This is a genomic window from Imperialibacter sp., assembly GCF_040222385.1.
Taxonomy (GTDB): domain Bacteria; phylum Bacteroidota; class Bacteroidia; order Cytophagales; family Cyclobacteriaceae; genus Imperialibacter.
Map to the genome: position 1 here is coordinate 173015 of NZ_JAVKDF010000021.1, position 115343 is coordinate 288357.

Here is a 115343-nt window from a genome sequence, read left to right on the forward strand (position 1 = left end):
AATCCCACCAAGCAATTCACTTCCTATTTCCTCAGTTTTGACTCAGGTGCCCGGCTCGAGATCATGGCGAGGCCGGAGGTGGAGCAACACCCCGGAGATGCCTACCGAAAAGGTTTGATACACTGGGCCATGAGTGTGGGGTCGAAGGAAAAGGTGGATCAACTCACTGAACAACTGAGAACCGACGGCTTCGAAATCATTGGCGAGCCCCGCACCACTGGCGATGGGTATTACGAAAGTGTGGTAGCCGACCCTGATGGCAATTTGGTAGAAATTACGACGTAAGATGGGCGTGAAGATGCTGCCCTAGTCATTACCAGGTGTGAAGTTACCTGGCCACAACTGGTTTTTCGTCGCCGTGACGGTTGAAAGTCATAGGCCGTAAAATCTTTCTGTTATTTCACATCCTGAATGCATCGCTAAAAGCAACCACTGGTCTTTAGACAAAAAACAGATCGAATGACCAAAACGCTCACAGTTATTACCCTCCTTTTTACCCTCCAACTATCGGCCCAGTCAAAAAAAGATTACCTGAAAGAAAATCGGTTTGACCTAATGACCAACGAGGTCAATTTCCCACAAAGCGACTTCAACATCATTGGCTTTGGTGCTTACCACGGAAGTGCAAAGACAGAAATAGCTGAATTAAGCCTTCTTGAATCACTGACGAGCACCGGAGCTATTAGCTACTACCTGCCTGAAACCGACTTCGCCATTGCGCACTATTTCAACAGCTACCTCACCTCCGGAGACACCGTTTTGCTCAAGGATTTGGTTAGTCATTACGGCGTGCGGGTGCCACAGGACAAAACGGTGGAAACTTACAACAAGTGGAAAGCACTTAAGCAACTCAACGACCAGTTGCCTGCCAAAGACAAGCTAACAGTAGTTGGCGTCGATTTGCTAGTGACCTACAAATACACCTGCAAGCTACTCCTCCACCTCATTGACCGGAAGGCTGTAGAAAGTCCGGCAGTGGATCAGATAGCAGACATGGTTGCGGCTGACACCACCGACTATTCTCCCTACTATGACAGCTACTCGAAAGGAGTTATGAGGGGGTTTGTTTCAGCTTACGAAGCAGACCAGGCTGGTTTTGCCAACAGCATCAGTGATCAATTCATATTTGACCACCTGATCAGCAACCTGAAGGTGACTTTTGAGGTCTTTTCATCGAAGCGGGAGGAAACGATCTACAACAACTATGTCGGACTAAGCACTTTGTATGATTTCGAAAACAAGCCGCAATTCCTCCGTTTTGGATTCTTTCACCTGGAGAAAGAAAGGGAAGACGGCAGTGCTTCCTTTTTCACCATGCTCATCGAAAACGGCATTTACCCAAGGGAAGAAGTCATTTCAGTAATCGGCTACCTTACCAAAAGCCGTGTGCTTTGGGATGTGGTGTATGACGATAACAACAAGTATAAAAGCCACACCACAGAAGGCGGCTTTGGTATTGGCGACTACAAAAAGGAATACTTTTTGGGCATCGATAACCTCAAAAAAACGAAAGTCTCGGACATTACCTTTTTCAGGCTCAACGACACCAACACTCCCTATGCCAACGGAGAGCCCGATTTGATAGAAGTGGTGATGAAGGACGAACCTTCCAATGGAGAAGCGGTAAAAGGAAAATCTACTACCGACTTTGTTGACTATGCTGTGCTGATCTCGCATTCAAAAGCCAGTAGGCCCATTGAGGAAATGAGGTGAATTGCAGCTCCCAATAGCTGATGAAGATCAGTTCTTTAGCTGACATCAGCACAACTCGTTTAGCCTGCTGAAGTGTACCTTGGATCAACCAACAGGCCCATGAAGGGCTTGAATTGAAGTTGTTTCCAAAACACACTCCTATGAGAACGATAATACTCATGGTCATTGTCGCAACGGCGATGGTGGCCTGCAACCAACCTGACAATTCCTCCACCTCTTCGTCAAAACCTTCCAGCGCAGTAGACCAGCGAGTCGACAGCCTGATGGCGCTAATGACCCTGGAAGAGAAAATAGGGCAAATGAACCAGTACAATGGCTTTTGGGACGTAACAGGCCCTGTGCCCGCAGATGGTGACGCCGCCATGAAATACGACAACCTCAGAAAAGGCCTCGTCGGATCTATGCTGAACGTGCGGGGCGTGGCTGAAGTGAGGAAAGTGCAGAAGATTGCGGTGGAAGAAACCCGGCTGGGCATTCCACTCATCATCGGCTTCGACATGATTCACGGCTACAAAACCATGAGCCCCATACCACTGGCTGAGGCTGCGAGCTGGGACTTAGCGGCCATCGAAAAAGCGGCCCATATTGGTGCCGTAGAGGCAGCGGCGGCTGGTATTAACTGGACTTTCGCACCGATGGTGGACGTCGGCAGAGATGCCCGTTGGGGTAGGGTGATGGAGGGCGCTGGTGAAGACCCCTACCTGGGGAGCAAAATAGCGGTGGCACGTGTCAATGGTTTCCAGGGCAATGACCTGGCCGATCCGCTCACGATAGCGGCGTGCGTTAAGCACTTTGCCGGCTACGGTTTTTCAGAAAGCGGCCGTGACTACAACACCGTTGATATTGGCACTTCCACACTTTACAACATGGTGCTGCCACCATTCAAAGCGGCTTCTGATGCGGGCGCACGCACCTTCATGAATGCGTTCAACGTGCTTAACGGCATTCCTGCCACAGGCAACAGCCTGCTCCAGCGTGACATCCTGAAAGGCAAATGGGGCTTCGACGGGTTCATCGTGTCGGACTGGGGCTCGATTGGCGAAATGATTGTTCACGGCTACGCCGCCAATGGCACTGAAGCAGCCAGGCTGGCTGTCACGGCCGGATCCGACATGGACATGGAGTCGTACCTGTATGTTAAAGAATTGAAAGGGTTGGTTGATGCCGGCAAAGTAGATGCGGCACGGATCAACGATGCGGCACGGAGGATATTGAAAGTGAAATTTGAATTGGGACTGTTCGACAATCCTTACCTGTATTGCGATGAGCAAAGAGAAAAAGACCTGACGGGCCACCCCGACCATGTGGCCGGCGTGCTCGACATGGCTAAAAAGTCCATCGTGATGCTCAAAAATGAAAGCAACCTGCTGCCCCTGAAAAAGACTGGTCAAAAAATCGCCGTGATTGGGGCACTGGCAACCGATAAAGACAGCCCTATTGGTAGCTGGAGAGGTGGTGCCGATGCCAACACCGCTGTGTCGGTGCTGGAAGGCCTGCAGCAATATGCCGGCAACCAGTACAACTACAGCAAAGGCGCAGACCTGGTGACCGAGCCAGCCACCTTTCTACTAGAGGTCAAAATCAACGAGACAGACAAAAGTGGATTTCCGGCCGCAGTGCAGGCAGCCAAAACTGCCGACGTGGTGATTATCGTACTAGGCGAAAATGGCTTTCAAACAGGTGAAGGCCGCAGCCGGACAGACATTACCCTGCCTGGCGTACAAACCGAGCTACTGGAAGCGGTTGTAAAAGCAAATAAGAACGTAGTGCTCGTTTCCATGAGCGGCCGCCCTCTCGACCTCAGCAGAGAATCGAAGTTAGTGCCCTCACTTGTACAGGCATGGCACCTGGGCAGCCAAAGCGGCAATGCCATCGCTCAGGTGCTTTATGGCGACTACAACCCCAGCGGAAAATTGCCCATGTCATTCCCCCGCAGCGTAGGACAGATGCCTATTTATTACAACCACAAAAGCACTGGCCGTCCCAACGACGCCGGTAATGGCATCGTATTCTGGTCGCATTATTCCGATGAAGCCAATGATCCGCTTTACCCATTCGGCCATGGTTTGAGCTACACCACCTTTGACTATGCCGATCTCACTGTGACTATGGAGGGAAAAGAGAAAGTAACGGCCAGTGTGAAAGTAACCAACAGTGGCGCTTTGGATGGCGAAGAAGTGGTGCAACTCTATCTCCACGACGTGGCTGCCAGTGTAACACGTCCGGTAAAAGAGTTGAAAGGTTTCGAGAAAATAATGCTCAAGGCTGGCGAAAGCCGTAGTATAAGTTTTACTCTTATGGCAGAAGAATTAGGCTTCTACGACAATGACGGGAACCTGATAGTGGAGCCTGGCGACTTCGAGGTAATGGTAGGCGGAAGCTCGGTAGGTGGGCTGTCTGCAAAGTTCACTGTGAAGTAGCCAACTCCCTCTCTCTATTACCCAGCCGGGATGCCTTCTTGTTCAGTAACAGGCATTCCGGCTTCTTTTTTGGTACTCAACATTTCTTTTAGCTGGTAGGTGCCAAACTATTTAAGGTAGCTGGAAGGACTAGCCAATAAATTATGCCTATCTTTCAGGGTATCATTTATTAAAAAGGCAGTCGGCTAATAGTTGCCACCGCTCAACCCCATCTATCAACTCAAATGCCTGTTCAACTACTTATTACCCTCGGTGTTATCGTTGTAGGCCTCTGGCTACTTCTGTACATTTTCCCGATCAGCTTGTGGATCACTGCACAGTTTTCGGGTGTCAGAGTTAATCTGATGACGCTTGTTTTCATGAGATTCCGGAAGGTGCCGCCGGGGCTTATCGTCAAGTCGATGATATTGGCTGCCAAGGCAGGCATTCCTGATATTTCGGTCGAAATGCTGGAAACACACTACCTGGCCAAAGGCAATCTGGTGGCTGTTATAAAAGCGCTTATCATGGCCGACAAAGCCAACCTCAAACTCGACTTTAAGCAAGCTACTGCCATCGACCTGGCCGGCAGAGACGTGCTGGATGCGGTAAAGGTATCTGTAACGCCCTATATGGTGCTAGTACCGGCCATCACTGCCGTTTCAATGGATGGTATCCAGCTGATTGCCGTGGCCCGTGTGACAGTTCGAAGCAACTTGCAGCAACTTGTGGGTGGCGCTGGCGAAGAAACCATTAAGGCAAGAGTAGCACAGGGAATTATCTCAAGAATTGGTATGGCCACCAGCTATAAGTTCATTCTTGAAAACCCCGAAAGCATATCCAGACAAGTACTGGAAAACGGTCTTGACGCTGGCACAGCCTTCCAAATCCTTTCCATCGACATTGCGGATATTGATATTGGACAAAACATTGGTTCCATGCTGCAAATCGACCAGGCTTCTGCCGACCTGAGCATTGCCAAAGCGAAAGCGGAAGAGCGCAGGGCCATGGCTGTTGCCAACGAGCAGGAAATGATAGCCCGCATACAGGAAGCCCGTGCAAAGGTGATTTTGGCAGAGGCTCAAATTCCGGCAGCCCTTTCAGGAGCGTTTAGAACAGGGAACCTGATCGCTGGAATAGACTTTAAGAAAGACGTCCCTGCAAAGAAGACCACGGCAGCTAAGAAATAGAACGTCAGTAATCGCTGTGGTCTTGAGAGACAGTGATGGGCCAAAAAAAGAGGTGCAACCCGCACCTCTTTCTAAAATCAATTATCTATTTAAAAAGCCTAATACTTCAAGCTCTTCAGATAAGCAATGCTTTGAGGCACCTGCAACATTGGATTGGGGCTCTCGTCTTCAATGAACATGTGCTTGATCCCGATCTTATTAGCTTCTTTGAGTATCCCTACAATATCTACCTCCCCCTGTCCAAGGATGGCGTCATTTTCAGGGCCTGTGCCGCCAGTCAGGTCTTTTGGTGTGCCTTTTTTCAGGTCCTTCACGTGGAGCAGCTTCCAGCGGTCGCCGTATTTCTTCAGCAGCTTCACTGGATCGCCCCCGCCAAAATGCGTCCACATAATGTCCATTTCGAAAGACACATACTCCGGATTGGTATTCTCAATGAGGTAGTTCATCAATGTGCCCTTCCCGTAAGGCTGAAATTCATAGCCATGCACGTGATAGCAGAAAGTAAGCCCATTCTCTTTCAACACCTTACCGGCCTTATTAAAATCCTCGACGGCCTTTTGGGCATTCTCAAGATTGAACTCCCCTCTTTTGTGAGGTATCCAGGCACACATCACAAACTCAGCCCCCAGTGCTTTGGCGTTGTCGGCTACTGCCTGTGGGTCTTTCACCAGCTGATCGTACCCAGTGCCAGTGCCCGGAATGCTAATACCCCTCGCTTCGCACAACTTTCGATACTGCTCGCCTGTCATGCCCTGGGGCGCACCGCCTTCCAGCTCAGTAAACCCAAGCGAAGCAATGGTGTCCAGCGTAGCCTCCACGCCTTTAGGGAAGCTCTTGCGAAACGTGTAAGCCTGCACGCCGAGCGGGGCTGTGTATAAAGGGTCGCCTTTCTTTTGCGCCTGGGCTTGCTGCGGCATTTGCCAGGCAACAAACAGAATAATGAATGCTATAAGGTGTTTTTTCATTTCAAGTGTGCTTTTAGTGTGTTGTAAGTTTTTTTCTAATTGAGATGTGGTGCCACCACCTGCCAGTGCGTACCAGCAATTGAGAATTTATGCGACCTACTCAATCCTTTGGCTCATCCAGCGTAAACAAGTATGGTGTGGGCACCACTACCAGCTTTGCTACAAATTCAGTTTGTTCAGTTCATCTACTGCATGATTGGCAGCTCTGGCCGTCAACATCATAAAGGTAAGCGTAGGGTTTTGCGTACCAGTGGAGGTCATGCAGGCGCCGTCTGTTACAAACACATTCTTGCATTCATGCAGCTGATTCCACTCATTCAGCAGCGAAGTTTTTGGGTCTCTTCCCATGCGCACGCCGCCCACTTCGTGAATATCCGACCCTGGAAGGGAATGGCTGTCATTCACCCTCACGTTGATAAATCCAGCTTTCTCAAACATCTCCTGCTGCTGCTCCAGATAGTCCAGAACCATCTTTTCGTCGTTTTCCTGCCATTCACAAGACACAATGAGCTGTGGAATGCCATATTTATCTTTCATGTCGGTGCTCAGGCGCACATGATTGCTTTCTACAGGCACGGTCTCGCCCATCATCCAGCTGCTGATGTTCCAGTTACCATATTCCCTATCAAGCAGGTTGTCACGTAGCTCATCGCCAATCATGCTGGTGTCGGAGCGCTGGCCTCTGCCACCACCAATGCCGATGGCATAACCACGAAGGAAGTCGGTTTCTTGTTTGAGCACGTTCCTGAACCTCGGGATGTAGGAGTGATCGGGATTCCGTCCGTCGGTACGCTTGTCCTGAAAACCTTCATACTCAGCATTGCCCTTGCCCCGGTAATTGTGCCAGGCAATGTGTGTGCCCATCAGCCCGTTGTCGTTGCCCAGCCCCGTCGGAAACCTCGACGATGTTGAGTTCAGCAGAATAGCATTGCTGTTTAATGTGGAAGCATTCACAAAGATGATACGGGCGTAAAATTCTATAATGTCCTTCGATTCAGCGTCGATCACACGCACACCTGTGGCCTTGGCTTTCGCCTCGTCATAAATAACCGAGTGCACCACGGCATTGGGCCTCATGGTCATGTTGCCTGTTTTCATGGCCCAGGGAATAGTGGAAGCATTGCTGCTGAAGTAGCCACCGTAAATGCAGCCCCTGTTACACATGGTTTGGTTTTGGCACTTGCCTCGACCCTGGTCTATGTGAATTTGCTGAGGATCGGTGAGATGAGCACATCGCCCCTGGATCATCACCCTGTCACTGTAGTTTTTCTTAATGCTTTCCTGAAAGTACTGCTCTATGCAGCTTTGCTCGAAAGCCGGCATTACCTCGCTATCGGGCAGCACGGCCAGGCCATCCCTATTGCCCGAAACACCTGCAAACTTCTCCACGTAGGTATACCATTCCTCCACGTCTTTGTACCTGATGGGCCAGTCCACCGCAAAGCCGTCCCTGGCCGGGCCTTCATAATCGTAATCACTCCAGCGCTGGGTTTGGCGGGCCCATAGCAGCGACTTACCACCGACATGATACCCCCTGAACCAACGGAAAGGCTTTTCCTGGATAAAAGGCTGTTCATCCTCCTTCAGCGCAAATGGCAGCGATGACTCTCTGAGGAAACGTGAATTGCCATAGCCGATTCGCTTCTCGATGGGTACACTATCACGAAATTCGAAGTCCCAGGGAGCTTTGGAAGCTGTGGGATAGTCTTTTATGTGTTTTACGTCACGGCCTCTTTCGAGCACCAGTGTCTTTAGTCCTTTTTCACATAGCTCTTTAGCAGCCCAGCCTCCACTGGCTCCTGAGCCAATCACAATGGCATCGTAGGTACGTTTATCTTTAGAATCTTGTAACATAGCAGTTTGTTAAATCACAAATCTCAAGCATCAAAATTCAATTAAGCACCAAAGGTCAAATTCGAAACGGATTGGTATTGGTGCTTTGCTTTTTGAGATTTATTTGTGTTTTGGTTTTTTGTCTTTTTGGAATTTTAGGATCAAACGCTGGCGCATCCATAGAAATGACCAGGCGCTACCTGATAGTCCCTGTAGTTGGTCATTACTACCTGAGTGGTGGTAAAGCCCCGAACTGTTTGGTCTTTCATAAAGTCGAAAAACGCTTTCTCTTCTTCCACTTCCGAATGAGCCCTTGCCATCAGCAGTTCAACCCGTTGCTGCTGTGTGCAGTCAGCGAACGATTCCCCATAGGTCTCTTCAGCTGACTTTTCGAGCGCTGCCATCTGAAGCCGTAGCTTGTCCTGCTCCTCTTTCTCATAGCATTTTTCGAGAAGCTTCATAAGGAATTTGTCGGTACCAGTCGAGAGCGCCCCTATGGGCTCGGTTGGGCCACCTGGTACTGAAGGAGGGGCACCGGCTGGGATGATGGTATCGGCAATTGAGCTAAAAAGCTCCTCTTCTTTGCGGGTGTAGAACCTCGGGTGGAGGGCGTCCTCCACAATGTGCCACTTCCATTCCACAAGAGAAAGGCCTGCAATGGCACCGCCAGCAGCAAGCAGACCCTTGAGGGTGCTTCGTCTGTTCATAAGTAGGTATCTTAAAGGGAAATATAAATAAACCATACAATTTCAAAAACCGCACAGAAGTGCTACTCAGGCGAGCAAGTTGTCTGCTCCCGGAAAAGACCTAACTCTTCCGGGAACAGCAACAGCATTTTTGAAAAACCATAAATCAACTAAGCTAATCTACCCAGATATCATCTCTTTGAAGAATTTTTGTCCGTCAAATATTCGAAAGGTTGATAGCGAACGACAGAAGGTATGTGTGTTGCGACGGCGCTCTTTATCTGCACTCCCCATGGTCATACGTGCGAAAGTACCGGTAGCCATTCAGGTAGGTCTTCGTTTCTTTGTATTCCAGCTCAAAGTCCGACACCTTTCCGTTGTCGTATTGAAGACGGAGCAGTGGCACGCCAGCACCGTTTGTCGCTACCGTCCAGTTTCCGGCATTGTTGCTATTGCCCGCACTGCTGGCATAGGCCCCACCAGTGTCGATAGACATGCTGCTGCTTTTGTAAAACGTAAAACGGTTGCCACATAGTAGAATCTCCTCGTGATCGCTGTAGCCACCGTAGGAGTCATACCCGGAGCTCGAGTAGGAGTTGAGATAGGTGAGTTTGGCTCCCTGGAGCGTTTGCCGCCACTCTTCAGTGACCGGAGGCTCTTTGGGCTGAGAAAACTGCAGACTTCCGGCAACTTCCTTTGCCAGTTGTCTGTAAAGAGAAGAATAGTTGGGCACGTCAGTAGCAGCTACCACCGTCACGCCCGTCCCAAACGGATTGACCACTGCCGCAATATAGGCTTTGGCCTGTGTTCCCTGGATATTGCCGGAAAACTCTGCTCCTATTCCTTCCGAACCCACTTTTTCAAAGTCTCCTGCTTTCTGTAGACTGATGCCTTCATCTACCAGGCCGGCTTCCGCTTGTGTCTTAAGGTTTTGAATTTGCGACTCCTGATGGGTCATCAGTATGATGAGGCCTGGCTGCGTATCCGAACCCATGAGAAAAACCTCCCCTGACTCTGCGCCTTTCCACCCGTCGGGAATAGTAAACCTGATGCCAAGCGTTGGATAGTCGACCACACCGGTTTGCTGGGCAAAAAGCCCGGAAGTACAAAATATAAAGCTGAACAGAACCGAGAGCAACTTTTGGCGTTCCATACTTCTAAAATAGCTCCCGAGATGCTAAAGTAAAAGTATTCTCACAACGAATCGTGAATGAATCAGTTAGCGCCTACTCCAATGCAGCGGGGAAAGTTGCTTTTCTTTCGACAACCTTTACTATTGCAAAAACTGCGAGATTACTCAACAGGCTCACCATCATGACCTGAAACAGATCTGTTTGATAGTGTTTGTGAATCAGAAAAATCATCGTGGCATAAAAGACAATGAGACCTACCAAAGACTCACCCAACTGAATTTTCTGGTTGCACAGCCAGCAAGGAATGCCAAAAGCCAGTGTCGGAACAACAATAAACCAGAAGAAAACGGCTGAGAAGAGGCTCCAGCCAAGCAAACTTGCAAATGGAACCAGAAAAGCAAAAAGCGCTATAGGCACCAGAATCATCCTCGCTGCCTTTGATCTGAACACGTTCCTCATCGATTTAGCAATTAGGTAGTTAGCTATATCAAGGTACGGCAAATGGCGGCTTTTTCAAAAACTCCGGAGAAAAGGGTCGGCGAGTAAAAGGCTATACTGGTTCACTACCTGGCAAACTTCTCTCTATTAAACTCTTCCGATCTATTTTTGGCAATAGAAAGGCTTGTCCATTTACCGGCTGCCTGCATCCTGGCCAGGTACACGATTTGCCCTATGTGATAAGGATAATGCGCCAGCTGCCTGTTAATAGCTTCCATCGCCGTATGTGCCTCGGCCCGGATGTATACAGTACGATTGAGGTCTTCCTCCTTCAATGCATCCAGCGCTGCGAAAAGGCAGGCCCAGCCCTCTTCCCACCTGGCCAGCATGTCAGCCTTCGTTGCTTTATCCTCTTCGAATTCCGCATCACGCTGCCGCCACTCCTTTTCCCCGTCTTCAGTTAAGAAGTTCGTCCAGCGGGAAAGCATGTTGCCCGACATATGCTTCACCGTAGTAGCAATGCTATTGCTTTCTTCATTGTACCGCCAGTGCAGTGCTTCGTCCGGCACTTGAGCCATGGCCTTGTCGCCCAGGCTTTTGTAGCGAAGGAATTCCTTTCTTACGGAAACTAAGTAGCTCATAATGAGTAAAGTTTAAGTGGCATTGGCCAGGCTAAGCCTTCCAAAAATAATGATAAAACCCCTCTTCCTTCTTAAACCCCGTGGCATCATACAGCCGCTGTGCCGACAGGTTGCTTTCCTGCGTTTCCAGTGTAAGTCCCTTGGCCCCCGTCTCTTTGGCGAAGGTTTGAGCAGCTTTCAATAGCCCTTCGCCTATGCCCATGCGTCGGAATTTGCTGTCTACATACAAATCGTTGAGCAGCCAAAGACGCTCCATCGTGACTGAGCTAAACAACGGATAAAGCTGTGTAAACCCTGCACCTATACCTTCCACATAGGCTATGAAAATAACGCTTTCTCCATTCAGTAATCGTTCTTCCAGGAATTGCCCCGCTGCTTCAAGGGCAGCCTCCTGTCCATACCACTGGCGGTAGCCATCAAAAAGTGGAGTGAGATGCTGAAGGTCGTTCAGTTTCGCTTTTCTTATTTCCATATCGGTGTGTTCTCTTTGTCTCAAAGTAGCAAATTAATCAACCTGAGATTCTTTTCCAGCCGAAGTGACGATTTGGTCTGCTGCCTTAAGTAGCCGCTGGCTTTGAAAGCGCTTTGTATGCCTTCACTTTGTAGCCTTTGTTCACCATAAAAATGCCAACAACTGTTATCACGAACGCCAAAGCAATGAGGGCATTCAGCTTTTCATCCAATATCCACCAGCCAAGCAGCACGGCGACCAAGGGATTGACATAAGCATAGATGGAAGCCAGGCCAACGGGAAGATGTTGTAACACATAGAGGTAACAGACAAAAGCGCCAAGCGACCCAAATACTGTCACATACAAAAGGGCTGACATTCCCTGCCAGTCGACGGTTGAAAACCGGGTGTAGTCGTCGAACACGAAGCTGAGCAGCCAAATGCCAATGCCGCCGAAAAACAATTGGAAACCAGCGTTCATCAGGGGGCTTTCTGGTTTGCCATACCGCCTGATAGTCACACTGCCATACGACCAGCCAATGATGGCCACAAAGGTTAGCAAGATGCCCATTCTATAGTCAGGGTTCACCAGGTCGGCCACATGCTCTCTAAAAACAAGCATCAGTCCTGCTACGCCAAATGCGAGGCCGGCATAAATCAGCGCATTGGGCTTTTCTTCCGCCTTGCTGGCCAGGTTGATCAGCACCACGCACACCGGCATCATGGCGCAAATAAGTGCCGCCAGGCCGCTGGGAATAAACATTTCGGCCCAGCCCACCAGGCCGTTGCCAATGGTGATCATCATCAATCCGATAAATGCGTGCTTCTTTAGGTAAGCAGCATTGATAGTGCCGCCCTTGCCCGACAACCAAACAAACAGCAGTAATCCGCCACCAGCAATGGTTTGCCTGATGGCTGAGAAAGCAAACGCTGGAAATTGTGACACACCCACCCGCATGGCCAGGTAGGTAGTACCCCATACGATGCAGATAAAGGCAAGGGCCAGGTATGCTTTGGTCTGTGTTTTCATTAGTGCGGCTACAGCCTGAAAAAATAAGAGAGCGATTTACGAATAATCGGCAAATAAAAGAGAGAATGCAGATAGGTAATTTCAAGAGCCAGTCGATAATCCGCTACTGCCTCCCTGACAACAAAAAGGCATGAAGTGCAGCTAAGTACCCCGGGATTACATCCCGTTCCTCAAGCTGGTGCAAAAAGCCTTTGCGGTGCAGTGTAGTACCACGGGATTTTATCCCGGGCAAAAGGCTGCTAAGAAAAAGTGATTTCCATCCAGTGTAGTACCCCGGGTTACATCCCTGCCCTCAGGTTACAAACCTGGTGAACGGCGCTACATAGCACAAGCCACTGGGGCGCAGCCTCAATGCACAGGCGCTCCCTTGCCATCCCTTAACACCGGCAGCCACACCTTGTCCCGCTCACTCTTGAAGGGCTCCTGCGAACCATTGCGATCCTGGTGCCCAGAGGTGGGCAGGATCATCACCTGCCTGGGTGTGGTGAGCTGATTGACGCCAGCCAAAATTCCCTCGGGTGGACAAGTTTCGTCAAGCAGACCGATGCCCACCAGCACCGGGCATTTGATATTCGTCACGAAGTTGGCCACATCATAGTAGCGGCTGGCTTCGTGCACTTTTGCCGCATCCTTGCCTTCGGTGCTGCCATACCACTGAGGCCATCCCCCTTTTCTTCCAACCTCCGGGCCCAGCATATCGAAGCCTGCAGGCACCAATGCAATGGCTGCGGTAACAGCAGGGTGGAACCCGGCTGTCATAAGGGTTTGCTGCCCGCCCTGGCTGTCGCCCATCACCACCAGCGTTTCGCCGTTCCAGTCGGGGCGCTCGGTGAGGTATTGAGCCGCCCGGTAGCATGACAAGTACATGCGGAGGAAGTAGCTCGTTTCACGGCTTTCATTGCCAATGGCAGGGTAATTTTTTAGTGGCCCATCCGACTGCTCTTTGTAAAATTCTTTGGGCTCGTCGATGGGCAGGTCATGGGCTTCTATATTCAATGTAAGCCATCCTTCCCTCGCCCGGTTCACTGCCCAACCTTTGTCGAGCGGATACACACCCGCCCACTGCACAATAAGCAGAGCCGGAAACTTCTCTCCCGACGACGGTTTGGCCAGCTGTCCCTGGATCTGGCTGCCGTTGATGTTGTACATCGAAATCTTCCAATAGTCGACATTCTCGATGCCACTCTCTCCTTTTTCAAGCACAGGGTTTGCAGGCACCTTTTTAAGTTCTTTCACCTTTTTCTTCCAGAAACTATCGAAGTCCTTTGGCTTTTCGGCAGACAGGGCAATTTGATCCGGGTTGGCTACAGCACCTCCTACGCTCCTGTTTCCCCAGCCGCCTTTGCCCCAGCTTACTTCCAACAGCATAGTGCCGGGGGCATCGAAGGTATAGCTTACCTGAGGAGTACCTTTGTCAAAGGAGACATCATCATGCTGGATATCGGTCAGACCTCCCTTTTTCAGCACATACCGAACAGAGTCACAATCCTCGGAGCAGGCAAGGTTCCAGGTAACGGTTTCACCAACCTTGTAAACACCGTCAGCCTTATCGGGTGTAACGACAACTTTTTGCGCCAGAGCGGCGCTGGCATACAAAAAGACAAAGCAAGTGAGGCCAATACGAAGCTTCTTGAAAAATGACATAGGACGTGTTTTTCTGTGAAGAAACGGTAAAAACAGAAAGTTTGCAACCTGACTTCTTTGAGACAAACCTTGCAGTTGCGGCTCACCAATGCTGGGCAAAATCGAAGAGCGCAAGAATCGGATTGCCGCATGCACCCGGCCCCGGTAGTTTTGAATCGTAAAAACGAACTAACTTTTTTATCCGATTTCGTATGCCCGTGATGAATTTAGCTGACAATGCCGAAAACCTACAGGCTACCCTGCTTTCGCAGGGATTTGTACACCTCGAAAGTGTGTTGACCCCCGAGCAGTGTGAGGCAATAATGGGATGGTACGCCGATCCAGCCTTGTTCCGAACCACCATCAACATGGCCCGCTACAGGTTTGGAGAAGGCGAGTACAAGTACTTTAGCTATCCGTTGCCTGACCAGCTGCAGTCCCTTCGACAGCAGCTCTACAAAATACTGGTGCCTGCGGCCAACCTGTGGAGCAAGGCGTTGCGGCTCAACCTGACCTTCCCTGACTCGCATGCCGACTTCCTTGCGCTTTGTCACGACAAAGGGCAGCGCCGCCCCACTCCCCTGCTGCTCACTTACGGCGATGGTGGGTACAACACGCTCCACCAGGATTTGTATGGCGATGTGTACTTCCCCTTTCAGCCAGTCTTTTTTCTCAAGCAGCCCGGCTGGGACTATAAGGGAGGTGAATTTATTTTGGTGGAACAAAGGCCCAGGGCGCAATCGAAGGCCGTGTCGCTTATGCCAAAGCAAGGTGACCTAGTCATATTTGCTACCAGCCAGCGACCGGTGATGGGCAGCAAAGGCTACTACAGGGTGCAGATGCGGCACGGGGTGAGCACGGTGCACTCCGGCCACCGCATGACGCTGGGCATTCCCTTGCACGACGCCAAATGATCAGGCATACCGACCTGGGAAGCACCCGCTTTGCCCGGAGCCGACGGCTCAACATCCTCATCCGGGAAGGCAACCTAACCCTGGGTGGCAACGCCCGACTGAAAATCTACGGACGCCTCAACTGCTCCTCCGGTAAGCGCATGAAACCGGAAAACAGGGTGTTCTTTGCGGATGAAACGGAAGCCATCCTTCACGGCTTCCGCCCCTGCGGGCATTGTATGTGGGAGGAGTATCGGAATTGGAAACGACAAAGGATAGCCACCCATTTGCGATAACCACTAGACCTGTTGATAGCCTTTCATACGGCGCTGGGAGTAGCTAAAGCGTTCACATTTACAGATCATTTGTATCTTTATAATTACTTATGAACCCCATTATCACAAAGGGAATAGACAAATTAGCCCTTCTTAGCAAACAGCACAGGGTAGAAAATCTCTATGTCTTCGGTTCGGTCACCACCAATCGCTTCACTTCCAGCAGCGACATTGACTTCCTGGTGGAGTTCCAGCCTATGGATTTCGGAGACTACACCGACAATTACTTCCAGTTTTGCGTTGCTCTTGAGGCCCTATTCGGCAGAAAAGTTGATCTCACCACTACCCGCTCGCTTTCCAATCCCTATTTCATAGAATCGGTCGACAAAACAAAAAAACTAGTGTATAGTGCAAATCGAGATAAAAAAGCTGTTGCTTGATATAGAACGAAACAAGAGATAAAACACTGAAGCATCGTTTAGAACACCACTTATCAACAAGCTATCACCATTGGTAAGAGCCAAAGTCCCGCACCAGTTTTCACTGCTCGGACTAGGTTGGCCTTTTTCGCATGTAGCACAACGTTTTGCGGTTTGCGAAGGCGGGGATTTTCAGCAATAAACTTCATTAGAGGTTAGCATTGTCTCCAAGGGTTGCCGCCAACGGTTTGCATATGGCTTGTGGCGGGTTCGAAGCACTTTCTTGTCCACTGTAACCAAAACTTGCTAGGAAACGAAAACCTTACTGACAGCGGTTCACCTGCCATAAGCTATATGCGTTGTTGTAGTGCGTTATTTTTCATAATTTTGCCAAGATTTTCTACTATAAAAGAATGTCAAAAAATGACTTTGACTCATAACGTAATGAAAGTCTTTTAGGATCTTATCTCTAGGGACTTCAAGGGCATCATTTAGAAAACCTATTATTATGTTAATGGTGTCTTCAAGAACAAGGGTTTCTGTAGCAAAAACCTTGATGGTATCCCAATTTAATTCTCTCCATTCCCAATCTGAAACGAAGAAAGCGTTGTAAAATTCAATTAGAAATGTCTTAAATATAGACAATTCTTGATGAGGAAATATTTCGATTGTGGGCGGTTGAGTAATTAATATATCAAACGTTGGACTTGATCGAAATACAATCCGAGATTCTGTCCAGTTTAATTTTGATAATTCTTTCTCATTTTTGAATAAATCATTATTAAGTAAGTTAACATCGTCAGAAAATTCTATTTCCATTGAACAAGATTTGGCATACATAAGTACCAATGCAGCAAGTCTTCGTCTCCATGCCTGGACTGTTGATTTGGCATTTGCGAGCTTATTTATGTTTTCAATTTTCAATATTCTTGAGACTACAGAAGGTTCTTTTTCTAATATTTCCAATACTGGAGAAACAAATTTCTCTTCGCCTTTTTCGAGTTTTACTATTTTTTCTATTAAATATTTCTCGAGTTCCTTATAACGAAGTGGACTATAATGAAAGGTGTAAAAGGTGTTAATATCAAAAATTCTTTGATTTTCATTGTTTTCTTCCCGAATCAGAATTACTGGGTTATTTGAAATGGCCAATTTTAATCCAAGTTCATACATGACATTAGGATTTGCTTGCCTTCCTGATAAATCACAAATCACATAATCCGCGGAATAGAGGTCTTTTATTATTTGCTTAGTAATATCAAAGGTATCATCAGAACGTCTCACCTTAAATTCGGTTACCCCAACTTTTATTTTCTCAATTGGAGATTTAATATTCGTTTCAAAAAATGAATTTAAATCACCTTGATTCCTTGTTGGAGTCTCAATGAATGGCATAATGACAAATATTGTTTTCTTCATTTTCGTGATTTTAATGCCCTACAACGAATGTATAAACCCCAGTCGGCCACGGGACTAGCGTTTATATTCCATATAGCGACAGGTGGGGTCTTGAGCAAACATGATAGATTTTTGCTCAATATTAAACATAAAGTTTTGGCAGTAAATATCCTATCCATCCAAAGGCCTTGTTTGCTGATCCACTCTTTTAGCAGTCATGTGTATATTAATTTGTATAGCCCCAGTGCCTTCCCGGCCAGCAGATAAGCCTCCCGCCGCAAGGGTGTTTCCCACCCAACTACTACGACCACGTGACAAGCCTTTATGCGAGCAGGTAACAAGCGCTTATCCGGGTAGGTGTTAAGCGCTTATGACATAGGTAGTCAAGGCGTTGTTTCATTCGTGATAAGCGCTTAAGATAGGTTTGATAACGGCTTAACAGGAGGCTGTGGTGCGCACCATTGATAGTGAGTGGTAGGCAGCATAGGTAGTGAGTGCTGGGCACCATAGAGGTGGCTGGTGGGCACCAAACTGAAGACGGAAGAGTTTGGTGGGAAAGAGGCGAAAAATGGGGTAAATGCCTCTATATGTATGCATATACGAAAATCAGGCCAGTTTTGGGGAACAGGGGCGTGGTTTTCTAACCTGTCAGGCAGGCAACCCCGGCAAAGCACAGACTACAAAAGTTTTGCCTGTTAACAGTAAAGCTGATCGACTGGCAGCCGCTCTGGGAAATTATGCATCGACTGAGGTATCAAACTTTTGTAGTCTCGCCCTCGTGGCTAACTCAGCCTGCTGCTAGTGGCTGTTCTTTCCTGGCAATAAAGTGAGCGAAGCCGATAAATATCACTACGAGATACCAGAGGGCAAAAACGCTGACGGTGTTTAAGGTGCCTGCTCCCATAAAAACCAAATAGCCCATGGCGACACCAGCAGTGAAAAATGCAGCGAGTTTCAGTATCTCTACGCCATCTGCCACCCAGGAATAGAGCAAAAAACGCAGTAGCAGCGCAACTGTGAAGGCCGACACAACAAATGATAAGCCACAGGAAAGGAAATACAACAAGAAGGTTTCCGTCTTCGATGCATGACCGAAAGTCAACCCGGTAACGACTGATAGCACAGCGGCAAGCAGCAAGAGCGCCCCTCCTGCTACAAGCGTTTTGTTGGTAAGAGACTTTACCCTAATAAAAAGACTGAGAATGATCGCCAGAAAAGCGATGGGGAAAATAAATCGGTTGAAGTCCGATGCCTCGCCTGGGCTTTCATACATGATGTGAAGAGCACTTTGGAAAAGAAGGAAGATCAGTGACGCCGATATTCCAGCAACTAAAATCAATATTGAATGCAGTCTGTAGTTGGGATTCATATCCTTTCGCCATTATTCCAGTTATCAATCTACCAAAAAGGCAAGTATAAAACAAGAAACAGGCTACGCCAGCGACCTCCAGATATAAAACACAATGTAGGCCTCCCATCCCGGGAATCGCCGGAAAAAGTCTTCCAGCTCTTCTCTTGTTGGCTTTCTATCGAGACCTTTCAGCTGCTTGTACCCATTGAGCAGTCCGGCATCGCCATAGGTGATGGCGTCGGGCCTGCGCAGGCACTTCATGGCTACGTAATTGGCTGTCCACTCGCCTACACCTTTCAGGTTCATCAGGCTTTTCAGCATTTCCGGCGTGCTCTCCATCAAAGAAAGTTTTTCAACGGAGATCTCTCCTGCCAAAAAGGCTTCGGCCACAATGTGCAGGTACCTGGCCTTCTGGGTAGAATACTGCATGCCCTTCAGGTCTTCGAAAGAAAGTTGAAGTACCTGGGCCGGGGTGGGAAAAACATGGTAGGTGTCTCCCTCGTAAGTTTCGCTCTCGCCAACGGCTTCTACGAGGGACCGCTTCAGCTTGTAAGCAAATGTGAGGTTAATCTGCTGGCCAATAATGCTCCAGCAGAGCACCTCAAAGAGATCGGGGATAGAGATCAAACGAAGGCCCCAGTACTTTTCAACAAGCTGATGGAGGTGAGGATCCCGGCTGGCGATGGTCTTCAATGGGCCTACATTTCTTCCAAAATCAAACCATTCGGTGATGTAGTTGACAATCTCAGGCTCGCTGGCCGCTCCTCTTAGCAAATCAACCCGAAGAGCTCCAACCGTTTCACTAATTCTCAAAAGAGAATGCCCATGACTTCCAATTCTCAAAAGCTTGGTCACCGATCCGCCCTGCACCTTGTGCAGGCAGTCGTCGAAGCCCCTGTCGAGAAACCACAGGCATTCTTTAAAACTAAAATTATCGGGTGTTGGGATAGAAAGGCTAAGCGGCATGCATCTCCTTTTCCTCCATGGTTCGCACCTTTTCCCAGGCAATCAGGCTCATCTTGCGGTCATTTCCCCAATGGTAACCACCAATGCCGCCGTCTCTGCGGATCACCCTATGGCAGGGGATGAGCACGGCCACGGGGTTGCTGCCAATGGCCGACCCCACCGCCCTGGAAGCTTTGGGATGGCCGATATAGTCGGCAATTTGCTGGTAAGTACTTAGCTGCCCTTCGGGAATACGGAGCAATGCCTCCCATACTTTGACCTGAAAAGGAGTTCCTTTCAGATTTAGCTGAATGGGTCGCTGGCTTGCCTCTCCCACTCCGAAAATTTGCTCAAAAGCCGCTTGGTTAGCATCGGCATTTTCCGTCAACACGGCCTCGGGCCACTCTGCTTGCAGCAATGCCCGCCCCTCTTCAATGGAGGCGACAAACTCCAGCTTGCAGATGCCCAGGTCGGTAGAAGCAACGATCACTCCACCGAAAGGAGAGTCGTGAAAGCTGTAGCTGATGTTCAGGTTGCTCCCTTTGGTTTTGTAGGCGCCGGGCGTCATGGCTTCTATGGTCACGAAGAGGTCGTGCAGCCGACTGGAGCCCGAAAAACCAGCTTCGTAGGCCACCTCACTCAACGACACATCACCGGTTTTCATCAGCTCCTTCGACAGGTTGAGGCTGAGAAACTGCTGAAACTTTTTGGGGCTTATGCCAGCCCAGCTGGTAAACATACGTTGAAAATGAAAGGGACTCAAATGCACAGCGTCTGCTACTGCTTCGAGCTTAGGTTGCTCTTTGAAATGCTCACTGATGAACTCAATGGCTTTGGCAATTCTTTGGTAATCGTTCATGGCTTCAAAATTTACTCAAAAAAACAGCAAAGCATTGACCATGAAAACCCGAAACTTGCGCATTTACGTATTGCCATTAGACTGTAATTTGTTGATGGCAAGATCGATTTCAATTTTTGTACCCCTTCCGTATTCACTTGTCAACTTAATATTGCCACCTAACTTGGTCACCATTTGCTTCACGATATAAAGGCCCAATCCTGAACCCTCTACTCTATCGGTAGCTCTTTGGAACATTTGGAACAAATTTGGTAAATATTCCGCTTTGATGCCGACCCCGTTGTCTTCAAAGGTTATTCTTAAATAATCTCCGCCCTCTAAAATAGATATTCTGAGGTAACTTTCATCAACCAGCTTGTTTTGAAATTTGACTGCGTTATTCAAAATATTGTTAAATATTTCCCCGAGCCTGATCCTGTCAATGATCATTACGGGGTTGTCGAGCGTGATCTGTTTTTCCACCTTCAGCCCCCTGTAAAGAGGGTCTACTCTCATATCATTCAAACAATCATCGAGTACTTCCTCTACATTGATTTTCTCCAATTCCAGGGCAGTTCTGTCATTCCTGGTAAACATGATCATTTGGTGAATAAATTTATCGAGCCGCTTGCCTCTGTCTTCGATCACATGCAGGTATTCCTTTATTTTTTCAATATCTTCCTCCGACATGGCTATGGCGGCGATACCCAGTATACTGGCAACAGGGGCACGGACATCATGGGAGGTATGGTACGTAAAGAGATCCAGTTCCCTGTTTTTCTTGTAAAGTGCTTCCACGGCCTTCACTAACTCAATATTCTTTATTTCCAACTCCGTCCTACTGGTATTTAGCGCTTGATTCAATACATTCAGGTCATCATTGATTTTCTGTTTTTCGTAGGACAAAGCCTGATTTTTCAAATCAATTTCCTCGATGACCTCCGCCTTCCTAAACAGGTAATAGGTGGTAAACGCTGACGAAAAAGAAGCCAGTAGAATAAAGGCGAAGCCAAGGTCAAACAGGTTGTAGAGTGTCCCCAAAAGGAGAAGGCCGCTGACCAGGGCAGGAACGGTAATTGTTACCAGCCATCTTCTTAAGATAACCCTCCCCCCAAGGTTGTCAGAAAACACCAGATGAAACCTGCTATGCTTGCTGCTTATGTGCGATAGCAGAAAGCTTGTGTAAATAAGTGCAAAGCAAATGGCTGTATGAATGGCCATTGTAGAAAAGAAAGGAACACTATACAATGACTCATAGTCCAGTATAAACCCAAGTAGTGCCGTAAAGCAGATAAAAAGCCCTGCCAACAAGATCAGTTCAGTAGCTCTGACGATAGCTCTGCTACTTTTGAGTTCAGACATGCCGATGGCCAGCGAGATTGCCATAAACAAAAGAGAGGTGGCGCCGGACATTTGCAGCATTGTGTCGGATATCTCAGGAAATAGCATACTCCCAGCCATTACTTCAATTAGGTGCATACCCGAAATAACAAAGACAAAGGGCATGCTAACGATAGACGTAATGCCTCCAAAGTGAATGGCCGCCACGCAAAGAAGGAAACACAAAGCAGTGATTGGTTTCATCGTTTCCAAGCCTGGCACCACACCCTTCAGGAATTCAATATCCGCCACCCAGCCCAGCAGCACCAGGCAGGTAAGCAGCACTACCAGCATGTAGGCACGTTTCAGAATATCCAAACTATCAGGACTTTACATATAAAAAAATCGGGTATAACCACTACAAGGCCGAAAAAGCTAAACACTCAATAATTACAATAGGAAAAATTACAATTTTTCTCAGAAACTTTCATATCTGTGAGGAAAAATAGATACCTAAAAAAACTTCAGCCGAAAATGGTAGCAACTGAAAAGTCAACTCCAGGAGCAAGGTGATGCCCTGCCTACGGAAAGTTAATTCTGATGTCTGCTATGAGCTAACTGGTTTGGGCCTGCCGGTTCTGATTTTGAAAAAATGGCAAAGACCTTGCAGAACAATTCCGAGGCAAGTGTAATCTAAACGCAAAAGCAATTCGAGCGAAGATTTCAATCCAGGCGTTTTACGTCCACCGTCACTACCATCTTCTGACCACCGTTGCTGTAAACAATGCCTTTAAGCGGCACCACGTCCGCAAAGTCACGCCCATAGGCCACCCTGATGTGCTGATCCTTCACCAGCAGGTTATTGGTGGCATCAAACTCTACCCAGCCAAGGCCGGGGAGGTAAATGGCGTTCCAGGCGTGAGAAGCGTCAGCGCCCACCAGCTTGGGCTTGCCTGGCGGTGGAATGGTTTCTATGTAGCCACTCACATATTTGGCTGCCAACCCCAATGAACGAACACATGCCAGCGAAAAATGCGCAAAATCCTGACAAACGCCCTTTTTGTGTTTGAATACGTCTTCCAATGGGGTGCTGATGTCGGTAAAGCCCGGAGTAAACTTAAAGTCTTTATTGATTCGCCTGTTGAGGTCAAGCATGGCATCCATGACAGGCCTGCCAGGAGTGAACGACTGCAGCGCATATTCCTTCACCCCAGGAATAAAGCTAACATAGGTTGATTCGAGATAAAACTGGCGGATGTCGTTCATGGCATCGGTGGTTTGCAACCAGCTCACCACTTCCTCCCAGGGCTGGGTTTGTTTTGGATCAAGGTTCGCCCAGTTGGGCATGGTTATTTCCACTTCACTTTTCGACTCCACCAGCAGCTTCTGATGGGTTTTTTGCACCGAAAAATAGATGAACTCATTATCAAAAAAGTCTTTTCGTGTCGCCAGGTAATTCGGCTCCGGAAAAATATTGTATTTGAAGGATTTCACCTGCTGAAAAGGAAGCCTGGCCGGCGTTTGAACCACAATATTGTGGCACAGCGCTGTGGGTGTTTGGTAGTCGTACTTGGTAATATGGGTGACCCTGTATTTCATTTTTATAATTACAAGACTAATTCAGCATCAAATTAAATCTCAGGTAGACGATTGGCTTTTACAAAGCCATATTGGCTTTGCGTATGGCTGAAATAACTTTCGTATATCAAAGTGGAAGCTTGTTGCAAAAGTTGGACAATGTCGCCCAAAAACTGCTTTAGCTCTTTTCGGATATCAGTATCAGGCTTCAGTTCGGCCAGCTCATTGAGGTCAACCAGCCTGACTTTAGAAAGTGCTTCCAAAAGCTTCTTCCGGGCAGGGCTAAGGCCGGTGCCTATGCCCAAAGACGGCAGCTGCTTCAGGTGATCATCAATGCGCTCTATCATGTACACAATCGCCCGGGGATTTCTGTCATCCGCCAGCAAAAGATTCAGCACACCCAGCACCTCCAGATTGGATCGATAGCGGTACCGGTAGGTGACCAGGCTTTCGTTGCTCATCAGAATCAGCTCTATCAGCGACTTTTCCTGGTCGGAAGTGGATTTGCCCGACAAAGTAGCCTGTAGCATCAGGCAGGTGCCAATGGACGACTCAATGAAACGCCCGATGTTCAGCAGCCTCCAGGTCGACTCCCTGGTCATGTTGTCGATATTGAGGCCGTTGAAGGCCATCATGTGCACGATCAAATGATCGAGGCGGTGGTAAATACCTCGGAGGTTGGTGCCGTTCATTTTCATGATCTCCCATTCTTCGGAAATCAGGTCGAGGATACGCCAGGTATCCAGGCTGAGCCGGTCTCTGATGGCGTAACCGTTAGACAGGAAAGCCTTCAGCGAGTGGGCAAGCGACCCAAAGCGGTTTTGGTCGATGGCCAGTGAGTAGAGCTCCTTTTCAGGATCTTTGAGCACCCTTTTGTCATGAAAACCAGGCTGTGTGCTTGTGAGGGAAGTAAGCCCTTTCAACAGCGTAACGAGGGTTTGATCATGCTCAATATTGACCTCATCGTCTGTTTCGTTGAACTTGCGCAGCACAATCCGCATGAGCCTGATGGTGCTTACAGTTCGCTCCAGGTACCGCCCCAGCCAAAACAGGTTTTCCCCTGTCCGGCTTGGTAGGATATTCTCTGTTTGCTGAACGATAACCGGCGGTCTGTTCACCTGTACCTGCTCTTTGGCATGGCCCAGCACCCAGGTGTCTTTGCTGATGCCACCCGATTGGTTAGACACGATGAAGACACCTTTCTTGGGAGAGCTGCGTGAAAGCCCGCCGGGCATCACATAGTATGTTTCGTTTTCAGAATCAGCCACTACGTAGCTTCTGAATACGGCATTTCTGGCCTCCAGCTTTCCATCTATCAATGACGGGGTCGTCGAAAAATCAACCATTTCCTGCCCAACGAAGAGATAAGGCCTGACCTTGATTTCTTCTTTTAGCTCCTCTATTTCCTTTTTGCTTAACTCTCCTCCATATACCGATTTGTTTTTATCATTTCGGTAGATCGTTCGGATTATCAGCTTTTCGATATTTTCGAGTACGTATTTCTTCTCTTTCTCCTGCCCGCACCACCAGGTCGCCACCGATGGCAATATCAACTCCTGCTGCAATACGTGCCTGCTTAGCTTGGGCAAAAATGCCATCAAGCCGGGGTTTTCGAGAATGCGACACCCCAGTGGATTGATCACCATTACGTTTTTCTGCCGCACAGCCTCCATAAGCCCAACCACGCCCAGGTGGGAGTCGGCCCGGAATTCAAGCGGATCACAAAAAACATCGTCGACCCTTCTTACAATCACGTCCACCTTTTCAAGGCCTTTGAGTGTTTTCAACCAAATATAGCCGTCGCTCATGGTGAGGTCCTGGGCAAACACCAGGGTGAAACCCATGAAAGAAGAAAGGTAGGCGTGTTCAAAAAACGTTTCGTTGGAAGGCCCGGGAGAAAGCATGACAATCCTCGGGTTCTCCTTGTTCTTCCACGAAAGTGTTGACAGGGTGTTCTTCAGTGTTTGATAGTAGGAAGAGACTTTTCTCACCTGATTTTCCCTTATCATGTCGGGAAACACCCTGGTCATGGCGGCCCTGTTTTCCAGAGAATACCCGGCTCCAGAGGGTGCATCGGTTCTGTCGTGAAGCACCCACATTTTGCCATTGGGGCCACGGGCAAGGTCGGCAGAATACTGCACCAGCTGCTGCGGGCCCGGTATGCGGATTTTGTCGGCCTGGCGGAGAAAACCCTGGTGATTGTAGATCATCTCGAAAGGAATCAGGCCCTCTCTGATCAGTTTTCTTTCCCCATAGATATCGGAAAGAATTATATTGAGTAGTTCCGTTCTTTGAGACAGCCCTTTCTCTATGACCTCCCATTCATTTTGGCTAAAAACCATGGGAACCGGGTCGAGATTCCAGGGACGGTTCATCCCGTTGGGGTCGCCATACACATTGTAGGTTACCCCATTTTCCCTGAGCTGCTGCCCCACTTCCTTGTTCCGCTGCTCCATCCGCTCAATGCCCAGCTTTTCATAGGCACTGGCCAATTTTTCCCAGTGAGGCCACACCTTCCCATCGGGAGTGGTCATCTCATCAAAGAACGGCTCATTGGAATTCGTTCTGTCTGCCAGGTACGATTTAATCATCGCCAAATCTCACCAATTTTTTGTGATTCCATAATTGAATTGAGAAGATATTATAGCGGTGGTCAGCACAACCTTATTTGCGTGCTTTGTACCTCCTGAGGTCCATGGTGTTAGGATAATCCTGATTAACTTCCTCTATTTTAATGTCATAAGTGGGCAGGATATTGATTTTGGTCACAAACCTGCCGGCCGCCTGAGGCTGCATCACAGTGGGCTCCACCATGTTGATGGAATGGCCAAAGTCGAAGAAACGAGACACTCGCCTGGCTTCTGCTTCATAGCTGTTAACCGGGAAGGTGGCATAGTTTCTCCCGCCAGGGTGCGCCACGTGATACTGACAGGCCGCCACCGACTTTTTCGTCCATGTGTCGTAGATGTCTATCACCAAAGGTGTGTCCACCCCTAAAGTGGGATGCAATGCCGAAGGAGGCGCCCAGGCCCGGTAGCGAATGCCTGCCACGTATTCGCCCTGTGTGCCTGTGTTCTTCAGAGGGATAGCGAAGCCATTGCAAAGCAACTTGTAGCGGGAATCGGTCAATCCCGTGATTTTCACCTGCAGTCTTTCCAATGAGGAGTCGACAAAACGAGCGGTGCCGGAGTTGGACATTTCCTCTCCCAGCACGTGCCAGGGTTCAATTCCCATTTTCAGTTCTACATGAATATCGTCGACCTGCAACTCGCCCAGGAAAGGAAAGCGGAAGGCAAAAAACGGATCAAACCAGGCAACATCAAAAGCGTAGCCGGCATTCTTTAAGTCATTCACTACCTCCGTCATGTCTTTGTAACAGTAGTGAGGCAGCATAAACTTGTCGTGCAGCGAGGTGCCCCAGCGCACCAGCTTGTGGTTGTAGGGCTTCTTCCAAAACCAGCTCAGCAATGTTCTGATCAGAAGGAACTGCACCATGCTCATGCGGTAGTGGGGTGGCATGTCGAAGCCACGGAATTCCAGGATGCCCAGTCGGCCTGTAGACGAGTCGGGGGAGTAGAGCTTGTCGATGCAAAACTCCGCCCGGTGGGTATTGCCCGTAATATCAACCAGCAGATTGCGGAAGATGCGGTCGACCAACCAGTAGGGAACATCATTCTCTTTCATGTCGGGCACCTGCTGAAACGCCAGCTCGAGCTCATAGAGAATCTCATCCCGGCCTTCGTCCACCCTCGGCGCCTGGCTGGTGGGCCCAATGAACTGGGTAGAAAACAGGTAAGAAAGCGCCGGATGGTGCTGCCAGTAGGTGATGAAGCTTTTGAGTACATCAGGCCGGCGAAGCAAGGGGCTATCGGCGGGTGTTACGCCACCCAGGGTGACGTGGTTGCCTCCGCCCGTGCCGGTATGGCGCCCGTCGAGGTTGAACTTCTCCGTGACCAGCTTGGTTTCAGCTGCCTTTTGGTACAGGATGTCGTAATTGTCCTTGAGCTCCTTCCACGAAGAAGCCGGATGAATATTCACTTCGATTACTCCCGGATCGGGCGTAATCATCAGCTTTTGAATTCGATTGTCTGACGGCGGGTCGTAGCCTTCGATCAGCACAGGCAGCTGTAGCTTTTCGGCCGTCTGCTCTATGGCCGACACCAGCAGCATATAATGCTCAAAGTGCGTCACAGGAGGAAGAAACACAAACAGCTTTCCCTGCCGGATTTCAACACCAAGGGCCGTTTTAAAGATTACTTTGTCATTGTTAAAGCCCTTGCCCTCCTTTACAAATTCAGCCTTCACATCGCCTATGGCCGGTAGCGCATTTACTTCCTCGAAAAGGCTTCTTTCAGGCCTCACTTCAAGCTTGTCCTCATCAAAATGCTGAATCGATTTTAGCGGCAGCCGCAGCCCTGCGGGCGAATTGCCCGGGATTAGGAACAAATGCTTTCTTCTGAACTCCCAACGGCAGCTTTGCCAGTTTTCACTCTCAAAGTCCCACTGAAGGGGTATAGTAAAGGCCACGGGGTTGTCCATGCCCTGGCTGAGCAATTCGGCGAGTTTCTGTCTTTCCAGTGAAGACTTCAGGTCTTTTTTCAGGGGATCCACATTCACGGGCACCTGACTTTCCTCCCAGGCGAAATAGAAGGGATCTTCATAGCCGGGGTGAATATTCTCGGGGTCGAGGTGAAGCGACTCTGTTAATGTGTTAATGAATTTGCCGGCATCTTCATGGGTGAGCTTGTAATCTTTACTCAGGTCGGCCATGAGTTTGTCGTTGTGCCAGAGCGGGAGTCCGTCCTTGCGCCAGAAGCAAGCGAGCTTCCACCGTGGCAAAGGCTCACCCGGATACCACTTACCTTGCCCATATTGCATAAGCGCTCCTGTTCCAAACTGGTCTTTCAGCTTGTGAAAAAGCTCGTTCGACAGCTTGCGCTTGTGCTCCCCATCGGCATCGGTGTTCCACTCCGGGGCCTCGTTGTTGTCCATGGCCACGAAGGTGGGCTCCCCTCCCATGGTCAGCCGCACGTCGTTCGCCACAAACTCGGCATCCACCTGATCGCCAATGGCCAGTATCTGGTTCCATTGGTCATCGGAATATGGCTTGGTCACCCTGGGGCTTTCGTGGATGCGGGTGACTTTGTTTTCGAAGTGAAACTCCGTTTTCACTGCCTCGGCAGCTCCTGAAATGGGTGCAGCACTTTGCGGGTCTGGTGTGCAGGCAAGCGGGATATGTCCTTCGCCAGCAAACAAGCCCGAGGTTGGATCCAGCCCCACCCAACCGGCGCCGGGTATATACACTTCTGTCCAGGCATGCAAGTCGGTGAAATCCTCCTCAGGCCCCGAAGGCCCTTCCAACGACTTTTGATCGGCCTTCAGCTGCACCAGGTAACCCGACGCAAAGCGGGAAGCCAGCCCCAGGTGACGCAGAATCTGCACGAGCAGCCAGGCGGAATCCCTGCAGGAACCAGACTTCAGCGTAAGCGTTTCCTGGCAGCTTTGCACGCCGGGCTCCATCCTGATCCTGTAAGCGATATCCTGACTAAGCATTTGGTTGAGCATCACCAGCACGTCGACGGTAATCATGTCCCTGGTGATCCTCTGCTTCGCTTTCACTATCCAATCGTTGAGAACCGCATCGTTCTCTGTCACCTCCAGGTAGGGTTGAAGCTGCTTTTGAAGCGACGCTTCATATTGAAAAGGAAACTTCTCAGCATATTCTTCAACAAAGAAATCGAACGGATTGATGACGACCATCTCGGCAATCACCTCCACGTCTACAATAAAGTGATCCACCTTTTCAGGAAAAACGATTCTGGCCAGGTAGTTGCCGAAAGGATCTTGCTGCCAGTTGATAAAGTGGTTCTTGGGCTCAATGTTCAAGGAATACCCTTTGATCATTGTGCGGGAATGCGGGGCAGGCCTAAGCCTGATCACCTGTGCAGAAAGTTCAATCTCTCTTTCGTACTTATAACTAGTATAGTGGCGGATGGCTACTCTTACGGACATATTTTACACCTAAGTTTGGCTCAATTTAGTGGCTGAAACCATTAATAAAAGGCAAATCTCTCATTTAATGTTTTGCTGAGCACCTGCGTATTTACAGGCCTTGGCAGAAGAAGAAAAAGGGGATTGCAAATTTTTAAATTTATCACTAAAAATAGTCATATAATACGACAATAAATAGCTATAATATGATTTTATTGAAAACTTCATAAACATGGACGTGCTTAAGTGCGAGCAATCACAATTGATACTCATCACAATATTTTGCTATCGCTTACCATATTTTACCATCCTTAAAATTTCGTAACAAACTGGCACCAATTTCTCGTCTATTTGTGTTCAAGTTGTTTTAATCGGGGTAATGAAGAAAATTCTAATAATCGCAGTTATTGTAGTGGCCGGAGGGCTGGTATTCTTTCTCACACGTAACGGAAATGGGGAGGCAGTAACGCCTGTTGCCGCCACCTCGGCAAGCAAAGGATTGGTAGCTGAGGTAATTCTTGTGAAAGACACCACGCTGGAAGAAATGGTGAATGTGCTGGGCACCGTATATGCCAACGAGGAAGTAGAAGTGGCCAGCGAAGTAGCCGGCAGGTTGGTGAGGATCAACTTTTCGGAAGGCCAGCTGGTAAAAAAAGGGCAACTCCTTTTCAAACTTGACGACTCGGAGTTGCAGGGGCGGTTAAAAATTCTGGAAGCCCGTAAGAATTTTGTTAGCTCATCAGTAAAACGGATGGAAGCGCTTTTCGAAGCGGAAGCCGTGAGCCGTGAAGAGTATGAAAATGAGCTGAACTCACAGGAGGTGCTTGATGCTGAGATTGATTTGATTCAAATTCAGATAGGTAAAACAGGCATTTTGGCGCCTTTTGATGGAAAAACGGGGATCAGACGAATTAGCCCCGGGGCCTACGTGAACCCTAACACGACACTCGTTCACCTGGAGGACATGGGTAAAGTGAAAGTTGAGTTTCCGCTTCCCGAAAAATATGCGAGCAAAATCAAATCGGGTGACAAGGTTACATTCACGGTGGAAAATGACAGCCGCACCTATGAAGCCACTGTTAATGTGGTTGATCCAAAAATTGACCAGACTACGAGAAGCCTCTTTGTGAGAGCACTGTCTGATAACAAAGACTTTAAGTTGGTGCCCGGCTCCTCAGCTTCAGTGACTGTGCCCATAGGCGGCGAAGAAAACACCCTTTTGGTGCCTTCTCAGGCGCTTATCCCTGACCTTTCGGGGTATAGTGTGTACACAGTAAGAAACGGGAAATCGGTTCAAACCACGGTAACTGTTGGTTTGAGAACCAGCAATTCGGTGCAAATCACTTCCGGCCTCAGCAAAGGCGATACTGTGATGACCACCAACTTGCTGAGAGTGAAAGAAGGTTTAGTGATTGATCCTGTTGTTGCTAACGATTAAGTAAATGAGCAGTATTTCTGAAACCAGTATTCGTAAGCCTGTACTAGCTGTAGTGCTCTCCATCTTGCTTTTGCTCTTTGGGGTGGTGGGCTTTTCATTTCTGGGCACAAGGGAATTTCCCGCAGTCGATCCGCCGATTGTGACCGTTACCAGCACCTACGCTGGTGCCAGCCCCGATGTGATTGAATCTCAGATCACCGAACCGCTGGAACAAGCAATCAATGGTATCGCAGGTGTTCGTACCATTTCATCGGTTTCAAGAGAGCAAGCAAGTATTATCACCGTTGAGTTCAACCTCGACGTAGACATAGAAGCAGCTGCCAACGACGTCCGCAGCAAGGTGTCGAGGGCTGTAAGGAGCCTTCCCTCTGAAGCTGATCCGCCGATTATAGACAAGGCCGACGCCAACTCGCAGTCGGTGATGTTCCTTACCATCATCAGCAACAGCCGCAACATGCTGGAGTTGACCGACTTTGCGGAAAATGTACTAAAGGAAAGGATCCAGACAGTTCCGGGCGTGAGCGGCGCCTACGTGAGGGGTGCCAGAAAGTACTCTATGCGCCTTTGGATCGACCCGGTAAAAATGTCAGCCTACCGAATTGTGCCCCAGGACATTGAATTAGCGCTGAAGAGGGAAAACATTGACTTGCCCACCGGCCGGATTGAGGGAGATAAAACAGAGCTTACCATCCGCACCGACAGCCGATTGGTGACGCCGGAGGAGTTCAACAACATGATCATCAAATCGGAAGGTGGCCGACAGATCAGGTTCAAGGACTTAGGGTTTGCCGAGCTTGGGAGCGAAGATGATAGAACCAACTTCCGTGGCAACGGAGCCAAAGGTTTGCTGTTGAGTATTCAGCCGCAACCAAATGCCAACGAAATTGAGATCGCTGACGAAATCTACCGCAGGCTTGATGCCATGAAAGATGAGGTGCCAGCTGACATAGAAATTAGAGTAGCCAACGACTATACCAAACCCATCAGAAAGTCCATCGAAGAGGTCGAAGAAACCTTGCTGATCGCCTTCATACTGGTGACCATGGTAATTTTCGCCTTCCTTCGAGACTGGCGATCTACCTTCATCCCGGTAATCGCCATCCCCATCTCCATTATTTCGTCGTTCTTCATCATGTACATTGCCGGGTTCTCTATCAATGTACTTACGCTCGTGGCCATTGTGCTGGCCATTGGCCTTGTATGCGACGACGCCATTGTGGTATTGGAAAACATTTTTGCCAAGGTGGAGCAGGGCATCCCTCCTTTCCAGGCAGCCATTCAGGGCTCAAAAGAAATCTATTTCGCTATTATTTCTACCACCATAACGTTGGTATCGGTATTTATCCCCATCATTTTCATGCAGGGATTGACAGGCCGTTTGTTCCTGGAGTTTGGCGTGGTGCTGGCTGGTTCCATTCTTGTGTCGGCACTAGTGGCCCTCACGCTATCGCCAATGATGTGTGCCGTTTTGTTGAAAAAGCACACCAAGCCTTCCCGTTTCTATGCTGTTACTGAGAAATTTTATGAAGGTTTAGGGGCTGGTTATGCCAAAAGTCTGGCTGCATTTATGAAGTATCGCTGGCTGTCATTCGTCGTTGTGGCGCTGATGTTTGGAATGATCGCCTTCTTTGGCACACAACTAAAGTCAGAGTTGGCTCCGTTGGAAGACAGGGGCATCATTCGTGCCTCCGTAAAAGCACCTGAGGGGGTTTCGTTTGAGTACATGGACAAATACATGGAAGAGCTGGACGCCTGGGTGCTGGACAACGTGCCTGAGGTAAGAACTACTGTGGCGTTGACGGCCGTGATCCCTGGTGGTGGTGCGTTCAGTCCCGTAAATAGCGGCGCTGAAAACATCTTCCTCGTTGATGCCAGCGAAAGAGAGCGGTCGCAAGACGAAATATTTAAGCAAATATCGAAGGGTTTTGAGCAGTTTACTGCCGTGAGGGCGTTTCCCGCTCAGCCGCCTACCATCGGAGCAAGGTTCGGCGGGCTTCCGGTTCAATATGTAATTCAGGCACCCGACGTAGAAAGCCTGATTGAGACGCTACCGAAGTTTCTCAATGCTGCACAGGAGCATCCTGATCTGAAGTTTGTGGACAGCGACTTCAAAGTAAACAAGCCGGAGTTGAAGCTTCGAATTAACCGTGAGAAGGCCAACGAACTGCATGTGCCTGTGTTTGACATTGCCAGGGCTATTCAACTGGCTTATAGCGGACAGCGCTATGGGTATTTTATCATGGGAGGCAAGCAATACCAGGTGATTGGCCAGCTTTCAAGAGAGAACAGGAATGAGCCGGTCGATCTGAAGGCGATCAATGTACGAAACAGCCTGGGCGAGATGGTGTCGCTCGACAACCTGATTTACTATGAAGAGTCGGTGAGTTCTGCCGCCATTTACCGGTACAACCGGTATGTGTCTGCCACCGTATCGGCCGGCATTATCGACGGAAAAACACTCGGCGATGGCATCAAGGCCATGGATGAAGTGGCCGCTAAAATGTTGCCGCCCAACTTCAAAACAGAGCTTGCCGGGCAGTCGAAGGAATATGCCGACAGCTCATCCAGTTTGCTGTTCGCTTTCATGCTGGCACTGGTGCTCATTTACCTGGTGCTTTCTGCCCAGTTCGAAAGCTTTGTTGACCCATTGATCATCCTTTTCACAGTACCTATGTCCATGGCGGGGGCCTTACTCAGCCTTTACATCATGGATCTTACCCTGAACATCTTCAGCCAGATTGGCATCATTATGCTGGTGGGACTGGTGACCAAAAACGGCATCCTGATTGTGGAGTTCGCTAACCAGCGAAAAGCTGAGGGCGTCACCAGGCTCGATTCGGTGATAGAGGCGGCACACGCCCGTTTCAGGCCCATCTTAATGACAACTTTTGCAACGATCCTGGGCATTCTCCCCATCGCTCTTTCTATCGGATCAGCTGCTGGCAGCCGCCAAAGTCTGGGTGTAGCCGTTGTAGGGGGAATGATTATTTCCAGCTTCCTTACGTTATATATTATCCCAGCCATCTACTCCTACATTTCCAGCAAACGGACATTTGACCCCGAGGTAAAGGCTGCCGAAAGACTGGAGAGACATCGCAAAGTGGCCGCCAGCTCCTAAAGCTTGTGGTTGCCCTGCTCCGGGTGGTTCCTCTCGCAAAGAAGTGTCTGGCATGTAATTGAGCAAAAGTCAATATAGGATGAGTAATTCGGGCAGTTGATTGAATACCCATAGGTGCGGGCAATGGAACCGTGTTTTAGAGCGTATAAAGTTCGTGTCATTTAAAGAACCATACGCCATGAAAAAGCTCGTATTGCATGCTACACTAATCATTTCATTACTAGCCATCGCCAGCTGCGCCAAAGACGATGACCTTGTCAGCACCAGCACAGAAACAGCCGACACTACCAGTATTGCCTCTGAATCCAACGCTGTGGTGAATGACTGGATAGCTGAAAACATGGATTTGTATTACTACTGGAATACATCTCTGCCGTCGGACGTGTCGTTGACCGACTACCCGGAAGATTTCTTCTACGACCTTCTTTATTCGTCCGATTATTTCTCTTTCATCACCGACGATGCGGCGAGCCTGATCGACGAGTTTAGCGGCACCACCCTGGCTTTGGGCTTTTCACCGGCTTTCGGGAAGTTCAGCGACTCCGATCAGGTGTTCATGATCGTAGAATATGTATACAGCGGTTCTTCCGCTTTTGAACAAGGGCTCAAACGAGGCGATATAATTCTAAAAATCAATGGGGAATACCTGGATACAGACAACTACTATGACCTCTACAGCCAAACAGGCGGGTACTCTGTTACGCTGGGCAGCTATATCGACGGCAGCATTTATGAAACCAGTACCACTTATGATATCTCAGCCACCTACCTCGTGCTTGATCCCATTATCGACTATGAGGTAAAAGAAGTAAACGGAATAAAGATCGGATACGTGGTGTATGTGGAATTTATTACCGGTGACAACGACTTGTTTCTGAATAGCATGGATCAGGTAATGGCTGAGTTGAAAAGCCAGGGCATTACGGAACTTGTGGTAGACCTGCGGTACAACCCGGGTGGGGAGCTAACCGCAGCACAGCACCTGGCAAGCTTGCTGGCGCCGGCCAGTGCTGCATCTTCCGGAGAGGCTTTCGTGACCTTCAACTACAACGACGACCTCCAGAATTACTTTCTCAGAACGGAAGGCAGCAATTCGGACAACCTGAAAATGACGTTGGAAACCAACAGCAATAACCTCAACCTGAGCAGAATCTTTTTCCTCACCACCAATGGCTCTGCATCTGCCAGCGAGCTGGTCATCAACGGATTGGAGCCCTACATGGACGTGGTGGTTATCGGAGAGCCCACCTATGGCAAATACTACGGTTCCTACGTTATTTATGATACCGACACCCCTCCGGCTCACAACTGGGCCATTGTTCCGGTGGTAATGAAGTATGCCAATTCACTGGGCGTAACGGACTTTGTCAACGGTTTAACACCCGACGTTTATATTGAAGATGATCTTTTCTCTGCAAAAGAATTTGGAAACATTACTGACCCTATGCTGGCCAGTGCCATCGAGCAAATAACCGGTTTGTCAGTCGGCAATGCAAGAGCGGTTTCTCCACAAAAAAGCTACAACACTCTCCTTAACAAGACCAAAATGGCAAAAGGAAACGTCATGGGCGTGCTTAACCCAGCCGATATATTGAATTGATACTGATAGCAAGATTGTAAGTAGGTAGTAGAATCCTTTGGATGACAGGCCGGCCTGGTAAACTTATTTTACCCAGTTGCCGGCCTTTCTCTTTCTTACCGTTGTGCCCCATTGTTTGTGAAGCTGTCGGAGAATGTCCTATCTTCATATTTTGGAACCTACCTGCTTAAATGAGAAAATTATACTTTACCGCTTTTCTGGCCATATTAACGCTGGCCGGATGCAAGGAAACCTTTGTGAAAGTGAACGAGGGCACTTTCACCGTGGGTGAAAAACCCTACTATTTCATGGGTACCAACTTCTGGTATGGCCTCAACCTCGGTTCTAAAGGCCCTGGCGGCGACAGAGATCGCCTGGTCCGGGAATTGGACAGACTTCAGGCTTTGGGCATCACGAACCTGCGCATCATGGGAGGCAGTGAAGGCCCCGATGATGAGCCGTTCCGCATGCTTCCTTCCCTGCAACCATCCCCCGGGGTTTATAACGAAGAGGTGCTCGACGGGCTGGATTTCCTTCTGGATGAAATGGGCAAGCGCCATATGTATGCCGTGGTTTGCCTCAACAACTTCTGGAACTGGTCGGGAGGCTTTGGGCAATACGTAGTGTGGTCGGGAGAAGCTGACACTATCCCTTACCCGCCACCAGCTGCCAACGGAGACTGGAATGTGTACCAAAGCTTTGCAGCGAGCTTCTATACTAACGACAAAGCAGTCGAGCTATTCAACAACCACATCAGTTTCATAGTCAACAGAAAAAACACCTATTCTGGAAAAGCGTACAAGGATGACCCTGTCATCATGGCCTGGGAGCTGGCCAACGAGCCACGTGGCGTTAACAACATTGAAGCCTACCGGCAATGGATGGACAGCACGGCCAGCTATATAAAGTCGCTTGACATCAATCACCTGGTAACTACCGGCAGCGAGGGGAATACGTCCAACGTCTATGCCGGGACCAACCTGGCTCTGGATCACACCAGCCCGGCTATCGATTACACCACCATGCATATTTGGGTGCAGAACTGGGGCGTTTATGATCCACAAAAGGCCGACTCAACATTGGCTGTATCGATTGCCTATGCCAAAAACTACATGGCCGAGCACGCAGCCATGGCAAAGACGCTCGGCAAACCAATCGTATTGGAAGAATTTGGTATATCGAGGGATCTGAATAACCACGACCCGACGGCACCAGTTTCTGTACGAGACGTTTATTATAAAGCTGTTTTTGATGAAATTTACCGACTGGCTGACCAAGACAGCAGCGTAGTGGCTGGTGTCAATTTTTGGGCCTGGGGTGGTGAAGGTCGCCCCACTGCAAACGAAGGGCTATGGCATGTGGGCGATGACTTTATCGGCGATCCTCCTCATGAATTCCAGGGATGGTACTCTGTGTATGACCATGATGCATCAACCCAGACCATCATAAGCGACTACGCTAAAAAAATGAGTTCAATTATAAAGAAATAAACTCACCACTATGAAATACATTAAGCTACTATTGCTGGCAGTAATTGCCCTTTCCTGCTCTCAGGAACCCCCTGTGCTTGAATTGACGCCCCTGTTCTCCGACCACATGGTCTTGCAACAGGAAAAGGAAAACGCCATTTGGGGCTTAGCCAATCCAGCGTCGGAAGTGGAAGTATCCGGTAGCTGGGGAGCAAAAGCCACGGCCATGGCAGACAAGGATGGAAAATGGATGGCCAAGCTGGCTACTCCAAAAGCCGGTGGTCCGTTTCAGCTTACCATCTCCAGAGGAGATTCAGTGATTACGCTGAATGATGTTTTCTCAGGCGAGGTTTGGGTGGCATCCGGGCAGTCCAATATGGAAATGCCGTTAAAGGGTTGGACAAACAACCCTATCGACAACAGCGAGGCTGAAATTGCGGCGTCAGATTACCCAGAAATAAGAATGTTCACTGTGAAGAGAAACGTGTCATTTACACCTCTTGATACTGTGTCAGGCTCCTGGAAAATTGCCACGCCAAAGAATTCTGGTGACTTTTCAGCCACTGCCTGGTTCTTCGCCAAAAAGCTTCACCAGGAAACCAAGGTTCCCATTGGCATCATCCACACCAGCTGGGGCGGCACACCCGCCCAAGCGTGGACTACAGCGGCTTACCTCGACAAGGTGCCAACCTATGAAGGCACATCGAAAACTCTGGAGGGTTATGCCGCTTATTATGATTCTGTAAAAACTGCCTACGACAAGCTGGAAAAGACAAGTGTTGACCTTACGGCTGACAAACCATTTGCGAACGTGTCATTTGATGACAGTGGATTTGAAACGGCCGACTTCGATGACAGTGCATGGAAGAGTCTCCAGGTGCCGGGCCTCTGGGAGAGCCAGTGGATGGGTAACTTTGATGGCGTGGCCTGGTTGAGAAAATCATTTCAGTTGACCGCCGAGCAAGCCGCAGGCAAGTCTCTCGAACTGTACCTGGGAAGTATTGACGACATGGACATTACGTATGTCAATGGCACTAAGGTTGGGGCCATTGAAGAAACTGGCAAGTACCAGGAAGCAAGGATTTATGTGATACCAGAAGGCTTGTTGAAGGAAGGCACCAATGTGTTGGCCGTGAAGGTGTTCGACACAGCAGGCGGCGGCGGTATATATGGTTCTGACGACATTGGTGTAAGGCCAACAGGATCCGACAAGTTGCTGGTTAGTTTGAAAGGTGAATGGAAAGCCAAGCCCGTGGCTGAGAGCATTTTTAGTGGCAGTGTTATCCCGATTGCCAAAGACGTACTAACTCCGTCAGAAAAACCTAAAATGCAGCTGACGGCCTACTCTCCTACTACCCTCTACAATGCCATGATCAATCCGCTGGTCCCATATGGCATCAAAGGAGCTATTTGGTACCAGGGGGAATCGAACGTAGGTGCAGCGGAAGTATATCGTACCCTCTTCCCTACTATGATCAAAAACTGGCGGGATGCCTGGGGACTGGGCAACTTTCCTTACTATTTCGTGCAAATTGCTCCCTACAAATACGGCAGAAATGATGACATGGCAGCTCAGCTTAGAGATGCACAAACAAGTACACTTTCATTGGAAAATACCGGTATGGCGGTCATTATGGATGTGGGCAACCCTACAGACATCCACCCAGCCAACAAAAAGGATGTTGGAGAAAGGCTGGCTCTATGGGCATTGGCCAAAGACTATGGCGTGGACACTGAATATTCCGGTCCAATGTATGAGTCGATGACAATTGAAGGAAACAAAGTGAGTGTGAGTTTCACCCATGCCGACGGTCTTCAGTTTAAAGGAGAGCCTGGTTTTGTGGAGGTAGCAGGCGCTGATGGTAATTTCCTCGAAGCAAAGGCTGAGATAGCTGACGGAAAGCTGGTTGCTTGGGCCGCCAAAGTGACCAGCCCGGTAGCCGTGAAATATGGCTGGTGCGAGGCTTGCGAACCGAATTTATTCAATGGAGCAGGTCTGCCTGCCGTTCCCTTTAACTCTAAAACAAAGTAACGTGAAGTTGAAAAAAGAAATTTACCTACTACTGACGTTTGTACTGTTGAGCTTTGCAGGACAAGCCGAAGACGGCTACGATTTGTGGCTACGCTATCAACCCATTGAAGACAGGGAAGTAAGGGGAAGGTACAATAGGCAAATCACCGGCTATGTGGTGGAAGGGTACTCCCCTACTCTTGAAGCGGTCAAAACCGAGCTCAACAACGGGCTATCGGGACTTCTCGACAAGCCAATCGCTTTTGGCAGTCCTTTCGGAAAAACGGGCTGGGTAATTGCAGGTACTCCCGAAGGTTCCAGCATTGTGGCTGGGCTCAACCTGACCGAGGAGCTGAAAGACCTGGGTAAGGAAGGCTACCTGATCTCTAACAGGAAGGTTAGAGGGGTTAATGCGCTGGTGATCGCTGCCAACACAGAAGTCGGGGTACTCTACGGTACGTTTCACTTACTAAGGTTGATCCAGACTCATCAGCCGCTTGATAATGAGTTCACCATCACAGATTCTCCCAAAATACAACACCGCATTCTCAATCATTGGGACAATCTGGATCAGACTGTGGAACGTGGCTATGCCGGGTTTTCGCTCTGGAAATGGCATCTGTTGCCTGGTTACCTTGATCCCCGCTACATTGACTATGCCCGTGCTTGTGCTTCTATTGGCATCAATGGAACGGTGATCACCAATGTCAATGCAAAAGCAGTGGTGCTCACCCCCATGTATCTCGAAAAAGTAAAAGCGCTGGCGGATGTATTTCGTCCCTACGGACTGAAGGTGTATCTCACCGCTCGTTTCAGTGCCCCCATAGAGATTGGCGGACTTGAAACTGCCGATCCGCTAGACCCCAAAGTGCAGCAGTGGTGGAAAGACAAGGTAACCGAAATCATGACCTATGTCCCCGACTTTGGTGGTTTCACAGTGAAAGCCAATTCCGAAGGGCAGCCAGGACCTCAAAATTATGGACGCAGCCATGCCGACGGCGCCAATATGCTGGCGGATGCTGTGGCACCTCATGGAGGAATCGTGATGTGGCGAGCCTTTGTTTATAGCAATGAGCAGCCAGTGGATCGGGCCAAACAGGCCTACGACGAGTTCAAGCCACTGGATGGTACTTTCAGAAAGAACGTGATGGTGCAGGTGAAAAACGGTGCCATTGACTTTCAGCCAAGAGAGCCATTCCATCCCTTGTTTGGTGCCATGCCCAAAACCCCTATCATGGCCGAGTTTCAAATCACTCAGGAATACCTCGGGCAGGCAACAAACCTCTGCTACCTCGCCCCCCTTTTTAAAGAAACACTAGATGCTGACACCTACGCCAGGGGTGCCAATCCAACCCAGCCCCGTGCATTGAATAACCCTGACCTGAGAAACCCTAGTCCCACTGAGAGGCCCCCTGTTCCGCAAAGCCCACTCCCAATCAACCGATTGGCCACAGTAGCCAAAGTGGTAGATGGCTCGCTTGACGAGCAAGCAATCTCAGGCATTGCAGGTGTTACCAATATTGGCAACGACCGCAACTGGACGGGCCATCCTTTCGGGCAGGCCAACTGGTTTGCCTTTGGCCGCCTTGCGTGGAACCACGAGCTCAGCTCGGCCCACATCGCCAACGAATGGCTCAAAATGACATTCACGAACGACCCGACATTCGTTGAGCCCATGAGAGAAATGATGTTGACCTCAAGGGAAACTGTGGTCAATTACAGCACGCCACTTGGTTTGCATCACATCATGGGCGCAGGGCATCACTATGGGCCTGGTCCATGGGTAAGCAAGATGTCCCGTGCTGATTGGACGTCTGTTTATTATCACAAAGCCGACTCAGCAGGCATCGGCTTCGACCGTACGGCTACCGGCAGCAATGCGCTGGAGCAGTATGCGCCTTTAGCAGCCAGGCTTTGGGCGGATGCAAAGACATGCCCCGACATAGACCTCCTTTGGTTTCATCATTTACCCTGGGACTTCAAAATGAAGTCGGGTAAAACGTTGTGGGACGAAATTGCTCTTCACTATCAGCAAGGTGTTGACGAGGTACGTGTCATGCAGCAAAAGTGGAAAGAGCAGCAGGCTATTGTCGATAAAGAACGCTGGGAGCATGTAAATATGCTGCTGTCCATTCAGGAACAAGAAGCGGTGTGGTGGAGAAATTCCTGCCTGCTGTACTTTCAGGCATTCTCGAAAAGGCCTTTGCCTAAAGGAGTTGAAAAAAGTGACAAAACGCTGGAATACTATATGGATCTAAAATTTCCTTATGCGCCAGGGAGGGGATAGACGATAAGGTGATGCCGCTGTTGTCGCCCTGAGTCGATCATTGGGTCATTATCGGATGGTAGCTGTTGTCACCCTGAGCCTGTCGAAGGGCGACAACAGCGGTTATAGTAAACGAGCATTATGAATCGATACACTGTATATATTCTTAAATGTGCTGACGGTAGCTACTACACAGGTGTAACAAATGATATTGACAGAAGACTTTACGAACATCAAATTGGGTATGACACCAAATCCTACACATTCAAAAGACGACCCGTCGATCTCGTGTTTACTGAACACTTTGGCAACATAAACAAGGCAATAGCTTTTGAGAAACAAATAAAAGGTTGGAGCAGGGCTAAAAAAGAAGCGCTGATGAAACAGGATTGGAGAGCTTTAAAAGAGCGTTCCAAAAACAGGTCTGGTAAATGATGAGAAATGGAGCTTCGACAGGACTTCGACAGGCTCAGTCTGACATTTCGGTTATTCGAGGAAGTATTAATTTTGCTTTGGATTTTTTTCTTTTTTGGAGCTTGTTATTTGTTATTTTATCATCTTCACACCCTAATACATTTGAACGCTAAAATACTGTTATGGCCTACTTAATGGAACAAACGATGCGCTGGTACGGGCCCAAAGATCCGGTTAGCTTGTCGGATATCAGACAAGCCGGATGTACCGGCGTAGTGACAGCCTTGCATCATATACCGGTTGGGGATATCTGGACTGTAGAAGAAATTACCAAGCGCCGCAAAGAAGTAGAATCGGCAGGGCTTACCTGGACGGTGATTGAAAGTCTGCCTGTTTCAGAAGACATAAAAAAACAGACCGGAGATTTCAAACAACACATCGAGAACTACAAAGTAAGCCTTAAGAACGTTGCCAAATGCGGGCTGAAAGTTGTCACTTACAACTTCATGCCTATTCTGGACTGGATGCGCACCGACCTGGCCTACACGATGCCAGATGGCAGCAAGGCACTAAGGTTCGAGAAATCAGCCTTCATCGCTTTCGATCTTTGTATGCTGAAAAGACCAAACGCTGAAAAAGACTACACCACTGACGAGATAAGCAAAGCTAAAAAGCGCTTCAGCTCCATGACCGAGAGTGAAAAAGACATGCTTTTCAGCAATGCACTTCAGGGTTTACCAGGTAGTGAGGAAAGCTTTACGGTTCCGCAGATTCTGAATGCGCTCAAAACCTACGAGGGAATTGACAGGGCAAAACTCAAGCAGCACCTGTTCTATTTCCTGCAGCAGGTAGTTCCTGTGGCCGAAGCTGAAGGATTGAAAATGGCCATTCATCCCGATGATCCCCCATACCCAATTTTGAGCCTGCCAAGGATTGTGAGCACGGAACAAGATGCCAAAGACCTGATCGCCGCTGCTCCTTCCCCTGCTAACGGACTATGCTTCTGCACCGGCTCGTATGGTGTGCGCCCCGACAATGACCTGCCCGGCATGGTGCAACGACTTGGCGACCATATTCACTTCCTGCACCTGCGTAGTACCAGAAGAGATGAAGAAGGCAACTTCTTTGAAGCAGATCACCTCGATGGCGATGTGGACATGTATGCTGTTGTAAAGGAAATCGTTCAGGTGATGAGGAAACGGAAGGTATCCATTCCTATGCGGCCAGACCACGGTCACCAGATGCTGGATGATCTTCATAAAAGAACCAACCCTGGTTATACAGGCATTGGTAGGTTAAGAGGATTGGCGGAGCTGAGGGGGTTGGAATTGGGCATCGACAGAGCCATGTAAGTAAGAAAACAAAAAGTATCAACTAATAGCCCTCATGAGTAGAAAGGAGACGGATTACCGTCTCCTTTTCTAAATTAAAGCCTATTGCGCCAGGTAGCCACCGTCAATGGCGTAATACGATCCATTGATAAAGGAAGCATTTTCGCTGGCCAAAAAGAGAACCAACTGTGCTACCTCTTCAGGCTCACCCAGCCTTCCTATGGGATGTTTAGTTTTGAGAAATTCCAACACGTCAGGTGAAAGGTTGTCATCCAGAAGCGGTGTTTTAATAAACCCGGGGCCAACGGCATTAACCCTGATTCCCAGGGCCGCATACTCCAGCGCACCGTTTTTTGTAAGACCAACAACACCATGTTTGGCAGCTACATAAGCTGGACTGGTAGCAAAACCCACCTGGCCAAGAATAGACGCCATATTCACGATGGCTCCGCCGCCGCTTTTAAGCATGGCAGGTATTTGATACCGCATGCCATAAAAGACACCAGAAAGGTTCACGGCAATTACCTTGTTCCATCCATCAATATCATACTCACCAATGGGAGCAGCCGGCCCGCCTATGCCGGCATTGTTGACGGCAATATCGAGTTTGCCAAATGCTTTCACCGCCTCATCTACACTCTTCCTGGCATCGGCGGGATTGGATGCGTCAACATTTACAAATATTGCCTTTCCTCCTCTTTGCTTGATCTCGTCGGCTACTTGCTTACCGTGGGCCTCATTGATGTCGGCAACCACTATGCTTGCGCCATTTTCGGCGAACAGAAAGGCGGTGCTCTTCCCTATACCAGACCCTGCGCCGGTAATTAGCGCTACCTTATTTTTTAGTGACTTATCCATGACTTTGGGTGTTTAGTTCATTATTCCTTCTACCTAATAAACAGAAAAGACGGCCTATCGTTGGCGATATGGTGGTGAGCTTTATCAAGTCGGAACATGATTTTTGGCATCAACCAATCGGTTGAAAAAACCAGTTCGTTCAGCGACATAGTAGCAAATGAGATAAGAACAACATAGAAAGTTATGCTGCAAAAAAACATTGTTCAGTTGGTGGGAAAACGCAAAGTAGACATACCCATGCGTTCTGACCATGGTCATCAAATGCTCGATGATCTGCACAAGAAAACCAATCCTGGCTATACAGGCATAGGCAGGTTGAGAGGACCAGCTGAATTGAGAGGTTTGGAATTGGGAGTTTCCAGGAGTTTTTAAAATTTCGTTTCAGATCATTTAATGGAGGGCGGTAACAGTGCCTGCTTCCATTTCTACACCCTAAGTTCTTTCAAATCCAACTCAAAGCCTGGCAGCACATCTCCGCCAGCCATGCTTTTGTCAAACCCTTTCACCACCTGCGGCTCAACTCCTGACTGGTAAATAGTCACGGTTTCATTAGAGGGATCAACCAGCCAACCAAGGCGGCAGCCATTGTTTATCCACTCCTTCATCTTGACGTCGAGGTTCTTCGGATAGTCACTCTTTGACACCAGTTCTATAATGAAATCTGGCAGGAGGTGAGGGAGTTTTTCCAGTTCAGCTTTGGGAACTTACTTCAACCGCTCCTTGCTTGTCCAGGCGGCATCCGGGTTTCTCATTGCACCATTAGGCAAATAAAACCCCGTGTCAGAATCACTAACTATTCCTAAACGCCGCTCTTTGTTCCAAATACCAAGCTGCATGATGATTTCGGAGTTCCGATTTCCTGTGTTGAATCCTGTTGGTGACTTAATAACAATTTGACCATCGGGCTCACGCTCAAATTTGATATTCTCATTTTCCACACAAAAGGTGTAAAACTCCTCGTCTGTCATGGATTCAACCCATTATCCGCCTATGGTGTACTCGCTAAGCATAAAGCCACATTTGTTTGATTCAACTAAGTTAATCAAATTAAAGGTTCTATTAGCCGATGCAGTTATGAAAACCGCCTTACTTGTTCTCGTATTTTTTACGCTTATCGTAGCCGAAATACTGAAAGTCTACCTCATCATGCCATTTCCTGGCAGCCAGGAGATGAACAGTATTGACTTCGCTTATTTCATGTTTTTCAATATCGGGTATTTTCGGCTGGCAGGGCTTCTGATGATCGCCTACCCGGCCTGGCATTATCTCAGGCAGGGCACCAGAAAGGCCAAAATTACCATTGGCACGTTCATGCTGATTTACCTCGGGGTTTTCTATGCGGTGAATTTTAAAATGCTCGCCGACAAGATATTTTACCAACCCAATACGGTGTCATTTGCTCCCCCCAGTCAGACGCAGTACGATCTAAATGACCTCGTAATTGGCCTCGAAATACATGGGGAGGCGAGAGCTTATCCAATCGAAAACATCGGCTACCACCACCAGGTAAAGGATACAGTAGCCGGTCAGCCAGTGATTGTCACCTACTGCACGGTCTGCCGTACGGGCAGAATATTTGCGCCGGAGGTCAACGGACAGCCTGAAACCTTTCGACTGGTGGGAATGGATCATTTTAATGCCATGTTTGAAGACAGCCGAACCCGCTCCTGGTGGCGGCAGGCAAATGGAGAAGCTATTGCCGGGCCGTTGACTGGCACTGTCCTTCCTGAGCTGCCCTCCGAACAAATGACGCTGGGTGCGTGGCTAAGCAAATACCCCGAGTCGTTAGTGTTGCAGCCGGATACTGCATTTCTGGAAAAGTATGAAAATCTGGAGAACTATGACGAAGGCACATCTGACAGTAAGCTAACGGGGAGAGACACAACCTCATGGGCCGATAAATCCTGGGTGGTTGGCGTGATATTGGATAAGAAAGCAAAGGCTTATGATTGGAATGAACTGGTGAAGATCCGACTGTTCAACGACACTATAGCCTCCACTGGCTTGCTTATTGCGCTGGAGCCGGACAGCCTGTCATTTCATGCCTGGGAGCGTGACACACTAGTATTTTCGCTCAGCGACACTACGAGCTTTATTATAGATAAAAACACTAGCTCCGGATGGAACTGGAAAGGCGAATGTGTGACTGGCCCGCTTTCTGGCGCCCGACTAAAGTGGGTTCCGGCCTATCAGGAGTTCTGGCATTCGTGGAGAACTTTTCATGAAAAAACTACCCGCCTCTAATTGGTTACTTTGAGACTGGTCTTTAAAAGATAATATTCCATAGCCACCACAATTCCCGCAAAATTGCTTTTATTCATTTTCAAATTACATCCAACACCGCATCCTACTTTGCTATGACAAGAAAATACTTTCTTCTTTCTTTTAATCTGTTTTTCCTACTCCAATGCCCCCAGCTATTTTCTCAGGAATACAACACGATGGAAGGGCTTATCATTTTGCAAAACAATGATTCGATAGCTGGTTCAATAAAAATTAGAAATGACATTTACGAAGAGGTCTCCTTTAAAGCAAACACTAGTACCGATTTCAAAATTTTCGGCCCATCAGACATCAAATCTTTGGAGTATGAAGGTGGATATCATTATGATGCACTTGAAATCAAGGAGGGCGAAAAAGCCTTTCTCCTTCGCATTGTGAGCGGGCATTTAAGTCTCTATCAGTTCTATCAAAAGCTTTTTATAAAAACATCGGATGGAAGCGTTATTGAACTTCAACATGACGAGGATAAAGCAGTGGATCGTCATCTCATTGAAGATAAACGGTATGTTCGTTCCCTCGTTTTCCTCACATCAGGATGTCCTCAATTAAAAAGAAAAATTGAGCGAGTCAACTACCTCGCCACTGACATATCCAATCTGATTGAAGAGTATAATCAATGTGTAGACCCCTCATACGAGGCTCCCACTAGAAATGTAGCTAATTTAAGAACTGAAGCTGGTGTGCGAGCTGGTATTGGGATCAGTAAAATGCAGTACTTAACTCAAAGCTTCCTGTATAGCAATGCCACTTTTGGGCCGAATTCGAGCATACTTGGAGGCGTGTTTTTTCGCCTGACTTTCAGAGGAAAATTATCGGCCCAGCCAGAAATGATCCTTTCAAAAAAGGAATCACATTTCAGTGGCAAATTATCAAGCACAGCAGATGACCAACAAATCGACGTTTCTTTGACTTCTCTTGAGTTCCCACTCTCTATCTATTATACGTTCCCAACTCAAAACATTAGGCCGTTTATTTCATTTGGTGGCGTCGCTGCATTCGCCTTAAAAAAGGAAGCAACCAGACATGCTAATGGGTCTGACATTACTTTAAACATGGACAACGACTTTCTCGGCTACAAAATGAGTTTTGGCGCCTTAAAATCTTTTGGATCAAAGTATGTTGCAGGTGTGGAGTACTCAATTTCAAATACCTATGGCAATAGAAACTATCTGATTCAAAACTTTAGATGGTTCACTCAAGAAATAACCCTAAGAGTTTCTTTAGACCTGACCCGCTCGGCAGACTAATGCTTTCAAGTGAGCTTCAATAGAAATTTCACTTCGTGATCTGCGAAGATTGAGAACAATGCGAAGCATAAGATAATTTCTTTCCATCTCCGTAATGAAATCACCCTTGAATCGTCTTTAATTACGAATGACCCGGGAAGAATTTAAATCAGCTATTGTCCCACTACAGCAGCCCTTTTACAGGCTTGCCAGGTGGCTCATGAACAACGACGAAGATGCCGAGGACATTTCCCAGGAAATCATTCTGCGACTCTGGAAAATGCGTGATCGGCTCTTCGGTTACAACAACGTAAAAGCCTTTGGACTGAAGATGACCCGTAACTTATGCCTGGATCACCTGAAAAAAAAGAGCCGCAATTCAGTGGAGTTTCAGGCGTCTCACGACAACGGACATTCTACTGATGAAAATCGAATTGAGGCCTCCGATCACTTGAGTTTGGTGAAGCAACTTATCGGGCAGTTACCTGAGACCCAGCAGCTTGTGTTACAGCTAAGGGGTGTAGAAGAGTTGGAAATTGACGAAATTGCCGAGGTAGCCGACATGACACCAAACAATGTGCGTGTGGTGCTTTCCAGGGCAAGGAAAAAACTGAAAGAGCAGTATGAAAAATATCAATAAAACCGACCAAAAAGAATTGCTCGACAAATTCTACAACGGCGACACCTCGCTGGATGAAGAAAAGTTGCTGGAAACCAGCGATGATCAGTTAAGTCCCGAAAAGGATTTATTTAGGTTCTTTGAGTCCGAAAGAAAAGTGGCGCCTCCCTCCTTTCCTCTGGAAAAGCTGGAGGGAAGGCCCTCCTTTCTTTTTGTCGCCAAAGTTGCGGCCTCACTGGCTTTGCTTGTGTTGTTCGGCTACATACTTTTTAACTACTTTTCGGAAGATGCTGAACCTGTTCGGTGGGTAGAAGTCAAAACTGAAACTGATCAAAAAATTATCAACCTCAGCGACGGCAGCATTGTCACACTGAACAAAAACGGCAGTCTGAAATATCAGGAGCGTTTTGCAGACCGATTAGTCTACCTCGAAGGAGAAGCTTTTTTTGACGTGAAAAGGGCTGAAGCACGTCCCTTCAAGGTGCTTACCGGTAAGGCAACCACGGAAGTGCTGGGCACGTCTTTTTACCTCAGGTGGCTACCCGGCTCAGCCAAAGTCGAGCTGGAAGTGAGCGAAGGGAAAGTCGCCTTCTCATCTCATGACCGCAATTTGAATGAAAGGGTTTTTGTAGTGGCTGGGGAAAGAGCGGTATACGATGAGCAGTCAAATACCATTCGGCGATTTGAGTCGTTTGACCCCAACCTGATCGCCTGGAAAACGAAGCAACTCCAGTTCGAAGATGCACCTTTGAAAAAGCTTTTGGAGGATGCAGAAGGATACTTTGGTGTTGAGTTTGCCTTCGAAGAGGCAGTCATCTCCAATTGCCGGTTTAGCGGCACATTTGACGACCCAACCCTGGAACAACTGCTGGATGCTTTAAAATACGTACTCAATATTAGCTATGAAATGCAAAATGGTAAAGTGATTCTTAAAGGCAGTGGTTGCTAAAAGGCTAATCGACTGGGCTCTCATTTTTCTCGCTCTGATGCTATTTCAATTCAGAGCCATGGCGCAGTCTGTCCCAATAGATTCCGCTCTTGCGCACATCAGCAAGAGGTTTCATGTACATTTCCTCTACAGCAAAAACTTCCTGCCCACCCGCCAAATAAGCAATGTAGAAACAGCAGGTTCTCTCACAGAAGCACTGGATCAGCTGAGCATTGAAACGTCTCTGGAATACACAATAAGTGGCAGCACCGTACTGCTCAGGCCAAAATCAGAAAACAAGGCGAAAGCTATGACAACGGGCAAACCTAAGTCACAACCCGCTCCGAGTCCCTATGATTGGCCTTTTGGCTACAAAGACCTCAATTTCAGGAAGAAGAGTATGCCCTCCCACTCACTGTTTGACAAGCACACATATTCAGTACTTAGGTTAAGCCCCGATTCCTTTCCAATCGAAAAACAAGGTGAATCCAATGAAAGCATCCCCGACGAAAGAAGACCCGTGCAACTGACTCCGGTTTATGCGGACGAACCAATGCCCTACGCTTTTATGGGCCAACCCGAAGCTTCCAAAGACTCAACTAATACGCTGTTAACCAACAATGAGCCAACTCAGCTTTTGGAAAGTGAGGCCTTGTTCAAATACCGGCTTTTCAACGTATCGCTAGCACCGGGCCTCGGCACCAATGGCCTCAATCCTGGAAATTCTTACAACGGCATTTCCATCAACCTGACCGTCGACTATTCTGCCGGTAGTAATATTTTCGGATTGGCAGGATTCTCCAACTTCAGCAAGCGCAACACCTATGGCTTTCAAATGGCTGGCGTGCTAAATGTGGTGGGTGGCGACATGCAGCAGCAAAAACGCTATACCAGGGCAGAGCTCGAAGCGCTTAAGTCCCCGTTTCTTGGCATACAAGCTGCAGGACTTGCCAACCTGGTTACGGGGTCAGTCACTGGCTTCCAGGCATCGTCTCTCATCAACATGGCTGGCAGCGGCACTGTTGGCTGGCAGTTAAGTGGTGTGGCGAATATGACAGCTAACAATTTGCACGGGCTGCAAATAGCAGGCTTTTTCAATTACACAGGCCGCTTCGTCACCGGCGTGCAGTTGGCAGGAGTTAATTATGCCAGAGGCGATCTTTTTGGAGCGCAAATTGGCGTGGTGAACAGGAACAAAAGCATGAATGGCCCCAATTCAGTGGACTCCGAAACCCATGGGCTACAGTTGGGTGCTGTTAATTTTTCAAACAGAATGGGCGGCTACCAAATCGGGCTTTTTAACAAGGCCCAAAACTCCAGTGGCTTGCAGTTTGGTCTCGTCAATATGTCGAAAGAATCAAGTGGCCATCAATTTGCGTTAGTAAACGTTTTTAGACAAAATAGCGGATGGGCCCTTGGACTGGTCAATATTGGTCCTCGTCTGTCAGGAAGGATTTGGGCCAACGAAACCTTTCAAACAAACGTGGGAATCACGACCGGCTCTGATCAAATAGCTAACACGGTCTTCTATAGCCGCAACCTATTTATCCCAGGCAACCACTCGATCTGGCCGAAGCAAGCCTGGGGTTATGGCGTGAGCAAAGGTTCCTTGTTCGACCCACACGACTTTCAGCAATTGGCATTTAAAGACTACCGGATCAATGTGTCGTGGGTTAACTTCGATGGAGTAGACAAACAGCCTTTCAATCTGATGCTAAACCCTCACATGGTATACGGGCGTCGAATGGATTGGTCGATGTACTTTGTGATTGGTGCAGGCGTGAATGCCTGGTGGACGCCCAACTATAATAGCTACAAACTCTCCTACCTGGAAGTGGCCACCATCAGCGAGCCGAACTACGTGTGGAAATTCTGGCCGAGCTTGACGATGAGTTTGGAATTTTATTAAAGGTATCGCCTCCCGACAAATGCTGGAGGCAATACCTATATATTCTAAGCCGGTACCGGCACCATTCCCAACCCTTCCTCAGGTGCTTGCTTCTTCTCCACCACAATACTCGGAGGCAGCAATTTGTAGAGCACTGGCGTTACTATTCTTGACAGGATCGTTGAGCTGATCAATCCGCCTATCAATACAATGGCCAATGGCGAGTACAAGGGATTACCTTCCAATGCCAGCGGAGTCAAGCCACCAATGGCTGTGAGTGACGTCAGCACTATGGGCACAAACCTCACTTCTCCCGCCTCCCGAATCGCCTTATTGAGCTCCATGCCTTCTCGCCTCAGCTGATTTGTGAAATCCACCAACAGTATTGAGTTTTTTACCTCGATGCCTACCAGGGCTATCAACCCAACGGTAGCGGTAAAAGAGAAAGTGTATCCGGTGATCAGCAGCATCAAAATGGCTCCGATAATTCCCAAAGGAATTACTGACAGCACAATCAGTGAGCTTTTGAAGGTACCAAACTCCAGCACCAGAATGCCCATAAAGCCGAAGGCTGTGATAAGAATAATGGTACCGAGCCCTCCAAAGCTTTCCTCTTTGCTCTCCTGCTCACCGGCGGCTTTGTAAGAGTAGCCTTGAGGAAAATCAAACTGGTCCATATCGGCAACCACCTCCTGCGTTACGGCTTCCACCAGGTAGTTGCTTTCCACAAAGGCTGTCACCGTGGCAAACCGCTCTTTGTCATAGTGTTTTACCAGATTGGTGCTTGTTTCAAACTCCAGCGAAGCTAGCTGACTGAGTGGCACCGATGCTCCCTTATAGCTATTGACATACACCTTGTCGAACACCGACATATCAGTGATACTTCCTTTGGGCACGGTCACCAGCAAGTTATATTCCTTGCCATTGGCGTCCGTAAAGTCACCAATAGTAAGGCCAGCTACCGCCATCCTGATAGCCTTGTCCACTTCGGCCAGGGGCACTCCCAGCATGCCTGCCTTGTCTTTGTTAATACGGAAGCGCAGGTCAGTTTTCAGCGTGGCCAGAGGATTATTGACATAAATGGTACCCGGAGTGTCTTTGAGAATTTTCTCCACCTGTAGCGTCAGGCTCCTTAAGGTATCCAGGTTTTCTCCAAATACCCTGATGGCAATGGGCGCCTCTATTGGAGGGCCCTGCTCGAAGTCTTTCACTTCAATTTTAGCATTGGGGTAGTACAGAAAGCGTTCTCTCAATTCGTCGATGGTTTTGATTTTCTCTTCGGGCCTGATATCGCTTTCAAGCTGTACATAAAACTGTGCGAAATTGGAAGCTTCGGCCTTTGGCACCACATTGTAGTAGATCATAGGATTACCCTTGCCCACATTGGTGGTGTAGTAGGTAATGGTCGGCTCTTCAGCCAATGCCTTTTCTACATACTTTGCCACGTTGTCAGTTTCCTGCAAGCTGGTACCCACCGGTGTCTCAATGTTCACGAGGAACTGAGGTTTCTCTGACGCCGGGAACAAGCTAAAGCCAACCGACGGCACTAATGCCAACGCACCCAAAAAGATTAGAAATGCGATACCCAGGGTAGCCCATGGTCGGATTAGTGCTTTGTCCAACAACTTTGAGTAAGAGCCGCTGATCAATCTTTTTAAAGCACGGAAAAAGATGTTTCCCTCTGACGAAGTGTGTGTTTTTAAAACCCGGCTGGATAGGAAGGGCACAATGGTGAGCGATACGAAAAGGGATGCAATCACCGTAGTGACCACGGCCATGGGGAGATTACGGATAAAGTCTCCGGCAGCTTCCGGTAAAAACAGCAATGGCAAAAAGGCAAAAATCAATGTAGCTGTACAGCCAACCACAGCCAGACCGATCTGTTTGGTGGCTTCAATAGCAGCCTCTTTCTTACCATATCCTTCACGAAGATACCGTTCGATGTTTTCTACCACCACAATACTGTCGTCAACCAAAATGCCCAAAGCCACAATCAGTCCGACGATGCTCAGCTGATTGATGGTGTAGCCCAGCATATCGAGCATGAAAAGGCCAATGGCGAGAGAAAGAGGAATAGAAACCATCACCACTATGGCCGCTCTGTAACCAAGTGGCAGCAAAGTGATTGATACCAAAAGAATAGCAATGATGAAGTCCTTCACAAACCGACTGAGACGACGATCAACACTGCTTGCCTGGTCAAAGTTTTGCACCAGCTCCATGTTGGATGGAAGTTCCGCTTTGAACTGATCCACCACAGGTTGGTAGGCCTCCTGCACTTTGAAAATGTTCTGTCCCTCCTTCTGGGCTGCCGTTACAAGCACTGCCCTCTTGCCATTGAGCCTGGTCAGGTGGTTTTCTTCCTCATAGTCGAAGGCCACATCGGCAATATCTTTCAGGTACACCACCTTGTCGGCGGCAGAGTAAACAATCGTATTCTGTACCTCCTCCAGGCTCGTATAGCTACCGCTGGTTTTAATATTGAACCTTCTCGTGCCAGCATTGACACTTCCACCCGGCATGTTTACATTTTCACTTTGAATGGCTCCGAGGACAGCATTCAATGGAATATGAGCTGCTGCCATTTTTTCCAGGTTCAACGAGATTTTCACCGCTGTTTCGGGGAAACCCCAGTCTTCCACTTTCTTCAAAGCTTTTACCTCCTCCAGCCTCTCCTTTAATTCATCAGCCTGGGTTTCCAGCTGCCGGTAAGTAGCTGTTTCGGATACTAAAGCGATCTGCAGAATATTAACATCTGTAGGCGTAAACCTCCGAATTTCTATACTGAATATGTCTGCTGGCAATTCCTGCTGCACTGTGTTCATCTCCCTGATTACTTCCTGGTAGGCGTCGTCAGGATCAATTTCGTATTTGTAGTCGATGCGCATTACCACCAGGCCATCGTCTACATTACTGACGATTTTCTTCACGTCTTCCAGCTCGCTGATTTTCTTTTCGATGGGGTCAACCACCAGCTCCTCCATGTCCACCGGGCTTGTGCCGGGATAGACCACTACTACTGCGAAACTAGGCGACTCAAACTCAGGGTCTTCGCCCCTGGGCATGTTGAACAGGGAGTTCAGGCCCAACCCGATGACCATGGCAAACACGATAAGAGTGAACTGGTAATTTTTTACTGAAAATTCTGATATCTTCATCTTCGTTGTTCTTTTTTATTCAGTAAAAAATTATTGCACTACCATGATGGTTGACTCCTCATTGAGGTAGGCAGACCCGGCCGAAACGACCAGGGCGGTATGCTCCAGGCCGGAGCTTATGGCCACATCCTTTTCAGTAAAATAGGCGACGCTCACTGGTTGCTTTTTCACAGTATTTCCCTTTGCAGGCACATAAACAAAAGCCTGCCTGCCGTTGCCCTCAATAATAGATTCGATAGGTATCAGGTTTAACTGACGGGTTTTTGAAGGCGAAATAACAACACTACCTACAAGCCCATTGGCTAGTAGCTGATCTTTCCCAATCTCCAGTTGGAGCTCCGCCTGGTAGGTGCCATTCATAGGATCGGCCCCTTGTGCCAACCTGATGACAACAGCATCAATGACCTGCTCTCCGAGATGGTCGAAATGCACAACGGCTTTATCTCCGATATTTAGTCTGGCCCAATCCCTGTCGGCCACGCCTGCCTTTAGCACCCACGTTGATTGGTTTCGAGCGCTCAGCGAAAAGACTGGATTGCCGCCACTGATCATCTCGCCTTCGTTGGCCCATTTTTTTAGCACTACGCCATCAAAGCCAGCCCTGATTTGGGAGTTAGTAAGGTTGTAAGAGGCGATGCTGTAGCTCTCCTTTGCATTTTCATAAACCGTGGTGATGTTTTGGAATTGCTCCAGCGTTGCCGCTGAGTCCGCTAAAAGTCCTTTGAAACGCTCAAGGTCTCTGGTGGCTTTGTCCAGACCATTTTTAGCCTGCACCACCTGGGCCTGGATTTCAGTGAGGTTAAGTGAAGCCAGAAGCTGGTCCTTTTTTACCCGATCACCCACTTTTACATAGGTTCTCTGAATGATGCCTCCTGTTTTAAATGACAACGTGCTTTCCGTTTCGGAGGAAACCAAACCACTGGTGCGAACCGGCTTGGCCACCTTCTCTGACTTAACACTGTCGAGGCGAACCGCCACCACATTTTTGTCTATCTGCATCTCAGATGCTTTGTTCTGCGTGCAGGCAGACAGCACCCATGCAGACAGAATAATGATTGTTGGAGTAATGAAATTCTTCATGGTATTGATGATTGAGTCTCTTTCTTAAAAAATGGATTGACTATAAGCTGTTAATTACTTTATCGACTTCATTGACGCTCTTGAGCAGGTTGTATTTGGCGATGCTGTAGCTCAAGCGAGCGTTTGTGTAGTTCAGTTGCGATTGCTGGAACTCCAGCGGCAGAACCTGGTTCTGCTGAAACCTCGACTGTGTGATTTTAAAAGCGCTTTCCGAGGTCTTCAATGCGTATTCAGCACTGGAAAGGTTGTTAGCTGCCGAGCGGGCCTCCTCGTAGGCTTGAATCACCTGTAGTTCTATTTGCTTTTTTAGCTGCTCTTCCTGGGTTTCGAGCGTTGTTTTCTGCAACACTGCCGACTGGTATTTTGCCTTGCGGGCTCCCCCCTTAAAAAGATCCCACTGCATGCTGAAAATGAGCATGCTGAACTGCTGATCGCCGTTGAATTTGTAGTCAAATCCCTGATAGCCCAAATCACCGATTACGGCCAGGTTGGGCATGATCCGGTTGGCTTCGTTCAGCTTGATGAGGTAATTAGTCGCCTCCTGGGCCTGCTGTACCTGCTGCAGTTCGTTTCGCTGTTGCAAAGCGAGCTCTGTAAGATTGCCGGTATTCCCGGCTATTGTCTGAGGTAATGCAAAATCACCCGAAAATTGAGAGTCGACTTCAATCTCTGCATCAAGCTCTTTGTTGAGTAAAAAATTGAAGTAGGCCCTTGCCAAATGCTCATTTTTTCTGGCATCGTTTAGCTGGGTGTCCATTTTGCTTCTTTCCAGCTGGGCATTGTAAACCGCATCTTTGGTCACAAGCTGTGCATCAAAAAAGCTTTGCGTTACACGCACCTGTTCATCGAGTAGGTTCATTGAGCTTTCATAAATCCTGATTGCCTCCATCGACTGCAGGTAGCTGAAGTAGGCCTCTCTGACCATGCCCTTTAACTGTGTTTCATAGGCCTGTCTTTTGGCCTGCTGCACGGTGACCATTTGCTGCTGCGCCTTGTAACCATACCAGATGTCGGAATTGAAAAGCGGCTGAACCACCCGTAGCTTGGTTTCATGAAAGCGGTTGGGCAGGAACTGAATCTCCTCATTGTTCACCTGCGGAAACTGCTGCGAATCGGTCAACTGGTTCAGCGTTGCGTAGACTGGGTTCAGCAGGTCGCCAATAGGGAAGCTGATCTTCCTACCCCCCTGTGCCAGCGAATAGGTAGCACTTATGCCTGCAGAGGGCATGAAAAGTGCTTTCGACTGCGCCAGGCTCTGAAGACTCTGCTCATACGCCAGGTTCTCCTGTTTCAATGTCAGATTGGCGGCCAGGGCCTCAGCCACATACTGATCCAGGACTCCCCCTGAAGCAGTCGCTTCGATCTGACGTGCATAACTACCTATGCCCGAAAAAAGTAGAAAAACGGTTAATAGTGTCACTTTGGTGTACATACATTATTTAATTAACAGTGTTAACTTACAGTTCAAAAAAAGGTCAGGACAAGGCCTGACCGTCATCTTTTATATTTAAGTCGTCTATTTTTCGACTGACTTAAAATTTCTTATCATTAATTGAAAAGCTTCAAAAGCATCGGTGACGTACTGTTCACGGTCAACCTCCTGATAAAGTTTCATTCTATCGCAAATTTGTAACGACACAAGGCCATGGACAAAACTCCAGATCATCAAAGCCGCAGCCCTCATTGTTATACCTTGCAAATACCCTTGTTCCTGGCATTCAATTACGACCTGTTCCAGAAAGGCATGTGCATTGTGGCCAGCCTCCCAGGTTTCGTCTGTTTCGGTGGTACACAAAGGATCCTTCACAAGAAACATCAATTGGTAATAATCAGGATTTTCAATGGCAAACCGTATATACCGAAGGCCCATCTGATACATGCGTTCCATAGGGTCTTTCACTTCGAGCAGCGGCCTGAACTCGTAGGCAAGCATCCTGAAACCCTCAAGATGCAAAGCATAGAATAACTCATTCTTGTCCTTGAAATAAAGGTAAATGGTGGTCGGGCTGTACTCTATGGCATCGGCAATGTTTCTCATGCTCACTTTATCGAAACCATGCTCAGCAAACAGCTTATTGGCCGTTTTAAGGATCAACTCCTTCATTTCTTCCTTCTCTCGTTCTCTGCGCTCTGATATACCCATGATACTTTTAAAATAACACAACAAAGATACTTAACGGTGTTAAGTAAAACAAGTTTCGCACTAAGATTTGTTTCGCCTCCAATGACGTTAAGTTTATAAATCCTGAAGAAACTTTCTCTTCTTTTGTTAACTTTGAAGAAGATACCTTCTTTCTAGAGATGAATAACTCGCTGTCTAACATACAACTAGAGCTTCTCAAGACATTCTCGCACAACGTCTCAGAGAAAGATTTGCTTGAGGTAAAAAGGCTATTGACTAATTTCTTTGGCAAAAAAGCAATCACCGAAGCCAACAAGAAATGGGATGACAATAGTTGGTCAGACAACAAAGCTGAGGAGTTGTTGAAGACTCATAAGAGAACCCACTATCCTAACAGCAAATAAAGGGTTGTGCTTAAAATTGTACTTGACACAAACATTCTGCTCGTTGCTGTCTCTGACAGATCACCCTACCATTGGGTGTATGAGGCATTTTTAAAGGAAAAATTCCAACTCCTGGTTACAACGGAAATACTTTCCGAACACCAGGAAACTATAACCGAACACATGGGCTCGTCAGTAGCCGACAACGTTCTCCTTTCTATCGAAAACTCGGTTAACACAAGTTTCATCACCCGATATTTTAAGTGGAATCTAATAAATGCAGATCCTGACGATAACAAATTTTCGGACTGCGCAGTCGCCGGGAGTTCAGACTATCTGGTAACAGAAGACAAGCACTTTGAAGTATTGAAAAGCATTGGTTTTCCAATAGTAAACGTGATTGGTATTGGCGATTTTAAGCAACTCCTCACATCTGTTAACTGAGGGCATTCTATGGGCACCATAGATAAATTATGAAGCGAACCATTGTGATATACGGCCTGAGCATGGCAGCCTTGCTATTCCTGCTGAAAGTGCTGGAATACAGGTTCTTCGTGCGGGATTTGTCATTAGAGATTTACGTTGGCGCTGTAGCCTTGCTTTTTGTACTGATCGGAGTTTGGGCTGGAGGGAAAATAATAGGCAAACGACGAACCACCGTTATCGTACAGCGAAAGTTTCACCTTAACGAGGACGAACTCAGGAGACTGGAGATCAGCCAGCGTGAGTTGCAAGTATTACAGTTAATGGCTGAAGGCTTCTCGAACCAGGAAATTGCAGACGAACTATTTATTTCCCTCAGCACAGTAAAAACTCATACCGCCAATCTATTTTCCAAACTAGACTCAAGGCGCCGGACGCAGGCTGTTCAAAAAGCAAAGGAGCTCAGCCTCATCCAGTAGCAAACTGCCGGTACTTTAGTACTATTATCGGCTGAACTCATAAATTCATACCAAAGTATGAGTGGGAAAATGCCTTTGAGCGCTTGTTTTGAGACATCACAAATGACAGAACTATGAGAAAAGTAATTATTACCTACGGATTGATTGCAGGTGCCATTGTAGTGGTGCTTATGTACCTCACCATGCCTATTGGCAAGGAGAACGGAAACTACGACCTCGGTATGGTCCTCGGCTATGTGTCGATGATTGCGGCCTTGTCGATGATTTTCTTTGGCGTGAAGGCGTTTAGAGACAAATACCTGGACGGAAGTATCACCTTTGGAAAAGCCCTGTTAACAGGGCTGGCGATCACTCTCGTGGCAGGAATTGTGTATTGCATAGGCTGGGAAATATATTACAACACCGTTGCCCCCGACTTCATGACAGACTACACCAATTTCTACATCGAAAAAATGAAGGATGAAGGCGCCTCGCAGGCTGAAATTGATGAAATGACAGCTTCGATGGATGCTATGGCTGAAAACTACAAAAATCCAGTCGTTCGGTTTGGCATGACGTTATTGGAAATCTTCCCGGTAGGCCTGGTCATATCACTCGTATGCGCTGCGCTGTTTCGAAGTAAAAACTTCCTTCCTGTTACTGATTAACTTAAAAACCAATTAATAGAAACGATCATGCAAGAGCAAAAAATTGGACATATCGTACACTTTGACCTGACTGTGGAAGACCACGAAGGTGTTAGCGAATTCTACAAAGAAGTAGTGGGCTGGGAAAAACAGGGGCTGTCCATGGGTGACTACGACGACTATGTAATGAAAGACAAAGAAGGCAACTTCCTGAGCGGCGTTTGCAAAAAGGCCGGAGGAAATGCCAACCTACCCCCCTACTGGCTGATTTACGTAAAAGTAGAAAACCTGGATGCCAGCCTGGCAAAATGTGAGGAGCTGGGCGGCAAAGTCATAGGTGAAAAACGAAAATATGGAGAGAAAACCTCTTATTGCCTGATCCAGGATCCTGCGGGGGCTTATATGATGTTGATGAATTGATCAGTCAAGTCGTGCCACCAGCTACCGCTGTGGGCACGACTCCTTTCAGATTACAAAAGTTTAATAAAATGCAGAAGCATCAGACACTCTTAGAAGCCTCAATTAGCAGCTAGCGGCGGCATTTACTCCAAAACTTTTGTAGTCTTCATTTCAAATCAACCTCGTCTAACTGTCAGATTTTTTGAATATTCATTTGTCTAATTCAAGCAGAAACGGAGAAGCAGGAAGTCCGGCTTTATTAATGATATAGTATTCAGGGTTGTTGCTCCAGCCAAACCTAATTGCTTTCGGCAGGCTGACCTCAGTTGATGAAATGTGCAGACTGCTTCCCTTCACCTTACCTGTCGCTTTCACAAACTTTCCGTCCTCACCCGCTACTTCGAAGCTCGCCCCAAGGCCCACGACGTTCTTCCTGTGCTTAATAACCTCACCAAACCTGACCACCACCGTTTTTCCTTCAACCGAGAAGGATGTATGAGACGGGCCATTGGCCACCACAGGCTTGTCATAAGCTACGTCCAACGCCTTTAGAGCAAGTCTGTAGCCAAAATCCTGTTTGTTGGCCGGATGGATATTGTATGGATTTCCTATATCGAGCGAAACAGCCATCCCTGTGTTAGGCAACGCAAGCGTGTTTTGCTGTGCGGCCCTAAGGCTCGACCAGGAGCTATTCATTTTGTGAAACTCATGGGTCAACTCGAGGTTACTTAACTGTACAAACAAGAATGGAAGATCGCCAAGCCCCCAGTGTGTTCTCCAGTTGCGAATCAGTTCGGGGAACATCTGGGCATACAATTCTGGCCGACTGGCATTTGATTCGCCCTGATACCAAATGAATCCCTTTATCCCATACGGCGTAGCTGGTGCCACCATGCCGTTGAACAGACTTGATGGAGCATTGTGAAAGTTTTTAGCTGGCCCGAAGTCATCATCAAAATCATTCTTCAAAAGCCATTCCCTGGCAAGATTGACGGAAAACGAGCGATTGCTATTCTCGATAAAGAAGCTCTTTTCGTCGCCAAAAAACTTCGGCGCACCGAAAGGTTGGGCAAGACGAACCGTCAACACATTTTCGCCAGCGTTGACCAAATCCGCTGGTATATCGACCAAAACTGGTTGAGGGTACGAAAAAAGGTCAAGTTCCGCTCCATTGAGGAAAATACGGCTTTCCCTGCCTAAAAACCCCAAAGAAATTCTCAATGGATGTCCAACCAACTTTTCAGGAACCTGAAACCCTTTCCTCAACCAAACTACATTTCCGAATACAACATCAGTTTCCAACGGATTAATGGAACTCCAGGAGCTCGCATCATAACCCGCACTGGCATACGCTTCGACTTCACCAGCCCTGGGAAAGCTAATCGCCATCCTTCTGGCCAGATTGTTCGTCATCGACTCGGTTACTTTTCCCGTCCACTCGTCTTTATCAAAAGCGGTCGCCGCCGGAGGTATGTCAATGGAGTCCTTAAATATTACCATTGACTCCGGGCTCATCCACGACCTGATAGGCGTGCCGCCCCAAGAACTATGGATGATACCTATCGGAACATCCAACTCCCGATTCAGCTCTTTAGCAAAAAACCATGCAGTGGAAGAAAAGCGGGCAACTGATTCGACCGAAGGCATCTCCCATGCAGCCTCAAAGTCGGCTGCCGCAACGGGCATGGGCATTTTTGGCACATTAAAAAGGCGTATATTGGAGTAGTCAATATCTGCTATCTCTTTCTCGTAATCTTTTACTTCCGAACGTGGAATCCACGGCCAGCCAGCCATAGGATGCTCCATGTTCGACTGACCTGAAGCAAACCAAACATCGCCCATGAGGACATTACTAAACGTAAGCTTTTCGCTTGCTCCTTCCACTTCCAGTTGATAGGGCCCACCTGCTCTATGAGCAGGTAGCTTTATCTCCCATTTCCCATTTTCGTCGGCGAATGCAGACGATATAGAGCCATCCAGCTTCACAATGACCTTCTCGCCATTGGCGGAAGTGCCCCAAACGTTCATTTCAATTCCTCTTTGCAACACCATGTTGTCAGAGAACAGCTGAGCACAACTCAGCTGAGCCGTTGCCTGGCCTGCTATAACCATGCAAGCAGCAAGACAAACCGCTACTATGATCCTATGGCGATGGCGTTCAGTCATACCTTCATTTTGAAAGACCAATGGTAACTACCTGAACAGGGCCGAGTAAACCAGACTTTTTCAGCGGCACATCCTTCCACGGCGTCAGGTTTTTGTTGGCATTGGTGATATTCGTATTCGTAAACTGTTCCCCAGTGATGGCATCACCTGTTAATCTGTTGGACCAGGTATTTGCCACCCGTGCACTTAGCGTATTCGCCCCCTCTTTGATCATGTCAGTAACATCAAGCCGATAAGGCTTCGTCCACACAATTCCTACAGGCTGATCATTCAGTGTTACCTCCGCCATTTCGGCAAGGTCACCCAGGTCAAGGTACACTCGGTTCGCCTCACCACCTGAGCCTGCAAACTCGAACGTCTTTTCATACGTGCCGATTCCGGAGTAGTACCTAATGCCATCAACCTCTGATTGCGTCCAAGAAGTAAGATCGGGGAAAACAGCTGTAGCGGGTGCTCCCCACTCCTCGCTGAAGGAAACGTTCCATTCTCCTTCGATGGTTGTCGCCTTTGCCTGCCCACCCGCCGACCTTGAGTAGAAACCATGCGGCGTGTACACAATGTCGGTATTTTCGATGCTCCCTTTAGGTTTCGCAGGCTGATTAGTGAACACCACGAAGTAGCTCCCATATGGCGCAATCGACAGTGGTAACAGTGTTGTGTTGCCTTTCTCTTCGAAAATCGGAATAGGCATCATTTCTCCGGTTTTGGGATCCCATAGCTCAGGCGCTCTGTTCTTCTGGCGAAAAGTCAGGCTTTCCGACACCCAGCTATCTGTCCTATTGCGGATGAGGTAAAAATCTGCATCGCCTTTGGCGTAGTGGATGAAATCCAGCTTTCCACTGGCCTGATCGGGATAGCTGAAATCCGGCACTAACCCTAATCCTCTAAGGGCTTCCTCCGGCGATTGACTTGACCTTATCTTGCCACTCTCCGTTCCGGCCGTCCACAAATCGCCTGATCCACTCACAATTTGTTGAGTTGCCTCAGGCTGACGAGCCAATCCGTTTGCCCGGTTGGGCTTTCCTCCCACAATCACCGCCCCTGATGCAGCCAAATCTCTCATTTTGGCCAGCGCAACGGGGCTCATTTCCGTATTATTGCCAAGTGCCAGTACTTTGTATCTGCCAACGCCCGGCAGTACAACTTCACCATTTTCAACAATCAACTCACTTAGTTTATCAGTATTGATCACTTCGTAGTCGTAACCAGGGCCAGCCGTGAATCTTGTGTTCTTAGGTGGCACCAGGTTGGGCACGTCGTCGCCGTAGTAGTACAAGACATCGGCTACAAATTTGGCTTGCTGAAGTATGTAAGAGTTGCGGGCCAGGTAATCATTAAAAGCTTTGGCCATGGGCCACCAAACCCGTTTATCGTTATAGTGAGTGCCCGCCAGGTAAACAATGCCGGGATAACCAAACTCAGATGGATTGTGAGTAAACCCATGGATCACCAGTCGGTTCATGCCTTCACAAAACGCCCGATCCGCTATAATTTTCAAGTCCTTCGGGCTCTCCTGCCAGTCCCAATAGCTGGTAAAAGCTTCTTCCTCAACAATATTTCGCTGATAGATGTGAGAGGCAGCTGCAATTTCTTTGACCAGCCAGATATAATCTACCACGCTGTCTTCTTTGTAATACTCCCTGTTGTACCAGAACTCTCCACGGGGTACGTCCAATGCCCCCAGCGCCTTCAGTGTTTCCACCGGAATATGGTGCATATGGCCAGGGCCACCCGACTCTGATATGATCTCAAGTCCGTGGGCATTACAAATCTCTTTTGATTTGGCATAATGGTTTTGAATCATCAACTCCGAGAATGTCTTTCTAAAGTCGAATTGAAAGTCATCATTTACCTTCTCCTCGTATAGCTGCTCGTCGTAAATAGCAGGAATAAACTTATTGATCTCATACCCGTGCAGTTTCTTGAACATCTGAGGCAAAGTGGGCGTCCAGGCAAACTCCTTCGCTTCGTAGCTGGCCAGGTAGAGGTTTTTGAGCGCACTTTGCTTAAAATCTCCCACGAGAGGCTTCAGTTTGTTGATGAAATACATCATGTGCATACGGGTGGCGGCAGATTCGAAATGGTCGATGATGGGGCCGTCCGAATTGGGTGATGGCACAATCAACCGTTCGCCAGAATTGGAACAAATGTATCGGTAGATATCCCAGTCTCCTTCAGGAGCCTGCCACGTCAGCTCTTCTGTGGCAGCATCAAATTGAGGCGAGAGATCAAAGATTCGGGAGGTGTCTCCCAAGTTTTTTGCCTCTTTTGGCACTGCGACAACGGCAATTTCTTCGCTATAAATCGGTCTGCCATTAGGCTGATAGTCAATCTTTCTTGGTTGCCCGTTTCTGTCGGGCGTGATTTCCGGGAAGGGAAGCTTCATTTTCACTTCTTTTCCACCCTTCAATAATGTTTTGGATGCATAAAGTGTTTTCGAAGCATGTTTTGGTTCTACCCAGGTTCCTCCTGCATTCCAGCTACTGGCTACTCCTAGCCCCACTTCCAAATCAAGCTTCTTCGCTTCATCCAGGGCCATTTTTATCAAATGAAGCGATTCATCGCCCATAAACGGAGGTCCGGCAGGAATGATCCCTTTTTCATCACTTGCTCGTCGCAACCCAATTTCAAAAATGTCTACGCCGCCAAGACCAGCGTCTTTGATGGCTCTCAGTTCGGTTTTAAGCCTTACCGAGTCAACATAGCCATTTAGCCACCACCAGTACACTTTGGCCCTGGCTTTGACTGGCGGGTTCTTAAAACCTTCCCGTAGTTCCGTGAGTCCGTCATCAGTTATTGGAACCTCACAAGCAGAGAGCAGAAGCACTCCTGCAAACAGCGTCGCAGAGGCAATGTGGAATATATTTTTCATGGTAGTTTACTTTTTAGGCAGGTGGTTACTCTATCGGACTGACAGTGATCAATTGGACAGGGCCCAGCAAGCCCGACTTGATTAGTGGCACATCCACCCATGGAGTCTTGATCTTGTTTAGGCCATATATGTCGGTAATTTCAACATTTGTGAAGGTGTAGTCCTTGCCTTCGGTCTGCGCATCCCCAGTGATCCTGTTCGACCAGGTGTTGGCAATTTCTATCTCCAGCACATTGTCGGCTGGTTTCAAAAGATCAGTTACATCGAACCTGTAAGGCTTCACCCACGCAATGCCTAGTGATACTCCATTCAACCACACCTCCCCTACTTTTGACAAGTCGCCCAGATCAAGCAACACCCGTTGGTTTTTCATAGATGATGCGTTGATGTCGTACTGAAAGGTCTTCTTATATTTTGCATTGCCAGAATAGTATTTGACACCTTCGATGTCGGATTCAGTCCACGAGACTAATTCGGGATATATTATCCGCTCAGGACCTCCCCATTCCTGTGAGAAAAATACCTCCCAGGCCCCGCTGATCGGTTGATGCTTCGTGATATTTGTTACCGGGATAGACTGCCCTGCTTTGGTAGCCTCGAATAAGCCGTCCTCCATCAGCAATATGCCGTTGGCTGTGTAATCCAGTAAGGGAGGGAAAAGTCCACGGCTATTCAGCTGCTCAAATTTGGCGGTGCTTTTTCCTTGTTTGAAGGTGATGAACGCTGAACCGTAGGGCGCCAACGACAATGGCAGCCTGATGTAGCTCCCGTCTTGCTGATAAATAGTAACGGGCAACACCGAGCCAGATACCGGATCCCAAATCTCGGGCACTTTGCCCTGCTGTCTGAACCCTATCTCTCTCGACACCCATTGATCGGTGGTATTTCTTACAAAGTAGAAATCCAGCCCCGCTTTGTTATAGTGGATATAGTCAAGCGTATTGGCAGTCCTGTCCACATAATCTATGTCCGGCCCCAAACCAAGCGTCTCCAGCACGGTCACTGGCTGCTGGTCGAGCACTTTTTGGCTCCCGGCACCCCACAATTTATTAAGGATAGCATTCATCGCCTCGGTGCGGCCAGGAATGTCGGATACTTTCTTAGGCTTGGCTCCAGTCACCCTGGCTCCGGCACGAACCAGCTCGTCAATCTTTTGCAGTACCTGGGGATTGATCTCCCCTTCATCCTCCAGGGCCAGCACACTAAAAGCAGCACCTGTAGGCAAGACCACTTTTCCATTTTTGACCGATGCTTGCAGTAGTATTTCAGTGTTGGTTAACTCATAGTCATAGCCAGGAGCAACCATGAAACGGCTGTTTTTGTGCCCTGCATAGTTGGGAATGGCATCACCATAGTAATACAGCACGTCTGCAAAAAAGTCGGTCTGCTGCAACACAAATGAAATGCGGCCAAGGTAGTCGTTGAAAGGCCTTACTTTGGAAAACCAGACCCTTCTATCGTTGAAATGGGTGCCGGCATGATACACAATGCCCGGGTAACCGTAGCCCGCCGGATTATGACTAAAGCCGTGCACCACAACCCTGTTCATTCCTTCTGCAAAGGCCCTGTCGCCGGAGGGCTTCATATCGAACGGCCCTTCCTGCCAATGTTTGAAGGACGTAAAAGCCTCTTCTTCCACAATACCCCGCCCATAAATGTGCGATGCGGCCGACACTTCTTTCACCATTCTCAAAATATCAATTCCCTGCTCATTGAACCGATCGTGATGGATCCAATACTCCCCTCTCGGCAAGTCCAAAGCTCCCAGCGATTTAAGTGGCTCAACCGGCACGTTGTGCAAAGGCAGGCCTGGGCCGCCTGATTCAGAATTGATTTTCAGTCCGTACTTATTCGATATCTCCTTTGCCTTCTTGTAGAAATTATTGATCATCAGCTCTGACAAAGTACGCTGACGATCCTTTTTGAACTTACTCACCACCTCTTCGCTGAAATTTTCCTCATTGAAAAGTACCGGCAGGTATTTATTGACCTCATATCCATTGAGCTCCTTGAAAACCTGCGGCAGTGTGGTTGTCCAAACAAAGCCTGTCGCCTCGTAGCTCGCCAGGTAAAGGCTTTTCAGGGCTGTCTTGCTGAGGTCATCGCCCATCGCTTGCTGAATGCGGCCGATGATGTAGAGAAAATGTGCTTCGGTGGCCTGTGCATCAAAGTGGTCGATGATAGGGCCAACAGAATTCTTGCTGGGCAGCTTCAATTGCTCGCCGGAATTGGAACAGATGTAACGGTGCACCAGCCAGTCACCCGACAAATCCCAAGTCAGCTTGTCACTTTTGGCATCAAACTTTGACGTTAAATCAACGAACTTTGCCGGATTCCAAACGGGCTGTCCATTTTCCATCGGAATACCCACTATAGCCACCTCGGTGTAAAAAACAGGTCTGCCGTTCTTCTGAAATTCAATGGCTTTTGCCCTGCCTCTCGCATCTTTTGCAGGCACCTCAGGGAACGGGAGTTTTACAGTTCCACCCGACTTCCCTTTTACATCAAGGCTTGAAAAATATATCGACTTAGCCGAATTCTCTGGCGTCGTCCATGAACCTCCCGCATTCCAGCTGCTGGCCAAATTCAGACCAACGTCCATATTGTATTTACTGGCTTCCAGGAGAGCAACTTTGATTGACTTCAGCGACTCATCGCTTAGGAAAGCTGGCCCTGGAGCCACCATGTCGTCAGTTTGACGAACACCAATCTCAAAAATATCGAAGCCAGAAATACCTCCACGATCCATCGCAGCAATTTCTTCCTTGACCCGAACGGTGTCGACATTGCCATTTAGCCACCAGAAATACACTTTTGGCCTGGCCCCCGGAGGAGGCGACTTGAACCCTTCCTTTAGTTGGTCGTAAGAGGGTGCATTTTGGGCAATGGCCTGATCAAAAGAAAGGCAAATCAAAGCACCAAAAGCAATAAGTAGAGAAAAGAGTGTCTTCATGATATAGCGTATGTTAGATTCCTGAATCGGGTTAATATTTCAATCAATTGCTTCAATTTTCACCACTTGTTACAGCGGACTCACAGTAATCAATCGCACCGGCCCCAGCAAGCCTGATTCTACCAACGGGGTTTCTTCCCAGGAAAATCGCTGCCTGCCAAACCCTACTACTGTTGTTGTTAGCACGTTGGAATAAGTATAGTCTTTTCCTTCTGTCCTGGCATCGCCTATGATGCGATTGGCCCAAACGTTGGCAATTTCTACTTCCACCAGGTTGTTGCCTGCTTTAAGTTTGTCGGTAATATCGAACCGGTAGGGCTTTGCCCAGGTGATTCCCAGCGGTTCTCCGTTGAGCCACACTTCACCTACTTTTGAAAGGTCGCCAAGATCGAGAAACACCCGTTGGTCTTTCATGAGTGTTGCATTGACATCGTGATAGAATGGTTTTTTATACCTGGCCATCCCCGAATAATACTTGATATTCTCCTCGTCAGAGTCTGTCCAGGAGCTCAACTCCGGGAACAGCCTCCTTTCAGGCCCACCCCATTCCGGAGAAAAGAATACTTCCCAGGCTCCGGTTAAGGTTTTAACATGTACATTATTAACAAGGGATGAAGATTGGTCTTGCTTTTTTACTTCAAAGGCACCTGCTTCCATCACAAACACTCCATCGGGTGTGTAGTTGAGCATAGGTGGATACTGTTGAGTTCCCGTAATTTTTGAGAACTTCACCTCTTGCTTTCCTGGCTTGAAAACAACAAAAGTAGAGCCCATTGGTGGTAATGAAACTGGCAGTTGAATGTATTTGCCGTTCTGATAATAGATGGTGGCCGGCGAAATTGACCCATTTATTGGATCCCATACCTCCGGCACCCTGGCCTGCTGCCTGAAGCTGATCTCCCTCGACACCCATTCATCGGTGGTGTTTCTCACGAAGTAAAAATCCAGGCCATTCTTGTTGTAGTGAATGTAGTCGAGTGTGTTGAGCGCTATGTCCGAATAGTTGATATCGGGGCCAATGTTGTTGGCCTGCAACACTTCAGATGGCTGCTTTCCGGTTACTACTTTCCTCGGTGAAGCCTGATTCCAAACCTTATCGATCATAGCGGCCATGGCTGGCGTTCCGCCTGGCCTGTCCGATACTTTTTTCGGTTTGGCTCCGGTGATAGTAGCTCCAGCACTCACCAGTTCGTCTATTTTCAGCAACACTGCCGGGTTAATGTCTCCCTCATCCTCCAGCGCCAATAGGTTATACTGACCTCCCGTAGGCAATACAAGCTTTCCATCCTTCACTTTCAACTCCAAAAGAATCTCAGTATTGATAACGTCATAGTCGTAGCCCAGACCTGCCATGAAACGACCATTCTTCGGCCCTGCGTAGTTCGGTACCGCATCCCCGTAGTAGTATAGCACATCGGCTACAAAATCGGTCTGCTGGAACACTGCAGAAACCCTGGCCAGATAGTCTGTGAACGGCCGTATTTTCGGGTGCCATATTCTTTTATCGTTGAAATGAGTGCCTGCGTGATAAACGATGCCTGGATAGCCAATCCCGCTTGGGTTGTGGCTAAACCCGTGAATCACCACCCTGTTCATGCCCTCGCAGAAAGCCCGGTCGCCGGTTGGCTTCATATCGAACGGCCCCTCCTGCCAGTTCAAAGATGAGGTGAAGGCTTCCTCTTCCACGATGCCCCTGCCGTAGATATGGGAAGCGGAGGACACTTCCTTCACGACCCGCAGAAAGTCTACCCCCTGGTCATTGTAAGCATTATAGTTGATCCAAAATTCACCACGGGGAAGGTCGAGCGCACCGAGTGCTTTGAGAGGCTCAGCTGGAACATTGTGCATCGGCATACCAGGGCCCCCTGCTTCGGAATTGATTTTCAGCCCATGTGCGTTGGCCACCTCCCTCGCTTTTTTATAAAAATTGGTGATCATCAACTCCGATAATGTCCGTTGATAATCTTTCATAAATTTTTCAACGACTCCTTTCTCGAAAGATGACTGATTAAGGAGCACGGGCAGGAATGTATTTATTTCGTAGCCGGTGAGTGTCTTGAAAACATCTGGCAATGTGGTCGTCCATGTAAAGCCGGTGGCCTCATAGCTAGCCAGGTAGAGGCTTTTCAGGGCAGTGTTCCTCAAGTCGCCCATTTCCCCTGTCAGCACATTGATAATATGAAGAAAATGCGCTTCGGTGGCCTGTGCGTCGAAATGATCAATGATTGGGCCAGAGGAGTATTTGCTTGGTCGCTTCAACTGCTCACCTGAGTTGGAGCAGATGTAGCGGTGCACCTCCCAGTCGCCTGTGAGCGTCCAGTTCAGTTTTTCACTTTCCGGATCGAACTGGCTGGAAACATCAACGATCTTTGCCAGATCCCAGTCAGGTTTTCCATTTTTCAACGGTATAGCTACAACGGCTACTTCCTGATAGAACACCGGCTTCCCGTTGCGCTGGTACTGAATTACCCTTGTTTTGCCAGCTGCATCTATTTTTGAAATCTCAGGGAATGGGAGCTTCACGCTACCTCCCGACTTGCCCTTTATCTCAATTCTCGAATCATAAATCGACTTGGCGGAATTTTCGGGAGTTACCCATGTTCCACCAGCGTTCCAGCTGCTGGCCATGTTGAAGCCCACGTCCATGTTCCTTTTCTTGGCTTCATCCAACGCCACCTTGATAACCTTGAGGGACTCCTTGCTTAGAAATGCCGGACCGGCAGCCACCATAGTATCGACAGGAGGCACTCCTGTTTCAAAAAGATCGAACCCGGAAAGACCTGCCCTGTCCATAGCAGCAATTTCCTCTTTCACCCTAACACTGTCCACGTTTCCGTTGAGCCACCACCAGTAAACCTTGGGTCGGGCACCTTGTGGCGGAGTTTGAAACGCTGACTTGACCTGCTCATAAGCAGATGCACTTTGCCCAACGGCAAAATTGCATTGCAGGCAAACGAATAGTCCAAGGGCAATAAATGTCAAAAAGCGTGTTTTCATAGTAGTGTATGTGTATAATTCAAACCGAATCTGTTTAGGAAGCCGTGATTTTTTTAAAGACAAATTGTATCTGTATGTCCATTCAACCACCAGCGCACTTTTGGTCCCACTTCCGCCGGCGGTTGAATTAGTACTGGCTACCAACGAAAGGCTCACGATCAGGAGCTAGTAGTTTACTCTTTAAAAGACGCCATTATCCATTGCTACCGGATCATAGCTGAAAGGGATCTTTTGTTTCCGCTAGTCTCTCCCTTAGCTGGCCCTTCAATTGCGCCTTCACAGCCAAATAATCCTCATCGCCTGCCAGGTTGCTCATTTCAAGAGGGTCGTTTACCATGTCAAACAGTTCCTCATTTCGCTCTCCCTTCGAATAATAATTGTATTTGTAGCGGCCGTTGCGAATCATCCGGCCGGTGAGTGATTTATCAAATGGATCGACGGCCAGCTCGGTCACTACAAAGTCGGCAGAGTCATATGTATGTGATTCGATATAAGGCCGACGGCTGGCGCCATCGAACGCTCTGTTGCTGCTTACACCAATGTAATCGAGAATGGTTGGCACCACATCGGCACCCGACACTACCAACTGATTGTCAACACCAGTCGCCTTTACCTTGTCTTTGTAGTACACCACAAACGGCACTTTGGCAGGCCCGTCGTACAACGACAACTTAGCTGCCCATTTCTTCTCCGTCATGCCATCGCCGTGATCGCTGCTGACGACAATGATAGTGTTTTCTTCCATTCCCTTGGCTCTCAGTGCATCAAGCACCTTTCCTATTTCAGCATCCACCATTTCAGTGTTGCGATAATAGTACCACAGGTAGTTTCTCCAGCGGGTTTCGTCATTGTCTTGCGAAAGCAAGAGTTCGTCGCCGTAATGGTCACGGAACCTGCTGTTCGCTATCATTTCAGGCTCATTCGGATCGATCTCATGATTAGCAGGCAGCGGTGGGAGTTCTACATCCGGCCCAACATTGGGGTAGTTCTCCGGCTTCCTTGGAAAATGACAGATGTCGTGAGGGTTGTGAAACTGTACGTACATCAGCAATGGTTTCTCTCCGTTGTATTGCTGGATGTATTCTGCCGTAGCGTCCGCCAAAGGCCCGTCGGTATCGGCACCCAAATCCCAGGGCTTATCATTTTCATAAAAGTCGATAACCTTGAACCCAGTGAGCGTATCAATATCTTTCCGTTGAGGATAAGAGCCGGGGATATGCCATTTGCCTGCCCACACCGTTTCGTATCCTTCGGTGCTAAGGATTTCACCCAGGTTTTTGACTCCGTCCTTCATTGAATCACCGTTGTAATCGACGCCGGTGTTATGAGGCATCAAACCGGTGATAAGACTGCTGCGAGATGGGCCACAAACAGGCGTTGTGCAATATGAATTCGAGAAACTTATCCCATTGTTGACCAGGTAGTCGAGATTTGGTGTGCTCAAGTACTTATTGCCATGGGCACTTATCGCATTCGGGTTGTGCTGATCAGTGAGAATAACAATAACGTTCGGGCGCTTAGCAGCTTCATCCCTTTTTTCCGTTTGAGTACAACCACTCACTGCGAAAGTGAAAAGCAGTAACAGCCCAACGGCTACAAGCAGGCCAGCTATTGTTTCCAGTAGCGCTGAGTAATATTTGTATAAATTGTTTTTTACCATGACACAACCATTTGACCAGTTACATTTTCATACAGATAGTAATCTCCACCAAGCTTTTCTTCGCTCTGCCCTTCCAACTCTCCTTTACCAAATGGGTAACTGGAGTTCAAAACCACTTTCACCGATTCGCCTTCAACCCCTGTGGGCGGATAAAACCGAACCTTCGCATTTTTCAAACCAGTCAATTGAATTCGACGCTTAGTGCCTTTCGTCGCCAGGGGAATGTCAAAGCACGAAATCACGCCATCTTCCTGCTCCACGAAGAATCTGCTCTCTTCGAAAAATGACTTTGGAAACCTATAGGTAGATGCTCCATTTTTCAGTTCTGTTTCCCAACCAATGATGATGGGGGCACCTTGAGGAAACTTGAATGCCTGTTCCACCGTCAGATTAGGGAGGTAGCCCGAGAAGAAGAAGGAATTGTTGTGCCTTGAAATGCAGTTGATAGGGTCCTTTATGCCTCCGCTATTTTTGTCGTAGGCGATTGAGTAACCCAATTTACCCAGACCAAATCGCATCAAAGAGGGCCCTGAAAACCATTTCTCAGAATCATCCGGAGTCAACAAATGACCTCCTTTGTATGACACAGAATTGGTTCCACGGACATAGCACACGGCTCCGCCCTTCCAGTCCGGGTTTTGCCGGTATACTACAGCATCCCGCTTCTGTCCGTTCTGAACCACCTGTGCCAGTACCTTTGTAGAATTATCCCTGGCAGCGACCATCGTTTCTATCCCTCCGCCAGACAGGTCAGCCGGATGTTGCATCACCATAGGTGATTTGGTTTCTATGTTATCCCCGTTCATGGCCATTTGCACCGCAAATTCGCCCGCCAGCGGCTCTTCAGCCTTTATATTCATAAAGTCGAGGAATTCCTTACTGCCATTTCCCACTGGCCCGTAGATCATCAGCTGTCCCCCTGCTTTCACAAAGGCCATCAATTGCTGCTCCAATTCACTTCCTGCATCAGGAACAATTGTCACCAGCACGGATTCATCAAAAGTTGGTTTTCCATCTTTTCTGATCTGGCTGAAGTTTCCGGTAGACACAACCGTGTTCATAGGAAAGCCTTCATTGATAGCCTGGCGAATAAACCAATCACCATAGTAGATCTCTGGCAACCTTTCGGGCTGCACAGAGGCCCATTCATGGTATTCGTCAAAAGGATACACCCAAACCACGGGCCCCGCCTGATCGGGAGCGTTTCTTCTGGCTTGCAGAATGTGCGGGGTCACCTCATCAGGCACCTGCACAGGCATATTGCCATATGAGTCGTCAATGGTCAGGAAATTAAGATGGGTTGGCAGCATGGCCTCACCCTTGCCGTTGATGGTGGAAATTGACATCGGCAGGTAAATATCGTGTGCTTCTCTGCCATAGCGATCCAGCCAGGGGCTGTTCACCCACCATGGGTCGTGGGTGTAATAACGGAACAAGTAGCGGTCATCCGGCAATTCAGCGATACGTGACATGTAGCCGGCAAGCTCCAAACCAAAGTCGCCGTTTAAAGCAGCCCAGGGCGAATTTGGTGGAGGCAGCAGGTTAAAGCCGCCGTTGTAAATACTTTTGAGGTCGACACCATCGGCTGCCAGGTCAATGCCTGTGGACAGGTTGGTGCCCCTTGTTTCAATGCGGAAATCCGGGCATTGCTCTCTGAATAGTGTCCAGAAATTGACTATCTTTTCCTGTACATCGCTGAATTTTTCGGGATAGAATTTCTCTCCATCAAATAAGGCTCCCGTGGCGCTCCAGGTTTCCATACCAAAGCCGAAGCCGTTTGAAAGCCACAGGTAGTCGAAGCCCAGATCGGCTAAAAAGTGTTGCGATTGGCTGCCGAAGAAGGTGCCAAAAGGTGTGTCCTGCTTGATGCCATTGGGGAATCCGGCATAACTATCGCTGTCTTCATTTAGCGTGGAATAGCAGACTACAAATGTCTTTGAGCCCATGGTAGAGCCCATGCATATCTCAGGGTGCTTCTCATATTTGAAGGGTGACTTGGCAAATTCAGGCCCGGGATCAAAAGTGGCCCCTACACGAACCGGTTTACCGGTCATTGTTTCACCCACACGCTTCAGCGTGCTTACTATGTATTTCAGGTCGCCATAGTTAAAGTCAGGTGTGTCATCCAAATAGGTAAAAGCCCGCTGGTGAACTGAAAGATTCTCATTTTCGGGCTCAGAGTTGACTTCGTGCTCAGCGTTTGGGTTGCCGATGTATCTGGCCCATTCTAGCCGCTGATCCAGGCTTCCGCTATAGTCAAGTATCTCCGAACCGTCGGCCGTCCAAAGCATGAGCGACACTGTGTCGGCATGCCTTACCAATGAGCCCCAGCCAGCAAATATTTCTTTACACGCCTCTTCAATATATTGCTTGTCATTCTTTTTGAAGGGTTTAAGGGATAGCTCCAGGGTAATATTATTGAAACGTTTTACTCCAAGGTTTTTGCTATCCGCCAGCATCTGAGATTGCTCGTGACTTCCACCACAAGAAACCATTATATAACCCACCAGGGCCAACACAACTAAACGACTCATCTTCTGAAATTTATTTTACGATTGCTTGACTGAAGCTAGCTCTCTTGAATTGCTTATCAGGGCTTGTAGGGTCGGACCAAAGCTATGATGAGACTTTTGCCACGCAAAAAGGAAGCTAAGCTCATCATAGGTCTTTGGAACGACTTCACCCTACCTACCTACTTTGCTAATACCCATCATTTTGGGCAAGATTCACATCAATGTCCAATTCCCTTTGTGGAATTGGCATCAACAACTCATAATTTTGAACTGTAAAGCTTTCTCCCTTTGCTGCAAAATGGGCGTTCATTACTGTCTGTAGCCTGCCTGTGCGCAAAAGGTCAAACCACCGGTGTCCTTCATTGAAGAACTCAACTCTTCTCTCTCTCTCCAGAGCCAGAGAAAAGTCGGCTTTCGAAAGCCCTGCCAAAGCATCCAGGTCGGCTCTTGCTCTCACCATATTGAGATACTCGTGAGCATCGTCAGTTCTTGAAAGCTCGTTAAGTGCTTCAGCATACATCAGCAGTACATCGGCATAGCGCAGCGACGTGTAGTTTACACCTCCATCGCCAAGTATCCCGGTAGTAAAGTCGACGAACTTCAATCCTGCAAGGTAATCTCCATAAGTACCGTCCAGTAGTCTCACAGAGTCGGCGATAGAAACCGGTCTTCTGGCATCTCCCGTCTCGTAAGCACTGGCTATGTCTGTGGTGGGGTTAATTCGGCCGTTGCCCTGCATATTGCCGGGAAACATGCCCAGGTTGAAAAGGGCTGGGAAAAACACAGATGAAAACCTGTTACCCTCACCCACATTGCCTGACATGTATTTCACCTCGAAAATAGACTCCCCAAGCTCGTCATTTCCTGGCGAGAACAGAGCGGCATAGTCGTCCTCAAGCGTATACCCCATGCCCATCACGTCTTCGAGCACGGAAGCGGCCAACTGATGTTCTCCCATAGTAAGGTATACTTTGCCAAGGAGCGTTGAAGCAGCACCTTCAGAAGCCCTCGATTTGCTCAGCCCCGAAACGCCTTTCAGAAAACCTGCCGAAGCAGTTAAGTCAGATACAATCAAGTTATAGATCTCACTCGCCGGCTTTCTGCCCATGTCAAAATCCGCTATCTCTTTTGGGCTTTTGAACGAAACGGTGATCAAGGGAAGGTCTCCAAACAGCCTTACCAAATTGAAGTAATTGTAAGCCCTGAGAAAAAGAGCCTCACCTCTATACTGAGATTTTAACGCCTCACTGATGTCAACACCATCCAGCTTTGAAAGTATAGTATTGGCCCTTGAAATGGCCGTAAAACTATCGCTCCAAACTTCTCCCACAAACGAGTTGGCAAGTGTCATGTTCATCTCGTCGCATTCCGATTCGGCCGTCGTTGGCGAACTCCATTGTATTTCCGCATTGTCGGTGGTCAGCTCTGTGATGTACAGCAACGACAAGTTATGCAGGTCTTGAAGGCCCGAGTATGCGCCGGTTAAGGCTGTGTCGAAGTCCTTCGCCGTTTTATAAAATCCAGTCTCGCTCACAACGTATTCGGGCTCTAATTCCAGAAAATCGTTGCAAGAACTCAGAGAGAGAATAAGTACAGTAAATATTGCTATTGTCTTTTTCATGATTCTTTTTTTAAAGGGTTGTTCTCCGGTATTTAGAATGTCACGTTTACACCGAGGGTATAAGTGCGAGCAAGCGGATACGTCAGATAATCCACCCCTGAATTGACAACATTGTTACCAGCAGTACTTGATTCAGGATCGTAGCCTGGGTAGTCTGTGAAGGTGTACAGGTTGCTAATGTTCAGGTAAAACGATGCATTCGACAAGGCCAGCTTTGAAATAGCCGCCTTTGGCAACCTATAGGACAGATTCACATTTTTGATCCTTACGTATGAGGCATCAAACAAGAAGTGAGACGATGTACCAAACCCATTGGCATAGTTGTTCCTGATTGCTCTGCCCTGATAGCCATCTCCCGGGTCAGTTTCAGACTTCCACCTTTTATCACCGAGGGCAAGTTGGTTTTGCACACCAGCGTTATTCAAAATAATAGTTCCCGCCTGAAAAAAGGTTTCAGCTCCCTGAGAACCGTTGAGAGTAATACCAAGTCCCCAGTTTCCATAGGTAAAGTTGTTGTTAAATCCCCAAACAAAATCAGGCCACGGATCTCCAACAATCTTTCTGTCATTCGAGTTAATGGTGCCATTGCCATCCACGTCCTCAAAAATCAAATCACCAGCCTGAACATTGGGGTGAATAACAGGTGTGCCAGTCACTTCTTCATTCGTTTTGTACACGCCTATGGCATTTTGCATAAAGAAGCTGGCAATCGGATAACCTTCCTGGGTAATCTGGTACGATGAGTTGGTAATCCGGCCACCTTCTGTAGCCAATCTCAATACGTTGTTTTTGTTTTTACTGAACGTAACACCAGTTCTCCACTCAAATTTGCTTTGCTTAATGTTGACAGTCTGAATCGCCAACTCTATACCCTTGTTCTCGATATCACCAATATTCTGTGTAGAGGAGGTAAAACCTGACGCTGCGGGCAACTGAACTCCAAGCAACAAATCAGTCTTAAGGTTTTTGTAAAACTCGGCGGTTACCGAAACACGGTCATCAAACATGCTCAGGTCGACACCGAAGTTGGTCTGCTTCGATCTCTCCCAGGTAAGGTCGGTATTTGACAAGCTGCTCGGTACCAAACCTGCCACCAGGTTATTGTTTTGAACATACCTTGACGTTGAAAGGAGCCCGATGTGAGAGTAGTTTCCAATCTGGTTATTTCCGGAAAGTCCATAACTCATCCTCACCTTCAAGCTGCTGATGAAGTTAACCGATTGCATAAAGTCCTCTTCGGAAATCACATAACCAACAGAAAGTGATGGAAACGTACCCCATTTGTTGTTAGCACCAAAGCGAGAGCTACCGTCTCTACGAACAGTTCCTGTAAACAAGTATTTGCCGTCGTAAGAGTAATTCACCCTTGACAGAAGAGAAACCATTGACCACTCAGAAATGACGTGAGTCCCTGCGTTGACAATGCCTCCCGAAACAAAGGTTACATTATCTGTAGGAAAATCAGACGCACCTACAGACAGCCTGTCCCAGCTTTCCTTCTGCTCAGTAAAACCTACCAACACGTCGAGGCTGTGCTTCTGATTGAAAATATGCTTGTAGTTCAACGTGTTTTCGTTCAACCAGTTCATCGTTTCCGTCTTGGTTGCACCTGCATTGGAAGGATAGTTGAGTGAGGTGAAGTTTGGAATAAGCGATGATCTCCAGATTTTGGCATCGTTGGTACTGTACTGGATACCCGCCGTGGTTTTGAAAGTAAGACCGTCGGCTATTGTCACTTCAATAAAATTGTTACTGTATATATCCGTCACCTTTCTGTTGTCTGAAAAGCCTGCAAGAAGGTTCAATGGGTTCTGAAGCCATCCCAGTCCATCGGTTACGTCTGCCTGGCTGTTGTAAGGGTTGCCATCAGCATCATAAACTGGTATTGTTGGGCCAGCAGCCAGTGCCTGAGAAATCACGCCACCAGTTCCGTAGTGTCCCTCAGTGTTAGGAAAGTTACCAAAGCCGTGCGAGCCTGAAAGCGATGTTCCAACTTTGACTCTCTCCGTCAGATTGACGTCAACATTTGAGCGGAGGTTAAACCTCTTGTAATCTGAGGTTTCAACCACTCCCTTTTGATCGTAGTAGCCGCCAGAGATGAAATAGTTAACATTGTTTGAGCCGCCGGTTGCCGACAACTGATAATTGGCCACCGGGGCAGTTCTGTAAATCACATCCTGCCAATCGGTGTTAGTGGTAATGGAAGATGGGTTTCTAAACTCAGGCCGTACAAAATGAGCGCCAGCCCTTACTTCATTTGGGTCAGTCGCCTGGCCGCCAACGTAAACTCTTGCATTGTCTCGGCCATCAGCAACAAATTCAGCATATTGTGCAGAATTCATCATATCCAGCTTGTTGGCCACCTGCTGCAGGCCGTAAGACATATCGAAGCTGATGGTAGGTTTGCCTACTGCTCCTCTTTTAGTGGTAATAATCACAACGCCATTAGCACCTCTTGAACCATAAATAGCCGTTGCAGAAGCATCCTTCAGCACTTCTATCGATTCAATATCTGCCGGATTTATTGACGCAAGCGGGTTGATCCTGCTTTGAGTATTACTGGCAATGCCTGATGATGAATATGTATTCCCTGCGTAAGAGGAAAAATCAGAGCTTCCACCAGTAGATATCGGGTAACCATCAACGACGTAAAGCGGCTGATTTCCTCCCGTAATAGAGCTTACACCACGTATCAATACGTTGACGTTTCCTCCGGGAGCTCCCGACGTTTGCGAAATTTGCACACCAGACACTCTTCCCTGAATCATCTGATCAAAGCTGGACGTAGATGGCAACATCATATCCTTTCCATCTACCCGTGCGATAGAGCCCGTAATGTCTTTCTTCTTTTGAGTACCATATCCCGTTACAACGACCTCTCCAAGTACCTTGAAGTCGTCTTCCATGGTCACGTCAATAACCCTCCGTGAGCCTACCGACACCTCCTGAGATTGGTATCCAATAAACGAGAAAAGTAATACAGCATTTGAATCATCAACATTCACCGTGTATTTACCCTCTGCGTCAGAGATAGTACCTGAGCTGGTACCTTTTACAAGAATGCTTACTCCCGGAATGGCCATCCCATCGGAGCCAACAACAACTCCCGAAACACTAAAAGCGCCGGAAGCACCATTTTGATTTTGAGCAAGAGTTGGAAACCCTGCGAGAAGGGCCAATGCGAAAACAAACATGCAAAGGTACTTGTCACAAACTCCCTTCTTAATCAAAACCAGATTCTCTAAGTAGTTTTTCATAGTCATAAGTATGTGTTTAATTAACAGTTATTATTTATCGCTGGCGATAACTTTCGATTCAATGTTTAAGTAATTCGCTATCTTTTGTAGCGTTGATGCGTGGTGTCCAACGCCAAGAGCAAAGTGGTGTGTCGGGCCTTCTTTGATCCATCTTGTCAAAAACGTTTTCACATCAGGCTCGAAGAATCCCCGGGTGTTCGTATTGCCTGTGGGGGGTATCGGGCCCGAAACAGACTGCCCTTCTGCGATGATGAATTTAAATTTCCCATCATAGGTGGAGTTAATCGACAGCATGGTAATAGGGCCTTCTTTGATTTTGAACTCTACTCCAGCTCCATGCCCCGGCTTGCCATGGTACTTCTTCAGGCTCCGCAAAACAGGCTTCCCGTCGGCAATGGAAATATTGTGCGGCCCGTCGTGCCCCACCAGCACAAACCCCTCTTTAAAATCTACCGGATGGAACTCAGCAAAGCTCCCGCCTATCGAAAGGCGGTCGAAAATGAGAAGGGCAATGAGTGTTTTTAAATCCGACTCTCCGCACATAGGAATGTGCTTCGCTGTGAGAAGTGAATTGCCCACAATGAGGTTTGACATGACCTCACGAAGTTCGCTGTTGTCAGGGCCGTCGTAGTAGTAAGCCAGCCCGTCGAGCTTATGGGTTTCAACAAATCTTTCGAGCGCCACACTCACCCTGGCAGCCATGCGTAGGTCGTCTTCCTTCAGCTTCATGGAAATCGGGTCAGAAACGGGATCAGGAGTGTCGAAAAAATCCAGGATCTTCTTCTCGCAGTCCTTTATCTCTTTCTCGGTTACCTCCTCATAGCATTTCATTAGCTGGTTGGCCTCACACTGCACAATGTGACTACCGAAAAAAGACGTCAGCATGGTCGCATCGGAATGCATGTCCAGCATGGCGTTGATTGGGTGCCCAATATGCCCCAAATGAGCCTTTTTTAAGTCGTGCAGCACCTTAGCTATACGGCAATATTCCTCAATCTCCGCATCAACTTCCGAGTCATCATACAGCGTGCCGATAATCATATCGGGCACCTTCTTCCCCATCCGCACGGCTACTCCGGCAAACTCCGGCAATGCGCAGATATCGTCGTTTACCAGCTGCATGTAGGTAGACGCCTTTGAGTAGTCCAAAGCTTTCAATGGCTGTAGTGCCACCAGCACAATAGGGATATTAATGGTCTTGATAATTATTCCGAACGTTCCTGACGTTGCATAAGTCAGCATGTCACAAAAAATCATGTCCAGGTTTGCCTGTCCAATTTTGTCGACCATGCAGTACGCCTTTTCAGGATTGTCCACCAGGCCCAGGTCTATCACTTCAACGCCATTGGATTTCACCCTCTTAATGAGCACATCCTGTTTCTCTGTCAGCTCCTCCAACAAGCCCTCAAACTGAGACCAGTATTTATCGTAGCCTACTCCGAAAACCCCTATTCTTGTCATAATAATGTTTTAAAATTCTTAACGCTTAATAAGTTCAACTTAACGCACTATTTAAAAATTGAAAAAAAAATTATGCGACAGAAAAAGCCGCTGATTTTTTCTTTGCCATGAAAATCATATAACCTATAAATACAACGGGATACATAAGCCCGCAATAAATCCATACTGAGTCGTAAGAATACGTGGAAATAATAAACCCAATCACCGGATTAAGTACCAGTGACGACAAGGCGCCGGCACTACCTGAGAGCCCCACAACTGTGGATGAAGCCGTTTTACCAAACACATCTCCAATCGAAGTAATGTAATTAGTAATCCACAACCCATGGGCAAAGAAAGCCAGCCCAACCAACACCAAGATGACTACATAGGAATCCAAAAGCCCTATGGCTGCTACTGGCAGTGTCATAAGGGCGGCAAAGCCCATGACGACCTGTCGTGAAAATGCTTCTTTCGATGTCTTTTGAAAGATGAAATCCGATACCCATCCGCCCGTAACATTCGCAACGCCCAACGCCAGGAAGGGGACCCACAGCAACTGGCCGATCTTGTCTACTGCAAGGCCATGACTTTCGTTCAGGTACTTGGGAATCCAAAACATGTAGAAGTAAAGAATGGGATCAAGCACAAAGCGCATGGCCATGAAAATCAATGCCTCTCTGGATTTGAGTACTTTAATGAAGCTAAAGTTTCTTTTTTCAACTACCTCACTTTTTGACGGGGCCTCTGCCAGCTCATTCTTTTTTGTAATGATAAGCCAGGCCACCAACCAAACAAACCCGAAAGCGCCAGTCATTATAAATATGTAGCGCCAGTCCCAAAATCCTAAAAAGTATGCACACAGTGGTGGCGCAATAACAGCACCAAGCGCAGATCCACCGATGGCAATGCCGTTCGCCAGGGAATGTTTTGTTTTAGGCACCCATTCGATGACAGCCCTAACTGCACCAGGGAAACATCCTCCCTCTCCTATGCCCAGCAAAAAACGGAAGGTAGCAAATTGGAATACACTGCCAGCAAAACTGTGCAGTATGGTGGCAAAAGACCAAAACCCTACAGAAACGGCCAACCCCAGTCGGCTGCCGTACTTATCTATAAGTACACCGCCAAGGGTAAACATAATAGCATAGCTTGCAAGAAAACCCGAGTTGATGAATCCGTACTCGACATCGGATATAAATAAATCTTCCTTTATTTTAATAATGACAATGGACAACACCTGCCTGTCAAGGAAGCTTAAAGACGTAGCTATTAGTAGCAGGAATACGACCCACCAATACTTTGTTGTAGTTTTCATAGGGTGCCTTAACGCACTAAGTTCAAGAACCTAATGTAGTAAGTAAATTTTAATATGACAAAAAAAAAATTCAAATTAGCTGTCCGCCAAACTTAGAGTAATGAAAAGGCCAGTCCCCAAGTACATTTTAATCAGCAAAGAAATCATTCAAAAAATTGAGTCAGGTGAGCTTTTACCTGGCGATAAGGTGCCTTCTGAGAACGAATTGATCAAAGAGCACAACGTGAGCAATACTACAGCCCGCAAGAGTTTGCACGAAGTAGAATTACAGGGATGGGCAACCAGAATAAAAGGAAGAGGCACTTACGTGTTAAATAAAACGGAAGACCGGCACGTTACCAGGGTTCTTGGTTCTTTCGACGCCATGAAAAACAGCTTCGACGGCAACCTGATCAAGGAAGGGTTCAAACCAAAAGATATTATTCTTGAAAAGACAATCCTTGAGAGTGGCCTGTCATCCAAAATCGATAACAGACATATGAAGATCGACGGCCCGGTGTTGAAGGTTCACCGCCTGAGATATGCCGACGACACGCTAATGAAAGATGAGACCAGATACATTTCCCTGGTTGCCTGCCCGAAGATTCACCTTATTGAGCTGAAGGACCCGCTGATTGCCATTTACGAGGATCAGTACAAACTAAAGTTGGGCAATGCTCACAGAACAATGGGAGCGGTCATTCTTTCGCCCGGTGATCCTCAGAACTATTTCGAGAACACCGTGCCTCTGGCAGCTTTTATGCTTGATGGAGCCATCTTCTCCGAAGATGGAAAAATTGTTGAGATCGAAAGATCATTGTACCGGGGCGATCGCTATAAATTCTCTATCAATACAAAGCACGAGCTAGACTAGGTGCACAGAGGAATTCAAAAAAAAATCGTGCCACCAGCTATCGCCAGGGGCACGACTTGGTTCTCTAAAAACTTATTGACTACTTCTGTAATGTCGTCGGGCAAACGTAGTCTGTTCTCGGAACAGCGGTTGCCTCAATGGCTTTCCAGCCTCCATCAATATTGATGATATTGTCCCAGCCCCGGGCTTTCAGAATTGAGCTGGCAATCATAGAGCGGTAACCCCCTGCGCAGTACAGGTACAAGGGCTTTTCTTTGTCAAAATCGGCCATGTGGTCGTTGATAAAGTCCAGCGCCAGGTTTTTGGCATCTTCCACATGTTCGGCAGCAAATTCGCTTGGCTTGCGAACGTCGATCACCTCCAATTTCTCACTAGCATATTTGGCGGAGAATTCGGCCGCTGACACATTGGCAATTTCATCCACCTCTTTCCTGGCTTTTGTCCAGGCAGCAAATCCACCGTCCAGAAAACCAATCGTATTGTCGTATCCCACTCTGGCCAGCCGTGTCACCACCTCTTCCTCTCTGCCTGGCTCCGCCACGATCAGAATTGGCTGCTTAATATCCAGGATCAGTGCGCCTACCCAGGGCGCAAAGCTTCCGTCTATACCGATATTGATTGAGTTGGGGATAAAGCCTTTGGCAAATTCGTTAGGCGAGCGGGTGTCCAGCACCAGTGCCTCAGTTTCGTTGGCCGCTGCCTCAAAGCCCTCAGCTGAAAGCTTTTGCAAACCCCGGCTAAGCACCTTGTCGACGCTCTCATATCCCATTTTGTTCATCATCACGTTTTCAGGGAAATAAACCGGCGGAGGTGTTAGCCCATCAGTTACCTCTTTAATGAACTCCTCCCTGGTCATGTTTGCTCTCAGCGCATAGTTCGTTTCCTTCTGATGCCCCAGCGTATCGGTCGTTTCCTTGCTCATGTTTTTACCACAAGCAGATCCTGCACCATGGCCTGGGTACACAATTACATCATCTGGTAGGGGCATAATCTTGTTCCGCAGCGAGTCAAAAAGATGTCCGGCGAGGTCTTGCACGCTCAAGTGCGACTTGGCAGCCAAATCAGGCCTTCCCACATCGCCAATGAACAGCGTATCGCCAGAGAAGATAGCATTTTCTTTACCCTCTTCATCAATCAGCAAATATGTGGTGCTCTCCATGGTGTGGCCCGGCGTATGAAGCACCTTAAGCGCTACCTTACCAATTTTCAGCTCTTCGCCGTCTTTGGCAATGTGCGCCTCAAAATTCGGCTTAGCGTTGGGGCCAAAAACAATGGGTGCTCCAGTCATTCTGGAAAGATCCAGATGGCCAGAAACGAAGTCAGCATGAAAGTGGGTTTCCACCACGTACTTGATCTTTGCTCCTCTTCTTTTGGCCTTCTCTACGTAGGGTGCTACTTCTCTCAGCGGGTCGATGATGACCGCTTCACCTTCACTTTCTATGTAGTAGGCACCCTGTGCCAAACATCCTGTGTATATCTGTTCTACTATCATTGTTGTTTATTTTCAATTTCCTTCAGCAAAGGTATACCAGAGGGAGACTCATTTCAGTGACAATAATCACTTTGGCAAAACTAGTCAAAAATTTTGTCGAGGTTGATAATTTCGATATGGTTGCGGCTCAGTGCAATGGCCCCCGATTGCTCCAGCTTCTTCAGTAACCTCGACACCACCTCTCGTGCGGTACTGAGGTCGTTGGCAATTTCCTGATGAGAAATGGCCAGCAGCTTGCCCGACACTTTCATTTGCCTTTTCAGGTAAAACACCAGGCGCTCATCCATAGATTTAAAAGCAACACTATCGAGGGTGATCAGCAGCTCCTCAAACCTTTTTCGGTAGGTAGCCACAACAAACTCGTGCCAGGTTCTGTACTTGGTTTGCCAAGTTTCGGTTAAAACAAACGGAACAGTGATGATGGTGGCATTAGAAACAGCTTTGGCCGATATAGCGCTCTTTTCGCTTCGGGCTGCACACAATAGCGAAAGTGCACAAGCGGATCCGGGCTCCAGATAGTACATAAGAAATTCCTTCCCGTCCTCATCCTCCCGGGAAACTTTCACCAAACCATCTACCACCAGCATAGCTGACTTGATATACTGGCCTGAGCTTACAAGCAGTTCGCCCTCTTTTACAGTTTTTATGCTTCCCTCCTTCAAAATGGCGTCTTTGAGGGCCTGTTCCATATCGGGAAAAAGCGCAGAGAGTTTTGTGACAGTAAATTCCATGTCGAAAATTAAAGCTTTATTTACCAAAGTGCATTGCTCACAAGAACTATTAAAGGCCATCGATTCGTTCCCAAAGCCAATGTTAATTGAGGCTGCCTTCAAAATAGTGCGGGCTGTATGCTCTTTAAAAAGTTGAATTTTTGTTCGACTTTTACTCTCTATGGTGCACAACTGCCTGCCTCCATTCAAAAGAGACATTTGGGTCATCCTTGGCGTAAGCTTTGTGGTGTCTCAGGTATTCCTTTCCATTGGGGCTGACCTCAGCTGGTTCGAGCTTCTGTACCAAACCAACTTCCTGCCTGACACCATTTACTCATTCTCTCTCTCATCTCTTTTGTGGCTGTTTGTCAGGCAAGTGACGAAGCAACTGCAAACGAAATATGACTGGTTCGATCGACCACTTTCAAGGATATTGCTGCAAACAATTTTGGGACTTGCATTACCTTCTCTTGTATGCGTAACCATCACATCCGTTTACTTTCATCTATACTACAAAGTTCCCATTTCAGCCACATCATTTCCTGACTATGAGCTGCCCTTCAGCATCATCGTCATTGGTCAGTTCAACGTCTACTACATTATTTACTATTTCTACCGGGCATCTAAGGTTGCCCGACAAGATGATGGGAGAAAGACTGGTTCTCTCAAGTCGGTGATCGGCACCTTTGGGAGAAAAAATGTACCGGTAGAAGCGGGCAACATAGCCAATATTTTTATCAGGGGTGCTGTCGTTTATATTACCACTTTTGATGGTAGCCGACTTTCGATCAACTATACCCTGGACGAGGTCTTTGGCTTGCTCAGTGAGGAAGAGTTTTTCAGGGCTAACCGACAGGTCATCGTTCATAGGAGATCGTGCAGGTCGTTTGTTAGCGAACCGAATGGTAAATTGCTGCTTGAAGTGCACCCGTCAACGGATGAACCCGTAGTTATTAGCCAACTCAAGGCTACAGATTTCAAAAAATGGATCAGTCATTCCTGATGCGGCATTTCAGCCTATAAAGCCACCTCTTCTTTTCCATACTTCAGGTAGTTTTTTCAATAGTTCAGGTATTATTCGCCCCTTTTTGCATCCATTCATTTGTTGGCGCCGTATGGGAACTGTCACATCAATTTACTTTTTTATGCACAAGTTTATTTTTTTGGTGGCTTGCGTTTTGACCTTCCAGTCGGCCGCAAGCCAGGAGCTGAAAGTTGCCTATTTCGGAGAATCCTTTACCCACTATGGGCTAAAAGGCGGCTACTCCATCACCCTTCGCTCCGTCGACAAACAAACAAAGAAAGGTCGCAGCGTCAGCAACGCCCTGGCCTTCACGCCCGGCCTGGCCATTTACCGCCACGCCCACAACCACGTGGGGCTTATTATAATGCCTGACGTGTCCTACAAAAGAAGAAACCAGAAAGGTAGAACCTTTGAAACCGGCTTTAGTCCCGGGCTTTTCCGCTCAGTTCTGGAGGGCAAGGTGTACGAAGTGAACGAGGCAGGCGAGCTCGAAAAGCTGACGCTGGCCGGACGCACAGCCTTCATGCCGACGGTCTTTATTGGGATTGGAAAAGACCTTTCGGTAAAGAAAGGGATTCAACTCAGCTGGTATGCCCGGCTAAATGTGATGAAGCAAATACCCTACAATGCATCATCTCTCACCCGTTTCGCCATCGAACTCGGAATTGTTAAACCCTTGATTTTTTAACCATGCAAAAGCTATTTTTTCTGTTCGCAATACCTTTCTTCTTCCTCTCGTGCACCGACGATGCTACCGAGGCTACCGACACCTTTTATGTTCGCAATGAGGGCGCCGACATGCCTGTGTGGGTGCGTGGAAATCTCGACTCCGGCAAGATCATCCTTTATGTGCATGGCGGGCCAGGCGACTGTGCCATGTGCTACCGATACTACCTGAAAGGGATGGAGAGCGAAGTGGCGGTGGTCTATTGGGACCAGCGCATTGCAGGGTCGGCTTCCGGCAACGTTGACCCTAAAACGCTCAACTATGAGCAGTACACAGAAGACGCATTTTATGTGGTGTCGCTGCTGAGGCAGCAATACCCCGGTAAAAAAATCTACCTCATGGGTCACAGCTTTGGGGTAGAGGTCACCTGGCAGTTCCTGACCACCAACGACAATCAATCAATGGTGGCCGGAGCCCTCATTGTCAACGGCACCTTCTCCAACTACAGGTGGATGGACGTGATGCGTGACTGGGTGATACGGGAGGCTACAGAGCAGAGCAATGCCAAAGCGCTGAGCTTTGCCGAGGAAAACCCCGTGACAAAGGAAAACATTCAGGAACTGGACTGGGTGGGCTATTACCGCCACATGCTCGACCTGGGTGGCAACGAGCTTTCCCTGTTCTCTAACAAAAAATTCCTCATCAATTACGCATTGTTCACCCCCAACACCACGCTCGCTCAATTTAGCCACGGCAAAGGGTACGAAAACTATTTTGACTTCGAAATGCTAAACTACGACACCTCCGACAAGCTGGACATGATCGATATACCCGTGGCATTCCTGTGGGGCAAAAAAGATGGCGTGGTGCCCATAGAAATTGGATACGAAACGGAAGCCCTGCTAGTGAACACTACGGTGGACTGGACGATATTTGACGACTCATGGCATGAACCTTTCGTTTCTGAAAACGAAAAATTCTTAGAAGCTGCCTTAAAATTTATAAGGGAAAACTAATTGCGCCGCTTAATGCGTGAATAGAGGCCGACCGACTCTTCTGAAACAAACCGCCAAAGCACCTTTGACCATGAGGTGTGCGAGTAGAGGTGGTTGTAATGGTTGGGGGCAAGCTTTTTCAGCTTTGGCAGCCGACTGCCCGGAATGTTGGGGAAGTCGTGGTGCTCGTTATGAAAGCCCACATTGAAAGTAATCTTGTTAAGGAAACCGTAGTACGAATAGGTTTCCTGACCTTCTTTGAAGACATAGTGCTCTGCAATAAAGTGGCCGGCAATGGGGTGAAGCCCGCCGGCTACAAACAGAGAGCCTATGAGGTACACAAAACCGGCAATACCTGCCAGCTGATAAAACACCACCACGAATATCAACTGAGACACCAGATTGATGACTTGCCACTTGTCGGGTTTGATAGGGTGCACCATGAGTGGTCTGATGGCATAAAAAAGGATTTGATTCACCAGCCAGATCAGCTTACCGAAAAAGCCCTTAAACAGAAGAGCCTCCCCGTCGGTGGGCAGATCGGTATCCACACCCTCCTTGCCCTGGTGCCAGTGGTGCTTGGCGTGGTACACCTTAAACGCCATACTGAAGGGGAACACAATGGGAAAGTTGACGATGATGGCCAAAACATTGTTAAGCACTGGGTTTTTGAAAGCCAGGTCATGGGTGATTTCGTGAATAGCCAAAAAAAGAATTTGACTAAGTGTGGCGCCCACTACCACCACCAGCAGCGCAAACAGGTATGGATTTTCAGGTAGAAAAAACACAGGAATAGCCAGCTGTAGCAGCAGCACAAAAATCGCTTTGTACTTTAAGAGAGGGTCGGTACCAAAAAGCTTCTTCACCTCAGGCACTTCATTCATAATTTGCTTTCTGCGCTGAAAGTGAGGTTCTCTGCTTTCTTCCCAGTAAAATGATTGAGCGTTTTTCAAACCGGCAATCTTCTCCAATGAAACTTCGATTAACGTTTCCTAAAACTAAACAATGAATTTTTTAACTGCGCCTAAAAGTGCTATTAGTTACTCAACCAACTTAACCAGCCCTTGCGTTGCTCCTTTCAGCGCTTCTAAAGTGGCCTGAAGGTCGCCCATTTCTGACCTGTGTTGCTCGTAAAGCCTCTTCATATACTTTTCTCTTACGCCCTCATTAGTTTGGGTCACATGCCACAACCCCCCCCCACGCAGCCCCAGGTAAGCGTAAACAGGGTAATACTTCCTGGCAAATGACCTGGGAATAATAAACTGAAGGGGCTTGAACCTGGGCATAACGAAATTCCAGTACACCAGCTGATTTCTCGGGTGGATATCTGCGAGGTGCTTGCCTTCGTGGCGGGCCGCATGCAGCCAATAGTCAATGATACCTCTGCCCTCGGGACTGTTTTTAACGATGATCATCCCTGCGTTAGGCCTTTTACCTCCTAACAACGGCGTATCGCCAGGCATCAGTATGTGCGTTGCTTCATTCCCCATCTTCACAAAACCTTCCAGGGGCAGGGCGGTAGTTGTGAGGATAATATCCGCATCTAACAGCACCACATAATCGACGTCTTTTTCCGTCAGGGCGTTTTGTAACAGCGCAATTTTGGTCCAATTGATATGCATATCATCAACCAACCGGCTGCGTTGCACCAAATGCTGATAACCATGTTTTTTTGCATAGCCCCGGACAGAGGCAATACTATAGGCAGCGTAAGAATCGATGTTTGGCGTAGCCAGCTGAAGTATCTTAAAGGTCAGGCTCATGAAGCTGTTTTGGCTAAATCGGTGTAGTAGTCGAACAGCCGCTGGCACAGTACGTCCCAGTTTTGCTGGCTGGCATAGTAAATCGCCTTTTCCCTGATCCTTGCATGCAGTTCATCATCTGCCAGCAGTGCTTTTATCCGGTCGTACATTTCCTTAGTGTTGCCTGGTTCAGTCAAAAAACCGGTAACACCATCTTCAATAATATCAGCCGGACCACCAGCCCTGGCCGCCACCACAGGCAGTCCGGAAGCCATGGCCTCAAGAATCACGTTACCGAACGTTTCCGTAACCGACGGAAAGACAAACACATCGGCCGAGGCAAATACTTTGGAAAGTGCTTCACCGGTGAGTTTTCCTGTAAACACAGCCTCTGGCATCTTACTTTGAAGCCTCTCCATGTCGGGACCATCACCAGTGACAATCAGCTTATGGCCTTTGTCAAGCAACTTATAGAGCTCTATCAGGCTGTCGGTGGACTTGTAACTCACCAGCCGACTGACAAAAAGAATCTTCTTTTTGCCGGTGACGCCGTATGGAGTGAAAAACTTATCGTCCCGGAAATCGGGAGAAAACAGGTGCTGATTGACCCCCCTGCCCCATACCCTAATTTTGCCAGCATCTACTCTTAATACTTTCAGGTAGTCGCTCATGCTTTCCGTAGGTGCCAGCACCAGCGAGCAATCTTTGTACAACGACAGCAGCCGCCGGGCTATCGGTGGCGAAATCGTATCGATACCAGGCACAAATCTTAAGAAGTATTCTACATAGGAAGTGAAGTGTGTGTGGTAAATAGTTGCCACAGGTATCTTGCGTTTTTTGCCATACTTCACAGCATACCAACCTAGCGCCGAAGGGGTACTCCAATGTACAATATCGGGCTTGAAGTCATCGAGCATCGCCTCCAATCCCTTCATTCGCTTGGGTAATGCCAATTTATATTGCTTATAGAGCGGTAGGTCTATCGATGGGCACTTGTACACAGGAAAGGGAAACTCCGGGTCTTCTGGCGGCAGCGGAGTGATAAAGATGGCGTCAAATTGATCCCTGGGCAGGCGGTAGGCAATTTGATTGGTGGTGTTGGACACCCCATCAAAATCCTTTTTGAGTACATCAATAAAAAATACAATCTTAACTTTGCTCATATTTCCACAAACCTCACATGTTGGCAGGCCGAAGCGATTCCGAAGTTCTTGTTGTTACGCACAAATATCCTCCATCCATTGGCGGCATGCAAAAGCAAAGCTATGAGTTGATCAAAAACCTGCAATCATATACAATAGTCCACAAAATTATCTTTAGTGGAAAATACCCTAAAGCGCTATTTTTCTTCTCGGTTGTTCCGTGGTGCTTGTTCAAGGTTTGGGCCAATCCCCGCATAGCTGTCATTCACGCCAATGACGGCCTTATGGCGCTATTTTTAACTCCGCTGCTTTGGCTCACCCGAAAAAAATTGGCTGCCACTGTCCATGGGCTCGATGTTATCTTCAAGTCGACCTTGTATCAGTTTTGGCTGCGAAAATACCTGTCAAAATTTACCTGGGTCATTGCCGTGAGCAACGAAACGAGGCTGGAATGCATTAAAGCAGGTATCCCCTCAGCCAGTGCACATTACATCCCCAATGGGTTCGAGCCGCTGCCAAGTCCACAAAAAAATGAGGCCATCTACTCTCTGCTCAGGCAAAGATTTGGAGCAGCCATCAATGACAAATCTTTGATAGTATCTATTGGTCGGCCGATTAAGCGAAAGGGCTTTGTTTGGTTTATTAAAAATGTGCTTCTGCAAATACAAGCCCCTGTTCTTTATGTGATTGTCGGGCCGAGGGAGAAGAACATTAAGCTCATATTATGGCTTTCAAAAGTACTTCCGGCATCGGTCTTTACGAAACTCGCCCACCTTTTTGGCTTTGGCTTGGAAGCCCTTGAACTGGATAAGCTCATGAAAGAGCCTGCCTTTAGAGACAAAGTGCTATTTGTAGGAAAATTATCCAAAGCTGAACTTGATCAGCTGCTTTTGCATGCCGATTTGTTTGTGATGCCCAACTTGCATGTTGACGGTGACTACGAGGGGTTTGGCCTGGTGGCTCTGGAAGCAGCCGTTAGCGGGCTGGTTTGCGTGGCAGCTAGGGTAGACGGCATTCCATCCGCAGTAAAAGACAATTTCAATGGTTTGCTCCTGCCGTCCGGCGATGCCGACACGTGGGGCATCACAGTTAACAAACTACTGACCGACAAAGAGGAGCTCAAAAAACTTGGTCAGTTGTTCAAAAGTAATACCGAAAAAGAGATGTTCACCTGGGACAGCATGGCGCAAGTCTATTTCGAGCTTTTCCAAAAACAGGTACCCGATAATCAATGAAAGTGTTTTTCATCGGCTCCTCAAAAATGGGCACCACCAGCATCACCAATGCCCTGAAAGAAAAAGGCCTTCGGGTTACCCATACGCCTCACTTCGGGGTGTATTCTCACCTAGCGGAGCCAAACGAAGCTTTTTTTTCGAAGTTTGACTACTTTCTCGATGGCAGCCTCCACAATTTTCATCACCTCACCACCTGGTTTCCCGATGCAAAAATAGTTCTGCTGGATAGGGAGCCTTCCCGCTGGATTCTCAGCATGTTCAACTGGTTCAGTCATATCGACGAGCGACATATGAAGGACGACAAAGCAATCGTCCGCCTTTCCAGGCTCATCATGGGCAAAACAGTCTATCGCCAAATATTGATTGACTGGCTCATTTACAGAAAAAGAGCACTACACTTTTTTAAGGGAGACCCCAGATTCATTCACATCAATATAGAGGATGGGGCTAAAGAATGGAAACGACTAGTGAGACACCTCGACATCCAGCTGGATATCAAGTGGGACAACAAACAAGTCAAGAAATCAAATCCAGAGTGGGCGTCGAAAATTGTGGCAGAAGCAGAAAACAAGGCACAGCACGCAAGCGCCCTATACCCGGAGATCTCTCAAACGTCCTTAAGGGATAGCCTGTTTCTTTACACAATGAAGGTGCTGAGTAAAGATTTTATCAGGGAGAGGCACCTTGTGAAAAACATAAAAGTAGCCGGGAAAAACAATGGCTGGGTCAGTCCTAGAACCTACAGCACCAGCGTCACGCATGTCGCTAAATTTATTCGGGTAGTTTTTTGCCTTGGCCTGAGAATCACTGTTAACCGATCGAACCGGTTAAGCCCGTACATTTACTAAACAGCGGGCCAGCTTTTTTCCAAAAGTCTGTAAAGCTGGTCGTTGTAGTCGCTGCTACGGTTGGTGTCATTGTACAAGCTAGCTGCCCGCATCATCCGCAAAGAATGAAGCCGAATAAACTGAAATGGGCCTGGTATCACATAGACAGGCACCTGACTAGCTGCCAAAAGGCCGCTGATCAGGATGTCGTCTGCAAAATTGGCTGCCTCATGCTTTTCGAAGTAGTCGGCGGTGGGCTTAAGCATTCCCTTTGTAATCATGTAGCTTGAGGCTCCCTGCATGCAATGCACCTGACTGGGGCTTGCAGTCACTTCAACCCTATTGTCGGCACCCAGGATTCTAACTTTCCCTGCACTCACACACTTTCTGTCGGTATGTTGCCCGGTAGTCGGCACTGGCCAGCCCAGCAACGTGAATGCCGCTGCAGGAAACTGCCTTCTGCAATGCACATAGTGTTCTACCAGTTGCTTCGGATACACCTGATCATCATCCAGCACGATGATGCTGCTACCCTCTTCAATATCATCGGTCTGGCAACTGTAAAACCATTTGGTGGCGGGCCCGAGGTCTTTCTCTACCCAACTTATTTCCACCAAAGGGTTGTCCGATAAAAAACCGGGGATCTTATAAGTCTGCCCCTTCCGGCTTTTTTTTGCGATGCAAAGGAATATCTTGTCAGGCATCATGGTCTGATCCATTAGTGACGCTATCGCAGGGCCGATTCTGGCGATACGCTCAGGGGTGGTAGATAGAGAAATATAAATCGGCTGATCTTCACTTCGGTTCGCCGCAACGGTCGACCTCATGCGAAAGCTGGAGCGCCAAAAAGCGTTCAGCCTTAAATACCTCAAAATCTCTCTCAGAGTAGCCATCATCTTTTGAAAACGTTGTTTTGCTTGGAGGCTGGTTTAATGCATGATTTCGGACAAGCAAAGAATTGAGGACAATCGTCATCAAGCCTCCGCCAATGTCCTGAAACAACGCTTATAGCAGGGTGACTGATTTGATCAGTCTCTATGGAGGATAAATGTCTCAAAGTTCATTTACTTTGCTCGCAAAACAGTTCATAAAGATGAGTTTAAAAGTTGTGACTTTTGCAAACACGGTTGACGAAAGGATAAACACCCTGAAGAATTCGTGTGCAAAACTCGCTCTACCCCTGGAAATTCTGGGAATTGGTGAAGAATGGAGTACAAACGCTATTAAACTGAACCTCCTCAACTCATTTTTTCTTTCAACAAACCTCTCCGACGACGATCACCTACTTGTTGTGGACGCTTTTGATGTTGATGTGATCGGTGGCGAGTCTGATATTTTGGAGTTGTTTTCTGAGATCAATGTCGATGTTTTATTTTCAGCCGAAGCCAATTTTTATTTCAGAGATCGTATCCTCAAATACTACTACTGGAAATTTTACCCCCGTGGCGCCGCTTACTACGACTATCTTAATTCCGGCTCCTTCATGGGGAAACTGAAGCATCTTCGTCAAATGCTGAGCGACATACAGGCTTTGTACGGAATCGACTTTGCCGACGGACAAGCTTTGACACAAATACGATCAGACCAGTCGCTATTTAGCCGGTTCTATGCAGACTGCAGCTCTCAGCTGTTTAACCCAGCGTACACTATCGCCACCGACGGTCAGCAACAGCTCTTTGCCTGCACGGGCGGGCGAGCCACCGTTGTTAGCTGGCCTCTCCTATCAAAAAGGCACAGCTTCCTCTTCTTCCAATACGAGCGGAAGCTGCTCAAGACATTTGGACTAGCATCACAGCAAACCATCTTCAGGGACCTGGCGTGGAAAAAGGGCCAACTGCACAACACCGCCACAGGCACCCACCCACTGGTGGTTCACATCCCAGCATCGAGAGAAAACTTTCGCAGGCGTCTACAGCAGTTAAAGGGCAAATACACATTCAACACCACGAGCCTTCTTAAGCCGCTGGCAGCTCTTGTTTCATTGGCAGCCTACATGCAGTCGCTGGTGAGCCTGATGCAGATCAACCGGTACAACAAAGGGACGTCGACTCAGCAACAAGTTTTCAGGTACAGCAAGAACTTTGGCCCCACCTATCATGAAAGTGCGTCACGCCTTAGAGACCTTTTAAAAAAGAACGAGCCGTTCTGCTTTTCTCACCTCAACGATGGCGAAATCACTTTTATCAGAAAGTATCTTAACAAAGACAACGAAGCAAAATGGTACGGCAGGAAACAGCAGATCTACTCGGAAGTACTGGCCGAACGCCTGCTGACTGCTCTACAAACCAAAAACCATAACTACTTTGTTGGAATCCCCTGCGGCACCTGCTATCCCGAGCTGAAAACACTGGCACTGGAGCTCAGACAAGCCGACGAATTTACTGTGCCGGCGATGACCATCCACCATAACCTCTCGCTGCTGCCAGCTATCCTGGGAGAACTGAGAAACAGGAAGCTGTTCTTTGTCCTTAACGAGTTTCAAGACCTTACTATGCTTCAAAAACTGGGGCTCAAAGTGGACGAAACACAAATCATGAAAGTCCCTTTCCGAAACTCCTACGAACTTTACGATGACCTGGTCGATCAACGATTCGAGGACGGCACAGTAGTGATGATGATGTGTGGGATGCTGGCAAAAATTGTCAGCCCGGTTTGGTTCGAAAATAATCCGACATGCACATTTCTGGCCTTTGGGTCCAGTATCGACGATTTAATTCAAACGGACAACATCAAATACAAACTTTATCCATCGGAATTTCCCTACACGAGAAACATCTACCCCTACAGGTCGTTTCTCTTCGGACTGAAAAAACCATGCCCTGAATGCTTCGATCTCAGAGATGAAAACTAACCATGCGCCTATTTTCCGGTGTGCTGCCTGACAACGTGACCATCTTCAAGTTTGATAATTCTATCGGCCATATGGAAATAGGACTCATCGTGGGTAATCACGATGACAGTCTTTCCTTCTTTCTTCAAATCCGGGATAATTGACCCATAAAATTTCAGTTTGAAAAGCGGATCCTGATTAGCCGCCCACTCATCGAACAGGTAAATTTCTTTGTCTTCCAGGAGCGACCTCAACAGTGACAATCTCCCCTGCTGGCCCGACGACACCCGTATGGTAGACAGCGATTTATCCTTGATATTTACAATTTCCTCGATATTGAGCATCTTTATGAGTCGTTCGCCATGTTGTTGAAGGTACCCATCGTCTATGTACTGCAAGCCTCTAAACACATGAGAATCTGGGAACAGCGCTGCGAACTGGTTGCGATAGTCCTCATTTTTGCGTTCGTCTATTTCCTGCCCCTGAAATAAAACCTTCCCAGAGCTTGGCCGGTAAAGTCCCACAATCAGTTTGCCAAGCGTCGTTTTACCGCTCCCGTTCCCCCCACTCAGATAAACGATTTCGCCACGGTTGATTGTCAGGTTAAACGGTCCGATGTGAAACCCATTTGCTTCCCTTTCCGAACCATATTCAAATCCCACATCTTCAAGAACAATCAAAGGTTCAGGGCGAGCCCCGATCGGGCTCACCGGCTGCTGTTTCTCCTCTTTGTCTGGTTGATACTCAATTCCCAGCTTGCCAATCGCATTGAGCGCTACTTCCACCTTTTTGATATTGTTAAGAAAGGTGGTGGTAATAATCAGTGCCGGCAAAACGAACATCACGACCGTCAGAAATTCAAGTAGCAGGCCGCTGTCCATCACCACAATGTCATTATATTTAATCAGTAGGATCGAAAGAGAGACAATCACAATCAGCTCGCCAATCTTGGTGACAAATATGTGCAGCGTCCCAAGAACCGTCAAACTATCACTGTGTTTGCGGCTGGTGGGGCCCATAATATCCTGCACGTAAATAGACTTATGCTTTTTATTGAGCGAGAGCTCCTTGAGCCCTCTCACCAAGCCATTGATATGCTCGAAAATGTCATTCTTCAGCTCTCTGATCATCCTCTCCTGCTTATGTACTCTTGGAAAAACAATCATCGAAACCAAAAATACCAGGGCGTAAATGCTCATCACATAGGCCGTAAGCTGCCATGAGAGCCAGAACATATAGGCAACACAGGCAACAACTTTTGAAATTGAAACAAAAAAATCAGGTACCGTTTTGATGAACGCACCAATGGTATTGATGTCGTTATTCAGCACTGGCATTATTTGAAGAGAGTTCTGCTCTACATGAAAAAAATCGGCCTTCAGTATCTTCTTTGATATGGAAAGACGGAGGTCAGATACCTGGCCCTCATACACTTTGGTAAGGTAGTGTCCGGCAAACACGGACAAGGCTGTTGAGACAATGATGGAAATATTGAGCTTGTAGAACACCAGCATCAACCCGGAATCGCTGGTAATGATTTCATGGAGAAACTTGATAGACAATGCATAAAGCCCCCCGGCCACAATGCTCATCAACATGGCAAAAAACAGCTTTTTCCAGCTTGTCAGAAGTAAAGAGTAGATTAGTTTCACTAAGTGGCTTTTCGTTCTACCTGCCGCTTGTCGCTTAGCAGCAAGGCAGCAAAGTAGGCAAGAAAATTCCCTTTTCTCAAAAAAACCGGAAGCCGGAAGCTTCTAATATTCTTTATCCAACTAGAATTGGATCACACGAACGACGCCTCAAGAAAAGCGTAAATTTCCCCACGGCAGTACAAAAGCGATAAAAAACGGGTACTTATTCCAACTCAAAGGCTGTACTTTGCATCTTGTATTCATTTTTGAAAAATGGCCGCAATAGCTGAGAAACCAGAGAATTCATTTGCCAAGGCAAAAAGATTACCTCAAAAAATAAGGTGACTTTCGTAAACTTCAACCGCTCACTATTACTTAGAAATTGCTACGTTTGAGAACATATTCAGAAACCATGGTTGTCGAAAAAATCACCAAAAAAGTCTAGTAACCAAACAAATTGCACCTAAGTAACCCTGCATTTTACCAAGCTATACCCTAAGCAAAACAACACATGAATAAAGGAAAAACCTGCCTCTTTTCACTTTTCATTCTATTTTCCTCCAGCCTTTTCGGCCAGGTGCTCCAGCCAGGTACGTTGGATTTTGAGTACCACAGGCTACTGCTCTTGAAAAATGATTTCGACAAGGAGGCCATCGGCACCTTTCCGTCCATTATTACAGACTTCGCTCCCGACAGCTTCCTTAGCTGGAACCCATGGAATAACTATCTGGTACCCTCAACCAGTTCGGACAAATTTTCTGTGGTTGATCCCACTTTTGGCACTTTATACAATTCTACCGCACCCCGAAGCTACAACGACGGCGCCGTTTGGAATGGAAAAGGGCTCAATTCATGGTTTACCACCGGCGTGATGGGCAAACTTCCTACCGGCGAAAATGGATACTTTAGCTACACCCTTTCACCTATTGTACACTATAGTCAGAACGCCGCCATCGATATCCCACAACCTATTTACGACAAAAGTCAATATTCTTATCCTTTCTACGAAAGGCTGGATCAGGTGGAAAGGTATGGAGACGAAAGCCTTTTCAAGATTGATCCAGGGCAGTCAGAAGTCAAATACGTTTACCGGGGCATTGCAGCAGGTTTCACTACCCAAAATGAAGTTTGGGGGCCAGCCACCTTCAACCCCATTCTCATGAGTCAGCAGGCGGCGGGCATACCACGATTCAACCTCGGCTTCAACAGACCTATTGACACCAAAATCGGACGCCTGGAGGGCAAAGCTTTCTGGGGCATGCTGAAGGAATCCGATTATTATGACAGCAACCCCAACAATAATTACCGTTACATCACCGGCTTCACAGGCGGCTATGCGCCAAGCTTCGTTAAGGGATTGAACCTGGGGCTCCACCGGGTCATGTACCGGCTTTGGGAAAGAAGCAGCATGAGAGCGAAAGATGTTTTCGCCGCTTTTGCCCATACCTCAAGGCAGTACGACACCCCGTTAAATGGCATCATCACCAACGATGAATACGACCAAATGGCTTCCGCCACTATCCGCTGGAATCGTCCGGAACTGGGGCTGGAAATCTACACCGAATATGCGAGAAATGATTTTCCGGGAAATTTCAAGGAATTTGGTCGCAACCCTGATCGCTCCTCCGCCTTTGTGCTTGGTATCACCGAGGCTTTTGAACTCCACAACGGAAATACCATCAAGCTGCAATACGAAAATACCAAACTCAGCGCCAACCAGCTCCAGATTGTCAGCATATTCTCGTCGCCTACCTATTATGTGCACTACTCTATCGCTCATGGCTACACCCAAAACGGCCAAATCATTGGTGCAGGCATAGGCCCCGGCTCAAATACGAATGTGCTCCAGGCGCAGTATTTCACCCCAAAAAGCATGTTCGGCCTCACGGCACAGGCAATAAGATTTAATGATGACTACATTCTCAGAGAGTATGCAGGGGCCTTGAAGTACCCATCAGAGTTTGAGTTTGCCTATTCGGCTAAGTACTACCGACTGTTTGATAAGTTTACAGTTGAAGCCCAGCTACAGTATGCAAAACACTACCACAGGTATTTCGTTGACGGGATCAGCGATAGAAACTTCCAGGCACTATTAAACCTCAGGTATCGCATTAATAATTAACCAGATAGCTCCCACAGAATCCTTTTTTGCCAGCTCCAAAATAGTTTGGCACTTCGTATGCTTGTATGTTTTCATAAATTTGAATTATGAAAATATTTAGTTTTATCGTCTTTTGCCTGATATCTCAGTTCGCTTTCTCACAACCCCAGCAGGCGGCAAAGGGCCATTTCATCAGGTTTTATAAGGCCGACAACCAGGTGAAGGTATACTTAAATGACTCCCTGCTGTTCACCAGCAAAGTGTTTGACGGCAACCCAGACCTTAACCTTGATGTAAATTTAGCGCCGCACCTGGCCAAAGGCCTGAACAGCATCAAAGTTGAGCTTTATAATGGCTACGAAAACAACGATTACAAAGAAGACAGATTCTGGGAAATTCGCTATGAGATGTTTAACAACAACCAGAGCATCGACTACATGCACCAGTTTTCGAGCAATGGGGCGGCGGGCCTCGCCTTCGAATACAAACATGAAATTTATAAAAAGTAAGAGTGAATACTTTTTGTTAACTTTGCGCCTGCACCCTTAAATGAACATTCTTCTGATTCTAAATGCAGTTTATTCTCGTTCTCCCAACACCCTTTGATTGGAAGATGCAGGTTAATTGTGTTACTTCACAGGCCCAGCCGTGACAATGTTTGTTGTAGACTATGAATGACAAATTGAGAAAACGTACGAGTACTTACCAGGAGCCTCAAAAGGTAAAAAGACTTGGTCAGTATCCTTTCTTCCGCCCTATTGAGTCAGAGCAGGGCACAGAAGTAACCATCGACGGTCATCAGGTGCTCATGTTCGGGTCGAACAGCTACCTCGGACTGACCAACCATCCCAAGGTAATGGAAGCCTCAGCGGCGGCCATAAAAAAATACGGCACCGGCTGCGCAGGTTCAAGGTTTTTGAACGGAACGCTCGATCTCCATGTGGAGCTTGAGAACAGGCTGGCGAAGTTCCTGAATAAAGAAGCGGTATTGGTTTACACCACGGGCTTTCAGGTAAATCTGGGAGTTATTCCCTGCCTCACTACCAAAGAAGACACCATCATTCTCGACGAGTTTGACCATGCCTCCATTATAGAGGGCAGCAGGTTGTCGTTTGCAAGAAAACTGAAATTCAGGCACAACGACATGGAAGCACTGGAGAAAAAGCTCCAAATGTGCGATGATTCACAATTGAAGCTCATCGTTGTCGATGGCGTGTTCAGCATGGAAGGTGATATTGCCAACCTGCCAGAAATTGTGCGCCTGGCCAACAAGTACGGAGCCACCATCATGACCGATTGTGCCCATGCCATTGGTGTGCTTGGGAAAAACGGTGCCGGCACCTCCAGCCATTTCGGTCTCGACAATGAGGTCGATCTGATTGGCGGTACTTTCAGTAAGTCGCTGGCATCTATTGGCGGTTTTGTGGCGTCAGACGCCGATACCATCAACTACCTGAAGCACCACTCCAGAGCGCTGATCTTCAGTGCCAGCATGCCAGCTTCTACGGTGGCCTCAGTGCTTGCCGTGCTGGATTTGCTCGAAAGCGACGACTCGTTGATAGCGAAACTTTGGGATAACACACACCACGCCCACAGGCTTTTCAGAGAATATGGCATCGATATAGGAAAAACGGAGACACCCATTATACCTATCTACGTCCGAAATTTCATGAAGACGTTTGAGCTCACTACCGAACTCTTCAAAGCCGGGCTTTTCGTCAATCCTGTTATTCCTCCGGCCGTTGGCCCCGAGGACACCATGATTCGCTTCAGCCTGATGGCGTCGCATACCAAAGAACAAATTGATATTGCAGTCGAAAAAATCTACAAGACCATGAAAAAGCTTGGCATCGAAACGTTACAGGATAAGAACATGGCCGCCCATTGAAAGTCCTGGTCATAGGAGCCAGTGGCTTCATCGGAACCCATATCGTAAAATACGCCGTTAGTCAAAAGCACCAGGTGGTCGCCGGGGTCAGAAAGTCGTCGAACACCGATCATTTACATGAGCTTCAGGTGCCTGCTGCTGTTTTCAGTTATGACTCCGACGAGTTGTTAAGTGGAGAAATAGCGCAGCTCAAACAGTTGTATGGCAAGTTCGACCTCATTATACACAACGCAGGGCTTACCAAAGCCTTCGATCCAAAAAAACTCTTCACCACCAATCAGTTGCTCACGGTAAAGATGGCTGAGCTCGTAGAAAAACAGGAGCTACTCTCAGCAAAAGGGAAATTTGTTTATGTGTCCTCACTGGCCGCCAGAGGCCCCTATGGCGTGCTAAAGCCAGTAACCAATTATGGCAGAAGCAAGCTACTGGCTGAGGAACAACTTTTGAAAATGTCGCTTCCGGTAGTCATTATCAGGCCAACTGCCGTTTTTGGCCCCGGAGACGCCGCCTTCCTCAAGCTGTTCAAAGCCATCAAAATGAACATCGCTCCCCTGCTTGCCAAGCCTACGCAGCAATTGACTTTTATTTTTGCCAGAGACCTTGCCACACTGCTGGTGGACTACGCCCCCGCACAGCCTGACAAGACCATTATTGCGGCGACCGACGGAAAAAACTACTCGCCGGGAGAATTATATAGCTGCATTGGCGACTGTATTGCAAAAAAGCCCGTTACTATCCGCATCCCTTCCTTTATCATGATGCCTTATGCCCATGCCAATGAGTTTTTTGCAAAAATCTTCAAAGGGCAGCCTGTGCTGACACCTGAAAAAATGAACGAGCTCACCGCCGACTGGGGAATTGCCGAAGGTGATATCACTCCAAAAGATTTTATTTTCACATCTTTGAGTGATGCACTAAAAGAATCAGCCGAGCATTACAGACAAAACGGCCTTCTGTAAATTATGTCGATTGAAATAAGAGAAGTAAAAACCTCCAAAGACCTAAAGGCTTTTATAAAGTTCCCCTTCAAACTCTACAAAAACCATCCTTGTTGGGTGCCACCACTGGTTCAGTTTGAGGAAAGCACACTCAATAAAGACAAAAACCCTGCGTTTGAGTACTGCTCCGCTGCCTATTTTCTGGCTTACAAAGGACAAGAGATTGTCGGACGGGTTGCAGGCATTCTCCATGGCACAGAGCTACAGGAAAAGGCCCTTGTCAGGTTTGGATGGGTAGATTTTATTGACCACAGAGATGTGTCAAAAAAGCTTATTGAAGCTGTCGAAAATTGGGCCAAATCAAAAAATGTAAAAAGTATCCACGGGCCGTTGGGCTTTACCGACCTTGACTTTGAAGGCACCCTCATTGAGGGGTTCGACCAGGTTGCTACGCAAGCAACTATTTACAATTACCCTTATTACAAGGATCACTTTGAAGCACTGGGTTTTGAAAAAGCCTGCGACTGGCTGGAAGGACGGGGCGTAGTGCCAAAAGAGATTCCAAAAAGGCTGAAACGAACGGCGGAAATTATTGAAGGCCGCTTCAAATTCAAGGTAAAGGAATTCAAGACCAATAAGGAAATGTTGGTTTATGCCAATAGTATCTTTGAAATTTTGAATGAGTCGTACGCCAATTTGTATGGCTATTATCCCCTCTCCCAAAAGCAGATTGACTATTACGTGAAGCAATATTTTGGACTGGTAAGAAAGGAGTATGTGAGCGTGGTTGTAAATGAGAGCGACGAAGCCATCGGGTTCGCTATTTGTTTCCCTTCTTTTTCGAAGGCCTTTCAAAAGGCCAAAGGCTCACTTTTTCCGTTTGGTTTTTATCACGTCCTGAAAGATTTTTATTTTAACAAAACCCTCGACATGTTTCTCATTGGGGTGAAGCCCGAATATCAAAAGCTTGGAGCAAATGTTCTTATCTTTAGGAGCATGTTAGACAACTTTATTAAAACTGGCGCTACCAACGTAATGACGGGCCCTATGCTCGAAGAAAATTTCAATGTACTTAATCTGTGGAACGACTACACCGGAGAAGGCAACCGGCTTGCCATCCGCCGAAGGTGTTTCATTAAACCCGTCCAGCCATGAGCAAATGGGCATTGATCCTGGGAGGTTCTTCAGGTATTGGGCTGGCTACCGCACAGAAGTTAGGCAAAAGTGGCTGGAACCTGCTTATTGTCCACAGAGATCGTCGCTCGGTGCTGGCCGATATTGAAGCTGCATTCAGTGAAATCCGGGAGTCTGGTGCCCAGCTAATCTCCTTCAACTTCGATGCCACCAGCCAGGAGAAAATCGACGAACACCTGCCGCAGTTCAGAAAGGCTTTGGGTAATGCCAATATCAGCCTGATGCTTCACTCTGTTTCCCGTGGCAACCTGAAACCATTTGTTTCAAACGACGGCCCCGAACTCAACCTCCAGGACTTGCAGCTGACAATAGACGCCATGGCCCTCAATGTGTTTACCTGGGCCCGCACGCTGCTGAAAAACAACTTCTTTGCCAAACCCGCCCGAATCATCACACTTACTTCCATGGGGAACGACCGGGTGTGGGAAGGCTACGGTGCCATCGCCCTGGCAAAATCAGCCCTCGAAACATTGACCAGGTACATGGCAGTGGAGCTAGCCCCCCACGGCATCAGGGTGAACACGATACAGGCAGGTGTGACCCTTACACCATCTTTGAAGATGATCCCCTCCTACGAAAAGATGATCGAATTGGTAACCAAAAACAACCCTATGGGTAGAATGACGCAGCCCGAAGATGTGGCAAATGCCATTTACCTCCTATCTTTGGATGAAGCCAACTGGATCAACGGAAGCACCATTCATGTGGACGGTGGCGAACACCTACTATGAGCGAACTGTTTGCAGCTATTATTCAAAAACTACCCTACAGTCCACCTTTTTTGTTTGTGGATGAAATACTCAGTGCCGACGAAGACTCCATAAAAGGGATCTACAAACTAAAAAAAGATGAATTTTTTTACCAGGGTCATTTCCCAGGTAATCCTGTCACTCCCGGTGTAATCATCACTGAAGTGATGGCACAAATTGGCCTGGTTTGTTTTGGTATGTACCTCAACAGCAGCAGCAACTCCAACGGAATGGATGAAAAAGTGCCTGTTTTCACGTCGTCCTGCGTCGATTTCTACTCGCCAGCCTACCCGGAGCAAACACTTGAGGTGACTTCCTCCAAAATTTATTATAGATTCGGTAAGTTGAAATGCCGGATTGAATGCCACAACAGAGACACACAGCAACTTGTTTGTAAAGGCGATCTATCGGGCCTACTAGTGAATAAAAATGAGCTTAAATAAACGAGTAGTTATCACGGGACTTGGCGTAGTGGCACCAAATGCTACGGGAAAAGAGGCTTTTGAACACGCCTTGCGAGGCATGAAGTCGGGCATTACCCGGATACCTACTTTGGCCGAGCACAACCTGGGTTGTCAAATCGCTGGTGAACCCGAAGTATCAGAGGAGTACAAGCTCAGTCTTCTCCCTCAGCTCCTGAACAAAATGCTAGACAATCATGGCGTGATCTATGGCTGTTTGTCGGGTCTGGAAGCCTGGAAAGATGCGGGCCTTACGGTTGACTATGACAAATTTGACCCTGAACTAGGCATCATCTATGGAGGTGGAGCACTGAGTATGGACGAAAGCATAGGACCCCGCTTCGACCTGGTTAATGCCGGACAGGTGAGAAAGCTGGGCACCAAAACCATCACTCAATCAATGAACAGCGGGGTGAGTGCCTACCTCAACGGCATGCTCGGAGCAGGCAACCGTGTCATGTCCAACTCGTCGGCCTGCAGCACTGGCACCGAAGCGGCCATCATGGGCTATGAGCTTATTAAAAGTGGTAAAGCCAAGCGAATGCTGTGTGGCAGCTCCGAAGGCAAAGGCAAATACATCTGGGGGGCTTTCGACTCGATGCGGGTGCTTTGCAGAGACTCCAACGACAACCCGACATTTGGCTCAAGGCCCATGAGCAGCACATCGTCCGGGTTTGTGCCCGGCGCAGGAGGCGGAGCGCTGGTGCTGGAGGAACTCGACACGGCCCTTGCCAGAGGTGCCCGGATTTATGCGGAGATACTCGGAGGAGACGTCAATTCGGGGGGACAAAGAATGGGCGGATCCATGACAGCCCCCAACTCCACCGCCGTGCAGGCTTGTATCAAAAATGCCATCAAAGAAGCTGGGATAACGCCTGAGTCTATCGACCTCATTTCCGGTCACCTCACCTCCACCATGGCCGATCCTATTGAGCTCAATAACTGGGTGGAAGCGCTCAGTGTTCCTGCTGCTGACTTCCCGTTGGTAAATGCCACCAAATCAATGATCGGGCACTGCATTGCTGGTGCCGGCTCTATCGAGTTGGTGGGGTGCGCCCTTCAAATGCATGGCAACTTTGTGCATGGCAACCTCAATATAGAGGAGCTTCACCCCGAGATTCTGAAGATCATTCCGGCTGAGAAAATCCCGACAGCCACTGTGGAAACCAACCTTAACATCGTAGCTAAAGCCAACTTTGGCTTTGGGGACGTGAATAGTTGTATTATTTTGCGGAAGTTTTCGTCCTAAAAACCTTACCAACCACCCAAATGACAAAAGATCAGATCAAAGCAGAAATCAAAGGCGTCATTGAGCCGTATGTGATGCAAAAGGAGCTATTGGACAACCTCTCGGACGAAATTCAGCTTATCGGTGATCTTAAAATTAACTCAGCCCACGTGGTGGATATCGTGCTTGATATTGAGGAGAAGTACGATATTACGATTGACGATGAATCGATCAACAAGATGAATACAATTGGTGAAGCGATTGAAGTGATCCTGGAAAAAATGAAAAAGGATTGATTGGAGTTGACATTGTTGACCTGACAGACCCGCTACTCAAACCCCGTTCCCAAAGGGAACTGCGTTTTATTTCTCATCCCAACGATCACTGCCCTAAAGACATCGGCGAAGAAACGCTTTATTGGCTGCTTTGGGCTGCCAAAGAGGCTATTTTTAAGGCCGAAAGGCAAGATCAGGCGTTTTCTCCCAAAGAAATTGAGGTGATGTACTCCAAAACAGTCGGCGACAGGCTGCTTTACAGTGGAAGATGGGTGAATGAGATTAACGGCTATTCTATCCTGAAAAAAGACAACATCATTTCTGTAGTAACTACCGCAAATATAGAAGCCGTAAAATGGAATACCTTCAAGCTGAAAACCTCCAATCAGTCTCAAGAACTTCGTGATTGCTTTCAAAAGGAAATGGGGCCTGGCTTTCAGCTGCTGCGGGATGTAGCCGGTCTGCCAATTGTTCGACACGACGGCACCACAACTCCCGCCAGTATCAGTCACCACCACCATTTGGGTGTGGTGGCATGGATCGAAAGGTAAAACCCAAAACCCGCCCTGCCCTACTCAATAATGATCTTGTGAATCTCCGAAGCATTACCGGACTTGATGCGCAGCAGGTAAAACCCAGGCTTCAAACCTGCAACATCAAGATCGAGGGTTTGCCCCGCCCATGCCGCAGAAAGCTCCCTGACAGTAACGGATGCCCCTTCCATGGTAATAAGCTCGGCCCGAGCCTGCGACATACGATTGTTAAATGACAGCTTCAGAGCGTTTCCCCGCTGCACAGGGTTCGGATACACCGTCACCTGGTTTTTCACGAGCTGGCGTTCCTTCACGCCAGTAGTAACACCGTCAAAAAACCTGCTGGCAAAGTTAAAAGCATCAATTCCTATTTCATGACCCATCATTCGCCCACGGATATCATCCATAGGCGGGTGAATACCACCCCAAATCCTCGACAAACTGCACTGATCGGAAGCATCCTGGTACCTGGCCCACTGTAGCACCACATCGGCACTCGGGCCTTCTTCAAACACCAGAAACTCATTTTTCTCCGCATCAAATTCACCCATACCGCCCGGAAAATATTCGCTGCCCGTTAGCAAAGTCAGCACTTCAGCTGCGGCCCTTGAATAGGTGCTATGCCCCGAAACATAGCCTGCGAAAGGTGGCGTAACGAACGAAGGCCGCTGGTAAGGCCACCAATAGTCCGCCAGGATCCAGTCAACGCCTGCCTCCACTGTGGCCGGATCGTATACATACTGCGGCCCCTTCCATGCCTTCAATTTTATTTTGCCAACATTTTCCCTACTCGGCCCGGCCAGTGGGTCGCCAGCTTTCACTGACTCTATAAGTCCGTCGTACAACTTAAACCCTCCGGGGTTATACCCCGGCAACTTGGGGTCGGAGGATTGCCCGACGCCAGAGAGCCAGCGAATAGCAGACACAGGCCTGATATAGTCGTAGTACCCTTTTACCCCCCATGCGGCAATGGCTACATCATGCATGGTGCCTCCAAGGATAAAATAGGCTTTAATATCCCATTCGAGGTCGTCCAAAACCTCTCCCTGTCCCATGAACTTCTTCACCAGTTGCGGGTGGTCGTTTACATAGTTGAGAATCACAAACCAGTGTCCGGGCGGTGTTTCAGAGCTGGGGCCATCGGCCCAGAATTCGGCCAGCACCCTAGTATAATCTCCCCTGGCTACCATTTGAGGTTGGTAAGGCTCGCCTGTTACTGGGTTCACCTCGTAGCCTTTGCCTACGTCTCCACCGTTGGTAAAATCATAAAAAGCCGGATAGTCTTCCACTTTTGTCGGAAGCTCGGCGTAGTCAATATTACCCAGGGAAGCTGGCGAAATGTCCCACATTACCCCATCAGATGGATCGAGGTGAGACGACCAGGCTGCCACCAGGCTGAATGTCCAGACATAGGCTGCTATAGCCTCCTTGTCATCCTCATCATAATAAACGGGCGGGCCGGGATCGTGATACACCAGGTACTCGTCACCGTCTCTTTTATGTGGGGTGAAATGAAGCGCATTCATTGAAAAGGGAGTGACATTGCCCCACTCGGGGCTCAAAAACGGAATATTGCTTCCTGGAATAGGGTTTCCGCCCTGATCGATAAACGCCCCAAGCTCAAGAGATTGCCAGCGATTGGGGTCTTTCAAATTGGGATTTCCCGGCATTAACGGATTGAGCGGCTTATCGTTGAGCGGAGCATAATACTGGTTGGCGTACAAATTCATCTCGTTAGAGCCATCCTGCAAGCCAAACTGAATCACTTTTTCGGCTATATAGTTACCAAGCGCCGCCGGGGAGCCGGTTGAGTAGTCGGTGGATGTAAACGAAAGTGAATAGCCCCTTGCCTGCATCTGTTTGTAAGCGGCCAGGAAGATGTTCTGGGCTCCGGGAGAGAGGGCAAAACGATGGCTAATCAATCTGTAGGCTGCATAGCTAATGGCCTCCTCCTGAGCGGCCCTTAAGTCTTCCGGCACCTGTATGCCATCGTAAGGGAAGTAAAAGTCGCCATGATATCGCCCCAGGAAGTACAGCTCCGCCTTCTCATCATAGGCCGCCCACGCATCGTACATGGCAGCGGAAATATGGAAAAGATTGCGGGCGTGCACAGTGGGCCTGGCAAAGTCATTCCTGACGGCTTCCAGCAATACTTCGTTCCATTGCCTGGCTATGGAATGGTCAACTTCTTGTGCAGCCGAAGAAAAAAAAATTGTAACTAATAGCACTAAGGCTGTTATTGTGCTTTTCATCCTTTCAAAAATATCTAAAACTTGGTCTAAACTACCACTTTCTTATCTCCTCAAAAAGAATTAGGCCTTGATGTGCCTCCTCAAGCGCCACAAAAATTAAAATACATCACACCATGTAGAAGACCCATTCCAGGACAAAAAGTTGTAGAGGAAGCGTCTTGGAAAGCCATTAATTTAAGGCTAAAATAGCCTGAGTTAGATATAACAACCAAAGGATGTGACTCCCAATACCATCAACAAAAAAAACTCCATCCACCAACTAAAAATCCAACACAATACCTAAACCCGGCAATACAGAAGAAGGGCTCTGAGTAATCTCGACCAATCGGCTGGGATTTTCTATACTTCCATCGTCCATTCGGGCCAGGCCATACGAAGGTTGACTTGGGTTGTTTTGGGCCAATGCATTCTGCACTTCAAGGAATACGTCAAGCGAAACTTTTCGGAAATTCCACTTCTTATCTATCCTGATGTCTAACTGATTAAAAACACCCAACTTAGGCCCGCCTAACTGGCTATAGTCCAAAATAACGGCGGGATAGGCCGCAAATGTTGCAGCTTTGTCCACAGGCACATAAGGCGTTTTTCCAACAAACCTATTCCTGATACCCAGCTCCCAGTTGTTGCCAAACTTATATCCTCCGGTAAAGGTCAACAGGTGTCGGCTGTCCCAAAGCGATGGCAGGTATTCTCCTGACAATCCGGAGAACTCGCTCCAGTAGAGCGTGTAGGCCAAAATGGCGTAGAGGCTTCCGTTGAACTTTTGCTGAAATAGAAACTCAGCACCATAGGTTCTTCCCAGTCCACTGGAAACTACAGCTTCATTTCCCAGCACTTCAAAGCCAGCGCCTTTATTGGCCAACGAAATTCCATCACTTATCGACACGGGGTAGTTGGCGTATTTCTTTATAAAACCTTCAAGCGTAAATCTTGCAGAAGAGGTAACCAGGTATTCTACACCAAGGACAGCATGATCGGATCTGATATATTTGGCATCCTTGTTGGCGAAGGCTCCGGCGCTGTTCTGAAAACCAAAGATGGTGTAGGGTGGAATCTTGAAATACCTGCCTGCTGAACCGTTGAGCCTCCACCTGCGTGCTTCATCCATCACATAAGACAGAGAGACCCGAGGCGAAAACGTCTGGATTAACTGATTGCCCTGCGTGGAAAACGAATTGGCATCACTTCTCAAACCTATCGAGAAGTCTAGTTTTTGGTCAAAGTAAGAGCGGGATGCCTGAGCAAACAGCCCATACTTCCAGAAGCTGAAGTCCGACACATAGGTAATATTGGCCACATTGTTCAGGGTGCTATTGGTATAGCTCGCCTGCTGCACACTAAGGCCGCCTCCCAATGTCCATTCTCCCGCAAAACGAGTGTATTCATATCTTAGCTTTCTCTCTGTTTCACGGGAGTCGTTGCTGAAATACAAACCTGTTTCGGCTTCATTGTCGTCGTATCTGTTGAAAATATTGTTGAGGATATTGGTGCTGGCCGTGGTTTGCATATAGCCCTTGCCATTTTTGAACCTGCGCTTCCAGCTAATACCCGAAGTGGTAGACCATTGCCTGATGATGGGCACTTGTTCCAGCACCGCCTGCTGCTCGGCATCAAAATCCTCTGGTGCCTTTACGCTAAAATCGTCAACTGAACCAATCCCAATAAGATTCAACTCGTCGTATTCCCCCATTTTGTGGTTGATTTTGTATTGGTAGTCCCAATAGTCGGGAAGAATGGGCAGCCCTATCACCTGAAACAAAGCCTGCAGGTAGCTGCGCCTTACTGACAATAGATAAGTAGTGTTGGCTTTTTCTTTTTCTCCTTTAAACAAAGGGCCTTCACCGGTAAGAGCAGCCTCACTTGAGCTGATCCTTACGTTGCCTTTGAATTTTTCATTGTTGCCTTTCCTTTGGTCGAATTGCAATACACCCGAAAGTGGATTGTCGTATCGGGAATGAAAAGCCGTCGTAGATAGTTTTACCCCTTCTATGAATGAAACGTTGAGCAAGCCGACCGGCCCGCCTGCACTGCCTTGCGTAGAAAAGTGGTTGATGTTGGGGATTTCTACGCCGTCGAGGTAATACACATTTTCGTTGGGGGCACCACCTCTGATGATCACGTCGTTGCGAAATCCACCCACTGAGCCAGCCACACCCGGCAGCGACTGCACTACCTTGGCAATATCGTTGTTGCCGCCCGGATAGGTAGCGATTTCTTCGGCTGACAAACTTTGGATAGACAACGGTGTCTCCGGAAGTTTGTCGAATGGATTGGCTACCACCACAATGTCCTGCAAAGCCTCTACCGCCTCCTCTAATTCAAAATTGAGGTCGGGATTACCCGCAGAGCGCACCACCACATTGAAGCGGGTGAGCTGCTGGTAGCCTACGTAGCTGGCGGTCATATTCACCGTTTGGGTAGGCACATTCTTGATTTGGTAGAAACCATTGATATCGGTAATGGATCCCAAGCCCAGGTCTTCCACTACTACTGAGGCACCAATCAACGGTTCCTCCGTCCGGCTGTCTTTCACATACCCCTGAAGCATAGATGTGTTTTGAGCGGACAGGGAAAGTGCCAGGAATGAAACAAAAACAGTGGTAAAAAGCTTTTTCATGAATACGTTGGTATAGCCTTAAATGAAACATCAATAGGCATTAAACATAATTAGTGTTTTTTTGTTTTAAAATAAATTAATTTAGTGTGTTAACATTTTACTATGATCAATCCGCTCTATCGTGAACTTATTGCGTTAACCGAGGAGTTTGAGGCTGACCACCCAGATGTTCGGAGCCATCAAGTGACTAATTTCAGTACCTGGCTACAGCAGCGCTTGCAGAAAGGAAGTGACTTCAACGCAGCTGAACGACCTGACTGGAAAGGCAGGGCGCAGGGCATGATGGTGGACGATATGATAGTGAACCTGGTGAGCAGGCTCAATCGCTACGCCAGGCTTTACACCAAAATAGCACTGGCCGACAGTGTGATTTCCACAGTGGAGGAATTCTCGTTTGCCATTTCCCTCCACTTTGAGGGGGAGAAGAGCAAGAAGCAGCTTATTGAAGAGAATGTGCTGGAAAAATCAGCAGGCATGGAGATCATTAAGCGCATGAGAAACAGGGGGTTAATTCAAGAAAAAGCGAACCCAGAGGATGGGAGAAGCAAGCTGATGATGATTACTGATATGGGCAAAGGGGCGCTTTTTGCGGCCATAGGCAAGGTGAGCAAAGTAAGCCAGATTGTTGGAGGCAACCTGACTGAGGAGCAAAAATTTCAGTTGGTAGCCCTTGGTCAACAACTCGATCATTTCCATCAACCCGTTTACCATCAAAAACTCCCCGACACCATTGACGATCTGTTCGATCAGTTGGAGCTTTCAGCGAAGGAATGTTGAGCTCAGATGCTTAGACTGTCGGATGTTCGGACTCTCGGACTATCTGAATGTCTGACTGTCCGACTGTCCACTGTCTAATTCAATACTTACTCACCGCATCAATCAGCGTATTTCCATTGTTGTTGTACACAGCAAAGTTGAAGCCTTTGTGTATAGCATAAGATCCGTAGTTGCCAAATTTATCCAATGCCAGAAAACCTACCTGCAAATCTGCCACAGAAGGATGCTTCGCCGCAATGCGCTCTACAATGGCCTTGCACGCCTCTCCCGGACTCATGCCATTGCGCATCAGCTCCACCACCATGGCACTGCCCGCTACCCTGATCACAGCTTCACCCAAACCGGTAGCACAAGCGCCGCCTACCTCTCCATCGAGAAAGAGGCCAGCGCCAATGATCGGAGAATCACCAATACGGCCGTGCATTTTCCAGGCGGCTCCGCTAGTGGTGCAAGCGCCGGCAAGTCTACCCTGGCTGTCCAATGCCAGCATGCTGATGGTATCGTGGTTTTCAATATTGATGACCGGCTTGTATTCCGCCGTTTCCAGCCATTTCTCGTATGCTTCCTTTGATTTTTCCGTCAGCAGGTTTTTGCGCTCAAAGCCCTGCTCCACGGCAAAGCGCTGAGCCCCCTCTCCTACCAGCATGATATGGGGAGTTTCCTCCATGACCTTGCGGGCCACCGAAATCGGGTTTTCTATCTCTTCAAGAAATGCTACGGAACCACAGCGACTGTCGTAGTCCATGATGCAGGCATCGAGTGACACCACACCATCCCTGTCGGGGAAGCCACCGAGGCCAACGGTCTGCACCTCCGAATCCGACTCCACTACCCTCACGCCTGCCTCAACAGCATCGAGGCTGCTTTTGCCCTGGCTCAGCAGCTCCCAGGCCTTTTCATTGGCAGGCATGCCATGTGCCCAGGTAGCGATAACGATGGGCTTTGTGCCTGTGGTGGACGGATCGGGCCCGGAAGCCTGCTTCTGCTCACCTTCACTGGCACACGCCGCCAATGACGACACGCCTAATACACCTGCCCCAAGGGCAGACTTGCGGATAAAATCTCTTCTGTTAGAGGACATGGGTATCGGATTTGAGATGAAGGGCTGAAACTAGTAAAAATTTGGGATTGCGGAGGGTGGATTGTGGATTGGTGGCGGGATAGGGTGACAAGAACAAGCAACGCCCTTTTTCTTTCACTTAGCGCTTTACTGAATAGGTATTAAAAAGATTGTTTTTCTGTGCTTCCCCCATCGCCCTCATTTGCAACGAGGGTGTACGAGATTTGCGCTTGTAGCGCATCTACTCTGAATTCAGGCTCAATAACAGCAACGCCGTTGTAAATCACTGCCATCATCCGGGAGATTGGCGCCATGCTGATTTACACTGCTTGACAATGATTGCCTTCCGCTCCGATCGCTATCCCGAGGCGGACATACCGGAATGTCGATGCCACGCAGGCTTTATGGCAAGGCCTCTTTCGTTTGTTGAATGGCATTTATTTCACTTCCACGACAATCTTACCTTTTGCCTGGTTATTCTCCATGTATTGATGAGCTTGCGCCACTTGATCAAGGTTGAATACACGATCAATGTTCAGCTTGATGGTTCCCTTCTCCACTTCGGTTATAAATTCCTGCAGAAGCTCTTTGGAAAGGTTCTTCGATTCTCCCATATAAACGGTCAGTCGCCCAAGCGAAGGGATATCTCTCATGGGAGTAAATTCCTTCATCGTCCATTCATTCCCAAGTATCCCGGTCATGCAAACGATCCCCTTTGGGGCAATACACTGCAAGGAATCTTTCAGCGTTTGTGTTCCGATTAACTCAAGAACTTTGTCCACGCCATCAGGATATATTTCCCTTATCTGATCCTTCACATGGCCCTTATCAATCACGACGTACTCTGCTCCGTTATCCAATAAGGCCTGCTTTTTATCTGGGTTTCTGGTGGTGGCAATAACGGTCACGCCTTTGGATTTCGCCAATTGGCAGGCCAACATGCCGATGGATGATGTACCACCACGGATCAAAAGCTTTTCACCAGCTGCAATTTCCAATGCCTGGTTCAGTGAGCCGGAGACGGTCTGAAACATCTCAGGAATGGCTCCAAGAATATCCCACGAAAGTTTACTTGTGAAGGGAAATACGATTTCCAAAGGCACAAGTGCATATTCAGCATAGCTACCATCAAAAAATCGTCCCATTCCGCCCATGATAGAGGCCACTTGCTGTCCGCTTTGATACGTGCCCGATGGGTCTTCCCCGATAATACCAACACATTCAATCCCCTGGATTCGTGGGAATTCAACTCCTGGCGACTCGCCCCTGCGGGTAAAAATTTCAGACCGATTCAGCCCAAAAGCCATGACTTTTATAAGCACCCAGCCAGATTTGATTTCCGGCCGGGCTACTTCCTTGATTTCAATAACTTCCGGTGCTCCTGCCTGCGTTGTTACTGCTGCTTTCATTAGCTTTTTGGTTCTGTTTTGTTAAACATATATCGGGCAATTTTCCACTCGCCATTTACCTTTTCGAAAACAAACAGCTCCCGGTTGGCCTCAGGCACGGTCTCATCAAGGGCATGGATCAACGTGGTGCCTTTTGAACTCGTCACGGCAAACGCCCAATCACCTTCAACTACTATTTCTTCCACATAGAATTCAATACTCAAATGTATTTGTGTAAAAATGAATTCATACGCTTTCAGGATGTTTTCTGCGCCAATGGCAGAAGGCGCCTCTGTTGGCATAAAAATTCCGTCTTTGGTGTAAAGGCGCTGCGCAAGGTGGGCGTCTGCGGTATTCAACGACTTTTTGTAAGTCTGTAACAATGCTTCGATGGCTTCTTTGTCTTGTTTTTGCATGATTTCTAAAGTTTTAGTGTTTGATAATGCTGACTGATTGTCCGCACAGGCCCCCAACAGGGTAAGAGCTAGTACGGGCGTGATAAACTTTTTCATTTTTGCTGATTTTGTACATGACAAAGGTCGGCCATGGGCGAACGATCGACCTATAAAGCACTTTAAGAAGGAGTCTTAAACTATCTTAAGATTGGCTCAGTTTTTTGCGAATATTGCTGAGGAACTCAGGAGTGATACCCAGGTAGGAAGCGATTTGCACATTGGAAATCCGGTTGAACAGATGGGGGTACAGCTTGATAAATTCCAGGTATCGCTG

General features: G+C 47.9%; 90 protein-coding genes and 1 pseudogene (2 of these 91 running past the window's edge). 44 read left to right on the forward strand and 47 right to left on the reverse strand.

Annotated features, from left to right (window positions below; translation table 11 throughout):
* The 4 genes from RIG68_RS06980 to floA all read left to right on the forward strand — a co-directional run.
* Window positions 1-285 carry the 3' portion of a VOC family protein gene (locus tag RIG68_RS06980; RefSeq protein WP_350074744.1) on the forward strand. The gene continues 99 nt to the left of window position 1, outside the view, so the window shows 285 of its 384 coding nt (coding positions 100-384); its start codon lies off the left edge, out of view; its stop codon occupies window positions 283-285.
* A 174-nt stretch (window positions 286-459) separates the two neighbouring features.
* Window positions 460-1713, forward strand: a complete 1254-nt coding sequence (locus tag RIG68_RS06985; RefSeq protein WP_350120319.1) for a hypothetical protein — start codon at window positions 460-462, stop codon at window positions 1711-1713.
* Window positions 1714-1853: 140 nt separating this feature from the next.
* Window positions 1854-4133, forward strand: coding sequence for a beta-glucosidase BglX (gene bglX, locus RIG68_RS06990; RefSeq protein ID WP_350120322.1), 2280 nt, complete (start codon window positions 1854-1856; stop codon window positions 4131-4133).
* Between the two features lie 224 nt (window positions 4134-4357).
* Window positions 4358-5302, forward strand: a complete 945-nt coding sequence (floA, locus tag RIG68_RS06995; RefSeq protein WP_350120325.1) for a flotillin-like protein FloA — start codon at window positions 4358-4360, stop codon at window positions 5300-5302.
* Window positions 5303-5400: 98 nt separating this feature from the next.
* Here floA and RIG68_RS07000 read toward each other — a convergent pair whose 3' ends face one another.
* From RIG68_RS07000 to RIG68_RS07040, 9 genes are all read right to left on the reverse strand, one after another.
* The gene (locus RIG68_RS07000) at window positions 5401-6267 is read right to left on the reverse strand and encodes a sugar phosphate isomerase/epimerase family protein (protein ID WP_350120328.1); all 867 of its coding nucleotides are present in this window, start codon (window positions 6265-6267) and stop codon (window positions 5401-5403) included.
* 159 nt (window positions 6268-6426) lie between these two features.
* On the reverse strand, window positions 6427-8121 hold the full coding sequence (locus RIG68_RS07005) for a GMC oxidoreductase (RefSeq protein ID WP_350120331.1): 1695 nt from the start codon (window positions 8119-8121) through the stop codon (window positions 6427-6429).
* Window positions 8122-8261: 140 nt separating this feature from the next.
* Entirely contained in the window at window positions 8262-8807 is a 546-nt protein-coding gene (locus RIG68_RS07010; RefSeq protein ID WP_350120334.1) for a gluconate 2-dehydrogenase subunit 3 family protein, read from the reverse strand.
* A 256-nt stretch (window positions 8808-9063) separates the two neighbouring features.
* The gene (locus tag RIG68_RS07015; protein WP_350120336.1) at window positions 9064-9939 is read right to left on the reverse strand and encodes a hypothetical protein; all 876 of its coding nucleotides are present in this window, start codon (window positions 9937-9939) and stop codon (window positions 9064-9066) included.
* A gap of 73 nt (window positions 9940-10012) precedes the next feature.
* Window positions 10013-10378: a hypothetical protein gene (locus tag RIG68_RS07020; RefSeq protein WP_350120339.1), complete on the reverse strand. Its 366-nt coding sequence runs from the start codon at window positions 10376-10378 to the stop codon at window positions 10013-10015.
* Between the two features lie 104 nt (window positions 10379-10482).
* Window positions 10483-10998, reverse strand: a complete 516-nt coding sequence (locus RIG68_RS07025) for a DUF1572 family protein (protein WP_350120342.1) — start codon at window positions 10996-10998, stop codon at window positions 10483-10485.
* Between the two features lie 31 nt (window positions 10999-11029).
* Window positions 11030-11470, reverse strand: a complete 441-nt coding sequence (locus RIG68_RS07030) for a GNAT family N-acetyltransferase (RefSeq protein WP_350120345.1) — start codon at window positions 11468-11470, stop codon at window positions 11030-11032.
* Between the two features lie 85 nt (window positions 11471-11555).
* Window positions 11556-12479: a DMT family transporter gene (locus tag RIG68_RS07035; protein ID WP_350120348.1), complete on the reverse strand. Its 924-nt coding sequence runs from the start codon at window positions 12477-12479 to the stop codon at window positions 11556-11558.
* Window positions 12480-12827: 348 nt separating this feature from the next.
* A complete protein-coding gene (locus RIG68_RS07040; RefSeq protein WP_350120351.1) occupies window positions 12828-14123 on the reverse strand; it encodes an acetylxylan esterase in 1296 nt (431 codons plus the stop codon).
* Between the two features lie 191 nt (window positions 14124-14314).
* Here RIG68_RS07040 and RIG68_RS07045 point away from each other — a divergent pair, with 191 nt between their 5' ends.
* From RIG68_RS07045 to RIG68_RS07055, 3 genes are all read left to right on the forward strand, one after another.
* Window positions 14315-15016, forward strand: coding sequence for a 2OG-Fe(II) oxygenase (locus tag RIG68_RS07045; RefSeq protein ID WP_350120354.1), 702 nt, complete (start codon window positions 14315-14317; stop codon window positions 15014-15016).
* Complete coding sequence (locus RIG68_RS07050; RefSeq protein WP_350120357.1) at window positions 15013-15291, forward strand: Ada metal-binding domain-containing protein; 279 nt, start codon at window positions 15013-15015, stop codon at window positions 15289-15291. Before RIG68_RS07045 ends, RIG68_RS07050 begins: the two co-directional genes overlap by 4 nt.
* An 89-nt stretch (window positions 15292-15380) precedes the next feature.
* Window positions 15381-15710, forward strand: coding sequence for a nucleotidyltransferase family protein (locus RIG68_RS07055; protein ID WP_350120360.1), 330 nt, complete (start codon window positions 15381-15383; stop codon window positions 15708-15710).
* A 351-nt stretch (window positions 15711-16061) separates the two neighbouring features.
* On the opposite strand, the gene RIG68_RS07060 is transcribed toward RIG68_RS07055, so the two are convergent.
* The 8 genes from RIG68_RS07060 to RIG68_RS07095 form a co-directional block, all read right to left on the reverse strand.
* The gene (locus RIG68_RS07060; RefSeq protein ID WP_350120363.1) at window positions 16062-17108 is read right to left on the reverse strand and encodes a hypothetical protein; all 1047 of its coding nucleotides are present in this window, start codon (window positions 17106-17108) and stop codon (window positions 16062-16064) included.
* A 766-nt stretch (window positions 17109-17874) separates the two neighbouring features.
* Window positions 17875-18456, reverse strand: a complete 582-nt coding sequence (locus RIG68_RS07065; protein ID WP_350120366.1) for a hypothetical protein — start codon at window positions 18454-18456, stop codon at window positions 17875-17877.
* A gap of 63 nt (window positions 18457-18519) precedes the next feature.
* Window positions 18520-19404 (reverse strand): DNA-3-methyladenine glycosylase family protein, encoded by an 885-nt coding sequence (locus tag RIG68_RS07070; protein WP_350120369.1) that lies wholly within the window; start codon window positions 19402-19404, stop codon window positions 18520-18522.
* The gene (locus RIG68_RS07075) at window positions 19394-20242 is read right to left on the reverse strand and encodes a bifunctional transcriptional activator/DNA repair enzyme AdaA (protein ID WP_350120372.1); all 849 of its coding nucleotides are present in this window, start codon (window positions 20240-20242) and stop codon (window positions 19394-19396) included. The genes RIG68_RS07070 and RIG68_RS07075 overlap by 11 nt, the downstream gene beginning before the upstream one ends.
* A gap of 63 nt (window positions 20243-20305) precedes the next feature.
* Complete coding sequence (locus tag RIG68_RS07080) at window positions 20306-21919, reverse strand: sensor histidine kinase (protein WP_350120375.1); 1614 nt, start codon at window positions 21917-21919, stop codon at window positions 20306-20308.
* 345 nt (window positions 21920-22264) lie between these two features.
* The gene (locus tag RIG68_RS07085; protein WP_350120378.1) at window positions 22265-23140 is read right to left on the reverse strand and encodes a transglutaminase family protein; all 876 of its coding nucleotides are present in this window, start codon (window positions 23138-23140) and stop codon (window positions 22265-22267) included.
* 32 nt (window positions 23141-23172) lie between these two features.
* Window positions 23173-25710 carry a circularly permuted type 2 ATP-grasp protein gene (locus RIG68_RS07090; RefSeq protein ID WP_350120722.1) on the reverse strand — a complete coding sequence of 846 codons (2538 nt, stop codon included), beginning with the start codon at window positions 25708-25710 and terminating at the stop codon, window positions 23173-23175.
* Window positions 25711-25783: 73 nt separating this feature from the next.
* Window positions 25784-29131, reverse strand: a complete 3348-nt coding sequence (locus RIG68_RS07095; RefSeq protein WP_350120381.1) for a transglutaminase family protein — start codon at window positions 29129-29131, stop codon at window positions 25784-25786.
* A 358-nt stretch (window positions 29132-29489) separates the two neighbouring features.
* On the opposite strand from RIG68_RS07095, the gene RIG68_RS07100 reads away from it, so the two are divergent.
* From RIG68_RS07100 to uxuA, 8 genes are all read left to right on the forward strand, one after another.
* The gene (locus RIG68_RS07100; RefSeq protein WP_350120384.1) at window positions 29490-30548 is read left to right on the forward strand and encodes an efflux RND transporter periplasmic adaptor subunit; all 1059 of its coding nucleotides are present in this window, start codon (window positions 29490-29492) and stop codon (window positions 30546-30548) included.
* Window positions 30549-30552: 4 nt separating this feature from the next.
* Window positions 30553-33666 (forward strand): efflux RND transporter permease subunit, encoded by a 3114-nt coding sequence (locus RIG68_RS07105; protein WP_350120387.1) that lies wholly within the window; start codon window positions 30553-30555, stop codon window positions 33664-33666.
* 178 nt (window positions 33667-33844) lie between these two features.
* Window positions 33845-35266: a S41 family peptidase gene (locus RIG68_RS07110; protein WP_350120389.1), complete on the forward strand. Its 1422-nt coding sequence runs from the start codon at window positions 33845-33847 to the stop codon at window positions 35264-35266.
* A gap of 170 nt (window positions 35267-35436) precedes the next feature.
* Entirely contained in the window at window positions 35437-36735 is a 1299-nt protein-coding gene (locus RIG68_RS07115; RefSeq protein WP_350120392.1) for a glycoside hydrolase 5 family protein, read from the forward strand.
* A gap of 10 nt (window positions 36736-36745) precedes the next feature.
* Window positions 36746-38746 (forward strand): sialate O-acetylesterase, encoded by a 2001-nt coding sequence (locus RIG68_RS07120; protein WP_350120395.1) that lies wholly within the window; start codon window positions 36746-36748, stop codon window positions 38744-38746.
* A gap of 1 nt (window position 38747) precedes the next feature.
* Window positions 38748-41012, forward strand: coding sequence for an alpha-glucuronidase family glycosyl hydrolase (locus RIG68_RS07125; protein ID WP_350120398.1), 2265 nt, complete (start codon window positions 38748-38750; stop codon window positions 41010-41012).
* A gap of 120 nt (window positions 41013-41132) precedes the next feature.
* Entirely contained in the window at window positions 41133-41426 is a 294-nt protein-coding gene (locus RIG68_RS07130) for a GIY-YIG nuclease family protein (protein ID WP_350120400.1), read from the forward strand.
* A 161-nt stretch (window positions 41427-41587) separates the two neighbouring features.
* Window positions 41588-42757 (forward strand): mannonate dehydratase, encoded by a 1170-nt coding sequence (gene uxuA / locus RIG68_RS07135; protein WP_350120403.1) that lies wholly within the window; start codon window positions 41588-41590, stop codon window positions 42755-42757.
* An 81-nt stretch (window positions 42758-42838) separates the two neighbouring features.
* On the opposite strand, the gene RIG68_RS07140 is transcribed toward uxuA, so the two are convergent.
* Window positions 42839-43594 (reverse strand): SDR family NAD(P)-dependent oxidoreductase, encoded by a 756-nt coding sequence (locus tag RIG68_RS07140; protein ID WP_350120406.1) that lies wholly within the window; start codon window positions 43592-43594, stop codon window positions 42839-42841.
* Between the two features lie 207 nt (window positions 43595-43801).
* On the opposite strand from RIG68_RS07140, the gene RIG68_RS07145 reads away from it, so the two are divergent.
* Window positions 43802-43966 (forward strand): mannonate dehydratase, encoded by a 165-nt coding sequence (locus RIG68_RS07145; RefSeq protein ID WP_502880619.1) that lies wholly within the window; start codon window positions 43802-43804, stop codon window positions 43964-43966.
* A 53-nt stretch (window positions 43967-44019) separates the two neighbouring features.
* On the opposite strand, the pseudogene RIG68_RS07150 reads toward RIG68_RS07145, so the two are convergent.
* A pseudogene (locus RIG68_RS07150) lies at window positions 44020-44562 on the reverse strand (Uma2 family endonuclease).
* 106 nt (window positions 44563-44668) lie between these two features.
* Between RIG68_RS07150 and RIG68_RS07155 the strand changes: the two are divergent.
* The 5 genes from RIG68_RS07155 (at window position 44669) to RIG68_RS07175 (ending at window position 50559) form a co-directional block, all read left to right on the forward strand.
* Entirely contained in the window at window positions 44669-45838 is a 1170-nt protein-coding gene (locus tag RIG68_RS07155; protein WP_350120409.1) for a DUF3179 domain-containing (seleno)protein, read from the forward strand.
* 197 nt (window positions 45839-46035) lie between these two features.
* Window positions 46036-47124: a porin family protein gene (locus RIG68_RS07160; protein WP_350120412.1), complete on the forward strand. Its 1089-nt coding sequence runs from the start codon at window positions 46036-46038 to the stop codon at window positions 47122-47124.
* 127 nt (window positions 47125-47251) lie between these two features.
* Complete coding sequence (locus RIG68_RS07165; protein WP_350120415.1) at window positions 47252-47743, forward strand: GFO_1088 family ECF-type sigma factor; 492 nt, start codon at window positions 47252-47254, stop codon at window positions 47741-47743.
* On the forward strand, window positions 47727-48671 hold the full coding sequence (locus RIG68_RS07170; protein WP_350120418.1) for a FecR family protein: 945 nt from the start codon (window positions 47727-47729) through the stop codon (window positions 48669-48671). Before RIG68_RS07165 ends, RIG68_RS07170 begins: the two co-directional genes overlap by 17 nt.
* Window positions 48672-48729: 58 nt before the next feature.
* Complete coding sequence (locus RIG68_RS07175) at window positions 48730-50559, forward strand: LA_2272 family surface repeat-containing protein (protein WP_350120421.1); 1830 nt, start codon at window positions 48730-48732, stop codon at window positions 50557-50559.
* 44 nt (window positions 50560-50603) lie between these two features.
* Here the strand turns inward: RIG68_RS07175 and RIG68_RS07180 are convergent, their stop codons facing one another.
* The 4 genes from RIG68_RS07180 to RIG68_RS07195 form a co-directional block, all read right to left on the reverse strand.
* Window positions 50604-53696 (reverse strand): efflux RND transporter permease subunit, encoded by a 3093-nt coding sequence (locus RIG68_RS07180; protein ID WP_350120423.1) that lies wholly within the window; start codon window positions 53694-53696, stop codon window positions 50604-50606.
* 30 nt (window positions 53697-53726) lie between these two features.
* Window positions 53727-54776 (reverse strand): efflux RND transporter periplasmic adaptor subunit, encoded by a 1050-nt coding sequence (locus RIG68_RS07185; RefSeq protein ID WP_350120425.1) that lies wholly within the window; start codon window positions 54774-54776, stop codon window positions 53727-53729.
* A gap of 40 nt (window positions 54777-54816) precedes the next feature.
* Complete coding sequence (locus RIG68_RS07190; protein ID WP_350120428.1) at window positions 54817-56208, reverse strand: TolC family protein; 1392 nt, start codon at window positions 56206-56208, stop codon at window positions 54817-54819.
* An 84-nt stretch (window positions 56209-56292) separates the two neighbouring features.
* Window positions 56293-56919 (reverse strand): TetR/AcrR family transcriptional regulator, encoded by a 627-nt coding sequence (locus RIG68_RS07195; RefSeq protein WP_350120431.1) that lies wholly within the window; start codon window positions 56917-56919, stop codon window positions 56293-56295.
* Between the two features lie 158 nt (window positions 56920-57077).
* On the opposite strand from RIG68_RS07195, the gene RIG68_RS07200 reads away from it, so the two are divergent.
* From RIG68_RS07200 to RIG68_RS07220, 5 genes are all read left to right on the forward strand, one after another.
* A complete protein-coding gene (locus RIG68_RS07200; RefSeq protein ID WP_350120434.1) occupies window positions 57078-57302 on the forward strand; it encodes a DUF8507 family protein in 225 nt (74 codons plus the stop codon).
* Window positions 57303-57308: 6 nt separating this feature from the next.
* The gene (locus RIG68_RS07205) at window positions 57309-57725 is read left to right on the forward strand and encodes a putative toxin-antitoxin system toxin component, PIN family (protein ID WP_350120437.1); all 417 of its coding nucleotides are present in this window, start codon (window positions 57309-57311) and stop codon (window positions 57723-57725) included.
* A 29-nt stretch (window positions 57726-57754) separates the two neighbouring features.
* Window positions 57755-58183, forward strand: coding sequence for a response regulator transcription factor (locus RIG68_RS07210; protein WP_350120440.1), 429 nt, complete (start codon window positions 57755-57757; stop codon window positions 58181-58183).
* A gap of 113 nt (window positions 58184-58296) precedes the next feature.
* The gene (locus tag RIG68_RS07215; protein ID WP_350074826.1) at window positions 58297-58830 is read left to right on the forward strand and encodes a DUF4199 domain-containing protein; all 534 of its coding nucleotides are present in this window, start codon (window positions 58297-58299) and stop codon (window positions 58828-58830) included.
* A 27-nt stretch (window positions 58831-58857) separates the two neighbouring features.
* Entirely contained in the window at window positions 58858-59229 is a 372-nt protein-coding gene (locus tag RIG68_RS07220; protein WP_350120443.1) for a VOC family protein, read from the forward strand.
* Between the two features lie 189 nt (window positions 59230-59418).
* Here RIG68_RS07220 and RIG68_RS07225 read toward each other — a convergent pair whose 3' ends face one another.
* The 10 genes from RIG68_RS07225 to RIG68_RS07270 form a co-directional block, all read right to left on the reverse strand.
* Complete coding sequence (locus RIG68_RS07225; RefSeq protein WP_350120445.1) at window positions 59419-61374, reverse strand: sialate O-acetylesterase; 1956 nt, start codon at window positions 61372-61374, stop codon at window positions 59419-59421.
* A gap of 4 nt (window positions 61375-61378) precedes the next feature.
* Entirely contained in the window at window positions 61379-64246 is a 2868-nt protein-coding gene (locus tag RIG68_RS07230) for a glycosyl hydrolase (protein ID WP_350120448.1), read from the reverse strand.
* A gap of 25 nt (window positions 64247-64271) precedes the next feature.
* Window positions 64272-67199, reverse strand: a complete 2928-nt coding sequence (locus RIG68_RS07235; protein WP_350120451.1) for a glycosyl hydrolase — start codon at window positions 67197-67199, stop codon at window positions 64272-64274.
* A gap of 69 nt (window positions 67200-67268) precedes the next feature.
* Window positions 67269-70196: a glycosyl hydrolase gene (locus RIG68_RS07240; protein WP_350120454.1), complete on the reverse strand. Its 2928-nt coding sequence runs from the start codon at window positions 70194-70196 to the stop codon at window positions 67269-67271.
* A gap of 211 nt (window positions 70197-70407) precedes the next feature.
* A complete protein-coding gene (locus RIG68_RS07245) occupies window positions 70408-71856 on the reverse strand; it encodes a sulfatase family protein (RefSeq protein ID WP_350120456.1) in 1449 nt (482 codons plus the stop codon).
* On the reverse strand, window positions 71850-74390 hold the full coding sequence (locus tag RIG68_RS07250; RefSeq protein WP_350120459.1) for a hypothetical protein: 2541 nt from the start codon (window positions 74388-74390) through the stop codon (window positions 71850-71852). The genes RIG68_RS07245 and RIG68_RS07250 overlap by 7 nt, the downstream gene beginning before the upstream one ends.
* 166 nt (window positions 74391-74556) lie before the next feature.
* Entirely contained in the window at window positions 74557-75990 is a 1434-nt protein-coding gene (locus RIG68_RS07255; RefSeq protein WP_350120462.1) for a RagB/SusD family nutrient uptake outer membrane protein, read from the reverse strand.
* A gap of 32 nt (window positions 75991-76022) precedes the next feature.
* Window positions 76023-79247, reverse strand: a complete 3225-nt coding sequence (locus tag RIG68_RS07260) for a SusC/RagA family TonB-linked outer membrane protein (RefSeq protein WP_350120465.1) — start codon at window positions 79245-79247, stop codon at window positions 76023-76025.
* Window positions 79248-79277: 30 nt separating this feature from the next.
* Window positions 79278-80708 (reverse strand): L-fucose/L-arabinose isomerase family protein, encoded by a 1431-nt coding sequence (locus RIG68_RS07265; protein ID WP_350120468.1) that lies wholly within the window; start codon window positions 80706-80708, stop codon window positions 79278-79280.
* A gap of 70 nt (window positions 80709-80778) precedes the next feature.
* A complete protein-coding gene (locus RIG68_RS07270; RefSeq protein WP_350120471.1) occupies window positions 80779-82005 on the reverse strand; it encodes an MFS transporter in 1227 nt (408 codons plus the stop codon).
* A 100-nt stretch (window positions 82006-82105) separates the two neighbouring features.
* On the opposite strand from RIG68_RS07270, the gene RIG68_RS07275 reads away from it, so the two are divergent.
* Window positions 82106-82858, forward strand: coding sequence for a GntR family transcriptional regulator (locus tag RIG68_RS07275; RefSeq protein WP_152000291.1), 753 nt, complete (start codon window positions 82106-82108; stop codon window positions 82856-82858).
* 79 nt (window positions 82859-82937) lie between these two features.
* Here the strand turns inward: RIG68_RS07275 and RIG68_RS07280 are convergent, their stop codons facing one another.
* Together RIG68_RS07280 and RIG68_RS07285 are read right to left on the reverse strand one after the other, a co-directional pair.
* Window positions 82938-84350 (reverse strand): MBL fold metallo-hydrolase, encoded by a 1413-nt coding sequence (locus tag RIG68_RS07280; protein WP_350120473.1) that lies wholly within the window; start codon window positions 84348-84350, stop codon window positions 82938-82940.
* 80 nt (window positions 84351-84430) lie between these two features.
* Window positions 84431-85081, reverse strand: coding sequence for a Crp/Fnr family transcriptional regulator (locus tag RIG68_RS07285; protein WP_350120475.1), 651 nt, complete (start codon window positions 85079-85081; stop codon window positions 84431-84433).
* 160 nt (window positions 85082-85241) lie between these two features.
* Here RIG68_RS07285 and RIG68_RS07290 point away from each other — a divergent pair, with 160 nt between their 5' ends.
* From RIG68_RS07290 to RIG68_RS07300, 3 genes are all read left to right on the forward strand, one after another.
* Window positions 85242-86063, forward strand: a complete 822-nt coding sequence (locus RIG68_RS07290; RefSeq protein WP_350120478.1) for a LytTR family transcriptional regulator DNA-binding domain-containing protein — start codon at window positions 85242-85244, stop codon at window positions 86061-86063.
* Between the two features lie 142 nt (window positions 86064-86205).
* A complete protein-coding gene (locus RIG68_RS07295; RefSeq protein ID WP_350120481.1) occupies window positions 86206-86772 on the forward strand; it encodes a hypothetical protein in 567 nt (188 codons plus the stop codon).
* 2 nt (window positions 86773-86774) lie between these two features.
* Entirely contained in the window at window positions 86775-87767 is a 993-nt protein-coding gene (locus RIG68_RS07300) for an alpha/beta fold hydrolase (protein ID WP_350120484.1), read from the forward strand.
* On the opposite strand, the gene RIG68_RS07305 is transcribed toward RIG68_RS07300, so the two are convergent.
* The 3 genes from RIG68_RS07305 to RIG68_RS07315 all read right to left on the reverse strand — a co-directional run bounded on the left by RIG68_RS07305 (window position 87764) and on the right by RIG68_RS07315 (window position 90651).
* Window positions 87764-88717: a fatty acid desaturase gene (locus RIG68_RS07305; RefSeq protein WP_350120486.1), complete on the reverse strand. Its 954-nt coding sequence runs from the start codon at window positions 88715-88717 to the stop codon at window positions 87764-87766. The genes RIG68_RS07300 and RIG68_RS07305 overlap by 4 nt on opposite strands.
* A gap of 69 nt (window positions 88718-88786) precedes the next feature.
* A complete protein-coding gene (locus RIG68_RS07310) occupies window positions 88787-89509 on the reverse strand; it encodes a glycosyltransferase family protein (protein WP_350120489.1) in 723 nt (240 codons plus the stop codon).
* Window positions 89506-90651 carry a glycosyltransferase family 4 protein gene (locus RIG68_RS07315; RefSeq protein WP_350120492.1) on the reverse strand — a complete coding sequence of 382 codons (1146 nt, stop codon included), beginning with the start codon at window positions 90649-90651 and terminating at the stop codon, window positions 89506-89508. Before RIG68_RS07315 ends, RIG68_RS07310 begins: the two co-directional genes overlap by 4 nt.
* Before the next feature lie 17 nt (window positions 90652-90668).
* On the opposite strand from RIG68_RS07315, the gene RIG68_RS07320 reads away from it, so the two are divergent.
* On the forward strand, window positions 90669-91865 hold the full coding sequence (locus RIG68_RS07320) for a glycosyltransferase family 4 protein (protein WP_350120495.1): 1197 nt from the start codon (window positions 90669-90671) through the stop codon (window positions 91863-91865).
* Entirely contained in the window at window positions 91862-92713 is an 852-nt protein-coding gene (locus tag RIG68_RS07325; protein WP_350120498.1) for a sulfotransferase, read from the forward strand. The genes RIG68_RS07320 and RIG68_RS07325 overlap by 4 nt, the downstream gene beginning before the upstream one ends.
* Here RIG68_RS07325 and RIG68_RS07330 read toward each other — a convergent pair.
* Complete coding sequence (locus tag RIG68_RS07330) at window positions 92710-93588, reverse strand: hypothetical protein (RefSeq protein WP_350120501.1); 879 nt, start codon at window positions 93586-93588, stop codon at window positions 92710-92712. The genes RIG68_RS07325 and RIG68_RS07330 overlap by 4 nt on opposite strands.
* 197 nt (window positions 93589-93785) lie before the next feature.
* On the opposite strand from RIG68_RS07330, the gene RIG68_RS07335 reads away from it, so the two are divergent.
* On the forward strand, window positions 93786-95543 hold the full coding sequence (locus RIG68_RS07335; RefSeq protein WP_350120504.1) for a glycosyltransferase domain-containing protein: 1758 nt from the start codon (window positions 93786-93788) through the stop codon (window positions 95541-95543).
* Window positions 95544-95551: 8 nt separating this feature from the next.
* Here the strand turns inward: RIG68_RS07335 and RIG68_RS07340 are convergent, their stop codons facing one another.
* Complete coding sequence (locus RIG68_RS07340) at window positions 95552-97174, reverse strand: cyclic peptide export ABC transporter (protein WP_350120507.1); 1623 nt, start codon at window positions 97172-97174, stop codon at window positions 95552-95554.
* A gap of 490 nt (window positions 97175-97664) precedes the next feature.
* Here RIG68_RS07340 and RIG68_RS07345 point away from each other — a divergent pair, with 490 nt between their 5' ends.
* The 10 genes from RIG68_RS07345 to RIG68_RS07390 all read left to right on the forward strand — a co-directional run bounded on the left by RIG68_RS07345 (window position 97665) and on the right by RIG68_RS07390 (window position 106538).
* On the forward strand, window positions 97665-99275 hold the full coding sequence (locus RIG68_RS07345; RefSeq protein WP_350120509.1) for a capsule assembly Wzi family protein: 1611 nt from the start codon (window positions 97665-97667) through the stop codon (window positions 99273-99275).
* Between the two features lie 86 nt (window positions 99276-99361).
* Window positions 99362-99763, forward strand: coding sequence for a hypothetical protein (locus RIG68_RS07350; protein ID WP_350120512.1), 402 nt, complete (start codon window positions 99362-99364; stop codon window positions 99761-99763).
* A gap of 161 nt (window positions 99764-99924) precedes the next feature.
* Window positions 99925-101142 carry an aminotransferase class I/II-fold pyridoxal phosphate-dependent enzyme gene (locus RIG68_RS07355; RefSeq protein WP_350120515.1) on the forward strand — a complete coding sequence of 406 codons (1218 nt, stop codon included), beginning with the start codon at window positions 99925-99927 and terminating at the stop codon, window positions 101140-101142.
* Complete coding sequence (locus RIG68_RS07360; RefSeq protein WP_350120518.1) at window positions 101139-102101, forward strand: NAD-dependent epimerase/dehydratase family protein; 963 nt, start codon at window positions 101139-101141, stop codon at window positions 102099-102101. Before RIG68_RS07355 ends, RIG68_RS07360 begins: the two co-directional genes overlap by 4 nt.
* Before the next feature lie 3 nt (window positions 102102-102104).
* Window positions 102105-103235 carry a hypothetical protein gene (locus RIG68_RS07365; protein ID WP_350120521.1) on the forward strand — a complete coding sequence of 377 codons (1131 nt, stop codon included), beginning with the start codon at window positions 102105-102107 and terminating at the stop codon, window positions 103233-103235.
* Complete coding sequence (locus tag RIG68_RS07370; RefSeq protein ID WP_350120523.1) at window positions 103232-104005, forward strand: SDR family NAD(P)-dependent oxidoreductase; 774 nt, start codon at window positions 103232-103234, stop codon at window positions 104003-104005. The genes RIG68_RS07365 and RIG68_RS07370 overlap by 4 nt, the downstream gene beginning before the upstream one ends.
* The gene (locus tag RIG68_RS07375) at window positions 104002-104466 is read left to right on the forward strand and encodes a 3-hydroxyacyl-ACP dehydratase FabZ family protein (protein WP_350074885.1); all 465 of its coding nucleotides are present in this window, start codon (window positions 104002-104004) and stop codon (window positions 104464-104466) included. Before RIG68_RS07370 ends, RIG68_RS07375 begins: the two co-directional genes overlap by 4 nt.
* On the forward strand, window positions 104453-105733 hold the full coding sequence (locus RIG68_RS07380; protein WP_350120525.1) for a beta-ketoacyl-[acyl-carrier-protein] synthase family protein: 1281 nt from the start codon (window positions 104453-104455) through the stop codon (window positions 105731-105733). The genes RIG68_RS07375 and RIG68_RS07380 overlap by 14 nt, the downstream gene beginning before the upstream one ends.
* Window positions 105734-105753: 20 nt before the next feature.
* Window positions 105754-106008 (forward strand): acyl carrier protein, encoded by a 255-nt coding sequence (locus tag RIG68_RS07385; RefSeq protein WP_350074889.1) that lies wholly within the window; start codon window positions 105754-105756, stop codon window positions 106006-106008.
* The gene (locus tag RIG68_RS07390) at window positions 106005-106538 is read left to right on the forward strand and encodes a 4'-phosphopantetheinyl transferase family protein (RefSeq protein WP_350120528.1); all 534 of its coding nucleotides are present in this window, start codon (window positions 106005-106007) and stop codon (window positions 106536-106538) included. Before RIG68_RS07385 ends, RIG68_RS07390 begins: the two co-directional genes overlap by 4 nt.
* 20 nt (window positions 106539-106558) lie before the next feature.
* On the opposite strand, the gene RIG68_RS07395 is transcribed toward RIG68_RS07390, so the two are convergent.
* Entirely contained in the window at window positions 106559-108772 is a 2214-nt protein-coding gene (locus tag RIG68_RS07395) for a DUF6851 domain-containing protein (protein ID WP_350120531.1), read from the reverse strand.
* Window positions 108773-109031: 259 nt separating this feature from the next.
* On the reverse strand, window positions 109032-111389 hold the full coding sequence (locus RIG68_RS07400; RefSeq protein WP_350120534.1) for a TonB-dependent receptor: 2358 nt from the start codon (window positions 111387-111389) through the stop codon (window positions 109032-109034).
* A gap of 102 nt (window positions 111390-111491) precedes the next feature.
* On the opposite strand from RIG68_RS07400, the gene RIG68_RS07405 reads away from it, so the two are divergent.
* The gene (locus RIG68_RS07405; RefSeq protein WP_350120537.1) at window positions 111492-112166 is read left to right on the forward strand and encodes a MarR family winged helix-turn-helix transcriptional regulator; all 675 of its coding nucleotides are present in this window, start codon (window positions 111492-111494) and stop codon (window positions 112164-112166) included.
* A gap of 79 nt (window positions 112167-112245) precedes the next feature.
* Here the strand turns inward: RIG68_RS07405 and RIG68_RS07410 are convergent, their stop codons facing one another.
* From RIG68_RS07410 to RIG68_RS07430, 5 genes are all read right to left on the reverse strand, one after another.
* Complete coding sequence (locus RIG68_RS07410) at window positions 112246-113247, reverse strand: isoaspartyl peptidase/L-asparaginase family protein (protein WP_350120540.1); 1002 nt, start codon at window positions 113245-113247, stop codon at window positions 112246-112248.
* Window positions 113248-113387: 140 nt separating this feature from the next.
* Entirely contained in the window at window positions 113388-113540 is a 153-nt protein-coding gene (locus tag RIG68_RS07415) for a hypothetical protein (protein ID WP_350120543.1), read from the reverse strand.
* A 123-nt stretch (window positions 113541-113663) separates the two neighbouring features.
* The gene (locus tag RIG68_RS07420; RefSeq protein ID WP_350120546.1) at window positions 113664-114635 is read right to left on the reverse strand and encodes a zinc-binding alcohol dehydrogenase family protein; all 972 of its coding nucleotides are present in this window, start codon (window positions 114633-114635) and stop codon (window positions 113664-113666) included.
* The gene (locus RIG68_RS07425) at window positions 114635-115126 is read right to left on the reverse strand and encodes a YybH family protein (protein WP_350120549.1); all 492 of its coding nucleotides are present in this window, start codon (window positions 115124-115126) and stop codon (window positions 114635-114637) included. The genes RIG68_RS07420 and RIG68_RS07425 overlap by 1 nt, the downstream gene beginning before the upstream one ends.
* An 85-nt stretch (window positions 115127-115211) precedes the next feature.
* Window positions 115212-115343 carry the end of a Crp/Fnr family transcriptional regulator gene (locus RIG68_RS07430; protein WP_350120552.1) on the reverse strand. Its footprint extends 480 nt past the window's final position, so the window shows 132 of its 612 coding nt (coding positions 481-612); its start codon lies off the right edge, out of view — the gene reads right to left on this strand; it ends in the stop codon at window positions 115212-115214.

What these genes read in the sequence shown, in the direction of transcription:
- RIG68_RS07070 (WP_350120369.1), bottom strand. Translation starts at nt 19,404, where the DNA reads ATGCCGCTTAGCCTTTCTATCCCAACACCCGATAATTTTAGTTTTAAA.
- RIG68_RS07090 (WP_350120722.1), bottom strand. Translation starts at nt 25,710, where the DNA reads ATGATTAAATCGTACCTGGCAGACAGAACGAATTCCAATGAGCCGTTC.
- RIG68_RS07420 (WP_350120546.1), bottom strand. Translation starts at nt 114,635, where the DNA reads ATGAAAGCAGCAGTAACAACGCAGGCAGGAGCACCGGAAGTTATTGAA.
- bglX (WP_350120322.1), top strand. Translation starts at nt 1,854, where the DNA reads ATGAGAACGATAATACTCATGGTCATTGTCGCAACGGCGATGGTGGCC.
- RIG68_RS07280 (WP_350120473.1), bottom strand. Translation starts at nt 84,350, where the DNA reads ATGATAGTAGAACAGATATACACAGGATGTTTGGCACAGGGTGCCTAC.
- RIG68_RS07260 (WP_350120465.1), bottom strand. Translation starts at nt 79,247, where the DNA reads ATGAAAAACTACTTAGAGAATCTGGTTTTGATTAAGAAGGGAGTTTGT.
- RIG68_RS07220 (WP_350120443.1), top strand. Translation starts at nt 58,858, where the DNA reads ATGCAAGAGCAAAAAATTGGACATATCGTACACTTTGACCTGACTGTG.
- RIG68_RS07385 (WP_350074889.1), top strand. Translation starts at nt 105,754, where the DNA reads ATGACAAAAGATCAGATCAAAGCAGAAATCAAAGGCGTCATTGAGCCG.
- RIG68_RS07320 (WP_350120495.1), top strand. Translation starts at nt 90,669, where the DNA reads ATGTTGGCAGGCCGAAGCGATTCCGAAGTTCTTGTTGTTACGCACAAA.
- RIG68_RS07245 (WP_350120456.1), bottom strand. Translation starts at nt 71,856, where the DNA reads ATGGTAAAAAACAATTTATACAAATATTACTCAGCGCTACTGGAAACA.
- RIG68_RS07020 (WP_350120339.1), bottom strand. Translation starts at nt 10,378, where the DNA reads ATGAGGAACGTGTTCAGATCAAAGGCAGCGAGGATGATTCTGGTGCCT.
- RIG68_RS07175 (WP_350120421.1), top strand. Translation starts at nt 48,730, where the DNA reads ATGGCGCAGTCTGTCCCAATAGATTCCGCTCTTGCGCACATCAGCAAG.
- RIG68_RS07365 (WP_350120521.1), top strand. Translation starts at nt 102,105, where the DNA reads ATGTCGATTGAAATAAGAGAAGTAAAAACCTCCAAAGACCTAAAGGCT.
- RIG68_RS07035 (WP_350120348.1), bottom strand. Translation starts at nt 12,479, where the DNA reads ATGAAAACACAGACCAAAGCATACCTGGCCCTTGCCTTTATCTGCATC.
- RIG68_RS07040 (WP_350120351.1), bottom strand. Translation starts at nt 14,123, where the DNA reads ATGTCATTTTTCAAGAAGCTTCGTATTGGCCTCACTTGCTTTGTCTTT.
- RIG68_RS07210 (WP_350120440.1), top strand. Translation starts at nt 57,755, where the DNA reads ATGAAGCGAACCATTGTGATATACGGCCTGAGCATGGCAGCCTTGCTA.
- RIG68_RS07045 (WP_350120354.1), top strand. Translation starts at nt 14,315, where the DNA reads ATGCCCGTGATGAATTTAGCTGACAATGCCGAAAACCTACAGGCTACC.
- RIG68_RS07170 (WP_350120418.1), top strand. Translation starts at nt 47,727, where the DNA reads ATGAAAAATATCAATAAAACCGACCAAAAAGAATTGCTCGACAAATTC.
- RIG68_RS07000 (WP_350120328.1), bottom strand. Translation starts at nt 6,267, where the DNA reads ATGAAAAAACACCTTATAGCATTCATTATTCTGTTTGTTGCCTGGCAA.
- RIG68_RS07275 (WP_152000291.1), top strand. Translation starts at nt 82,106, where the DNA reads ATGAAAAGGCCAGTCCCCAAGTACATTTTAATCAGCAAAGAAATCATT.
- RIG68_RS07215 (WP_350074826.1), top strand. Translation starts at nt 58,297, where the DNA reads ATGAGAAAAGTAATTATTACCTACGGATTGATTGCAGGTGCCATTGTA.
- RIG68_RS07355 (WP_350120515.1), top strand. Translation starts at nt 99,925, where the DNA reads ATGAATGACAAATTGAGAAAACGTACGAGTACTTACCAGGAGCCTCAA.
- RIG68_RS07025 (WP_350120342.1), bottom strand. Translation starts at nt 10,998, where the DNA reads ATGAGCTACTTAGTTTCCGTAAGAAAGGAATTCCTTCGCTACAAAAGC.
- RIG68_RS07060 (WP_350120363.1), bottom strand. Translation starts at nt 17,108, where the DNA reads ATGAAGAAAACAATATTTGTCATTATGCCATTCATTGAGACTCCAACA.
- RIG68_RS07065 (WP_350120366.1), bottom strand. Translation starts at nt 18,456, where the DNA reads ATGAATCCCAACTACAGACTGCATTCAATATTGATTTTAGTTGCTGGA.
- RIG68_RS07095 (WP_350120381.1), bottom strand. Translation starts at nt 29,131, where the DNA reads ATGTCCGTAAGAGTAGCCATCCGCCACTATACTAGTTATAAGTACGAA.
- RIG68_RS07350 (WP_350120512.1), top strand. Translation starts at nt 99,362, where the DNA reads ATGAAAATATTTAGTTTTATCGTCTTTTGCCTGATATCTCAGTTCGCT.
- RIG68_RS07110 (WP_350120389.1), top strand. Translation starts at nt 33,845, where the DNA reads ATGAAAAAGCTCGTATTGCATGCTACACTAATCATTTCATTACTAGCC.
- RIG68_RS07140 (WP_350120406.1), bottom strand. Translation starts at nt 43,594, where the DNA reads ATGGATAAGTCACTAAAAAATAAGGTAGCGCTAATTACCGGCGCAGGG.
- RIG68_RS07055 (WP_350120360.1), top strand. Translation starts at nt 15,381, where the DNA reads ATGAACCCCATTATCACAAAGGGAATAGACAAATTAGCCCTTCTTAGC.
- RIG68_RS07195 (WP_350120431.1), bottom strand. Translation starts at nt 56,919, where the DNA reads ATGGGTATATCAGAGCGCAGAGAACGAGAGAAGGAAGAAATGAAGGAG.
- RIG68_RS07370 (WP_350120523.1), top strand. Translation starts at nt 103,232, where the DNA reads ATGAGCAAATGGGCATTGATCCTGGGAGGTTCTTCAGGTATTGGGCTG.
- RIG68_RS07285 (WP_350120475.1), bottom strand. Translation starts at nt 85,081, where the DNA reads ATGGAATTTACTGTCACAAAACTCTCTGCGCTTTTTCCCGATATGGAA.
- RIG68_RS07075 (WP_350120372.1), bottom strand. Translation starts at nt 20,242, where the DNA reads ATGAACGATTACCAAAGAATTGCCAAAGCCATTGAGTTCATCAGTGAG.
- RIG68_RS07235 (WP_350120451.1), bottom strand. Translation starts at nt 67,199, where the DNA reads ATGAAGACACTCTTTTCTCTACTTATTGCTTTTGGTGCTTTGATTTGC.
- RIG68_RS07230 (WP_350120448.1), bottom strand. Translation starts at nt 64,246, where the DNA reads ATGAAAAATATATTCCACATTGCCTCTGCGACGCTGTTTGCAGGAGTG.
- RIG68_RS07270 (WP_350120471.1), bottom strand. Translation starts at nt 82,005, where the DNA reads ATGAAAACTACAACAAAGTATTGGTGGGTCGTATTCCTGCTACTAATA.
- RIG68_RS07015 (WP_350120336.1), bottom strand. Translation starts at nt 9,939, where the DNA reads ATGGAACGCCAAAAGTTGCTCTCGGTTCTGTTCAGCTTTATATTTTGT.
- RIG68_RS07240 (WP_350120454.1), bottom strand. Translation starts at nt 70,196, where the DNA reads ATGAAAACACGCTTTTTGACATTTATTGCCCTTGGACTATTCGTTTGC.
- RIG68_RS07180 (WP_350120423.1), bottom strand. Translation starts at nt 53,696, where the DNA reads ATGAAGATATCAGAATTTTCAGTAAAAAATTACCAGTTCACTCTTATC.
- RIG68_RS07395 (WP_350120531.1), bottom strand. Translation starts at nt 108,772, where the DNA reads ATGAAAAGCACAATAACAGCCTTAGTGCTATTAGTTACAATTTTTTTT.
- RIG68_RS07415 (WP_350120543.1), bottom strand. Translation starts at nt 113,540, where the DNA reads ATGGCGCCAATCTCCCGGATGATGGCAGTGATTTACAACGGCGTTGCT.
- RIG68_RS07380 (WP_350120525.1), top strand. Translation starts at nt 104,453, where the DNA reads ATGAGCTTAAATAAACGAGTAGTTATCACGGGACTTGGCGTAGTGGCA.
- RIG68_RS06985 (WP_350120319.1), top strand. Translation starts at nt 460, where the DNA reads ATGACCAAAACGCTCACAGTTATTACCCTCCTTTTTACCCTCCAACTA.
- RIG68_RS07300 (WP_350120484.1), top strand. Translation starts at nt 86,775, where the DNA reads ATGCAAAAGCTATTTTTTCTGTTCGCAATACCTTTCTTCTTCCTCTCG.
- RIG68_RS07425 (WP_350120549.1), bottom strand. Translation starts at nt 115,126, where the DNA reads ATGAAAAAGTTTATCACGCCCGTACTAGCTCTTACCCTGTTGGGGGCC.
- floA (WP_350120325.1), top strand. Translation starts at nt 4,358, where the DNA reads ATGCCTGTTCAACTACTTATTACCCTCGGTGTTATCGTTGTAGGCCTC.
- uxuA (WP_350120403.1), top strand. Translation starts at nt 41,588, where the DNA reads ATGGCCTACTTAATGGAACAAACGATGCGCTGGTACGGGCCCAAAGAT.
- RIG68_RS07010 (WP_350120334.1), bottom strand. Translation starts at nt 8,807, where the DNA reads ATGAACAGACGAAGCACCCTCAAGGGTCTGCTTGCTGCTGGCGGTGCC.
- RIG68_RS07250 (WP_350120459.1), bottom strand. Translation starts at nt 74,390, where the DNA reads ATGAGTCGTTTAGTTGTGTTGGCCCTGGTGGGTTATATAATGGTTTCT.
- RIG68_RS07325 (WP_350120498.1), top strand. Translation starts at nt 91,862, where the DNA reads ATGAAAGTGTTTTTCATCGGCTCCTCAAAAATGGGCACCACCAGCATC.
- RIG68_RS07345 (WP_350120509.1), top strand. Translation starts at nt 97,665, where the DNA reads ATGAATAAAGGAAAAACCTGCCTCTTTTCACTTTTCATTCTATTTTCC.
- RIG68_RS07295 (WP_350120481.1), top strand. Translation starts at nt 86,206, where the DNA reads ATGCACAAGTTTATTTTTTTGGTGGCTTGCGTTTTGACCTTCCAGTCG.
- RIG68_RS07165 (WP_350120415.1), top strand. Translation starts at nt 47,252, where the DNA reads ATGACCCGGGAAGAATTTAAATCAGCTATTGTCCCACTACAGCAGCCC.
- RIG68_RS07120 (WP_350120395.1), top strand. Translation starts at nt 36,746, where the DNA reads ATGAAATACATTAAGCTACTATTGCTGGCAGTAATTGCCCTTTCCTGC.
- RIG68_RS07400 (WP_350120534.1), bottom strand. Translation starts at nt 111,389, where the DNA reads ATGAAAAAGCTTTTTACCACTGTTTTTGTTTCATTCCTGGCACTTTCC.
- RIG68_RS07185 (WP_350120425.1), bottom strand. Translation starts at nt 54,776, where the DNA reads ATGAAGAATTTCATTACTCCAACAATCATTATTCTGTCTGCATGGGTG.
- RIG68_RS07410 (WP_350120540.1), bottom strand. Translation starts at nt 113,247, where the DNA reads ATGTCCTCTAACAGAAGAGATTTTATCCGCAAGTCTGCCCTTGGGGCA.
- RIG68_RS07290 (WP_350120478.1), top strand. Translation starts at nt 85,242, where the DNA reads ATGGTGCACAACTGCCTGCCTCCATTCAAAAGAGACATTTGGGTCATC.
- RIG68_RS07255 (WP_350120462.1), bottom strand. Translation starts at nt 75,990, where the DNA reads ATGAAAAAGACAATAGCAATATTTACTGTACTTATTCTCTCTCTGAGT.
- RIG68_RS07330 (WP_350120501.1), bottom strand. Translation starts at nt 93,588, where the DNA reads ATGATGGCTACTCTGAGAGAGATTTTGAGGTATTTAAGGCTGAACGCT.
- RIG68_RS07115 (WP_350120392.1), top strand. Translation starts at nt 35,437, where the DNA reads ATGAGAAAATTATACTTTACCGCTTTTCTGGCCATATTAACGCTGGCC.
- RIG68_RS07105 (WP_350120387.1), top strand. Translation starts at nt 30,553, where the DNA reads ATGAGCAGTATTTCTGAAACCAGTATTCGTAAGCCTGTACTAGCTGTA.
- RIG68_RS07100 (WP_350120384.1), top strand. Translation starts at nt 29,490, where the DNA reads ATGAAGAAAATTCTAATAATCGCAGTTATTGTAGTGGCCGGAGGGCTG.
- RIG68_RS07155 (WP_350120409.1), top strand. Translation starts at nt 44,669, where the DNA reads ATGAAAACCGCCTTACTTGTTCTCGTATTTTTTACGCTTATCGTAGCC.
- RIG68_RS07315 (WP_350120492.1), bottom strand. Translation starts at nt 90,651, where the DNA reads ATGAGCAAAGTTAAGATTGTATTTTTTATTGATGTACTCAAAAAGGAT.
- RIG68_RS07160 (WP_350120412.1), top strand. Translation starts at nt 46,036, where the DNA reads ATGGAAGGGCTTATCATTTTGCAAAACAATGATTCGATAGCTGGTTCA.
- RIG68_RS07050 (WP_350120357.1), top strand. Translation starts at nt 15,013, where the DNA reads ATGATCAGGCATACCGACCTGGGAAGCACCCGCTTTGCCCGGAGCCGA.
- RIG68_RS07085 (WP_350120378.1), bottom strand. Translation starts at nt 23,140, where the DNA reads ATGAAATACAGGGTCACCCATATTACCAAGTACGACTACCAAACACCC.
- RIG68_RS07190 (WP_350120428.1), bottom strand. Translation starts at nt 56,208, where the DNA reads ATGTACACCAAAGTGACACTATTAACCGTTTTTCTACTTTTTTCGGGC.
- RIG68_RS07265 (WP_350120468.1), bottom strand. Translation starts at nt 80,708, where the DNA reads ATGACAAGAATAGGGGTTTTCGGAGTAGGCTACGATAAATACTGGTCT.
- RIG68_RS07310 (WP_350120489.1), bottom strand. Translation starts at nt 89,509, where the DNA reads ATGAGCCTGACCTTTAAGATACTTCAGCTGGCTACGCCAAACATCGAT.
- RIG68_RS07225 (WP_350120445.1), bottom strand. Translation starts at nt 61,374, where the DNA reads ATGACTGAACGCCATCGCCATAGGATCATAGTAGCGGTTTGTCTTGCT.
- RIG68_RS07375 (WP_350074885.1), top strand. Translation starts at nt 104,002, where the DNA reads ATGAGCGAACTGTTTGCAGCTATTATTCAAAAACTACCCTACAGTCCA.
- RIG68_RS07130 (WP_350120400.1), top strand. Translation starts at nt 41,133, where the DNA reads ATGAATCGATACACTGTATATATTCTTAAATGTGCTGACGGTAGCTAC.
- RIG68_RS07005 (WP_350120331.1), bottom strand. Translation starts at nt 8,121, where the DNA reads ATGTTACAAGATTCTAAAGATAAACGTACCTACGATGCCATTGTGATT.
- RIG68_RS07335 (WP_350120504.1), top strand. Translation starts at nt 93,786, where the DNA reads ATGAGTTTAAAAGTTGTGACTTTTGCAAACACGGTTGACGAAAGGATA.
- RIG68_RS07405 (WP_350120537.1), top strand. Translation starts at nt 111,492, where the DNA reads ATGATCAATCCGCTCTATCGTGAACTTATTGCGTTAACCGAGGAGTTT.
- RIG68_RS07200 (WP_350120434.1), top strand. Translation starts at nt 57,078, where the DNA reads ATGAATAACTCGCTGTCTAACATACAACTAGAGCTTCTCAAGACATTC.
- RIG68_RS07030 (WP_350120345.1), bottom strand. Translation starts at nt 11,470, where the DNA reads ATGGAAATAAGAAAAGCGAAACTGAACGACCTTCAGCATCTCACTCCA.